The organism is Peribacillus glennii (assembly GCF_003429105.1).
Lineage (GTDB): Bacteria > Bacillota > Bacilli > Bacillales > DSM-1321 > Peribacillus > Peribacillus glennii.
Map to the genome: position 1 here is coordinate 1,440,564 of NZ_QVTD01000003.1, position 115,343 is coordinate 1,555,906.

Genomic DNA, 115,343 nt, shown 5'->3' on the forward strand with positions numbered 1-115,343 from the left:
ATTGCGTTTTTCGCTGTAATCCTTTTCCTTCGCACGTTCCTCTTCAATTACCTTTTCAGGTGCTTTCTTTACAAAGCCTTCATTGCTTAATTTCTTTTGAACACGCTCTACTTCCTTGTTCAATTTATCGAGCTCCTTCTCCAGGCGGCTGATTTCTTCGTCAATGTTGATCAAGCCCTGCAGAGGCAGAATCAATTCTACGCCGGTGACAACTGCGGTCATTGCCTGCCCTGGTTCCTCAACATCTGTGCCGATTGTGAATTCCTCAGGGTTACAGAAGCGTTCAATATAAGCACTGTTTTTCTGAAGCCTGCTTAATGTCTCTTCATCCTTCGCCTTCAGGATCAGCTTGATTTTTTTGCTCATCGGCGTATTTACTTCTGCACGGATGTTTCGTACAGAACGGATAATTTCAACAAGAAGCTTCATTTCTTCAGCTGCTTCAGCATCGGTCAATTCAGCTTTCACTTCCGGCCATGCCGCTGTTGTGATGGATTCGCCTTCATGCGGCAGATTCTGCCAAATTTCCTCGGTAATAAACGGCATGAAAGGGTGCAGCAATCTCATCGTATTATCCAGTACATATGCCAGGATAGAACGCGTGGTTTTCTTGGCAGCCTCATCTTCACCATACAGCGGAAGTTTAGCCATTTCAATGTACCAGTCGCAGAAATCATCCCAGATGAAATTGTATAGGATGCGGCCAACCTCGCCAAATTCATATTTATCAGCGAGTCTTGTAACGGTTTCGATCGTTTCGTTCAATCGGGTCAAAATCCACTTGTCCGCTACGGATTTTTCGCCGCTCAAATCGATTTCTTCATAAGTCAGCCCATCCATATTCATCAATGCAAAGCGTGAAGCATTCCAAATCTTATTGGCAAAGTTCCAGACTGCTTCTACCTTTTCAATGCTAAAGCGCAAATCCTGTCCCGGAGAACTGCCGGTTGACAGGAAGTAACGCAAGGAATCGGCACCGTATTGGTCGATGACATCCATTGGATCGACACCATTTCCAAGCGATTTACTCATCTTGCGTCCCTGTGCGTCACGGACAAGGCCATGAATTAGTACATCTTTAAATGGCCGTTCTCCTGTAAACTCAAGACCTTGGAATATCATACGCGATACCCAGAAGAAGATGATATCATATCCGGTCACAAGCGCTGCCGTTGGATAGTACCGTTTGTAATCTGCTGACTCTGTATCCGGCCATCCCATTGTGGAGAAAGGCCAAAGCGCCGAGCTGAACCAAGTATCAAGCACATCTTTATCCTGTTCCCAGTTTTTGATGTCTTCAGGGGCCTCCAGGCCGACATAAACTTCCCCTGTATGCTTATGGTACCATGCAGGGATCCTGTGCCCCCACCAAAGCTGGCGTGAAATACACCAATCACGGATATTTTCCATCCAGTGCAGGTATGTCTTCTCAAAACGGTCCGGCACGAAATGAACCTTTTCACTTTCGGATTTCTGCTGAAGCGCGATCGCTTCATCAGCCAATGGCTGCATTTTTACAAACCATTGAGTTGATAGATATGGTTCTACTACTGCTCCGCTTCGTTCTGAATGGCCAACCGAATGGAGGTGGTCTTCAATTTTGAAAAGGACGCCCTCTTCCTGTAAGTCCTTTACAATTTGCTTCCGGCATTCAAAACGGTCCATGCCTTCGTATTTTCCTGCCCTGCCGTTCATCGTACCGTCTTCATTCATGACGAGTATGCGTTCAAGGTTGTGGCGGTTGCCGATTTCAAAATCATTAGGATCATGGGCAGGCGTGATTTTCACGGCGCCTGAACCAAATTCCATATCAACGTAATCATCGCCAACGATGGGAATCTCCCGGCCGGTAATCGGCAGGATGACTGTTTTGCCTATTAAGTGTTTATAGCGGTCATCTTCAGGATGAACGGCTACCGCTGTATCCCCAAGCATGGTCTCCGGCCGTGTCGTAGCAATTTCGATATGTCCGGATCCGTCCGCCAATGGATACTTCATATGATAGAATGCACCCTGTACATCTTTGTAAATAACCTCTATATCAGACAGCGCCGTTTTCGTGGAAGGATCCCAGTTGATGATATATTCACCGCGGTAGATCAATCCTTTTTTGTATAAGGAAACGAAAACCTCGCGAACCGCTTTGGAAAGTCCTTCATCCAGCGTAAACCGCTCCCGTGAATAATCAAGGCCAAGCCCAAGCTTTGACCATTGCTGGCGGATATGGCTCGCATATTCTTCTTTCCACTTCCATGTTTCTTGGAGAAATTTCTCCCTCCCCAGGTCATAACGGCTTTGGCCCTGGTTCCGAAGCTTCTCTTCCACCTTGGCTTGCGTGGCGATTCCAGCATGGTCCATACCAGGAAGCCATAATACATCATAGCCCTGCATCCGTTTCATGCGGGTTAAAATGTCCTGAAGCGTCGTATCCCATGCATGGCCAAGGTGCAATTTCCCCGTTACATTCGGGGGCGGGATAACGATTGTATATGGCTCTTTTTCACCTTCGCTTTTCGCTTCAAAAAACTTCCCCTTTAACCACCATTCATACCGTCCTTTTTCAATCGTCTGCGGATCATATTTGGTCGGCATTGTTTGCTGCTGTTGTTCCATATAAACTTCCTCCTTTATCAGGCATTCAAAATCCCGGAAAATAAAAAACTTCCTTCATCACAAAAGGACGAAGGAAGTTGTTCGCGGTTCCACCTTTTTTCCGACAAAATTTAGTAATGCAATTTTGTTCGGCTCTCAAATAAGATAACGGCTCTTGCCGGTATTCCGCTAGCCAAAAGTGAACGCGGAAACGCGCCCTTAATCAGTTCACGGAAACGACTCACAGGCGACTTCGGATGGTACCGGCCTGGAAACCTTACAGCTAATGGCTTCCTCTCTGTAAAGCAGTATGGCATCTTACTATTCCTGTTCTCAGTCTTTATATTTATTCAGATTTCCCTTCGCTGGCTACATACAGCTGATGGAAGATTCATTTAATATAGTACATAAAAATATGTTATATAGTCAATATTCTTTTCCGTTTTTTACTCATTGTATACATATCCCGCGTGATAGGCCATAGGCAAAAAGCACATTTTCTGCCGAGAAAACATACGATGGCATAATAATACAAAAGGATGGTTTTCGCCCAATGAGAAAAAGATATAATCCTTATTCATTGCCTCCCTGGCTCAGAACGGTCCGCGCTGTTTGCGCTCAATTCATCATCCCTTTCAGCGTCTTTCAAGGGATCAGGACTTTTTTATTGCCAACCACATTCGATGTTTTGCTGCTTGCCATCTTTATTTTGATAGCCGTAGCCTTTCATCTGGAGTGGATATAATAACAGCCGCTTTATTCGCAGGAGGGTTTCTTAGTACAAAGACAGGAGGATAGTTGAGGCGCGTAGGATGTGGATCACACAGGTGTTGGCACAGGACGTGCGTACTCAGCCTATGTTCTATCTGATTTCCTGAACTTGGCCACTTCTTGGATTACACTGTTTAAATAGATGATTATTTTATGTGTTTATGGGCATATATCACAGATAATATCCCTATTTTAGACAGCAAGATCAAGAAGCTGTTCAATTGGTACAACCCGCCGTTCATCTATTGAAGTACTCATTGTTGTTAAGTTATCTCCTCTTTGAGAAAAAATAACCGGCCAGCAAAAATTTCTTTGCCTGGCCGGTCTTAGCTTTGTGATTGTTCCTGCCCAGCAGCCGCTTTTTTCTGCTGCTCAATTTCCTCGATCTTCATTACCATGTATTCCGTGTTTTTTAATAACCAATATTGCCTCTGAAGCTGGCTGACATAATATAGCTCGCTTTTTCCTCCCTTTTTCTCAAAGTAGTTCCTCACAGTTTGGATCGATGATCCGGGATACGCCAAATAGCTCTGGAATAAAAGCATTTCTTCATCTTTCAGCGGGAAATATTTAAGGTAATTGTAGAGCCAGCTGACACAATCATCACACCGGGTAGGATAGGTCCTTGCGGATCTTACCAAAAAAGGCAATAAGTCAAAATGAGGCGGAACCGTCTTTGAATCTTCGAAATTGATAAAATGGCCATATCCTCTATCATCGTAAATAAAATGCTGCATGGACAGCTTTCCATGCGTAATAACAGTCCTTACTTTTTCATCCTCTTTTGTTTTCTTGAACCATTCTTCAAGCTTTTTTTCAGCATAATTCAATGCCTGGGTAATATCGGTATAATACATGCATAACAAAAGCTGAAATGGGGACATATACCATTTTTTCTCGCTCTCTCCAGCAAATTCCTCGATAAATTCACGTTGTTCCTTCCACTGCTTTATAGTCTCTTCATAATGCTCTTCTCTTTCTTCTTTTTTTACAGGCCTTTCTTTCATCGAGAGGGTGTGCATTCTTGCAAGCTCGCGGAATAATTGCATGTGGCGTTCATCGCGCTCACCGGTGTCCTCATTCAGCAGCCAGGGCATTAAATAATATAAATGCCCTCCATGGAGCACAGCATACCTCCCGTCTGTCGCCGGATAAATCGGAACAATCCGGTTGTAGCCGCGCTGATATAAGAATTGGATATTCCGGAAGAAGTCCATCCCTTTTTGGGGGGATATCACTTTTAAAGCAAAAATGCCTTTATCGCTATAGACTTTCTTCACTTTCCCAAAATTTTCAACATATCTGGCATGCAACGAATACTGGTGCAAAATAACCTCTGTATCATTAAATTCCTGTTTGTCTTCCATATTCGGTTAATCCACTCACCTTCACTTGAATGGCATGTTTTGATGGGGTTTTTTAAATGATCCGAAAAAAAACAGCAGAGCAGGGCCCGCCGTCTCTGCTCTGGAATTACCATTACAATTTTAACGCTTTTCCCCTGGGGATATAGAGTACCTGGCCTTCGTACACATCCTGCCCCTGCTCCAGTGCATTGCTGCTTAAAATGGACTGTTCGCTGACTTCATACCGGTCGGCAAGCGATGATAGCGTATCTCCATGCTGTACAATGCATACCTTTACCTTTGTCAGCTCTTCCTCCTGCTTGCGGCCAAAAAAGTCCATTAATGAAATATGTTCTTTTTGTTCTTGATTTTCGGGTTCACTTTCACGATTGGAAGAAGCACGGCCATCCTTGTTTTTAGCATTTTTAACTTTGGGGGCATCCTCTCTTTTGGCAAGGTGCAGGATTGGTTCCAATTGGTTTTCCCCCGGCTCTGCCTCGGCTTTGGCAGGCTCTGTTTCTTTCCGGCCTGATTGCTGATTTGTTTCTGCAGGTACCGGTTCTTCTTCTATTCCCTTAGAATTCTGAACTGGCTCTTGCAGAATCGGTTCTTCTTGATTCGCTTGTTTATTATCAGGGAGCGGCTCTTGTTGTTCAGGTTTTTGTACCCCATCGTCTGCCGGGATTGGTTCTGGTTTGGTTTGTTCTAGTTGGGTTTGTTCTGCTTGGACCTTCTGCTTTTCCCCCCTGTCACCCTCTTGTTCAGCAGCGCGAGGTGCTTGTTGACCAGCTGGCTGGTTTCCGGCAGGCAACAACGGTTTTTGGCTTTCTGCTGGCTGCTGTGCAGGGATTGGCTGTTGTTGTTGGCCCGTTGCTGGCTGCTGTGCAGGGAGAGGCACTTGCTGGCCCGTTGCTGGCTGCTGTGCAGGGGCAGGCTCTTGTTGTACAGAGTTTGTTTCATCAGGATCGAAGCTTCCGTGCTTAATCAAATCAGTCCATGGATGAGTTGTTTCCGGTTGTTTTTCGGATACTTGCATTTTTGTTTTCAATTCATCATAGAGAGGTTCCATTGGAATATCGAACACGGGGATGTCAGGCTGTTTGCTTATAAGCTCAGGTTCTGATTTTTCAGCCCGCCCTTCTTCCGGAAGTTTCCTGGCTTGGGCGTAAAATGGTATATACAGTCCATCCTCAGTATTGCTTACAGGGCTTTCCCCCGCAATGATAGGACTTTCAAACATGGCCTCAAACTTTTGGTTGTCCTCTTCCCCTTTTAGGCTTTGGAAAGAAGATGTTTTCCGGATATACTCTTCAAATGTTTCAAACTGGCCTTGTTCGGTTTGTGAAAAAATTTCCGTTTCCCCGCCTGCAGGGTTTGTTTCTTTTTCACGGTGGGTTGTAGGTTCATCTAAATCTTGATGACTTGCGGAGTAGTCCGTAAAATTACTTTCATAGGAAACTTCTTCATGTTCGCCATATCCATACTGGGATTCTTCCCCATACGTTTCATCATCGACTTCTTGATCGGACAACTGATCCCTGTATATGCCTGTAATCAGCAGATCAGCCTGAAGCTTGAGACAGTTTTTATCTGGCATTAAATAATCAAATGTTTGGATTTCCACATCCACATCCTGCAGTGAATGAATCCTGTCATACGGAATTGTAATATCTACCGGAAACCGGTGCATGAATTCATTGATGCCTGAGTCCCTTCTTTCCACCTGCTGCACCGTTTTTGGATGGTAGTGTTGGGTATAATTCTTGATGACAGACTCGCCAGTGCCCCGATCTTCCTTGTATTCTCCGCTTAAATCAAGCGTTCCCTTAATGACTACATATTGATCTCTTTCTAAGATCGTAACATTCGGATCCAGGGAGATGGAGTAAAGTTCAGCTACTTCATGTTCCTTCTGAAACCAAATGGATTCTTCTAATGAAAATCGTAAATACGATTGATTTTCCTTCGACAAAACAACTCCTCCTTTCAAATCCTAAGAAAAACAATGACTATGCCATTAACAATCTATGAAGGAGTAAAATTATTTATGCTATTTATTCGGATAAGAAGGAGAAGGGGAGACCATTAAAAAAGGCCTCCCTTTATCAAAGTGATAAAGCAAGACCTTTGAAATATATTATCCTTTTAACTTCGAAAACGCCTTTTCTGCAGCTGCAATCGTTTTTTCAATATCATCATCCGTATGCGCGGTGGAAAGGAACAGACCTTCGAATTGGGATGGCGGTAGATAAACGCCATGTTCCGCCATTTCTCGGTAATACGTTCCGAAGAAATCCAAATCCGAACTTTTAGCCGTTTCATAATTGATGACATCTTCATTTGTAAAGAACATCCCGATCATGGAGCCTGCACGGTTAAAGGTATGCGGGACACCGTGCTTCTTCGCCGCCTGCCCGATGCCTTGTTCAAGCATATCTCCTTTTCGTTTGAATTCCTCATAGACTTCAGGAGTCAACTGGCTTAATGTTTCTAGGCCAGCCGTCATCGCAAGCGGGTTTCCCGATAAAGTGCCCGCCTGATAGATTGTCCCGCTTGGGGCGATTTGCTCCATGATTTCTCTTTTGCCACCAAAAGCTCCTACCGGCAGGCCGCCGCCGATTACTTTCCCAAGGCATGTAAGGTCCGGTGTAACGCCAAAGTGTCCCTGTGCACAGTTATAGCCCACACGGAACCCGGTCATAACCTCATCAAAAATCAACAGGGAGCCATTGTTGCTGGTCAGCTCGCGAAGCCCCTTAAGGAAGCCTGGCAGAGGAGGGACGACACCCATATTGCCTGCGACCGGCTCAACAATGATACAGGCGATGTCATCGCCGAATTGTTCAAACGCATATTTTACGCTTTCAATGTCATTATAGGGAACGGTGATCGTATTCTTGGCAACACTCTCTGGTACACCGGGGCTGTCGGGCAAACCCAGGGTGGCAACGCCTGAACCGGCCTTTATCAGCAATGAATCCCCATGGCCATGATAGCATCCTTCAAATTTCAAGATTTTATTGCGTCCGGTATAGCCGCGGGCCAAGCGAAGGGCGCTCATGGTTGCTTCGGTTCCGGAAGATACCATGCGAATCATTTCAATGGAAGGAACCCTTTCAATCACAAGCTGCGCCAGTTCATTTTCGACTAACGTGGAAGCCCCGAAGCTTGTTCCGGTTTCGGCTACTTTTTTCAAGGCTTCAACGACTCTGTCATTGGAATGGCCCAGGATTAACGGTCCCCACGACAGGACATAATCGATGTATTCATTGCCATCGATATCGTAAATTTTTGAACCCTTGCCCCGCTCCATGAAAATCGGATCCATATCCACCGACTTAAAGGCCCGTACCGGACTGTTGACACCTCCGGGCATAAGGTCTTGTGCTATGGTAAAGGCCTTCTTTGATTTTTCATATGACCGCATAATTCGCATCCCCTTTCATTTTAAGGCATATATGATTACTTTTGCTCATCCAGCCAGCGGGCAACATCCTTGGAATGATACGTAATGATTAAATCCGCACCGGCCCGTTTCATGCCTGTCAGCATTTCCATCACGATTGCCTTTTCATCAATCCAGCCATTTTGGGCTGCTGCTTTAATCATGGAATACTCGCCACTTACGTTATAGGCTACAACCGGCAGACTGAAATTATTTTTCACGTCACGGATAATATCCAAATAAGAAAGCGCTGGTTTCACAATCAGGAAGTCCGCTCCTTCCATTACGTCGGATTCCGCTTCACGGAATGCCTCGATACGGTTTGCCGGATCCATCTGGTAGGTTTTGCGGTCGCCAAATTGCGGAGCCCCATTGGCTGCTTCACGGAACGGTCCGTAAAATGCGGATGAATATTTTACGGCATATGACATAACCGGTATATCATGATAACCGGCTTCATCCAGCCCGGCACGGATCGCTGTAACGAACCCGTCCATCATATTCGACGGAGCGATGATATCCGCACCTGCTTCAGCTTGGCTCACAGCTGTTTTGGCAAGAAGATCCAGGGATCTGTCATTCAGGATCTTTCCATCCTCCACAATGCCGCAGTGGCCGTGGCTTGTATATTCACAAAGGCATGTATCTGCGATGACGATGACATCCGAAAACTCTTTCTTAATAAATCTGGTTGCTTTCTGGACCAGCCCGTTATGATGGAATGCTCCTGAACCTTGTTCATCTTTATCATGTTCATGCGGGACTCCGAAAAGAATGACTGACTTAATGCCAAGGCCTGTCACTTCCTCCATTTCCTCATTTAGGTTATCCATTGAAATCTGGAAAACACCTGGCATGGATGAAACCTCATTCTTCACTTGCTCTCCATCAATGATGAAAATCGGGTAAATCAAGTCTTCTTTATGAAGGTATGTCTCCCGCACTAAAGCCCTCATGTTTGCACTGGAGCGCAATCGGCGGTGGCGATTAAACTGAATGTCTTTCATACCCTTTCCTCCTCTTGGTTCTTAACTTCTAAGTATTGTATCAAGCTGTCTATCATTGCTTTAGCAGTATAATCTGTGTCAGGGCACACATGGACAACCAGGCCCAGCTTTTCAGCTGTTTTCTTTGCTATCGGCCCGATACACACGATAATGGGCTCCCCGGCTTCCATTTGCAAACCATGCTTGTTTACGACGTTCATAAAATGATTTGCCGTTGACGAGCTGGTAAATGTAACAATATCAATTGTCCGATTACGGAGCAGGCCGGCAAGCCGTTGTTCGCTTGCCTCAGGGAAAATTGTCTCATAAACGATGATTTCCTGGCACTCTGCTCCCAATCGGCTGATTTCCTCCCATATGACGGAACGGGCCAGATTTCCTTTAGCCACCAGCACCCTGTCATTCTGTTTAACCAGACGGACAAATTGCTGTGTAAAAGCTTCGGCTACGAATTCATCAGGCAAGAAATCCGCCCGGTATCCAAACTCCGCAAGCGCTTGCTTAGTTTTACTCCCGATTACTGCAATTTTGGGCATTTTACCAGGGTGTTCCGTTTTTCCCTCCAATTCGAAGAAATATTTTACTCCGTTTTGGCTTGTAAAAATAAGCCAGTCATATTGATTAAGCTGTCCGATATGTTTTTTCACACTTTGCTGGTCCTTTGGCAGGGCAAAATCAATCAGGGGAACCGCATAGGGATTCCCTCCAAGAGCAGCAATGGTTTGGCTAAGGCTTTCGGACTGCTCCTCCCCTCTTGTTACAAGGATGTTATATCCTTGAAGAGGTTTGACGACACGCATTACTGGCCGAGCTCCTCTTTTACACGGTCAATTAATTCCTTCGCGCCTTTATTGCTTAACACGGCGGCTGCTTCATTCCCGACACTGACCGGATCATTTCCTTCTATTATTTCTTTATATATCGTGTTTCCATCAGGAGAGGCGACAAGTGCCGAAAGGGAAACAGAACCGTTGTCTTTCACCGTTGCGTATCCGGCTATGGGCACTTGGCATCCGCCCTCCATTTTATCAAGAAAAGCCCTTTCCGCCTCAACAGCAAGCTTTGTTTTCTCACATGTCAGTTTCTTAAGCTCTGCCAAAAGCTCATGATCATCTTCTCGGCACTCTATAGAGAGTGCTCCTTGTCCCACCGCTGGCAGGCACAGGTCGGTGTCAAGGAATTGTGTCACTACTTCTTGTTTCCAGCCGAGGCGCGATAAACCTGCGGCCGCCAGAATGATCGCGTCATAATCTTCGTTGGCCAGCTTTTCCAACCGTGTGTCCACATTTCCGCGGATCCATTTGATTTCAAGGTCCGGCCTGTTCGCAAGAAGCTGTGCGCTACGGCGAAGGCTGCTGGTCCCAATAACGGAACCTCCCTTTAGCTCGTCCAATGGAATATGATTCTTTGAAATTAAGGCATCCCGGTGGTCTTCCCTCGGAGGCACACAGCCGATTGTCAACCCATCAGGAAGCAAGGCAGGCATATCCTTCATGCTGTGGACCGCCATATCTATTTCCTTGTCAAGCATCGCCTGTTCGATTTCTTTGACAAAAAGGCCTTTTCCGCCCACTTTTGCTAGTGTAACGTCTTGTATTTTATCACCCTTTGTGACGATTTCCTTCACTTCAAACTCGAAAGGTACGCCAAGCTTCTTAAGCTCGTTGATGACCCAATTCGTTTGGGTGATCGCTAGTTTGCTCCGTCTGGAACCGACAATAATTTTTCTCATGGTTTCCTCCTATGTATACCAGAAGTGGAATGTTGAAAGGCTCCCAAACAGGGAGAAATTAATGATGACAACTAAAAATGAACCAATATTCCAAAAAGCGAGCGTCTTTCCATACATTTGTTTCCGAACTTTTAAATATAAATACACGCTATATGCTGTTAAAACAATAAAGGAACCGATGATTTTCGGATCATACCAAAATAGGTCAGGAACTTTTAAATGGGCCCATTGCAAGCCAAGAATAAGGGCCAGTACTAGCATTGGAACCCCGATAACCGCCAGTACGTAAGACATGTGTTCCAATTTTGCGAGATCCCCCAGCCTCATCAGCCTCTTTCCCCACTTTTTCCTTTTCAAAAGGTCATATTGTATGAGATATAGCAATGAAAAAACAAATGAAAGCGAAAATGCCCCATAGGAAAGGATCGCCATTGTAATGTGAATAAGCAGCAGCTCTGACACAAGCTTTTCAGCCAGTACTTCTGATTCAATCTGTACCGGTGCAAAAGTATGCACCGCCATCACGATAAAACCGAGAACATTGGTAAAAAACACAATAAAATCGACGCGCAGCAGCCGGTTGATCACAAGTGACAGTGTAATCAATATCCAGGCATAAAAATAAAGCCCTTCGAATATGGTAAGTACGGGAAATCTCCCCGTTTCCAACATATACAGAAATAAAAAAATTGTTTGAAGAAGCCAAACAATTGCAAGCAGCCAGAAGGCAAAGCGATTTGCCTTCTGGTTATTATTCAGAAAATCAATAAAGTATAAGAGCACACTCAACGCATATAAAATCACGGTGGCTTCGTGCAATCTGGTCATCATGAGTTCCAGCATATCTACCTCTATACCCTTGCCGCAGCGTGATTCAATTGTACGGTAACCGGATTTTTGGCTGCAGAAGGCTGCGTCTGTTCTTCAACCAATTCCTCCAAGTTGAAAACCTTCACGAATCGGCTCAATGCCTCATTGACATCCGGATCGCCAGCCAATTCTTTGGCATATAGAATCGGGTCTTTAAGCATCTGGTTAATGATGCTTTTTGTATGCTTATTCAATACTTTTTTGTCGCGCTCACTTAGATGCGGGAGCTTTCTTTCAAGGCTGTTCATTGTTTCTGCCTGGATGGCCAGTGCTTTGTCACGGAGAGCGGATATCACCGGGACCACGCCTTGCATGTTAATCCATTGATTAAACTCGACGATTTCAGACTCAATCATGATCGAAATTTTTTCAGCAGCGGTTTCACGCTCCTGAATATTTGCCTGCACGATTCCTTCCAAATCATCTATATCATAAAGGAAAACATTTTCATATTTTGCCAGTTCGGGATCCAAATCCCGAGGTACTGCAATATCGACCATAAAAATCGGCCGGCCTTTTCTAAGCTTGTTTACATTCGCCATCATTTCTTCAGTAACTACAAAGTCCTTGGCACCTGTAGAAGTGATTAAGATATCTGTATCCACTAAAGCACATTGCAGTTCTTGAAGCTTCTTGGCATGGCCTGAAAAACGTTGAGCAAGCGCAATCGCTTTTTCATGGGTGCGATTGATGACAGTGATGTTGTCGGCACCATTGCTGTGAAGGTTCTGGATTGCAAGCTCACCCATTTTCCCTGCGCCGAGGATCAGCGTATTCTTGCCGTTCAGGCTGCCAAAGATTTTTTTGGCAAGTTCGACTGCCGCATAGCTTACAGACACGGCGTTTGCATTAATTTCCGTTTCGGCATGCGCCTTTTTTGCCAAAGTCAAGGCTTGCTTGAACAAGTGGTTAAACACAGTGCCGATCGTTCCTTCATCCTGTGCAGCCATAAAGCTCGAACGGACTTGTCCAAGAATTTGCGTTTCGCCGAGCACCATAGAATTCAATCCGCAGGCAACCTTAAACAAATGTTCAATCGCTCCGTCGCCTTCATAAACGAAGAGGTACGGAGAGAATTCTTCCTTTTCAATTTGGAACCATTCTGAAAGAAATTCTTTTATATAATACCTTGATGTATGGATTTGATCAGCTACTGCATAGATTTCTGTCCGGTTGCAGGTGGAAACGATGACATTTTCAAGAATGCTTTTTTTATTTTTAAGGGCCTTCATTGCATCCGCAAGTTCGGCCTCGGTAAATGACAATTTTTCACGTATTTCTACAGGGGCAGTTTTAAAGTTTAGTCCTACCGCTAGAATATGCATTTTTTGTTACACCCCCAAAATATAAATGTATACCTATGACATTATATCATTTTCTGTTTACTTTATATGAAAAAAATATGAACAGTTCTTGAATTGTGAACGTGAGGTCTCATCCGCCGGTTCCTGACAGGCTAATGCAGACTAAGAAAAAAATTTAGACTATTTCCACCTGAAAGTTTATGATATATAGTATGCAAAATAGATGATATTTCGACAATCCACTTCAAAAGTACCATATCAAATAACATGGATAACTTCAAGTATCTAAACTGGCGCACATCAGGAGGCATAAATGAAAGCACAACGGATTTTTCCCGGAACCATATTAATTGGCTTTGGGCTTTATTTTTTTCTGGAAGAGTCCAGGATCGAAATCTTTTCCGGATTTTATACGTGGCCAACCTTACTGTGCATTGTCGGCCTTGCTTTTTTAAGCCAGGCATACGGCGGAAATGACCATGAAGCCATCTTGCCGGGTGTGATCTTATTTGGGTTTGGCCTGCATTTCCACATAGTGAACAAATACCGGATATGGCCTGACAATGTCGGCATTTTCATTCTGATTATCTCACTTGGCTTTATTCTGCGGGCAAAAAAAACAAACAGTGGAATGATTCAGGGTATCCTATTATTAGTGATTGCCATTTCATCCTTATTTTATGACAAAGTCATTTCCTGGTTGGGTTTTCTTGAGACAGGCGTTACAACCGGCCTTAAATTGTGGCCGGCATTATTGGTTGCGGCTGGCCTTTATTTCTTATTTATCAAAAAGAAGTGAGGGCCCGAAAAACCGGGCCCCGTCATTCACCTCGATAAGGCTTCAAAGACAGTACCCAGCCTTTCTTCTATAATCAAATCAAAATAACGATCCATGATGGTCGGTTCATTGTTTAGCAACCCCCGTAGCGGGACGTCTGCCAAACTTGCGATTGAGGGAAACATATTGACGGGAGTGACAGAAAGGGATGTTCCCATAACCAGGAACAAATCCGCATCCATTACGCTTTTTTCAGCTTCCTCCCAACCATGTATCTCATCCCCGTATAGAACGATATCCGGGTTCAAAACCCGTTCACAATCCTTGCATACCGGCACTTCCATATTCATGATATACGTAAAATCATAAATCCCGCCACACTTTGGGCAAGTGGCGCTGGTAACGGCCCCATGTACCTCAATCACATTTCTGCTGCCTGCTTTCTGATGCAGGCCGTCCACATTCTGGGTGATAATCGTGACATTTTTCCCTTTTCTTTCAATTCCGGCAAGAAATGTGTGTGCAAGACTAGGCTGATAGGCATGTAATTGCCCCAAGTGAAAAATCCTCTTGTATTTCTTCCAAAATTCCGTGGGCTGTCTGTTAAAGTAGGGACGTGAAAGGTAATACTCGATCGGTTCCTCTCCTGCAAAAATCCCTTCATCAGAACGAAAATCCTTCAGGCCGCTTTCCGTGCTTACACCTGCCCCGGTCAATACAGCAATCCGTTCAGATTTGTCAATCCAGTCTTTTAGCATATTGATTTGTTCCTCGAATGAACTCACTATGCATCCCTCCTTAAAGAAAAAAGAAGACAGGGAAAGCCCCTGTCTCCTTACATAAATGATTGTAAAGCACTCCACGCCTGTTCTTTCCCAAGTCCGGTTTCGCCGGAAAATAAGATCAATTGGTCATCTGGATCCACATCCAACGTTTCTCGGACCACCTTTAAGTGCTTTTGCCACTTTCCTTTCGGGATCTTATCCGCTTTCGTGGCAATTATGATACAGGGAAGCTCATGATGCTTTAAAAAATCGTACATCATCACATCATCATTGGAAGGGGGATGGCGCAAATCAACGATCAGTAATGCCGCACGCAATTGTTTACGGGAAGTAAAATAGGTCTCTATCATTCTTCCCCATGCCGCCCGCTCTGTTTTTGACACTTTGGCATAGCCGTAGCCAGGAACATCCACGAAATGTAATACATCATTAATGATATAAAAATTAAGGGTCTGTGTCTTGCCTGGCTTGGACGAGGTCCTTGCCAGGCTTTTCCGGTTGATCATTTTGTTGATGAAACTGGATTTTCCGACATTTGAACGGCCGGCCAAAGCAAATTCAGGAAGCGGATCGGTTGGATATTGTTCAGGCTTTACAGCGCTGATCACAATATCGGCACTTGTAACCTTCAATCCTTGTCACCTGCCAATGCATGCTCGAGAACTTCGTCCAGATGGGACACAGGGACAAACTCCAATTCATTTCGGACGCTTTCCGGAATATCATCTATATCCTTTTCATTATCCTTGGGCATGATGACTTTCGTTAAACCGGCGCGATGGGCGCTCAATGATTTCTCCTTCAGGCCCCCGATAGGAAGTACTCGCCCGCGTAATGTAATCTCGCCAGTCATGCCAACTTCCTTGCGGATGGGGCGCCCCGTAAGTGCTGAAATCAGGGCAGTCGCAATCGTGATGCCGGCGGACGGGCCATCTTTCGGGACAGCTCCCTCAGGCACATGAATATGGATATCATGGTTTTCATGGAAATTCGGATCGATATTCAATTCCTCTGTCTTTGAACGTATATAACTAAAGGCTGCCTGCGCGGATTCCTTCATGACATCCCCAAGCTTCCCGGTTAAAATTAGTTTTCCTTTACCAGGGGACAGGGACACCTCTATTTGCAGGGTATCACCGCCTACTGTGGTATAGGCAAGCCCGGTTGCGACTCCAACCTGATCCTCAAGCTCTGCCTGCCCGTAACGGAAAATCCGTTTGCCAAGGAAATCCTCAATGTTTTTATCATTGATAACCACTCGCTTTTTTTCTCCAGAAACGATGATTTTTGCAGTTTTCCGGCAAATGCTCGCAAGCTGCCGTTCAAGGCTTCTCACGCCTGCTTCCCTTGTGTAATACCGGATGATCGCCATAAAAGCATCATCCCGGATTTGGAGCTGGGATTTTTGCAGCCCGTGCTTTTCCATTTGGCGTACCAGCAAATGATCCTTTGCAATGTGGAGCTTTTCGATCTCCGTATAACCGGCAATGGAGATAATTTCCATACGATCCCGCAATGGACCCGGTATCGTTGCCAGATTATTTGCAGTAGCGATGAACATAACATTCGATAAATCGTATGCTTCTTCAATATAGTGGTCACTGAAATTATGGTTTTGCTCCGGATCCAGCACTTCCAGCATTGCAGAAGAAGGATCGCCCCTGAAGTCATTCGACATCTTATCGATTTCATCCAGAAGGAAAACAGGATTCACCGTTCCGGCTTTTTTCATGCCCTGGATAATCCTTCCGGGCATCGCGCCGACATATGTCCGTCTATGGCCGCGGATTTCAGACTCGTCGCGGACCCCACCTAGGGAAATCCTGACAAAATTGCGGTTTAAGGAGGACGCGATTGATTTTGCAAGACTTGTTTTACCGACTCCCGGAGGTCCGGCAAGGCATAGGATTGGTCCCTTTAATGAATTGGTAAGTTGCTGAACGGCCAAATATTCCAGTACCCGTTCTTTTACTTTCTCCAATCCATAGTGTTCTCGGTTTAATATTTTTTCCGCTTTATGGATGTTCAAGTCATCCTTTGTTGCATTCGTCCATGGAATAGAGACAAGCCAGTCAATGTAATTACGGATGACTGCACTTTCCGCGGAGCTTGCAGGGATCTTTTCATAACGGTCGAGTTCTTTGAACGCCGTTTCTTTCACATGCTCAGGCATTCCTGCAGCCTCTATTTTTTCGGTAAGCTGTGCAATCTCGCCGGTTTTTCCTTCTTTATCGCCAAGTTCTTTCTGGATTGCTTTCATTTGTTCGCGCAGATAGTACTCCTTTTGGGTCCTTTCCATGGAGCGCTTGACCCGCTGCCCGATTTTCTTCTCCAGATTCAAGACTTCTTTTTCATTATTGATGATTTCAATGACGCGGCTAAGGCGCTTCTTCACATCGATTGTTTCCAGGATCTCTTGCTTTTCCTTAAGTTTTAACGGCAGATGCGACGCGATGATATCCGCAAGCCTTCCGGGCTCCTCAATATCGGCAGTCGATGAAAATGTTTCAGCGGAGATTTTCTTGGACATTTTTATATATTGTTCAAAATACTCCAAAAGCGTCCTCATTAGCGCCTGATGCTCAATCTCTTTTTCCGTGCTGTCTTCATATATTTCAAGCTTGGCGGAAAAATGCGTATCATTATCATAGAACGAAGTTATTTCCGCCCGGTTCAATCCTTCCACCAAGACACGGATCGTACCGTTTGGAAGCTTTAACATCTGCTTTACCTTCGTCAGTGTTCCCATTTTGTATATATCATCTTCACCTGGTTCATCCAGGGAAATATCTTTTTGTGTCGTTAAAAAGATAAGATGGTCTTCCACCATTGCTTTTTCAAGAGCCTGTACAGATTTCTCCCGTCCGACATCCAAGTGCAGCACCATTGTCGGATATACAAGCAATCCTCTAAGCGGCAGGAGGGGGACGATGATTTCGTTATCAGCCATTGCCTGACACCTCCACTCATTATCGCATCGTCTTAATTACTATTAAATTTTACCAGCCAAGCCAGTCTTTTAACAATTCTATCCTATTTGAAAACAAGTGTCTATTGTTTCATCCACACTTATTTTCCCTCTATTATGTACAAAAAAACCGTTAAAAGCACGTAATTAACCTTGAAGGCCATTTGTCATAGACAACCGGGCAAATCTCAGGAAGAAAACCCCGGCATCAACCGAGGCAATCGTTACACACTTTCTTTTTTCGAGCTTATTTGCGGCAATATCTCTTCAGGGATCAAATCTTTCTTCAAGGCTTTTTCGAATACCTCTTTTATGTTTGTCACCGGGATGATTTCTATGCCTTGCATTTCCTCAAGGATCGATTGCATATTATCAGAAGGTATAATGACGGTCTTCGCCCCTGCCAATTTTGCAGCCCTTACCTTGGGGACAACCCCGCCTACAGGTTTCACATTGCCATGTATGCTGATTTCACCTGTCATGGCAATTGTATGGTCAACAGGTATTTTATAAATGGCTGAATAAATGCCTGTTGCCATCGCTATTCCTGCTGATGGGCCGTCAATCGGTACCCCGCCGGGAAAGTTTACATGAATATCAAACTGGTCAGCAGGAACTCCCATGGCACGGAGGACCGTGATCACATTCTCAATTGATCCCTTCGCCATACTTTTTCTGCGTACCGACTTTCCTTGGCTGCCAATGCTTTCTTCTTCAACAATCCCGGTAATATTGATGCTCCCTTTTTCCTGTGCAGGCAAAACGGTAACCTCTAATTCAAGAACAGAACCGCTGTTTGGACCTTGTACTGCCAATCCATTTATTAACCCCACCCTGGGCTTTGGAGCAATTTTCCGTTCAAGCCGTGGAGATAGCTGGCTGCTGAGCGCAATCCATTCAATGTCTTCATCCTTTATAAAGGACCGATTTTCTGTAATGGCGATACCGGCCAGAATTTGCACCATATTCACGGCTTCCCTGCCGTTCCGGGCATATTCAGAAACTATTTCCAGCCCTTTATCACTAATTGATAATTTCACTTTGTCTGCCGCATTTTTAGCAACCTCGATGATTTCTTCCCTGTCCAATTCACGAAAAAAAACTTCCATACAGCGGGACCTAATTGCCGGAGGGATTTCATTCGGCGTCCTTGTCGTCGCACCAATAAGCCGAAAATCAGCCGGAAACCCATTTTTGAATATATCATGTATATGTGTCGGTATGTTTGTGTTTTCCTCCTGATAATAAGCGCTTTCGAGATAAACCTTGCGATCTTCCAGCACCTTCAGAAGCTTATTCATTTGGATTGTATGAAGTTCTCCGATTTCATCAATGAATAAAACGCCGCCATGTGCATTAGTGACCGCACCTTGTTTCGGCTGGGGTATTCCCGCTTGGCCCATGGCTCCTGCCCCTTGATAGATCGGGTCGTGGACAGAACCAATCAACGGGTCCGCTATCCCTCTTTCATCAAATCTGGCGGTGGTTGCATCAAGTTCAATAAAGATAGCTGATTGTTTAAAAGGGGATTTGGCGTTTCTCTTTGCTTCCTCGAGGACCAACCTCGCCGCAGCAGTTTTTCCTACGCCCGGGGGACCATATATCAGAACGTGCTGAGGATTCGGTCCGCATAAGGCGGCTTTCAAAGCTTTAATTCCATCTTCCTGGCCAATTATATCCGTGAAGGAGGTAGGCCTGACCTTTTCCGAAAGCGGTTCCGTTAATGAAATCGACCGCATTTTCCGCAGCTGTTCCATTTCTTTTTTCGATTCGCGGTCAATGGTTACTTTTTGCGTTCTTTGTCCTTTTAACAGATTCAAAAAATATAATCCGATGATAATCCCGAAAAACAATTGGATAAACAATGCTATGCCTGTCCAGCTCATCACAATCCCTCCTGCATTCCCTTGTATGTGGTAATTGGTAGTATCTCCTTGTATGAATGGAATTAATCCAACTTTTTGGGACGGAGAATAGGGACCGGTGCTCATTTGGCGGGCATGAGCAAAAAAGCTGCCTTGGTTACTGGCAGCTTTTTTTGATACTATTCAGGCAGCATGAAAATTTTTCATCAAAAGTTATGCAGAAGTTTTCTTACCCTCGCCTTTGATTGTCGTGCCGTCGGTCAAAATCAATTTTGGCGGCTTATTGTCCTTAACGGTTTCAGCGGTGATGATGCATTTATCGATGTCATCACGAGAAGGAAGATCAAACATCACTTCAAGCATGATTCCTTCAATGATGGAACGCAATCCCCTGGCTCCCGTTTTCCGTTCAATTGCCTTCTTTGAAATTTCAACCAATGCTTCTTTTTCAAACTCAAGCTCGACATCATCCAGCTCAAGCATTTTTTGGTACTGTTTTACGAGAGCATTTTTTGGTTTTGTAAGGATTTCAATCAATGCTGCCTCGTCTAATTGCTCAAGCGTAGCAATAACCGGAATACGACCGATGAATTCAGGAATCAGGCCAAATCGCAATAAATCTTCAGGAAGCACTTTAGACAGCAATTCCTTTTCCTTTACATCATCTTTCTTGATATCGGTACCGAATCCAATGACTTTCTGCCCTAAACGGCGCTTGATGATAGGTTCAATGCCATCAAAGGCCCCGCCACAAATGAACAGGATATTCGTTGTGTCGATTTGGATGAATTCTTGATGGGGATGCTTACGGCCTCCCTGCGGTGGTACGCTTGCAACCGTTCCTTCAAGAATTTTCAATAAAGCCTGCTGTACACCTTCCCCAGATACATCACGCGTTATAGACGGATTTTCCGATTTACGGGCTACCTTGTCGATTTCATCAATATAAATGATTCCTTTTTCTGCTTTCTCAACGTCATAATCAGCAGCTTGAATCAACTTCAGAAGAATGTTTTCAACATCTTCCCCTACATAACCGGCCTCAGTGAGAGAAGTTGCATCTGCAATCGCAAACGGAACGTTCAATAAACGAGCCAGTGTCTGAGCAAGAAGGGTTTTACCACTTCCCGTAGGTCCGATCAAAGCAATATTACTCTTGGAAAGCTCAACATCATCGACCTTGCTGTTGGAATTGATCCTTTTATAGTGATTGTAAACCGCAACCGCGAGGGATTTTTTGGCCTGCTCCTGTCCAATCACATATTCATCAAGGATTTCCCTGATTTCTTTCGGTTTCGGAACATCCTTGAATTCAACTTCTTCTTCAGTCCCAAGCTCTTCTTCAACGATTTCCGTGCAAAGCTCAATGCACTCATCGCAAATATATACACCCGGACCTGCTACCAATTTACGGACTTGTTCCTGGGTTTTGCCGCAAAAAGAACACTTCAGCTGCCCTTTTTCATCATTAAATTTAAACATGAACTTTCACCCCTTTTAAACTCTTCCACTCTATACATAGAGAAGGGAATAATTCGATAAATCTAAAAATTCTCCTTCTAAGTAAGCATTTTTTATTTGAAGGTATGAATTGCATTGTAGCACGTTCTGAGTAAATTTGTAACAAAAATGCTTTACCCCATGTAAGTTGTCCAATATACCCAAGAAAAAAATCACTAATATGTATTTTGCCCTCTACCAGCATTCCCAAACCTTTGGAAATGAAAAAATAGAGATAATGTATAAATATGTATATGCCGTATTAGAATAAATCTACACTGAAAACCAGAAAAAATCAAACAGGTAATTCGAATTGGTCTGGAGTGGCATATAAAGAATTCTGTCGTTATTTGTTACCTATTTTTTGGAAGTTCTTATGTATAAAACAAGGCACGATAATTCGCGCCTTGTCCGTTATCACTCATTGGTTATGCTAAGAATTATTTTGCTTCTACAGTTTTGCTGTTTTCAACAAGGAATTCAATCGCCTTGCGGATACGCAGGTCAGATTTTATGCCATCTGTGCTTCCCAACGCTTTTTTAATTGTTTCAACATCCATGTTGTACATTTCAGCCATTTTCGCAACTTCGGCATCCACATCTTCTTCAGATGCTTCAATGTTTTCAGCATCGGCAATTGCTTCCAAAGTCAGGCTTGTACGCACGCGGCCTTCAGCTTCTTCTTTCATTTGCGCTCTCAATGCTTCTTCATCCTGTCCGGAGAACTGGAAGTATAATTCCAGGTTCATACCCTGGGATTGAAGGCGCTGCCCGAACTCATCCATCATGCGGTCCACTTCGTTTGAAACCATTACCTCAGGAAGGTCGATTTCAGCGTTCGCAGCAGCTTTTTCTACAACTGTATCCTGGATGTGGTGCTCTTGTTCATGCTTCTTGTCATGCTCAAGGTTTTTCTTTAATTTTTCCCTTAATTCAGCCAATGTTTCAACTTCTTCATCGACATCTTTCGCGAACTCATCGTCCAATTCAGGAAGCTGTTTTGTTTTGATCTCGTGAACCTTCACTTTAAATACGGCAGGCTTGCCAGCAAGCTCTGCTGCGTGGTATTCCTCAGGGAATGTCACTTCGACCTCTTTTTCAGCTCCTGTTTCAAGGCCCACTAATTGCTCTTCAAAGCCCGGAATAAAGGAGTTGGAACCAATTTCAAGGGAATAATTCTCTGAAGCTCCGCCCTCAAATGCTTCTCCGTCAACGAATCCTTCGAAATCGATCACTACTGTGTCGCCGTTCTCAGCTGCGCCTTCTTCCCGGATTACAAGCTCAGCATGGCGCTCAAGTTGGGATTTCAACTCATTTTCAACATCTTCATCAGTAACCTCATTGTCGAACTCCTCAACCTCAAGCCCTTTGTATTCGCCTAATTTAACTACTGGCTTAACGGTAACAGTCGCCTTGAAGATTAAATTCTGTCCTTTTTCCATTTGGTCGATATCAATCTCAGGGCGGTCAACCGGGCTGATTCCAGCTTCCTCGACAGCATCCGCATACGCGTCTGGAAGAATGATATCAAGTGCATCCTGGTATAAAGATTCTACCCCGAACCTCTTTTCGAACATTTGGCGAGGCATTTTGCCTTTACGGAAACCAGGTACATTCACCTGTTTTACAACTTTTTTAAATGCAGCGTCCAAGCCTTCGTTAACTTTTGCTGCGTCTACTTCAACTGTAAGAACGCCTTGGTTCCCTTCTTGCTTTTCCCATTTAACAGACATGTGTTTCCCTCCAAAAATCTATATACTTCATAAATTAGCAGTTGGATGAATCTGCTATGTAATCACTTAACAAGTCATCCTTCATATAAACCCAACAGTTTGGGATCCGTTGTGTTTTGTACTGGGTATATTACAACCCCTACATTATATCATAGGATCCCAAGGTTTCAACAGCAATCCGTCAAATTATCGGGTAAGAAATTTCTTCAATTTCCCTCATATATGAAACAATATTCCTTACAGATTCAACCTCAATTCGATAAATACCTGCAAATTGTTCTATTTCCGGATCCATCCCCTGATACTCTTCCGCCAGTATTTGGTAAGAGACTGCCCATTCCAAATAATGTCCCTTGGACGGATCATTAGGGTAGAAAATGAAATTATGCCTTTCAATTAAACTTGTAACCATCTCAAGAAGTGTTGGATTCTCCTGCCCAAGGTGTGCTTCAGCAAGCCCTGAAACCTCCACAAAAAATGGACTTTCCAGCACGTCCCCCAGGCTTGAAGGGATGAATCTTGCCCTTTCATTAAACTTCAATACCTCTACTTCTTTGTCATATTCCTGTTCCCTCAAAATATTAATCAGCAATGTCTTATAAAATGGATTGGCGTTTTCCTCTAGCAAAAAACGTTTGATTTCCGGTACATAAGGCCTGACGTTCACTTCTGTAAGCCTGGAAATCGTGCGCAGGATCCCGCTTTCCGTTTTTTCTTCAAACAAACCCTCTTTATTGATTTCGTGATGGATTTTTTCTTCCTTTATGATTTCCTGGCTTTGTTTTTCTTCCAATACACGTTCGCTGAATTGGAGCATTTTCTCAAAGTGCTCGATTTTATCAGGAGGAATATGGTCATCTTCGAGCAAGGCCCTGATGGTGGAGGCCATTTCCTCATGCTCGTTCAATTGAAGGAGCACCATTAAATAGATATTGACGACCTGGAAATAGTCTCCTATCCCCTTGTTCAAGAGTTCCTTGCATAGACCCTTTGCCTCCGGGTAATAGCCAAGTTCGACAAGGGATACGACCAATCCTACGTTTAAATCTGGGTTTTCAGGTTCAAGGTCCCTAGCCTGTGAAAAAAGCGAGGCAGCCTGCCTGAAATCCTTTTTTGCTAGATGGTCCAAACCTTTATCAACCAGCCGTCCGGCAAGATTGGGAAACAGAATGATATTATCTTTCTTCGACTGTTTTTCATTTCCGCTCATCGGCAACTCCGCCTCATTTTTTCTCTTGTAATGAAAATCAGTTTAGCATGGTTTGGAGGGAAATACAAAATTATACCGATGCCTTTCATTTAGCTTTGCACGGCCATGAAATGAAAAAGGCTGCACAGCTTATGTGCAGCACTGTCATCCCTGTTTCTCGATTTCTCAGACATATATTTTAAATAGTAGAAACCGGGCTTTCCCTATTTTCATATTCATCAATCTGCTTGCCATATTTCAATGTAATAGAAATTTCATCCCAGCCGTTAAGAAGCATCTCTTTCCAGTAAGGGTGAATGTCAAACTTGGCAGTGAATCCTTTATTATCCGAGACAGTCTGCGATTTAAGGTCTATGGTAATCTCATGGCCCTCCTGCTCTGCCGCATCCATTAAATTTCGTACTTCTTCCTTTTTCAATGCAATGGGAAGCATTCCATTCTTAAAGCAATTGTTTTGAAAAATATCCGCGAACGAAGGAGCAATGACAATATCAAACCCATAGTCCTGAAGCGACCATGGGGCGTGCTCCCGTGAAGAACCGCAGCCAAAGTTTTCCCCGGCAATCAATATGCCCGCCCCCTTATTTTGAGGCTGATTCAATTCAAAATCCTTTCTTTCATTTCCTTCACTGTCGAAACGCCAATCAAAAAATAAGAACTCGCCAAATCCGGTCCGTTCAATCCTTTTTAAAAACTGCTTCGGAATGATCTGGTCAGTATCGATGTTGGCCCTGTCGATTACAGCCGCTTTGCCTGTATACACTGATATAGGTTTCAAGTGTATTACACCTCCTGTTTCCCTCTTTGGATTCCCTTCTTAATAAGCCAGCTCAGCCTGCCCACGGCTCCCTCTTAGTTCACGAATATCTACAAACTTGCCATGAAGTGCTGCGGCTGCCGCCATTGCCGGACTCACAAGGTGGGTGCGTGCACCACTTCCCTGCCTCCCCTCGAAATTACGGTTGGAGGTTGATGCGCAATGCTCTCCCGCAGGCACGATATCCGGGTTCATGCCGAGGCAGGCGCTGCACCCAGATTCTCTCCATTCAAATCCTGCCTCAATAAATATCTTGTCAAGCCCTTCTTCCTCTGCCGTTCTCTTAACGCTTTGGGAACCGGGGACAATCATCGCCTTTACTCCCTCATAAACCTTCTTGCCTTTTACAACTTCTGCAGCTTGTCTCAAATCTTCAATTCGTGAATTCGTACATGACCCTATGAACACATGCTGTACAGGGATTTCGGTAATGGGCATGCCTTCAGATAATCCCATATATTCTAGAGCGCGCTGAAGAGATTTATCAGCTTCTTTGTCTTCCTTATGATTTGGGACATGCCCATCAACCGGGCTTGCCATTCCCGGATTTGTGCCCCAGCTGACCATTGGGGAAATTTCACTGCCATCAATGACAATCTCAGTATCGAACATGGCTCCTTCATCGCTGGCCAGGCTTTTCCAGTCCTGTACATATTTCTCGAATTCTTCACCTTTGGGTGAATGCTTTCTTCCTTTTAAATAGGAGAAAGTCGTTTCGTCAGGGCTGACCAGTCCGGCACGGGCTCCCCCTTCAATCGACATATTGCAGACTGTCATTCTTTCTTCCATCGACATATTTCTTATAACGTCTCCGCAATATTCGATAATATGGCCGGTTCCAAAGTTGACCCCATATTTTGAGATCACATATAAAATCACGTCCTTCGCAGTGACTCCATTTCCTAGCTTGCCGGTGATTTCAAGTTTAAGCGTTTTAGGCTTTGTCTGCCACAGGGTCTGAGTAGCGAAAACATGCTCGACTTCACTCGTTCCGATACCGAAAGCAATGGTCCCGAAAGCCCCGTGCGTTGATGTATGGCTATCCCCGCATACAATAGTCATCCCCGGTTTAGTTAGGCCCAGTTCAGGGCCAATGACATGGACGATTCCCTGGTCAGGGCTGTCAAGGTCAGCAAGCGTAATGCCAAATTCCTTGCAATTCTGTTCAAGGGCGGACAATTGTTTTCTGGCAATTTCATCTTTTATGAAATATCGTTCAATTGTAGGCACATTATGGTCCATCGTGGCAAAGGTTTTATCGGGCCTCCTTAACTTTCGCCCTTTCAAACGCAAGCCTTCAAATGCTTGCGGCGATGTCACTTCATGGATATAATGCAAATCGATATACAATAGATCCGGTTTATTTTCTTCCTGGTAAACGATATGCCTGTCCCAAATTTTTTCGATGATTGATTTCTTCATGGCTCCACCAATCCCCCTCATTTATTTCGAAAAAAAGGGTGACCCATCATTTCTGCTGAGTCAGCCCCTATATCGTTAAGCAAGTAAATCAAGCATATGCACCCATAATATGGGAAATGGCTGCCTGGTCCAGGATTGCTCCTTTTATTTCCGCAATCATTTCCTTCGTTGTCAGTGTGCTTGTTTGCCCTCCAGCGATATCGCCTGTACGTGCCCCGGAATCAAGTGTGTCCTTTACCGCCTTTTCAACCGCTTCCGCTTCTTCCTCCAGGCCGAAAGATAAACGAAGCATGGACGCAGCTGATAGGATCATCGCGATAGGATTCGCAATATTTTTCCCTGCAATATCCGGTGCCGACCCATGTATCGGTTCAAACAGATTCGGCCCCTCGGTCGAAAGGGAGGCTGATGGAAGCATGCCAAGCGACCCAGTCAACACTGATGCTTCATCACTTAAAATATCTCCAAACATATTCTCTGTCACCATTACATCAAACTGTCTCGGGTTGCGGATCAATTGCATTGCCGCATTGTCGACAAGCATATGCTCAAGCTCCACTTCCGGATAATGGGCAGCGACCTCTTCAGCCGTCTCACGCCATAATCTGCTGGATTCAAGTACATTTGCTTTATCAACGGAGGTCACTCTTTTTTTTCGCTTGGAGGCCAATTCAAAGGCAAGTTCGATAATCCTTTTGATCTCATCTTTTTGATAGAACAATGTATCTACTACCGCTTCTTTTCCCTCATGTGTAGTCCGTTCGCTTGGCTTGCCGAAATATAATCCTCCGGTAAGCTCACGGACGATGACAAAATCCACTTCTTCAATGATTTCTTTCCTGAGCGGAGAAGATTCTGCAAGGCTGGAAAAATAACTGATTGGCCGTAAATTCGCATAAAGGTTCAACTGTTTACGGATTGCAAGCAGCCCTCTTTCCGGCCTTAAATGAGAAGGCTGGTTATCCCATTTGGGGCCTCCCACTGCGCCGAGAAGGACCGCGTCGCTGCTCTTGCAAAGTTCGATTGTTTCGTCCGGAAGGGGCGTACCCGAATTGTCGATCGCTGTACCGCCGATTTCCCCATATTGAAATTCGAATTCGTGTCCGTATCTTTCCGCTACGGCTTCCAAAATCTCAATAGCACCCCTTGTAACTTCTTTGCCGATGCCGTCACCGGGCAGGACAGTAATTTTCCTTCTCATATGAATCTTCTCCTTTCATCCTTAGTTATGTTATTGTAAAACCGTTGCTTTATCTTTTAAATAAATAACCCGGTTAACTGCATTCAAGTATGCTTTTGCACTTGCTTCCAGAACGTCCTGTGCCAACCCGCGGCCGCTCGTTTCCGTATCGAGGTATTTCATTTTCACAAAAACCTGTGCCAATGCATCTCTTCCAGCCCCTACGGATTGAATCCGGTAATCCAGCAAATTCACCTTGCCGCCTACAGACCTTTCAAGAGTGTTATATAGAGCTTCGATGCTTCCAGCTCCTGTAGCCGCTTCCTGAATCGTATCATTATTGCCATTTGTCAATGTGACTGTAGCTGTCGGAACCTGGTTGGTACCATAGGAGATTTGCATGGAAACCAAGTCGAAGAAGTTGTTGTCCCCTGACAGTTTTTCTTCTAAAACCAGGGCAATCAAATCTTCATCCGTCATTTCCTTTTTCTTGTCGGCCAATTCTTTGAATAAACCAAACAAACGGTTCATTTCTTCATCCGTTACATCCAATTTAAGCTCTTCAAGCCTGCTTTTGAACGCATGGCGGCCTGAGTGTTTACCAAGAACCAACGCATTGGATGAAATCCCGACAAGGTCAGGTGAAATAATTTCATACGTTGTCTTTTCCTTTAAGACCCCGTCCTGGTGAATGCCGGACTCGTGGGCAAAGGCGTTTCGGCCGACAACAGCTTTATTGGCCGGAACTGCCATTCCCGTCAGCTTGCTCACCAGATCACTCGTCCTCTTAATCTCATGTAATTGCAACCCTGTGTAGGTATTGTAATAATCTGCACGTGTATGAAGGGCTACTACGATTTCTTCAAGCGCCACATTTCCCGCTCTCTCGCCAATGCCATTGATTGTCCCTTCGACCTGTGTTGCCCCTGCTTCCACTGCTGCCAGGGAATTTGCAGTTGCCATTCCAAGATCATCATGGCAATGGGTGGAAAGGTCAACCTTATCAATAGAAGGAACGTGCTCCCTTAAGTACTTAAATATATTGCCATATTCAATCGGCGTTCCATAACCAACCGTGTCTGGAATATTAATTACTTTAGCCCCTGCGTTAATTACTGCTTCCACAATCTCTGCAAGATAGTCAAGTTCGGTGCGGCTTGCATCCTCTGCTGACCACTGAACAATTGGAAAGCGCACTGCCGCATATTTCACGGAATTGACTGCTTGCTCAATCACTTGTTCTTTTGACAGCTTCAGTTTATATTTCCGATGTATTGGGGATGTTGCTATGAATGTATGAATTCTTGGTTCGGCACCGTCCTTCAATGCTTCCCACGCAGCATCCAAGTCCCCTTGGACACTGCGGGCAAGACCGGTGACAGAACTGTTCCGGATTCTGTTCGCGATTTCTTTAACAGAATTGAAATCACCAGGGGAGGCAGCCGGAAAGCCTGCCTCAATGATATCCATTCCCAGCCTCTCCAACTGAAAAGCGATTTCTAATTTTTCAGTAAAATTAAGATTGACTCCGGCTGATTGCTCACCATCTCTTAGCGTCGTATCGAAAATATTAATCTTTCGCAACGGCTACCACTTCTTTCTTCTTTTGTTGTTGGACGAATGGCATCATTTTTCTCAGCTCACGGCCAACCTTCTCGATAGGATGTTCATTTTCCCTTGCATTAATCGCATTGAATACCGGGCGGTTAGCCTGGTTTTCAAGGATCCAGCCTTTAGCAAATTCGCCGTCCTGGATATCTTTCAGTACCTTTTTCATTTCTTGCTTTGCATTTTCATTCACCACACGCGGTCCAGAAACGAAATCTCCCCACTGGGCTGTGTCAGAAATGGAGTAACGCATATTCTCAAGGCCGCCTTCATACATCAGGTCAACGATTAATTTCAGCTCATGCAAACATTCAAAATAAGCGACTTCAGGCTGGTAACCGGCTTCTGTCAATGTTTCAAACCCTGCTTTGACCAGGGAAGTCAATCCGCCGCAAAGAACTGCCTGTTCCCCAAATAAATCGGTTTCCGTTTCTTCCTTGAAAGTCGTCTCTAAAGCACCTGCACGCAATGCCCCGATCCCTTTTGCATAAGCAAGGGCCAATTCTTTCGCTTCACCGCTTACATCCTGATGGATGGCGAAAAGTGCCGGAACGCCCGCTTCCTGTTCAAATGTCCTGCGTACAAGATGGCCTGGGCCTTTTGGCGCTACCAGAAGCACGTCCACATCTGCCGGAGGAACGACCTGGTGGAAATGGACATTAAATCCGTGGGCAAACATCAATGCTTGGCCTTTCCTTAGTACAGGTGCAATTTCCTCATTATATACTTTAGGCTGCTGCTCATCCGGCAATAAGATCATGATTACATCCGCCAGGTCTGCTGCATCGCCTACTGAATATACTTTAAACCCATCCTGCTCCGCTTTGTTCCAGGAGTTCCCTTTCCTTAAACCGATCACTACTTCAACGCCGCTGTCACGCAGGTTTTGGGCGTGTGCATGCCCTTGGGAGCCGTAACCGATTACCGCTACCCTTTTATTTTGAAAATAAGCTTCGTTTCCTTCTGCATTGTAGTAAACCTTTGCCATAATTGTCGCATCTCCCTTTAAAATGGTTATTTTAGATCCTAATATTATAAATTCGGCTCGAAAACAAGGAAACTTAGTCTCCCGCGCTTTTCAGCTTAGCTGAAAGGGTGCTCCATACCGATGAAACGAGCGGACAACATTTCTCCACTCGCTTCATCGAAATAGAGCAAAAATGAGCCAAAATGAAAATAAGTCATTTGTAAAAAATCTTAAACAATCGAAAGGCTTTTGTTGTTGGTGCTGCGCTGTGTACCACGCGGGAATGCCGTGGTTCCGGTCCTTGCCAGTTCCTTGATTCCATACGGCTTCAATAATTCAATAAACGCCTCGATTTTGTCGGTTTCACCGGTGATTTGGATGGTCAGGCTCTCTTTGCTGACATCAATGACCGATCCGCGGAAAGGCTCTATCAAAGCGTAGATTTCCGAGCGCGTCTGTGATGTTGCCACAACTTTAAGCAGGGCAAGCTCCCTTGCCACTATCGACTGGCTGGTGATATCCGTGACCTTTAATACATCAATTTGCTTATTCAGTTGTTTTGTCATCTGTTCAATGACATTTTCGTCATCCACCTGTACGACTACAGTGATCCTCGAAATGCCTTCCTGTTCCGAATGCCCGACTGTAATGCTCTCGATATTATAATTCCTTTTCGAAAACAGGTTGGTGATCCTGTTAAGAACTCCCGGCCTGTTGTTCACCAAAAGCGAGAGGATTCCTTTCATTTCTTTACACCTACCATTTCATTGATCCCTTTTCCTGGAGCTACCATTGGATACACATTCTCATCCGGCGTAACATTCATATCCAGAAGAATAGGCCCATCCGTTTTGAAGGCTTCAGCCATCTTTTCTTCCGCTTCATCGATTGTTGTAACTTTATATGCTTTGATGCCATAAGCCTCCGCCAATTTCACAAATGAAGGCTGATGAGGGAGCAGGCTGTGTGAATATCTGCCCTTATAGAAAATCTCCTGCCATTGCCTCACCATTCCGAGAGAATGGTTATTCACGATGATGATTTTTATTGGCAAATTCATTTCTGCGATAACACCCAGTTCCTGGCTGGTCATTTGGAAACCGGCATCGCCGACTACCGCCGCCACTGTAGCATCAGGCTGAGCCAGCTGTGCCCCGATTGCCGCCGGTACACAGAAGCCCATTGTTCCAAGCCCCCCTGAAGTTACCCAGGCATTGGGTTTGTTAAAGGTGTAATATTGTGCCGCCCACATCTGGTGCTGTCCGACATCCGTCACCACAATCGCATCACCGTTTGTTTTTTCATGCAGCATTTCCATCAATTTTTGAGGCTTAAGCTCATTGCCGTTTTCTTCATACCAATACGGAAACTCTTCCTTCCAATCCTTGATTTGCTGGATCCATTCCGAAGCATCCGGGTTTTTGCCATTTTGGGCGATCAATTGCACAAGCGCCTCCCTGGCATCCCCGACCACCGGGATTTTCGTCGGAACATTTTTTCCGATTTCAGCCGGATCGATGTCGATGTGGGCTACCTCGGCCTCTGGCGCAAAGGATGCCAGGTTTCCTGTAAGCCTGTCATCGAATCTGGCACCGATATTTATAAGAAGATCGCATTTGGACAATGCCATATTTGCCGCATAGATGCCATGCATGCCTCCCATGCCTACAAACAAAGGATGGTCAGCCGGGAACCCGCCAAGCCCGAGCAGGGTGTGTACAACCGGAATTCCCTGTTGTTCGGCATATTGCTTTAATTCAGCCGAAGCTTTTGCGTGAAGGACGCCGGCCCCGGCTAAAATCACCGGTCTTTTTGCCCCGCTTACCGCTTCCACCAGCTTTCTGATCTGGAGGTAATTTGGCTGCAATGTCGGCTGATAGCCAGGCAAATCCATTTCGGGATCTGCCTCAGCTTCGCCCTCCAGGACAGCTACGTCTTTGGGTATATCAATCAATACCGGGCCAGGACGCCCGCTAGAAGCGATATAGAACGCTTCTTTGATAATCCTTGGGAGGTCCTCCGGCTTTCTCACCTGGTAATTGTGCTTTGTAATCGGTGTTGTGATGCCAAGTATATCTGCTTCCTGGAAAGCATCCGAGCCTATGACGCTTGTTGCGACCTGTCCTGTAAACACTACGAGCGGTAGTGAATCTATCATTGCATCCGCGAGCCCGGTTACGATATTCGTGGCCCCCGGTCCGGAAGTGGCAATTACTACGCCTGGTTTGCCGGTGATTCTCGCGTACCCTTCAGCGGCGTGTATCGATCCTTGCTCGTGCCTGGCCAGTACATGAAACACTCCTGATTCATACAACGCATCGTATATCGGCAGGACAGCACCTCCCGGATATCCAAAGATGACTTCGACTTTTTGCTTTTTTAAGCCGTCGATTAAAAAATCAGCACCGCTTTTCTTGGTTTTTCCAACCTTTTTCTCAGCTACTACTGCCTTTTGCGTCATAGTGTTGACATCCTCCCAATTTTACTTTTTATTCCTTAAACGTTTATGTGACAACCTGGATAAGTTACAGTGCTTATTTTTAAAGCTTCGCCATCTTAGGTAAAGCAATGCTTATTTCCGCCTTTTTCCATACAAAAAAACCTCTCCACCCAAATAAGCCCGCTTACAGCAAGCTAAAGGGGTGAAAAGGTTTTATCGGCCTATCCACGGTACCACCCTTTTTCGTACAGTTCATTCTGCACGCACTTATGAATGGCGTCGCCACTCGGTTTTGATAACGGGTACTGGTAGGCACCCGTTCAGCTTTACTGGTTAAACGTTCAAGCTGAAGCTCAGAGGGGAGTTCATTTTTTGGGGCAATGCCGGTTCTCAGCAACCCCGGCTCTCTGTGAATGCCTTGACAAAAAATTACTTATCCTCATCAATGCTTTTTGCATATTATCATTCAATTCAGAATTTATTGTCCAGTTATTTGTGGATTATATTACGCCCATTTTAAAGGTACGTCAATAACTTTTTTAGAATTATTTGACTATTCTAATTAATAGCGATTATTGTATCCGCTTACAAAGGCATAGCTATAATGTTTCTCGGCCATTAAAGTTTTTTTGACTTTTTTTGAACAAGTTTTTCAAATTTAGGTGCGTTTGATTGGAGGAAAAATACTGGAAGTAGTGAAACCCATGACAATTAAGCAATCAGTTGAATACAAGTTAATGTAAATTATCGCAGTTTTAGTGGGGTAATTTTATATTCCTCCCATTTTTTCATCATTTTGCATAATTTCCGCCTCCACGATATATTAGGTCAGCAGACTCAATCTTTTTCTTTATGTCAGGTTCACCCGGATGATTATGTATGCAACGAAGTATATAAACTTGGGATTGTAACCGTTTTCCAAATTTCTCAGTGGACTCTGCTATATAAACCTCATCGTCATTACTTTCGGTAGGTACAAACAAAACATTCGAATTGGGTTTTCCGATCAGTTCAACAATTCGTTTACTGATATGTTAATGATCTGCATGTTTTATAAATCCTCCGCCTATTAACACTAATCTCATTAAAAAAAAACCGCCCCACAGTATCTAGTGTTAACATTGAGTAATACAAACTATAAATCCTTCTTAATTCCTTCCTGCTGTTAAAACGGCAATTAAAATCTCACATAAAACAGATGAAAAAAATATTCAATTATCTAATACTGCACTTTAATTACTGTGTTTTTCGCGAAATATAATTATCACTTAGTGTCTCCACTTTTTGCATAAAAAAAGAAAACCTCTTTGTAATAGGAGGTTTTCTGCTGTTTCGTATAGCGTCCCAGGAGAGATTCGAACTCCCGACCGACGGCTTAGAAGGCCGTTGCTCTATCCAGCTGAGCTACTGGGACAAGTTAAAAATTATGAAATTAATACAGCTTACATACTTAGAAGCGTCGTCCTGATCTCAGCAAGATCATTCAAGATGCAGCTCGATCAGTACGCTGTAGGATTTCATGGAAGCCTACTCGATCGTGCTTTATCCAGCTGAGCTACTGGGACATTTTTAGCAGATATTGCACTTTTTTCTTTTTTAAGGACAATTCTTATTATAGTGCGATAGCTTTCGAAAGTCAACATACTTTTGAAAAAAAGACAGGAAATATTTCCACTCCCTGTCTATTATACTAAAAATCATTCCAAAAGATAAGTCCGGCTTAGCTGTTTCAGTTCATTTCCTTCGATATCAAAGAACGACACTTTGATTTCCTGATTCATTTGTTCCACAATGGCATATGTTTTTACTGAGATTCCCTTAGGCAGCCGGATGCTCCCCGGGTTAATGAAAATACGGCCGTTTACCAGTTCGGATCCTGCACTGTGCGAATGCCCGAAACACACAATCCGGGCATTTGTTTCTTCGCTTTTATATGCCAGGTTGATCAATGTCATTTTTACATTATACAGATGTCCATGTGTAACAAAAAAGTAAATCCCGCCGATCTCCTCGAGGCGCTCATCCGGATAATCTGTATCAAAATCACAATTGCCTCTTACAGACAAAAAATCCGTCATTTCTGGGGAGGCCATAGGAAGTTCTGAATCTCCGCAGTGAATCATTGTATCCACTTCATTCCGATGGCGCCCTTTGATCATGTCAATTTCATGAGTGAGTCCGTGGCTGTCACTCATTATGAGCACTTTCATTGTTTTCACTCTTCTCCCTCTATAAATTGGTCAAGCTTCTCCTCCAGGGCTTTTAATGCCTTGGCCCGATGGCTGATCGCATTTTTTTCACCACTGTCCATCTCTGCCATCATTTTCCCTTTTTCCTGTACATAAAAGACGGGGTCGTAACCGAATCCGTTTTCTCCGGATGGCACTTTCGCAATAATACCGTCAACAGAACCGGATACGGTAATGGTTTGTTGATTCGGGGATGCCAGCGCGAGGGCACAATAAAACCTGGCTGTCCTTTGGGCATCCGGAATTCCTTCGAGCTCTTCCAAAACTTTAGCCGTGTTGGCCGCGTCATTTTTTTCCTCTCCTGCATACCTGGCCGAGTAGATTCCCGGCCTTCCATCCAACGCATCTACGATCAAACCTGAATCATCGGCGACAACGAACCGGCCAAATTCATTGGCGATAGCCTCGGCTTTCAATATGGCGTTTTCTTCAAAAGTAGTGCCGGTCTCTTCCACATCTATGGAAGGATCCAAATCTAAAAGTGTAAGCACCTGATAACCTTTCGGGTGAAACAGACTTTCAAATTCCTTGGCTTTGCCCTTGTTTTTGGTAGCAATGATGACAGTCTTCAATTCACTTCCCGCCTTCCATGTTTGGGATTTTGTCTGCTATTTTCCCAAGAGCCGCCTTCTGGGCTTCAAATAATTCGTTCAACCCTTCCTGCGCACTGGCTAACAATTCCTGCAATTCAACCATAGAAAACGTTGCTTCTTCCCCCGTTCCCTGTAATTCCACAAATTCTCCGCTTCTTGTCATGATGACGTTCATATCCACAAGAGCTGCAGAATCCTCCACATAGTTCAGGTCAAGAACGATGCCATGTTGTTCCAATTTGCCGACACTGGTAGCTGCAAGAAAATTTTTTATTGGAAATGCAGCGATTTTCTTATCTTCGTGGAGCTTGTTTACAGCGATTGCCATTGCAACGAAAGCGCCTGTGATGGATGCTGTTCTGGTTCCCCCATCCGCCTGGATGACATCGCAATCAATCCAGATGGTTTTTTCTCCCAATGCGTCCAGGTCGACGATCGCCCGCAGCGCCCTCCCGATCAAACGCTGAATTTCCATGGTCCGCCCCGTGATTTTCCCTTTGGAAGATTCCCTTATCGTGCGTTGATTTGTCGCACGCGGCAGCATCGAATATTCGGCTGTAATCCACCCTTTGCCCTGTCCCCTCATAAAAGGCGGGACTCGGTCTTCAATGCTTGCAGCGCATATTACCTTCGTGTCCCCTACGGTGATTAAAACAGAGCCTTCCGGATGCTTTAAATAATTTGTTTCGATATGTATCGGCCTTAATTCGTTTTTCGTTCTACCATCGAAGCGCATTTGTTTTCCTCCTGCTCGTAACAGTCTTTTGTTAAATGAAATAAATAGAAAAGAAGGCAGCTTTATGCATGCCTTCGTACTTAACAATATTTAGTATAACAAAAATATCTTTTTAAAAACTACCAGTGTTCACTTTTTCAGGACGGATTACAGGTTCGGTTATAGGTTTTCCTTCCGCGTTCATTAGCTTGGCACTTCCATTGACCTGCAATTCCACACTTTTTATTCCATCCTGTTCAGTCAATGACAGTACCAGGGCGTCCAGCATCGTTTTGGATACTTTCTTCTCCTTGAAGCTTCCAAGGATCGACTTATTAAAATTCAAGGTCACTTTTCCTTCAGAAAGCTTTGGTGAATCGAGCAGTTTAACATCAGGCATGAAATCAGACAAAAGGTTATAAGAATAGGAAGGGCCTTTGATCAGTTCATCAATAACCGCTGCGACATTATCCTGTTTTGTTTCGCTAACCCGCTTTGTGACCGGAACATAATAGTGGCTGCCTTCATCTCCACCGACATAGTAAACGGTCAGCGGTCTTGTATTTGTTATATCAGCAACTTCAGTAGTGTCGAGGTTAATTCCGTGCGCACGGGTTAGCCCTTCCTGAAGGGGCGTTCCGTTCACAGGCATTTCTTTCAACTCTCGGCCGTTCATTTGCAGTTTTACTTTTTTTACGGAATCGAATTGGGTAAGCGTCCAAGTAATAGCCTGCACGATTTTCAATTCATCTTCCTTCTTGTAATTTTTAAATTCCGGTGAGAAATCCACCACCGCGACACCATCTTTATCAATATTCAGGTCGATTTGAGTATCAGCAGGCAAGACTGCCCGGAATCCGTTTGGCAGGACATTGCTCACCGGCCCGTTCACTACCAGATATTCCAATGCCTGCTTGGCGACGCCCTGTGAATTGGGAAGCTCAATTGTCTGCGGCACGACATATCCTTCCTTATCTATGAGGTAAAGCTCTGTTTTGACATTTTGGGCGGCTTCATCTTTTTTGGCTTCGGTTTTCGCACTGTTTTCTGAACCCTCCAGTTCTTGGGCATCACTTTCATAAGAGACCTCTTTCGGCGGATCGATTTTAGCTGTTTTATCGCCCGATTCAAAGATCCCGCAGCCCGACAATAATACAGTAGTGGCAAGTACCGTCGAGGCAATCGTTCTTTTAGCAGCTTTAGACATCATATTCCCTCCCAGGACAGTTTGTACTACTATTTATACGAGCCCTGGTTAAAAATAGACCGCTATATTACATAAAGTCCACAAAAAAATAAGGCTTCCTTCGAAGCCTTATTGATCTATCTTTATCGTTTGGACATACGAAATATTTCCGCCGAGCCAAAGGGAAGCGATTTGCTGGAAAATATCCCTCGACCCTGTTGTAAAAAATCGATGGTCTGCTGTTGCATGGCTGGTGTTCAACAGGCCGCTGTGATGCAGGATAACACTTGCTTCACGCGCTGTTTCATCCCCTGAAGATATCACCTGAATCCCGTCCCCCATATATTTGCTTATAGCCAATCCCAGCAGCGGGTAATGGGTACAACCCAGGATCAATGTATCAATCTGTTTTTCTTTTAACGGCTTCAAGGTTTCCGCGATAACCTTCTCTACGATTGGCCCTTCAAATTCTCCGCTTTCTACAATTGGGACAAACTTTGGGCAGGCCAAACTGTCAACATGGACCCACTTATTGATAGATTTAAGGGCTTGGTCATAAGCCTTGCTTTTAACCGTCCCGATTGTCCCGATTACGCCAATCTGTAAATTTTGGGACACTTTAAGGGCAGCCCTTGCACCCGGATGGATAACTCCCAAAACCGGGATGTCCAATTCGTCCCTTATTTCCTCCAAAACAGCGGCAGTGGCTGTATTACAGGCAATAATCAGCATTTTGATATTATGCTTTAATAAGTACTTTGTAATCTGCCAAGTAAACTTCTTTACTTCTTCGACCGGACGCGGCCCATATGGGCATCGGGCAGTATCGCCAACATAGACGATATTTTCATTGGGCAGCTGGCGGATAACCTCCTTCGCCACTGTCAGGCCGCCAACTCCGGAATCGATAATGCCAATTGGTTGCTTCAAAAATCTCGCCTCATTCTTCTCTCATTTCATGATGCAATTTAATTAAGTTTTCTTTGAGGGAAGCTGTTTCCTTACTTGTAAAATTGCTCAGGATATCCGCTAAATAATGCTGCCGCTTTTTAAGCACTTCATCAATGATGCGTTCTCCTTCTTCCAAAAGATGGATACGGACCACCCTGCGGTCTTTTTCATCCTTCACCCGCATCACCAAGAGATTCTTTTCCATGCGGTCAATTAAGTCCGTCGTCGTGCTGAAAGCAAGGAACATTTTTGTGGAAAGCTCGCCAATCGTCATGTCCCCGTCCTCAAACAGCCATTGAAGAGCAACGAATTGGGGAGGTGTAATTTTATAATTGCTTAAAATCTCCCTCCCCTTTTGTTTGATTAGGGAAGAAATATATCGAAGTTCTTTTTCTATTTCTGCAACATGCTCCATATTTTTGACTTGATCCATTGTAATACAGCTCCCCGAAATAAACATCGTGATCAACTAGATTTATTGTTAGTATCTATTAAAGTCTTATAAATTTCAAGGAACAATCATTGGAACTCGGGCAAATGCACATAATACAGGCACGTTTTCGGAAAAAAATTAAGCAATAACCCGTATGATGGATATAGCAAACATGCCATGTTCCCATCAATGTTGAGTTATTGCTTTCCATACCGTGATGTATTTCGTTGGATCCTTCGCCTTAATCTATTATAAAAAGAATTATTGAAAGCGATCAATACATCAAAGCTCTAGTTCTCCCATTCGAAGGAGTTCTACTACTGCTTGTGAACGCCCTTTAACTCCAAGCTTTTGCATCGCATTCGAGATATGGTTGCGAACCGTTTTCTCGCTGATGAACAATTCACCTGCGATTTCTTTCGTTGTTTTGTCCTGTACTAATAACTCAAATACTTCTCTTTCTCTTTTGGTGAGTAATGGCTTATGAGTGAATTCGTTCTCCTTCAAGTATTGTAACCCTCCTTGCCTTCACCAGCATAAACCCGGAATGGGTGTCTATTTAGTCATCATATATTATGTCAGGAAGGCCAAGGGAGTGACTGTTTTCCATGAAGGAGATACCTATTTTTTAACCCGAAATACTTACGATTTACTTGGGAGAAAAAAAGTATCAACTGCTCAATCTGTATAAGGAAACTACACAACCATCTTACTTTTGCAAGGCTGCCGTTCGGTGGGTTTTTATATATTTGAACTAAAGAATTGCGTTTTAATAATTAATGTTGTGTCAAAAGTATGTAAAACCCTGGTTTTCGATGAATGACCCAGAAATATACTGGGGTAAACTTCACATTCAATAATTCAACTTATAATGTGCTTTCTTCATGATGTTCCATCAGCTTCCTTGCCGATTCCGTCCATGGGATTGGCTTTCCGGTGGCCTTGGAAATCTGTACAACTGTTCCCCTCCCCGTTAGGCAGATGTCCCCGTTGCCCTTTTTCCCCATATAATGGATGTCCACTGAAGAATTCCCGATCCTTTCAGCTTTTACATGGATAAAAAGCTTGTCATTGAAGAATATTTGCTTTAGAAAATCGCATTGAAGGTCAGCTACCACAGGAATTGCTTCACTTTCCGGATTTACCCATTGCTGCATGAATCCGAGAGTTTTAAAATACTCAATCCGTGCTTCTTCAAAATATGTAAAAGGAACTGTATTATTCAAATGCCCAAACATATCCGTTTCCGAAAAACGTACGTTTACTTCATGCTTAAAGGGAAATGATGTTTCCCAGTCTTCCATATTGTTTACATAAGTTATTCTGCCCATGTTGTAATCTCCTTTTTTTAAAATGAATGGCTGTTCATTCATTTTATAAAATTTTCGTAAAACAGGAAAGTGATTTCCATGAAAAGAATGGTATAAAATGCAAAAACATTATAAAAACTAAAGCAAATAAATTGAATGGAGTGATTGGAAATGGATGCACGGCGCGTTAAACAAATCTTATCATCTTCCGCGGACATCGATGTCAATTATAATGGGGTTTCCGTTTGGATCGATACGTTAAATGAAGATGGCAGAACAGCAACTGTCCATTTGAGGGGCGATTCAGATTCAAAACATTCAAATGTAGATATATCAGAATTGAACGAGGTATAGTACGCAGACAGAAGCATGGTAATGTACTATTTGTATCATTTCTGGGATATTTGCATTTAAATTAAAATACCTGCCGAGGATTTCCTCAGGCAGGCATTTTTTGATGTAAAACGTTACACCTGGTCGCTTCCGAAAAAATTGCGGAAGGATTGCAGTGTTGTGTCACGGTTAAGTGCTGCAATCGATGTAGTCAACGGAATGCCTTTCGGGCACGACTGCACACAGTTTTGTGAGTTTCCGCAGTTTGCAAGTCCTCCGTCACCCATTATTGCATTCAGTCGTTCAGCCTTATTCATTGCACCTGTTGGGTGCGCATTGAACAGGCGCACCTGTGAAAGTGGTGCGGGTCCAATGAAATCGGAATTGCTGTTTACGTTCGGGCATGCTTCAAGGCAAACACCGCAAGTCATGCACTTGGACAATTCGTAGGCCCATTGGCGCTTTCTTTCCGGCATCCGCGGACCCGGTCCAAGATTGTATGTTCCATCGATCGGAATCCAGGCTTTCACCTTTTTCAATGAATCGAACATGCGGCTGCGATCCACCTGCAGGTCGCGGACAACAGGGAAAGTACGCATCGGTTCAAGGCGGATTGGCTGTTCCAGCTGGTCCACAAGAGCGGTACAAGACTGCCTCGGTTTGCCGTTAATGACCATCGAGCAGGCTCCGCACACTTCCTCAAGACAGTTCATATCCCAAGCTATTGGTGTTGTCTTTTCCCCTTTTACGGTTACAGGGTTACGGCGAATTTCCATTAATGCGGAAATTACGTTCATGTTCGGGCGATATGGTAAATCGAATTCCTCTGTATAAGGGGCTGAATCAGGTTGATCTTGTCGCGTAATTACAAAACGCACTGTTTTTGCCTCAGCCATTCCTTATTCCCCCTTTTTCTTCGAATAATCACGTTTACGTGGCTTTATCAGTGATACATCTATTTCTTCATAGTGGAATGCCGGTGCAGTATTGGAACCGGTAAACTTGGCCATAGTGGTCTTCATGAATTCTTCATCGTTCCGATCCGGGAATTCAGGCTTGTAATGCGCTCCGCGGCTTTCGTTGCGGTTATATGCACCAATCGTGATGACACGCGCCAATTGAAGCATGTTTTGCAGCTGTCTTGTGAAAGCGGCTCCTTGGTTGCTCCATTTAGCAGTATCGTTGATATTGATATTTTGGTAGCGTTCCAACAGCTCCTGGATCTTTTCATCCGTTTTCAGCAGCTTGTCATTATAGCGGACAACGGTAACGTTATCTGTCATCCATTCGCCTAATTCCTTATGGAGGACATACGCGTTTTCCGTACCATTCAAGTTCATAATGCCATTCCATTTATCTTCTTGTTCTTTAACGTGTCGGTCAAATACAGAGGAAGAAATGGCATCTGCGCTCTTGGCCAGCCCGTTTACGTATTTAACCGCGTTTGGTCCGGCAACCATGCCGCCGTAAATAGCAGAAAGCAGCGAGTTAGCTCCAAGGCGGTTTGCTCCGTGCTGGGAATAATCACATTCGCCGGCAGCAAAAAGGCCTTTAATGTTTGTCATTTGGTCATAATCAACCCATAATCCGCCCATTGAATAGTGAACGGCAGGGAAAATCTTCATAGGGACCTTGCGCGGATCTTCACCCATGAACTTTTCATAGATTTCAATAATTCCGCCCAGCTTGATATCAAGTTCTTTTGGATCCTTATGGGAAAGATCGAGATAAACCATGTTCTCCCCGTTGATGCCAAGCTTTTGGCTGACGCAAACATCGAAAATTTCTCGCGTAGCGATATCACGAGGCACAAGGTTTCCGTATGCCGGATATTTTTCCTCTAGGAAATACCACGGCTTTCCGTCTTTATAAGTCCAGACTCGGCCGCCTTCACCGCGTGCTGATTCACTCATCAAGCGCAATTTATCGTCGCCGGGCAATGCTGTAGGGTGGATTTGGATAAACTCCCCGTTTGCATAATATACGCCCTGCTGGTAAACGATAGATGCAGCTGAACCTGTATTAATAATGGAATTGGTGGATTTCCCAAAGATGATCCCTGGTCCGCCGCTGGCCATGATGACAGCATCGGCAGGGAAAGACTTGATCTCCATTGACGTCAGGTTCTGCGCTGTGATGCCTCGGCAAATCTCTTCATCATCAATGATGGCGCCAAGGAATTCCCAGCCTTCATACTTCGTCACAAGTCCCGCTACCTCATAGCGGCGGACTTGCTCGTCCAACGCATACAGCAGCTGCTGTCCCGTTGTGGCACCGGCAAAAGCGGTACGGTGGTGCTGGGTTCCACCAAAACGGCGGAAGTCGAGAAGCCCCTCCGGAGTACGGTTAAACATAACTCCCATACGGTCGAACATGTGAATGATTGAAGGCGCAGCGTCACACATCGCCTGCACAGGAGGCTGGTTAGCCAGGAAGTCCCCTCCGTAAATTGTATCGTCAAAATGGATATAAGGAGAATCCCCTTCCCCTTTTGTATTGACAGCTCCGTTGATTCCGCCCTGGGCACAAACAGAGTGAGAACGTTTTACTGGAACTAATGAGAACAATTCTACTTGTTGTCCTGCCTCGGCCGCTTTGATGGTAGCCATTAACCCGGCCAAACCGCCGCCGACGACAATAATTTTACCTTTACTCAACCTCGCTCACTCCCTTTTTTTTCCAATACCAAGGCTTCTTGCGCTGCCCTGACTTCTATCTATTAACCTTTTATTTATGCAAATGCCAAAATGGTGCTAACACCCAATGCAGAAAGCGCAACAAAGATTACCAATGTTACATATGTAGAAATTCTTTGCGACTTAGGGGAAACAGTAATTCCCCAGCTCACTGCGAATGACCATAATCCATTCGCAAAATGGAATGTAGTAGAAACGATACCAATGATGTAGAACCATAACATAAGCGGGTTAGAAAGAATATTTTCCATCATTTGAAAGTCCACATGTGTACCAAATGCAGCCTGGATTCTTGTTTCCCATAGATGCCATACTACAAATATTAACGTTATAATCCCGGTCACCCGCTGAAGCATGAACATCCAATTCCGGAAATATCCATATCTTCCAACATTATTTTTCGCTGTAAACGCAATATAGATCCCATATACAGCATGATAGAGCAACGGTAAATAAATGATAGCGGTCTCGAGCAAAAGCCGGAATGGCAAGTTACCCATAAAGTGTGCCGCCTTGTTAAACGCATCTTCCCCTCTTAAACCATAGCTGTTGACCACTAAATGCTGGATCAAAAACACGCCGACTGGAATCACACCAAGTAATGAATGCAGCCTGCGATTGGCGAACTCACGATTTCCTGCCACAAAGTGCCCCCCCTTAAATTAATAATTTTCTGTTGTAAAATCATATATCCCTATCATTTAAAGATGAATTGCTATGATTCTACATTTTCTAACAATTATGTGACATATACATTTTACTCCTGACTTTTTGAGGCGTCAAGAAACCGGATACATAAATCTTTTTGCAAAATATAAATATTTAAATAATTTCTCAGCCTTGGCAAACGCTGTAATATCCGGGAATCAAACCAAGCCCGCCGCAACGGGGACCAAGCATGGTCCTGCCTTGGACCAAAGCCGCGCAAAGCTTTAGAACACATATAAAAAAGAATCTTGGATTTACTTTCTGCACATTCCGGCAACTACATTTTACAATAATGAATACATCTATTAGTAAGATTTTTCCATTTCAAATATATTGATATTTTACTATAATTATCAAGTATGCCTGAAAATCATTTTGCTTAATAAACTATACTGATAACCTTAAAAAGCGTATATAATATAATCACAGAAAGAGGGGATAACATTGAAAGTAAGCAATACTGAATTAGTAGAAAACAAGGATGATCAAGAATTGCAAATCCCCGCATTCGCCTATGAGCTCGTGAGGGAAGTTTTACTGGATGACATTCTCGGAAAGGATTCACCGCAAATCCTCTATTGGGCTGGGAAAAGAATGGCACGGCGTTTTCCCCTTTCCGGACGAGATGAAATCATTTCCTTCTTTCGTAATGCCGGCTGGGGCAATCTGCAGGTGGTGAAGGAATCCAAGGATGAGACCCAATTTCTACTAAGCGGCGATGTAGTTTCCCGTCGGCTTGATGTAAACAATCAATGCCATTTCCAGCTTGAGGCGGGATTTCTCGCAGAGCAATTCAGCCTGCAGACCAAACTTCTGACGGAAGCCACAGAAGAGACAAAACGCCGTGCAAAGAAAGTAACATTCACCGTAAAATGGGATAAAAAAGATTCCCTCTTATAATACGTTCTGAGGGGGTGACCCACCGGTACTCCCCCAGTCCATGTATTTCACTTATTTTAGCAGGAAAGCCTGTTCCAGCCCCCATATATTACACTTTTTCGGCCATAATATCTGCCGCATACCTGAATTTCAGTTTCCCGTTTATCCCTGTGCGCCCAGCCTCATTAAATTACCACTATGCTTTAACCGCACTTCTTTCGTCCAACTTGAATGCAACATGGAGTGCTTCGACCGCTCCTACCATATACTGTGCTTCGATTACTGTTGAAACCTTGATTTCAGAAGTGCTCACCATCTTAATTTGTACTCCGGAATCTGCCAGCACCTCAAACATTTCGGCTGCCACCCCTGGATTGGAAACCATGCCTGAGCCTACAATAGAAACTTTTGCCAGATTGCTTTCCGTTTCCACCCGGTCAAAAGCAGCCATGCACTTGCTTTTTTCCAGAACGCGAAGAGTTTCCTCAAGGGCCTCGGACTTGATCGAGAATGAAAGGTTTGCCGTTTGTTCATCCGTAATACTTTGAATGATGATATCCACGTTAATGTGATTTTTGGCCAATTCAGTAAAAATTCCTGACAAAGTGCCGCGTGTGCTTGGAAGACCGAATATCGTAACCCTCGTAATTCCGTCCTCGAATGCGATTCCCCTGACAATTAAATTTTGTTCCATTGATGCTTCCTCCTCTATTAACGTTCCTGATTCTTTTTCAAGGCTTGATCGAACTTCAAGCGGGATTTGATAATTTTTGGCAAACTCAACTGCCCTTGGATGCAGGACACCTGCCCCCAAGTTAGCCAACTCAAGCATTTCATCATACGATACGGATTGAAGTTTCCTGGCCCCTTTTATGTAACGGGGGTCTGTTGTAAAAACGCCTGTCACATCTGTATAGATGTCACAGCGGTCTGCCTTAAGAGCAGCGGCAAGAGCTACCGCAGTCGTATCTGAACCGCCCCTGCCCAATGTCGTGATTTCCTGATCCTCTGTCATTCCTTGAAAACCGGCAACCACAACGATTTTTCCGTTATCCAGCAGTTCTTTTATTCGCGAGGTCTTAATATCCATGATTCTCGCATTTCCATGGAGAGCTTCTGTTTTGATGCCGGCCTGCCAGCCCGTTAAAGAAACTGCTTCATGCCCTTTTTGAATCAAGGCCATTGTCAATAACCCGATTGTGACCTGCTCGCCGGTCGTAAGCAGCATATCCATTTCTCTCTTGCTTGGATTTGAGGAGGAAATCTCCCTTGCCATTTCAACCAATTTGTCAGTTGTTTTCCCCATGGCGGACACAACTACAACCACTTGATTCCCATTGCCAGCTTCCTCAATCACCCTGCCGGCAACATTATTGATTCTCTCTATGTCACCTACTGATGTTCCGCCAAACTTTTGAACGATCAAACCCACTCTGATGCACCTCTTTAGTTTCATTTTTGGACAATAAAAAAAGCAATGAGAAATATCTCATTGCTGTGGTAAACGTAAAAAATCCTTACGCTTCTACACAGTGAGATAGCTCTCCAAGAAAACTTTCTTGACAATCTGCCATTTATTCAATGGCAGACCAGCCCCAAAACAGGTTATGAGTCCTGTTTGGCTTCGGCGATTTCCCCTTTCAGGACTCTTCGTGGAAGCTCATACTTCTCCAAGCCCTTACTGATGAATCTCGCACCTCTATCAGCACTTTAAAACGGTAACGTTTTAAATTTATAAAATTAATTTTGATTATAGCACAGGGATAAAAACGCGGCAATATCATTCTTGTAATTTTCTTGCGATTTCCTCAGCGACACCTTTAGGCATTCCCGCCGCGATAATCTCTTCAACGCTTGCATCTTTCATTTTTTTGAGAGAACCAAAATGCTTCAATAATTGCTTTCTCCGCTTTTCCCCGACGCCGTCAATGTCATCCAGAATCGATTGGAAAGCCGTTTTCCCGCGGACCTGGCGATGAAAGGTAATCGCGAAACGGTGGACTTCATCCTGTATCCTTTGGAGAAGATAAAATTCCTGGCTTGTTCTGTCAAGCGGCACGAGTTCGAGCGGGCTGCCGATCATCAACTGTGATGTACGGTGCTTTTCGTCCTTTACCAGCCCTGAAAGAGGAATATCAAGGCCAAGCTCATTTTCAAGGACATCCCTTACTCCCTCCACATGCCCTTTGCCGCCATCGATGATAATGAGGTCCGGCAGCTGCAGACCTTCTCTCAATGCACGGGAATACCTTCTTCTGACAACCTCACGCATTGATTCATAATCATCGGGACCCTCTACCGTCTTTATTTTATATTTCCGATATTCTTTCTTTTCCGGCTTCCCGTCAATGAAAACGACCATCGCTGATACGGGGTTCGTACCCTGAATGTTGGAGTTGTCAAAGGCTTCTATTCGATGAGGCGTATAAATGCCTAATTGTTCTCCCAAGCTTTCAACCGCCTTGATGGTTCTTTCTTCATCACGGTCAATCAAGGAAAACTTTTCCTGAAGGGCAATTTTTGCATTTTTATTGGCAAGCTTTAAAAGGTCCTTCTTTGGCCCCCGTTTAGGCTGGAGGATTTTTACCTCAAGCAGGCCACCGGCTAGCTCCGCATCGATGGATTCCGGGAGGAGGATCTCCTTCGGCTTGAAATGGCTGGGCATTAAGTAGAATTGTCCTAGATATGTTAAGAACTCTTCGTCAGGTTCACCGTAAATAGGAAACATCGAGACATCGCGTTCGATAAGCTTTCCCTGCCTGATAAAAAACACCTGTACGCACATCCAGCCTTTATCGAATCCATAACCGAACACATCCCGGTCAGTAAAATCTGTCGTGGACATTTTTTGTTTTTCCATCGTTGTTTCAATAGAGGCAATTTTGTCCCGAAATTCCTTGGCCCTTTCAAAATCAAGCTCTTCGGCCGCTGCCTGCATTTTTTCCGTTAGGTCTTTTTTTACATCATTATAGCCGCCATTTAGAAAACGGGTGATATCATCGGTGATTTTCTTATATTCCTGTTCATGTACATCATACACACAGGGAGCAAGGCATTGGCCTAGATGATAATAGAGACATACCCGGTCGGGAAGTGTATTGCATTTCCTGAGCGGGTAGATCCGGTCCAAAAGTTTTTTTGTTTCATTCGCGGCCATCACATTCGGGTAAGGTCCGAAATACTTGCCCCGGTCTTTTTTTACTTTCCTTGTCGTAATCAGGCGAGGGTGGCGTTCGGCGGTAAGTTTTATAAACGGATACGTTTTATCGTCCTTGAGCATGACATTATATTTCGGGTCATGCTTCTTGATCAGGTTAAGTTCAAGGATTAACGCCTCCATGTCCGATGAGGTTACGATATATTCAAAATCCTCTATTTCATTCACAAGCCGGAGCGTCTTTCCGTCATGTGACCCGGTAAAATAGGACCTAACCCGGTTTTTTAAAATTTTTGCCTTTCCAACATAAATGATCGTTCCCTGGCGGTCCTTCATAAGATAGCAGCCGGGCTGGTCCGGCAGCAATGCCAGTTTATCTTTGATGTGCTGGTTCACTCTATTATCCCCCCTGACCTAATGATTTGAATAATCTATTTTAAAGGTATCAATTTTTTGGTTTGATGTTAAAATCTTCTCATTCCAATATACAATAAAAACGCACAGATGTACGCAATTTACACTTGTTTATTGCTGTATTATAGCTGGTAGTGTTGCTTTTTTGAAACACAGTCACCGGATGAAAACAAAAAAAACTTCAAGCCGGGGCTTGAAGTTTTTCATTGGTTATTAAGCATGTTTTGAAACCAGTTCAGCAAGGGCTTCTTTCGGCTGGAAACCGACAACTTTATCGACTACTTCGCCATTTTTGAAAAGAAGTAACGTCGGGATGCTCATCACACCAAACTTTCCGGCTGTTTCCTGGTTTTCATCAACGTCGATTTTTACAATTTTTAATTTATCGCTCATTTCTGAATCAAGCTCTTCAAGAACCGGGGCAATCATCTTACAAGGCCCGCACCATGGAGCCCAGAAATCCGCAAGAACAAGGCCGTCGCCTGTTTCAGTATTGAAGGTTTGATCAGTTGCATGGACAATAGCCATAATATTTAGCCTCCTAAAAAGTACTATTGTGAAACTATCCAAAGTATATCATTGAAATTTAAAATCATGCCATTATTTTGCCTGCACTCCCTAGCATCCCCAAAAGAGGCGATATTAATCGAATTCAGTCCGGATTTTATCGACTTAAAAGCGCAAGGCATTTGCCTTAACAAGCAAATGCCTCACTGAACGCTCGGGATTAAACTTAAGCGTTTACCTTTAATTTCTTGAATTCTTCTGTAAGCATCGGAACTACTTCAAACAGGTCACCGACAATTCCGTAATCAGCAACTTTGAAGATGTTTGCTTCTGGATCTTTGTTGATGGCAACAATTATTTTTGAATTTGACATACCGGCTAAATGCTGGATAGCTCCGGAGATGCCGCAGGCGATGTAAAGGTCAGGAGTAACGACCTTTCCAGTCTGTCCAATTTGCAAAGAATAGTCGCAATAATCGGCATCACAAGCACCACGGGAAGCTCCGACTGCTCCGCCAAGTACTTTTGCAAGCTCTTGAAGCGGTTCAAAGCCTTCTTCGCTCTTGACCCCACGTCCGCCTGCAACAATCACTTTAGCTTCTGAAAGGTCTACACCTTCACTCGCTTTGCGTACTACATCTTTGATGATTGCCCGAAGATCCTTTATCTCGATTGTCAGTGAGGAAACCTCGCCAGAACGTGATTCATCTTTTGCGAGCGGCTCAATGTTATTTGGTCGGATTGTCGCAAAAACAAGGCCGTCTGTCACGATTTTCTTTTCAAATGCTTTTCCAGAATAGATCGGGCGGGTAAATACAAGATTGCCGCCAGCTTCTTCAATCGATGTAACATCGGATACAAGCCCTGAGTTTAACTTGCTTGCAATCCTTGGGGCCAGGTCTTTTCCAAGTGCAGTATGGCCCATGAATATGCCTTCCGGATTTTCTGATTCAACTACAGCAAGCAGTGCTTGAGAAAATCCATCAGAAGTGTATTGTTTTAATTTTTCATCTTCCACTGTAACCACACGGTCTGCACCGTACTCGATCAATTCCGCCCCTAAAGCATTGACGCCTTCTCCAACCAGGACACCGACAATTTCTCCGCCTTCAGCGGCAAGCTTTGCTGCCCCAATCGCTTCAAATGAAACGTTTCTTAACGATCCGTCGCGTACCTCTCCTAATACGAGAACTTTTCTAGCCATGATAAAACCTCCTGCGCTTTATTTTTGATAGCATAGCGTTTTCTTTTGTGATGGTGCGCTTTTTACGATCGGCGCCCTTATATACCTGCAGATTAAATAACTTTGGCTTCTGAACGGAGCAATTGCACCAGCTCGGATACCTGCGCAGGAATTTCGCCGCTTAGGACCTTACCTGCTTCTTTCTTAGGAGGAAGGAAGATTTCCACAGTTTTTGTTTTCGCTTCCACATCATCTTCATCAAGATCCAAATCATCAAGTTCCAATTCTTCAAGCGGCTTCTTCTTCGCCTTCATGATTCCCGGCAAGGACGGATAACGCGGCTCGTTCAAGCCTTGTTGTGCAGTCACCAGTAATGGAAGGGAAGTTTCAATCACTTCAGAGTCGCCTTCAACATCGCGTGTAACGCTTACATTTTGGCCGTTGATTTCAAGCTTCGTAATCGTTGTGATATATGGGATATCCAAAATCTCAGCAACACGTGGGCCAACTTGTCCAGACCCGCCGTCAATCGCAACGTTACCGGCCAAAATCAAGTCGGCGTCTTTATCTTTCAGATACTCAGCAAGAATTTTGGATGTGGTAAACTGGTCCCCATTTTCGATATCATCTTCTGTATTGATTAACACGGCCTTGTCCGCTCCCATGGCAAGAGCTGTACGGAGCTGCTTTTCTGCTTCTTCATTTCCAACAGATACAACGGTTACTTCCCCGCCTTGAGCGTCGCGCACCTGGATGGCTTCTTCCACAGCATACTCATCATAAGGATTGATGATGAATTCTGCTCCATCTTCATTGATCTTGCCGCCAGCAAGCGTAATTTTTTCTTCTGTATCAAAGGTTCTTTTTAGCAAAACATAAATATTCAAGATAATCCCTCCCGATATTAGTAGGTTTTAAAAATTATGATAATTATTAATAAAAGAATACATTTGGCAATTCTGAAAATTCAGGAGCCAAAAAGCAATCTATTATACATATAAACAAAGATAATTATTTCCCTTTAAAGGCAGGCTCCCTTTTTTCTATAAAAGCACTTATTCCTTCTTTCGCGTCTTCTGATACAAAGACTGTGCCAAAGGTTTCGGCTTCCTTTTGAACACCTTTGTAATAATTCTCATGCTTTGAATAGTTTAATAGCTCAATAGCCGCCTTAAGGGCGATTGGACTCTTTTTGGCAATTTTGAATGCGAGTTCCTTCGCTTTCGGCATTAACTCTTCTTCAGCATACGCATGATTGGCCAGCCCATATTCTGCTGCCTGTTTACCCGTAATCGGTTCACTCGTAAACATCATCTCTGCTGCTTTTGCCGGACCTACATAACGGGGCAGCCGTTGGGTTCCCGCAAAACCTGGAACAAGCCCAAGTTGCAATTCCGGAAGTCCCAGCTTGGCTTTTTCCGTCACAAGACGGATATGGCAGGACATTGCAAGTTCCAAGCCGCCGCCTAAAGCAGCGCCATGAATCGCCGCAATTACCGGTTTTGGATACGTTTCGATTCTCTCAAAAAGCTCCTGCCCGTTCAGTGCGAGATTTGAAAAGCCTTCACCGGTGCTGACAGTGGTAAATTCCTTTATGTCGGCTCCTGCTGAAAAAAACTTGCCTTCCCCGTGCAGCAAAACCACCCTGATTTCGCCATTGGTTTCCATTTCGGCAAACAGGGATGAAAGCTCTTCTAAAATAGATGAAGACAGGGCATTAGCAGGCGGTCTTTGCATTGTTACGAACGCAACTCCATTCTCGATCGAATAGCTTAAGTATTCCATAGTCACCCTCCTTTTGATAAAACTGGTAATATAGCTCATTATGTAGACAACTATTTATTTGGATGGATGCCCGGCGTGGGCATCCCTTGCCACCATTACATTTTGCGGCCGCAGCCGCCGATCAGCAAACCATGCACAGCCTCAGCCAGATTGGTCAATGAATACTTTTGGTCATTCATTACCCAGGTTGTTGCAGTCTCATCTATTGTGCCAAAAATCATTTGCCGGGCCAGCCTGTTATTGAGTTCAGGAATAAACTCACCGCTCTCCTTGCCCTCGTCAATGATTTGATCAACCAGCTGTAGATACCTCCGCAACACCCCATTGATCCGCAGCCGAAGTTCTTTATTGGACTGACGCAGCTCAAGCTGGGTAACGATCGCAAGGTGCCGGTCATCTGAAAGTATTTGAAAATGCTTTTTGATCAACACTAATAATTTCTCCGCAGCATTCGGTTTTCCTTTAATTTCTTCCTCAATTTGTTCCACAAGAGAACCCATTTTCTCGTGGAACAATGATATTAGAATATCTTCTTTGTTTTTGAAATAAAGGTAAATGGTCCCGTCTGCCACACCGGCTTGCTTTGCAATTTTGGAAACCTGTGCTTGGTGGTATCCATTTTCAGCAATGGCGATGACCGCTGCATCAATGATTTGCTTATATTTAGGTCTGTTTCTTTTCACCGGACTTCCCCTTTCAGAGAAAATGAATGAATCATCATTCATATTCTCATCATAGACTGACAGCCCTGGTAGTGTCAAGTAAAACTATACTAAATCCGGTTATTATTCTTCTCAATTTACCTTTATTTTATTGTCCTCATGTAAGGGTTGTCCAGTTTCCGCTGAAAAAAAATATGGAGGGCTTCTTTTATTCTGTAAAAATCAGTTATGCTTCCTTGACATCGTCTGATAATTTCTTCGCATCTTCCTCCACAAGCACCCTTCTCAAGATCTTCCCTACTGTTGTTTTTGGGAGTTCTTGCCTGAATTCGTATATTCTTGGAACCTTGTAGGAAGCAAGATGCTTTCTGGCGAATTTGTCGAGCTCTTCTTCAGTTACCTTTGCGCCTTCTTTCAGAACGATATATGCTTTGACAGTCTCTCCCCGGTATGGATCGGGCACCCCTGCAACGACCAGTTCCTGAACAGCTTCATGTTCATAAAGTACTTCTTCTACTTCCCTAGGATAAATATTGAATCCTCCAGCAATAATCGTATCCTTCTTGCGGTCCACTACATAGAAGAAACCTTTTTCGTCCATATATCCGAGGTCCCCGGTTAACAGCCAGCCATTTTTGAACGTTTGCTCTGTTTCATCAGGACGGTTCCAATAACCTTTCATTACTTGAGGGCCTTTGATTGCGATTTCTCCGATTTCCTTAGGTTCAACCGGTTCCCCGGTCTCGAGGGACAGAATTGCCGCCTCTGTTTCAGGCCATGGGACTCCTATGCTTCCTTTTACACGCGGCTGGTCCCAAACAAAGTTTGAGTGCGTGACAGGAGATGTTTCGGATAGCCCGTAGCCTTCCACCAATTTTCCTCCGGTAACCTGCTCGAATCTTTCCTGTATTTCAACCGGCAATGGAGCAGAGCCGCTGACACAGGCTTCAATCGAAGAGAGGTCGTATTTTGCAAGGTCTGGATGGTTTAACAAACCAATATAAATGGTTGGCGCTCCCGGGAACATGGTCGGGCGCATTTTTTGAATGGTTTTCAGGGTGGTAGCCGGGTCAAATTTTGGCAATAAGATCATTTTATGTCCCTGAAGTATGGAAGAAATCATGACCGTGGTCATTCCATATACATGAAAGAACGGAAGTACGCCAAGGACGCTTTCTTGTCCTCTTTTGCTCTTATAGAGCCAAGCTTCACTCATTTTGGCATTGGCCAGTAAATTCCTGTGGGTTAGCATGACACCCTTTGGAAATCCGGTAGTTCCGCCAGTATATTGAAGAAGTGCCAGGTCATTTTCGATATCTACAGGGATGTTCAGTTCTTCGGGTACGCTGCCTTTTAAGATTTCTTTCAATAAATGATAATTCCCTGAATGCTCTACATTAACGACAATCCCAGACTCCTTTTTCTGGATGAACGGATAGATGAGGTTTTTTGGAAATGGAAGATAGTCTTTGATAGCGGTTACAATGATGTGTTGGATTTCTGTAGCCGGGGCAACATTCGATACCCTCGGAAATAGTAAATCCATCGTTACAATTGCTTTCGCGCCTGAATCCTTCATCTGGTATTCAAGCTCACGTTCCGTGTATGTCGGGTTCGTTTGTACTACGGTACCGCCAGCCATTAGAATTCCGAAATAACTGATTACAGCCGGAGGAATGTTCGGGAGCATAATCGCGACCCGGTCGCCTTTTTGTATCCCCAGACTTTTTAAATAGGCTGCTAATTTAAGTGACGATTCATATACTTCCTTAAATGTCAGATCCTTGCCCATAAAATGAATGGAGATATTACTAGGAAACTCTCGGGCTGAATCTTTTAAATATGATTGCAATGGCTTTTCTTCGTAAGATAACGAAGTTGGAATTTGTGGCGGATACACGTCCAGCCAAGGTTTATTGCTCATCAAAACCCTCCTTTGAAAAGTTTATTAAAAATTCAAACTTCTTTATCATTATAATATATGGGACTCTATGTGACAAATTTCCTGAAAAAATTTAAATAAAAACAGCCGGCATTAAACCGGCTGTGTAAAAAGTTCTATAGAAAAAACAAGTAAATGACTCCGACAAGCATAAAAACGCCGCACAAAACCAGTAAGACCTTTGCTAGTTTTTCCAAAAAAGTTCTCCCCTTTATGAAACAGGCTTACGAAATCCCTGCACCAATTACATAGGATAATCCGATGGAAATCATCATGGATATCAATCCCACTGCCCGGTTATCATTCTCTATCTCTTCATCAATTTTAAACCCGGGTGTCAGGAATTCAAATAAAAAGTAGCCGATCAGGAGCAGGAAAAATCCGAATACCCCCCAGCCAATCATATTCAGCAGGGAATCGTGCTGGAAAATGGAATGGCGGAACACGTTCGATATGCCAAAAATCTTGCCCCCCGTCGCCATCGCGACCGAAAGGTTCCCGTTTTTGATTTCTTCCCAGTTTTTGTATTTCGTGACGAGCTCGAATATCGCTAAAAAAACGAAAATGCATAAAATGACGACACTATAATAAGCAGCAATATACACATACTCATTTTCCCAAAAATTTTCCATACGATTACTCCCGGATAGATGCGGCTTTACTTGAATTCCACAACCGTTACACCTGTCCCGCCTTCACTGGCTTCCCCGAACCTTATGCGTTTCACTGAACGGTGGTTTTTCAAATACTCTTGTACTCCCTGCCTCAGGGCCCCGGTTCCTTTGCCATGAATGATCGAAACGCGAGGATAGGCAGCAAGCAGTGCATCATCAATATATTTTTCAACGCGTGACAGTGCGTTTTCAAAGCGTTCTCCCCGCAGGTCCAGTTCCAGGCTCACGTGGTAATCCTTGCCCCTGACAGTTGCAAGGTGCTTTACTTCTTTTTCCTTTGAACCTGCGACAAATTCCAGATTGGATTCCTTCACTTTCATTTTCATGATTCCCATTTGGACCTGCCATTCCTTATCTGATACCTTCTCGATCAGATGTCCCTTTTGGTTGAAGGAAAGAACCTTTACTTCGTCACCCGGCTTAAATATCCGGTCGGTTTTCTGTGAACTTGGTTTTTTCGTTTTTCGTTGGGAAGGAGCTGCTTCTTCCAACCGTTTTCTTGCCTCGATCAATTCATGTTCTTTTATTTCCGCATTCTTCTCCAGTCGCATTTTCCGCAAATCAGAAATGACCGTTTCTGCCTCTTCTTTCGCTTTCTCCACTAATTCGGCCGCTTTACCCGCTGCCTTTTCAATCATCGCATCTTTCTCTTCGTAATATTCCCTGAGCTGCTTCTGGAGGTCTTTATGGAGCTTTTCGGCTTGTTTCAGATAGTCAGCCGCATCCAGCCGGTCGCGCTCTGCTTGGCGCCTGCTTTCTTCCAATGAGGCAATCATGTTTTCCACCTTATTTGTATCAGCCCCGATGTGGCTGCGTGCGTGTTGGATTACCGAATCGTTCAGTCCTAAGCGTTTCGATATCTCAAATGCATTGCTTCGGCCCGGAACACCTATCAACAGTTTGTAGGTGGGACGGAGTGACTCGACATCAAATTCGACACTGGCATTAATGACTCCGCTCCGGTCATAGCCGTAAGCCTTCAATTCAGGGTAGTGAGTTGTGGCAATAACCCTTGCTCCCCTGCCGTATACTTCATCAAGTATGGAAATGGCTAGTGCCGCCCCTTCCTGTGGATCCGTTCCGGCACCCAACTCATCAAACAGAACGAGGCTGCCGTGGTCAACATGTTTAAGGATATCGACAATATTTACCATATGGGAAGAGAAAGTACTTAAGCTTTGCTCAATAGATTGTTCATCGCCGATATCGGCATAAATGGATTTGAACACAGCGGTTTCCGACCCGTCCAATGCCGGGATTTGCAATCCGGCCTGCGCCATCAGCGTACAGAGCCCGATCGTTTTTAACGTAACGGTTTTTCCGCCTGTATTGGGTCCTGTGATTACGATTGTAGTGAAATCCTCCCCGAGGTAGATATCGTTAGGTACGACAACATCCCGGGGAATCAACGGATGTTGTGCCTTAAACAGCTTCACTCTTCCGTTGTTATTCAACAAGGGTTTTGAAGCTCTGATTTGTTTTGCGTAGCCGGCCTTTGCAAAAATGAAATCCAGCTGGGCAAGCACCTTTACATTCTCAAGAAGCTCGTTGGTATGTTCACCGACTGCCGCCGACAACTCAATTAAAATTCTCTCAATTTCCTGTTGTTCTTTCACTCTTATTTCCTGCAAATCATTATTCAACTGGACAACTGCCTGCGGTTCTATGAACAGCGTTTGTCCGGAAGATGATTGGTCGTGTATGATTCCGCCGTAAACACTTCGGTACTCCTGTTTTACCGGGATAACAAATCGGTCGTTGCGAATCGTTATGATAGCATCTGACAGCATTTTTGGGGCATTGGAAGAACGAATCATGCTTTCCAATTTCTCCCGGACCCTGCTTTCATTCGTTCTCAACTGGTTCCGCAAAGCCCTCAGCTTCTCGCTTGCGGAATCAAGCACTTCCCCGTGGTCCCCAATCGCATAGGTGATCGTTTGCTGCAATTCCTGCAGAGGGAAAAGGCCTTCCATATATTCATTAATGATCTTCAAATGATGTTCTTCTTCATTTAAATCCTCAAAGAAGCGGGTTAAAATACGCCCCGCGCGAATCGTGCTTGCAACCTCCATCAATTCCTGGGGGCTTAGCATCCCGCCAATTTGGGCCCTTTTTGCATGCGGGCGTATATCAAAAATGCCGCCAAGCGGAACATTTCCTTTTAACCGGAGAACGGTACTGGCTTCGTCCGTTTCCTCCTGCCATCGGACAACTTCTTCAAAATCCTGGGAAGGCATCAACTGTGCCGCTTTCTCCTTACCGATTGCCGATGAGGCGAAAGATAGAAGTTGTTCCTTTATTTTATCAAACTCTAAAGTCCGTAACACTTTATCATTCATGGAGTGTTTAATCCTCCTAACTAAGCTATTGTCTATTGTTGTAATTCATTTCTTTTCAGGAAGGCGAGCAGGCCTTCCGTATCTCTGGCATTCAGTACGGAGTCATGCCTGATCCAGCCTTTTTTAGCTGATGATACGCCGATTGCCATGTCATTAAGCATATCAATGCTGTGCGCATCCGTATTGATAACTATTTTAACGCCTGCTTCCTGTGCCTGCCGCAAATAAGGGGCAGCCAAATCCAGGCGGTTCGGGTTGGCATTGAGTTCTAGCGCCGTGTCCGTTTCTTTGGCAAGTTGAATTAAGCCTTCCATATCCACCTCATATCCCGGTCGCCTCCCTATTACTCTTCCCGTAGGATGGGCAATAATGTCAACATTCGGATTTTGCAAGGCGTTCTTCAGCCGTTCCATGATCGTTTCTTTTGGCTGGGTGAAGCTTGAATGGATCGATGCTATGACAATGTCCAATTCAGACAGAAGCTCATCGTCGTAATCAAGAGACCCATCAGGCAGGATATCCATCTCAATTCCCGATAGAATGGTAATGTCGTCATACCGCTCATTTAACTTTTGTATGATTTCTTTTTGCTCACGTAATCTCTCATGGGTAAGTCCGTTAGCCACTTTCAAGTATTGGGAATGGTCCGTAATTGCCATGTATTTATATCCTTTTGCCCTGCAGGCGTCAATCATTTCTTCAATTGTATGGGCGCCATCGCTCCAGGTAGTATGCATATGCAAATCACCATGGATCCCGTCTAAAGAAATCAGTTCCTCGGAATGTTTAAAATCATCCACTTCCGTTCCATCCTCGCGCACCTCAGGGGGAATGAACGGAAGCCCAAAATGGGCAAAAAAGTCTTCTTCACTGTCAAAGCTGAGAACCTCGCCAGTTTCTGTGACCTCGACACCATATTCGCTGATTTTCTCCCCTTTATCCTTGGCAAGCTGCCGCATCCGGACGTTATGGTCCTTAGAGCCTGTAAAGTGGTGTAACGTAGTGATGAATTCGTTGTCCTGAACAATACGGAAGTCCACGGAGACATCATAATCATAACCCAGGGCCAAAGAAACTTTTGTGTCCCCAGCCGCAATCACCTGTTTGATTTCCGGCAAAGAAAGCAACTGTTCCTTTACTGCTTCCGGGTTGCCTGTAGAAATGATGAAATCAAGGTCCTTGATGGTTTCTTTCATCCGGCGGATGCTTCCTGCGCGTGAATAACGGATAATATGTTCCATGTTTCCAAGCCGCGCTTCTATATCGTCCGCAATTGGCAGCATGAATGCAAGAGGAAGCCTGTCCGGCCTTGAACCAGCTTCGTTTATCGCCGCAAGGATCTTTTCTTCCGTTTTTTTGCCGAAGCCTGCAAGATGCCTTACCCTTCCTTCTTCACAAGCAAGCTTAAGTTCATTTATATCATTGATGTGGAGTTCTTTATGAAGCTTGGCAATTTTTTTCCCGCCTAGGCCTTGCAGCTGCAGCAGGGGGATCAAGCCTTTCGGGACCTCATCCTGTAGTTCTTCGAGGACAGTGGATTTTCCCTCATTGATATACTCCTCAATGACCGCCGCTGTTCCTTTGCCGATTCCATTCAAAGCAGTAAAATCATCAATTTCAGCCAAGCTTCTGTCATCAGTCTCCAGCGCACCGGCAGCTTTGCGGAATGCGGATACCTTAAATGGGTTTTCGCCCTTTAATTCCATATAAGTTGCTATTATTTCGAGCAATTTAATGATATCTTTTTTATTTACAGCCATTATGTTCACCTGCCATGTACAATTCGTATTTTGAATAAAGTTAATTATCGTGCGTTCCTTATAGGCTATTACGATTTAGTTCTAAAAAAGTTTCCATCAGGCCTTGCTTGGAATGGCCATCATTATCTTCCATTTCTTTCACTAAAACAGGGCCGCTCCCTGATCCAGGACCGGCACCTGAGCTTAATCAATGTGCGAATCCTTGGATAAATAGAGAGTGACCCTATGTCCAGGTGCTTAAGACGCTGTATATTGGAACCACAGCTCTTTTACCTTCCCTGATAAAAACGGTGTGTTTTTTACCATTCCTTCTGCGAGGAATGAATCATTCATCGGCTCTTGAACCGATTCAACTGGCAGGAGGGCAGCGATATATAATACAATAAAAATAATTAGATAAACTTCCAGAAAACCCAATATGCCGCCGCCCCACCGATTTAAACTTTTCAAGATCGGCAAATGCGCAATGAAGTCAAGCATCGAACCAATCATTTGCCAGACAATTTTCGCGGCAAAAAATATGATAGCGAAAGCAATGGCATTGTAATAAGCCATATCTAAACCAGTTCCATCGAAGAAGGATTTGACGGCACCCGAATCTCCAAGCGAAGGGAAGGGAATCCACAGCTTAAGCTTTGGGGCCAGATCATTATAATATACGTAAGCAGCAATGAATGCTACGACGAAGCCGGTAAGGTGTATGAGCTGAAGAATGAAGCCCCGCCTTAATCCGATCAGAAAACCGATCAAAAGGATGGCTAGAATCGCCAAATCAAGCATGCACTCAGTCCTTTACATTCTTTAATTCAAGTTGAAGCTGGTCCATTTCATCTTTTAGTTTCAGATAATCATGGACGGCATTGACAGCTGTAAGCACAGCCAGCTTGCTGGTATCCAATTGCGGATTCTTGGAGCTGATCTCTCGCATTTTATCGTCGACCATGGATGCGACCAGGCGGATATGGCTGGAGCTTTCAGCACCCATAATGGTATATTGTTGTCCATATATATCTACGGTAATTTTCGTTTTGTTCTCGACTGACAAGATGATATGCCCCCAATCTAAAGAATCCTAATCTATATCATATCATGAACTTTTTGCGCATGAAAGCAAGAGGATGCGAATTAAGCGGCACAAATCCACTTTTTTGTCATTTTTCACCAAATCTGATTAGAGAATAAGGAGTTTTTGTATGTCCAATGTAGTACTGCTTGTTAGCACAGGTAAAATAGAAGATATGAAAAAGCATTATTCCGCCCATTTGTCCGATAAAATCCCTCCAGGGGGTATCTTTGCTGCAAAGCCTTCAAATTGCACGATTACAGCGTATAAATCCGGAAAGGTCCTGTTTCAGGGACCAGCATCAGAAGCAGAGGCTGGAAAATGGGCAAGCGGGGCCCAAGCTAAGGATACCGACAAGAAAACAACAAAAAAATCTTCGGTCAAAACACATAATTATTCCCCGCCTGCCAATATCGGGACGCTTTCCATAGTAGGGTCTGATGAGGTAGGTACCGGGGACTATTTTGGGCCGATAACAGTCGTGGCAGTGTATACCCAGAAGGAACACATCCCTTTGTTGAAAGAACTTGGCGTTAAGGATTCAAAAAACCTGAATGATGTCCAGATTGCCCAAATTGCAAGCCAGATTAAGCATATCGTCCCTTTCAGCCTGCTTACTTGCGATAACCCTAAATATAATAGGCTGCAAGCGAAAGGAATGTCACAAGGCAAGATGAAGGCTTTGCTCCATAATCAGGCGATCAAGCATGTGCTTGGAAAAATAGCGCATGAAAATCCTGAAGGTGTACTGATTGACCAATTTGCCCAGCCTGAAGTTTTCTTTAATTATTTAAAGGACCAGGAACTGTTTCAAGCAAAGCCAGTATATTTAAGTACAAAAGCCGAGGGACTGCATGTGGCGGTTGCGGCTGCGTCCATCCTAGCACGGTATGCATTTGTTAAGCACTTTGAAAAATTAAGCGAGAATGCCGGTTTTACGATTCCGAAGGGGGCCGGTCCCGCAGTGGACCAGGCAGCAGCCCGCCTGATTCACGAACAAGGATTCCATGCCTTAAATGAATATACAAAACTGCACTTTGCCAATACGGAAAAGGCAAAAGCCATTTATAAAAAAAAGTCTGCAAGGTTTTAACGAAGAATGCCCGGATGCTATCAACATCCGGGCATTCTTCTTCTTTAATCATTAATCATTATTTATCCGCGCAGCTTGGCGCCCGTTTTTTCTTTGACAGCCGACAATACTTTGTCATGTGTCTTTGTTACTTCTTCATCAGTAAGTGTCCGTTGCGGATCAAAGTATTTCAATGAAAAGGCAATTGATTTTTTGCCTTGTTCCATATTTTCGCCTTCATAAAGATCAAAAACTCCCACTTCTTTTAGCAGCTTGCCTCCAGCCTCTGCAATCACTCTCTGTATATCACCGGCAACAGTTTCCTTGTCTACTACAAGCGCGATGTCGCGGGTGATAGACGGGAAACGAGGAATCGCTTCATAGCGGATAGCTTCTGGCTCGGCGTCAGCCAGCGCTTTAAATGACAGCTCGAATACATAGGTTTCTTTTAGATCCAGCTCATTTTGGATGATGGGATGCACCTGGCCGATAAACCCGATCACTTTTCCATCCAACAGGATTTCCGCTGTGCGGCCAGGGTGCATTTCTGCAATTTCAGCTTGCCGGTACTCGATGTTTTCCATCAAGCCCAGTGTATCAAAAACTGATTCGAGAACGCCCTTTGCCACGAAAAAGTCTACTGGCTTCTTTTCACCCTGCCATGGGTGTGCCTCCCATAATCCCGTGAGGGCACCTGCCAAATGCTCCCTTTCTTCCGGAAGATCGGCAGCTTCACTCTTCAGGAAGACAGAACCGATTTCATAGAGCGCAATGAAGTCATTCTGGCGGGCCGTATTATATTTGAGCACTTCCAAAAGCTGCGGCACAATGCTTAAACGAAGCTGGCTGCGCTCTTCGCTCATCGGCATCGCGAGCCTTATTGATTCACGTTTTTCGAGCGCAAATTGTGCAGCTTTTTCTTCGCTTGTCAACGAGTACGTAACAGCCTGGTATAGGCCTGCCCCTTCCAGCACCCTGCGAACCTGGCGGCGTTTTTGTTGGTAAGCAGTGAGCTTGCCTGGTATGGCAGCACCGACCGGCAATGTTGTCGGTAAATTGTCATAGCCGTACAGGCGTGCCACTTCCTCAACAAGATCCGCTTCTATCGAAATATCACCGCGGCGGGTTGGAATAGTCACGGTAAACTCGTTGTCTTCAGTATTCACTTCGAATTGCAATTTTGTAAAGATATCTTCAACCTCAGAAACAGTCAAATCCGTTCCCAGAAGTACATTGATTTTATCCAATGTGACGGATACAACAGCAGGTTCAATACTCAATGTATCCACTTCAACTGATCCGGCTAGAACAGTTCCGCCCGCATATTTTGCCATTAAATCGGCAGCCCGTTCTGCTGCCTGGCGCACCCGATTCGGATCGACTCCCTTTTCAAAGCGAGCACTCGCTTCGCTGCGGAGACCATGGTCTTTTGATGCTTTCCTCACAACCGCCCCTGTAAAATAAGCCGCTTCGAGGACAACGGTTGTAGTATCGCTGCCTACTTCGGAATTTGCCCCGCCCATGACCCCGGCTAACGCAATTGGTTGGTTTCCGTTCGTTATAACCAAATGGTCCGGTGCCAAGGTCCGTTCAGCATCATCAAGAGTGGTTATCTTTTCCCCTTGATTGGCTCTTCGTACAACGATTTCCTTCGTTCCAATACGTTCATAATCAAACGCATGGAGCGGCTGCCCGTATTCAAGCAAAATATAGTTTGTAATATCGACAACGTTATTGTGCGGGCGGATTCCGCTTGCCATCAGGCGTGCCTGCATCCACAACGGTGACGGCCCGATTTTTACGTCTTTAATTACTTTGGCTACATAAAGCGGGTTATCTTCTGCTGCATCTACTTTTACTTCTATATATTCAGACGCATTTTCATTTGCATTGGCAGAATCAATTTCAGGCCACTTGACATCGCGTCCCAGGATGGCAGCAACTTCATAAGCGACACCAAGCATGCTAAGGCAGTCGGCCCTGTTTGGTGTAAGGCCCAGTTCAAGTACCTCATCATCCAACCCGAGATATTCAAGTGCATCTTCCCCGACTTTTGCGTCATTTGGAAAAACAAAAATACCTGTTGAAAACTCTTTCGCGACAAGCTTAGCTTCAATACCCAGCTCCTGCAGGGAACAAATCATTCCATTGGACTCTTCGCCGCGGAGCTTTGCTTTTTTGATTTTAAAATTGCCCGGAAGCACGGCTCCAACAGTAGCAACAGCTACCTTCTGGCCTTTATCTACATTTGGAGCTCCGCAAATGATTTGTACCGGATTATCCTGGCCAATGTCGACCAGGCATTTATTTAGTTTATCAGCATTTGGATGTTGTTCACGTTCTAAAACATGGCCGATGACCACGCCCTTAATGCCCTCGCTTTTCTTTTCTACCCCTTCAACCTCTATGCCGCTTTTTGTGATTCTTTCAGCCAGTTCATCGGCTGTGACACCTGAAAGGTCTACATAATCCTGAAGCCATTTATAGGAAACAAACATGTCTGGTCCTCCTTGAAAATACTATTATTCATGACGGTGAAATTGTGTTAGGAAACGGATGTCGTTTGTGTAAAAGTGCCGTATGTCATCAATGCCGTATTTCAACATGGCTATACGCTCGGGCCCCATTCCGAAAGCAAATCCGGAATATTTCTTGGAGTCGAAACCGGCCATCTCCAGCACGTTTGGATGGACCATCCCTGCACCTAAAATTTCAATCCAGCCGGTGCCTTTACAAACGCTGCAGCCAGCTCCCCCGCATATTTTACATGAGATATCCATTTCAACGGACGGTTCTGTAAACGGGAAAAAGCTTGGGCGCAGCCGGATTTTCCTGTCAGCACCGAACATTTTTTTAGCGAAAACTTCAAGCGTGCCCTTCAGGTCGCTCATGCGAATATTTTGGTCAATGACCAACCCCTCGATTTGCATGAATTGGTGTGAATGGGTGGCGTCATCATTGTCACGGCGATATACTTTGCCCGGGCAAATGATTTTCACCGGTCCTTTTCCTTCATGCTTTTCCATAGTTCTGGCCTGTACAGGGGATGTATGGGTGCGCATTAAAATTTCTTCCGTAATATAGAAGGAATCCTGCATATCCCTCGCCGGGTGGCCCTTAGGGAGATTCAGCGCCTCAAAATTATAATAATCCGTTTCCACTTCGGGCCCTTCAGCGATTGAATAGCCCATCCCAATAAAAAGGTCTTCGATCTCTTCAATGATTCTTGTCAGCGGATGATGGTTTCCTTTTTTGACCGGGCGGCCCGGTAATGTGACATCTATTTTTTCTGTTGCGAGCTTTTCATTCACTGCCGCTGCCTCTAGGTTTTTTTGCTTTTCTTCGATTTTGGCAGCTATCGATTCGCGCACCTCGTTTGCCAAAGCCCCGATTTTCGGCCGTTCCTCTGCGGATAGCTTGCCCATGCCGCGAAGTACCTCTGTAATTGGCCCCTTTTTGCCTAAATAAGCTACACGGATATCATTCAGGGCTTTTAAATCAGAAGCTTCCGTAACCTGGTTCAGCGCTTCTTCCTGCAGTTCTTGTAGACGTTCCTGCATGTTTGATTCCTCCTTAAAACATAAATTAACAACATAGAAAAACACGGCGTATCACACAAATGGTGAAAGTCGGTGTCTTTTCTTATACTTTAATCCTTTAAAGAAGTTAAAGAATTTTAAAGTACAAAAAAACCCCATCCCCACAAAAGGGACGAGGTTATGTATCGCGGTACCACCCTTATTGGCAATAAAATGAAAGCGGAAGCTCATCGCTCCAAGTTTCAAAATTGTGCCCACTTCATACGGATAACGGCAGCCTATGCCGATGCATCTTTTGATTTGCTAAATAAATCTCCCGATGCCGACTCTAGAGGTGAATTCACTTATGGAGCGCCGTAAAAATGCTTTCAGTCTGGGGCATTTTTTCCCTGGGACGGATACCTATAAGCTACTCTTCTCTGTCAACGTCTTTCAATTATAAAATTTGTGTTTAATTATAGTACACTTTCCAGCCATTTTCAAACGGATTATTGCTCATTATACGATCTAGAGTGCCAGAATGGTTCCTATTTCCTCATATGATACATTAATATCCCGGCTGCAACCCCCACGTTTAACGATTCACTTTTCCCGTAAATCGGAATATAGAGGTTTTGGGTTGCCATGTCCAGAAGGTCTTTGCTCACACCTTGTCCTTCATTCCCCACCAGCAAAGCAAATGCTTCGGATTTTTCGGTTTCTTCATATGAAACGGCACCTTCGAGCGCAGTGCCGTATACAGGAATATTTCTGTTTTTTATCCATTCAACCGTTTCAGCCAGATTCCCTTTCAACACCGGCAAGTGGAACAGGCTTCCCTGGGTCGATCGAATGGTTTTTGGGTTATATAGGTCAGCGCAGCCTTCACCCAATATCACAGCATCCATACCCGCCGCATCCGCTGTCCGGATCATGGTTCCTATATTGCCGGGATCCTGAACGGCATCAATTAACAAAAGTTTTTGAGGGTTTAGATCATCAAGTTGCGTCTGCTTCCGCTTACAGACCGCTGCTATGCCCTGGGGTGTTTCGGTATCGGAAATTGCCTTTAGGACTTCATTCGTTGCGTATATAACTTCTATGCCGTCCAGTTTCAAATGGACGGGAACATCTATATTCTGGCTCAGGATAACCTGTCCGACAAGGTTGTCCTCCTTTAATGCTTCTTCTACAAGATGAAACCCTTCAATTAGATATTCTCCTGTTTTATCCCGCTCTTTCTTCGTTAACAGCTTCTTCCATTGTTTGACCTTTGGATTTTTCACACTTTCAATGTAATTCACATACGACTCTCCTTCATTGATTCCCTGATTTTCCTATTATAGCGTAATTCACTTACATAATACATCGCAGCAAGTGAAATCATAAGGATGTGAGCAATCATGATTTTACGGGAGGAATAGAAAATGGATTTGAATCTTCGGCATGCGATCATGCAAAATATTTCCGGTAATAACCAGGAACAGCTGGAGGATACGATCGTGGACGCCATCCAAAGCGGTGAAGAAAAGATGCTGCCCGGTCTTGGCGTTTTATTCGAAGTCATTTGGCAAAACTCTTCCGCCCAGGAAAAAAATGAAATGCTCCAAGCTTTGGAAAACGGTGTAAAAAAGCAATAGCCATTTTTGGCTATTGCTTTTTCAGGATTACGTTTATAATTTGTCAGTATCGATTCTGTTTTTTAGTTGCCGATCATTATCCAGCATATTTTCATTATTATCGGAGAGTACATCTTCTCGATTTTCACGCACAAGCGGATTTCCATCCTTATCCAGCTTGATTTCTTCTTTTTTCACGGTATCCTGTACATGTTGTGTTTCCTGTACTGTTCTTTTACCAATGACCACTTCATCTGTCACCACTGGCCTTTTCGTGACTTCCACCTGTTCTTCCACTACAGGAATCCGGATGGTTTCCCCATCGGTGATAGGCCCGGCATCTTTTGCATTCATAGTGCCATCCTTCACAGGTCTGCGCTCTACATATACTTCTTCATGTTCAACCGGCACATTTACCGTTCTCTGTTCTTCATTTACTTCTTTATTGATGACAACCTCACCGGATTGGACTTCCTGTTTATCGATTTCAAGCTGTTCTTCTCGCAGGCGTAATGTTTTTTCTTCGTCAGTTAACATGCCGTCTGCTGTTCCGGTTCCGGAAACGGAATAGCCTTCATTCTCCAGCCTTCCAGTGGTTAAGTGTCGGCCGCGAGTTCCACCAGTCGCCAGATCACCCGTTGTTTCCTGTATTCCTGCAGTACCTTCAGGAAAGATGTTAGGATCTGGATTATTCGTTACACCTGTTGTATTTATTCCTGTAACATCCATTCTCTCCGTACGCAGCCGGTCACGTTCCATATCGCCTTCAAACATTTCCTCACGGACAGTTGTTTCTTTTTCTGCATCAAGCAGAACTAAAATCTTCCCGTCTTCCACATCATTTACATAAGCAGCCGTCTCACTGTCAGACAAGCCGGCAGCCGATAATCTGTCCTCCAGTCCATACGTACCTTCATTCATAAAAAACCTCATGACCTTATCCATGAACGATTCGTCTTCCTGGGTATTGGTAACTGTATTCACATCTCTTGTATCAGTGTACTCCGCAAACTCAAGCTTATCCTCATTGTCTGCTATAACGGTAATGTCATCTCCTTCATAACCTTTTGCTTTTAGGGCATTAATCGCCTGGATAACCTCTGGGGTAGAATCGAATACTCCATATACTGTTTTTTCCATTTTATAACTCCTCCTCATTTTTTGATTGGCGTTATGTACAAAATATACCCGCTCGAAATCTACGTAAACGGAATTGAAGCGATTAACCGCATTTAAATCAATAGCAATTTTTACCGCATTTGATTTATAGAAGTAGATCTTTGAATGCCGGACTGCCCGCATAAATGTTGGCTCAATCAGTGAAAGCCTGTGTTCACTTGCCTTTTGAGAAAAATTTGATGGTTTATTGCGGCTCAAGTAGAAGATGGCAGTTGGACAAGGGGCAATCTGGCTGGATTATCATATGTTTGGCTGAATCAATAAGTAATCCGGCTGAATAAACAGGGAATTTGACTTAAATCGCATAAAATCGGTTTTAGCGGAGGCAATCTGGTTCAAATTCCATGGTCGAAAAAAGCCCGATTCCCCTTTGCCTATGAAGTTGGTGCTTAAATGAAACAACAAGATAATGTATAATGCGTAGTTTGTTTAGTCCATCTTATATAGGCAAACCCACACTTAATAAAAGTGACGCCATAAAATACATTCACAAGCCAAAAAAAGGACTTCCCTTTTATATGGAAGTCCTCGAACTATCTTATTCAAAAATAATTTTATCGACAGCCTGCCGGTCCAGCTTTTTAATCACCTCGACGATTAGCTTTACTGCGTTTTCATAATCATCCCGATGGAGCATGGCGGCATGAGAGTGGATATAGCGAGTGGCAATGGTAATCGCCAAAGCAGGCACTCCGCCATCCGTTAAGTGTATGGAACCCGCATCCGTACCGCCGCCCGGGATGGATTCATACTGGTAAGGGATATTATGTTCATCCGCGACATCTGTCACAAAGTCCCTCAATCCCTTGTGGGCTACCATAGAAGCATCATAAATAACGATTTGCGGGCCTTTCCCCATTTTTCCAAGTGCCTCACGCTCGGTAACTCCCGGTGTATCGCCTGCAATGCCGACATCTACAGCAAATCCGATGTCCGGCTTGATTTTATAGGTCGACGTGCGTGCCCCCCGAAGGCCGACTTCTTCCTGCACCGCACCCACACCATAAACCACATTTGGATGATCCGTACCTTTCAGTTGCTTTAACACATCGATCGCAATCGCACAGCCAATCCGGTTATCCCAGGCTTTAGCCAACAGCATTTTTTCGTTATTCATGACTGTGAACTCGAAATAAGGGACAACCATATCGCCGGGCCGGACTCCCCATTCTTGTGCTTCTTCCCTTGATGCGGCTCCGATATCTATGAACATGTCCTTGATTTCAACCGGCTTTTTCCTTGCTTCAGGAGACAGGATGTGCGGCGGCTTGGAGCCAATGACACCTGTTACATCGCCTTTTCTTGTCACCACAGTTACCCGCTGTGCGAGCATGACCTGGGACCACCAGCCCCCTACAGGCTGAAAGCGTAAAAACCCTTTATCATCAATTTGGGTGACCATAAACCCTACTTCATCGAGATGCCCGGTGACGATGATTTTCGGGCCATTCTCTTGGCCGCTTTTTCTGGCAATCAAGCTCCCTAAACCATCTGTCGTGATTTCATCAGCATACGGCGTAATATACTCCTGCATTACTTTTCTTACTTCGCCTTCATTGCCGGGAATCCCCTTTGCATCTGTAAGATCCTTCAGCATCGTTAGTGTCTTATCCAAATTAGCCATCAAACTGCCTCCTCTAAATTTTAATACCCCTGTTCCTGTCTCTCAAAATTCACTTGATTCTTCTCAAAATAAGCTGTTTCCACCTTGTCTGCGCCAAATCCAAGCATGCCGCCAAGATTTATATATTCCATAAACAACCTGCGATAGGCCTCTCGTGTTTGTTTCATGCGGTATGTGTTGATGGCGTCATATAAAACCAGAAATTGTCCAGTCAACTCTTTTTGGGTGCTTTCTTCTGAATCCCAGTCCGTAACCGCTTCCTGAAAAGAGCGGACGATGCCAAGGGAGAGAATAAAATGGATGCCGTCTACATATTCCTCAAGAATAGTTTCTTCAGCTGAAGGCCCTTTTACACTCCAAAATTTAAAACATCTTGTTTCATTCGCCAATTCACCCAATTCGACCAAAAGAGCGAGAACTTTTCTTTCTACAAGATCCTCCTTCTCCAAACCATGGCTGGTTTCAATGTGCCGGTCTAAAGCCGCCTGCATTTCAAATAGCTTTGCTAAATTCATTTCTTCACTACCTTTTTGTTTTCTCTCCAGAAAATTATAACAAAAATTGATACTTATAGAAAACGATAGTAAAAATAGCATTGCTTTAGATGCAATCAAAAACGCTTGGAGTTTTAATGATCCAAGCGTCCATTTTTTATTCCCCGGGCTGAAAGAATTCCTTCCATGTAATTACTGTATATTTTTCCCTCAACAGATAAATCAGCACGGTTAACGAAAGCAGGAGAATCAATGCCATCGACGGGCTGAATTCAGAAATATAGCTGCCAAATACCGTATAGAAAAAAGCAAGCGGAATGTTCGATAAAAAAGAATAGTATGCGAAACCTTTAAATCCCTGCTTGTTTTCCATTAAACAAAGGGACAACAAATGATAATGGATAAATGGGATCAGCCGTAATATGGTGATCTGCGGAACATTCAGATTACGCTTACCGAACAGCTTGTTTTTCATTTTCAAAAGCCGTTCCCTCGTTTTTAGAAACCTATTGATGACACCATAAAATAGGAAACTTGATAAAGACAACCCGACAATGGAGTACACTGTACCTGCCAATGGCCCAAAAAGGATCCCGCCCGATATGCAAATCACTGCTACCGGAATGAAAAAGAACTGTCTCAACAAATGAAAGATGATGAAGATGAATGGTGCAAATACACTCCCCGCCCCAATGGTTGCCATTATTAGTGAAAGCTCCTCATTCATGGTTTTCCTCCTCTATGATGCGGCAGCTAGAAGCTACTACAAGCATATACAACAAGATTCGGATATATGACTGTTAAGAAAGTAAGATAGCGGCCAAAGCCAGCTCGATCAGCATCATTAAAGGGAAACCGATTCTAAAACTGATGTGCTTGGTCTTATGACGGAAGCGAAACATTGCGGCTGTAGCCCCGATGGCCCCGCCAAGGACCGCCAGCAGCCAGAGTGTTTGTTCGCTGATTCGATATTGCTGCTTGATCGCTTTTTCTTTATCTTTTTTCATCGTAAAGAAAGCAATGAGGTTGATGATCAGAAAATATAGCAATAGTAAAGATTCCACGTTTCTCTTCCCCCTCCTTATTTATGTAAAAAAAGCCATCCTCAAACGACTCGAGAATGGCTTTTTAACAAGTTAAGTTCCGGCGCCTTACGCCTTCACTTATCTTAATTATCTAATTGTTGTTTAGCTGCAGTAGCCAATTGCGCAAATGCTTGCTCATCAGCAATTGCAAGTTCAGCTAGCATTTTACGGTTTACATCGATGCCTGCAAGCTTCAAACCATGCATTAAACGGCTGTAAGAAAGACCGTTGATACGTGCAGCTGCGTTGATACGAGTGATCCATAGCTTGCGGAAGTCGCGCTTTTTCTGGCGACGATCGCGGAATGCATATTGCAAGGATTTCATTACCTGCTGGTTGGCAACTTTATATAATGTATGTTTGGAACCATAATAACCTTTAGCTAATTTAAGAACTTTTTTACGACGTTTGCGAGTAACAGTACCGCCTTTTACACGTGGCATGTTATTTCCCTCCTATATAAATCGATGAAGTCGATATTACTTAATATTGTCTAACAAGTGGCGAATGCGTTTGAAGTCGCCTTTGCTTACAAGGCTTGCTTTGCGAAGCTTGCGCTTAGCTTTAGTGGATTTGTTTGCAAATAAGTGGCTAGTGTATGCGTGTGAACGCTTAAGCTTGCCAGATCCAGTTTTCTTGAAGCGCTTTGCAGCTCCGCGGTGAGTTTTCATTTTAGGCATAAGGTATTCCTCCTCATTACGATTACTTGTCGTTTTTCGGTGCTAGAATTAAGAACATGCTGCGTCCGTCCATTTTCGGATGGGTTTCAATTGTCGCTACTTCTTTACATGCTGCGGAAAAACGGTCCAATACGCGCTGGCCGATTTCTTTATGCGTGATCGCGCGCCCTTTAAAGCGGATGGAAGCTTTCACTTTATCCCCTTTTTCAAGGAACTTGATCGCATTGCGAAGCTTTGTATTGAAATCATGTTCATCAATAGTCGGGCTCAAACGAACCTCTTTCAAACTAATGATCTTTTGGTTCTTGCGTGATTCTTTGTCTTTCTTTTGCTGCTCAAAACGGAATTTTCCGTAGTCCATGATACGGGCTACCGGAGGCTTTGCGTTTGCAGCAACTACAACTAAATCAAGATTTGCACGAGCGGCAATATCGAGTGCTTCGAATTTCGTTTTAATTCCCAGCTGTTCGCCGTTTTGGTCAATCAGACGAAGTTCACGGGCACGGATACCCTCGTTTACCATCATGTCTTTACTAATAGTTAGCCACCTCCAAGGTTATTTAAAGAATACAACGTCGGGAAAAATATTTGCAGTACCATCATCCAAACTTACTCACCATGATATCAGCTGCACAAATGATTATAAGCAATAAAAAAGTGTGGATGTCTTTAACAACACCCACACATAATAGACTAAATAGAATAATTCCAAATAATCAAATCATGGACCTGCTAACTGCAATTTCTGTGCGTCAACCAGGTGAGAAGCGGGTGCTTCTTCTTTTCCTTAAACACGTATTCAATTCACCTAAGAAAATATATCATAATCACGGATGATATGTCAACCATTACTTGTTTTTCACAACTGAAATTATATTATCAAAATTAAGAGGGATTTGCAATATGTTTTTTTGTTTTTTATCATCCATGAAATTGCTAGTTAAATTATGAGAATTTTTTGCCCGATGATACATGTTCACGGGCGACTTTTCCAATTTATGAGTCAGGTGCCCTTTGTCTCTAAAATATTGATCAGCTCGTTGAATTTATTGATAAATCCCCTAAATATCGGTAAAAAAATTTGATTTATTGATATATTTTCTAAAATATTGTTAAATGCTGTGATTTAATTGATATATCCTTTGAAATGTTGCTAATTTGAACCTTGGTATATCCCTAAAATTATTGATAAATGCTTGGGAATTATGAATATATCCTCTGATTTATTAATAAAAGCTTTGAATGCTTATTCATTCTCTATATGAGCTTTGACATATAGTATTCATCCACGTACTGTCCGTCGATAGTAAGGGAATCATTTTTCGTGCCTTCCACTTGAAATCCCATTTTTTTATAAAGGGAAAATGCCGTCTCATTATGGGCAATTACCGTGAGTTCAATCCTGTGAATGTGATGCTGCCTTGCCCAGTGCTCCATTGCTTCTAAAAGCATGGTACCGGCTCCTTTCCCCCGAAATCGTGACCCTACTCCGACAACCAGATAAATGGAATGCTTAATCCTCGCTTGCTGATTGCCGATCATCATAAGATAACCTGCTAATTTTCCGCCGGATTCAGCTACTAAAATTTCAGACAGCTCAACCTTATTCATTGCTTCAATCCTTAATTGCATCTGCTCGGTTGACGTTTTTCTCTCTCCGGGACCATATAGCATTAAATTGGAATCATCCACTTCATTCATAAGCTGCAATAGTCTTTCAGCATCGTCCGGTACTGCTTTTCTGATGTTCATCATATTCCCCCTTATTTTATACAAAAGGAGACACCCTTTTTTTGGATGCCTCCTCTTGATGGTTATTAATTGAATTGGACTTCTTCTTTAAGAGATTTCAAAAACTCTTCAAATGAAATCGTTTCGGATTTTTGTTCCCCGTATTTACGTACGTTTACGCTGCCCTCTTGGATTTCATTATCTCCGACTACGAGCATATAAGGAATTTTCTGCATTTGGGATTCCCGGATTTTATAGCCGATTTTTTCATCGCGCTGGTCAAGCTCCACACGGAATCCTTCAGCTTGAAGTTTTTCCTGTACTTCCTTCGCATAATTAAGATGAACCTCAGGGGACACAGGGATAACCTGGACCTGTACCGGCGCAAGCCATGTCGGGAAAGCGCCTTTATATTCTTCAATCAAGAAAGCAACAAAGCGTTCCATTGTTGATACTACCCCACGGTGAATAACAACCGGGCGGTGCTGTTTTCCATCTTCCCCTACATAGCTCAGGTCAAAGCGCTCAGGCAATAAGAAATCCAGCTGGACCGTTGAAAGGGTTTCGTCTTTCCCTAATGCCGTACGCACCTGAACATCAAGCTTAGGACCATAGAACGCCGCTTCGCCTTCTGCCTCGAAGTATTCCAGCCCAAGCTCATCCATTGCCTCTTTCAACATGCCCTGCGCTTTTTCCCACATTGTGTCGTCATCAAAATACTTTTCTGTATCCTCTGGGTCACGGTAAGAAAGGCGGAAGGAATAATCATTGATATCAAAGTCTTTATATACAGCAAGAACCAGGTTTACAACCCGTTTGAATTCTTCTTTGATCTGATCAGGGCGGACGAAGATGTGCGCATCATTCAAAGTCATGCCGCGAACGCGCTGAAGGCCGGAAAGAGCCCCCGACATTTCATAACGGTGCATTGTGCCAAGCTCGGCGATGCGGATTGGCAGCTCGCGGTAGCTGTGGATGCTGTTTTTATAAATCATCATGTGATGCGGGCAGTTCATCGGGCGCAGGACAAGCTGTTCATTGTCCATATCCATTACAGGGAACATGTCTTCATGATAATGATCCCAGTGGCCGGATGTTTTATATAAATCAACGCTCCCCATGATCGGTGTATAGACATGGTTGTAACCTAAACGCTCTTCTTTATCGACAATATAGCGCTCGATCACACGGCGGATTGTTGCGCCTTTTGGCAGCCATAGCGGCATTCCCTGCCCAACTAACTGCGAGCTTGTGAAAAGATTCAATTCTTTTCCCAGCTTGCGGTGGTCGCGTTCTTTCGCTTCCTCAAGCAGGCGCAGATGTTCAGCCAGGTCCTCTTTCTTAAAGAAGGCAGTCCCGTAAATCCGTTGCAGCATTTTGTTATTGCTGTCTCCTCTCCAATAGGCACCTGCAATGCTCATCAGTTTGAATTCCTTTATTTTCCCTGTGGAAGGTACATGGATTCCGCGGCAAAGGTCAAAGAATTCTCCTTGTTCATATATGGTTACTTGCTCATCAGCCGGAATAGCCTCTATTAATTCCAGCTTATATTCATCGCCAATTTCCTTGAACCGCTTGACGGCTTCATCCCGGCTTACCTCGACGCGGACCACTTCAAGGTTTTCGTTGATTATTTTTTTCATTTCCTTTTCAATTTTCGGCAGGTCTTCAGGTGTAAGCGACTCTTCAAGGTCCAAGTCATAGTAGAATCCGCCTTCAATAACCGGGCCCACACCGAATTTCGCATTTTTATATAGACGCTTGATCGCCTGGGCCATTAAATGCGCTGAGCTGTGGCGCAGGATCTCCAACGCTTCATCGCTGTCCTGTGTGATGATTTCAATCGGTCCGCTACCCTCGATTGGACGCTTTAAATCATATAACCGGCCATCAAATTTGCCTGCAATTGATTTTTTCTTTAACCCGGGGCTGATGGATGCTGCAATATCTTCCGTAGTTGTACCCTTGGGGAACTCCTTCACCGCTCCGTCGGGAAAAGTCACTTTGATCATTTCAGACATACAGGTTCACTCCTTTGTTTTCTCCAAAATTTGTAGTGTATCTCTTGCCAGGGGCAAAGAACCGCCTGAAAAACAGAAAAAGCCCGCCCCTGTAAAAAACAGGGACGAGCTTTGTGATAAACTTAACCCGCGGTTCCACCCTCGTTTCATTCCGCCGCCTGAGGCAGAATGACACTCGTAACTAATAACGGCAGTTTCCCGTCAGCCAATACTCGATGAAATGCTTTCACAGCTGAAGTTTAGAGGCGGTAAGTGTTCTAACCGTGTTAGGAAGCTTTCAGCCATGACTTCCCTCTCTGGAAACCGCTTTTAGAATACCCATGTCCTCATCATTACTTTTGGAATAATATTTTGTATAGTATGTAGGGTATTATAAAATGATATGTACTTAAAATCAAGTTCTATTTCAGAAAATAATACTGCGCTTTCAAGGCAATCAAAGACACAGAACGAATCAATCTTGCCGGGCCTTTTCCATAGAGGGAGGAGTTTGGCCAAAGGCAGTCAATGGCCGGATGATTGTCCTTTCTTCAAAAATCCTTGTAATGGTTTGCACCAGTCCGTCCTCTAAAACATCCGTGTACAGAAAAAGATGGGCAGGCGCAATCGATATTAGCGGCGCAAGAACTGCTCGGTCTACATAAACCGGATTCTGTGAAAGAAGCTTGCGGTCGATCAGCTTAAAAATCTCACGTTTATCGAGTCTTCTATAGTTGTCATCAAAAAAGGAAAATCCGTTATGATGAAGCAGATGGAGACTTTCCATTTTCGATTCCTGTTTAAAAAGAAAATCGCGCAGCGCAGCTATAAAGCTTTGATAATCCTGTTCAAACTTATATTCATCAATCGCAGATTCCACGTGGGCAATCAAGGAATCGTAGAAGGACTTTAGGCGGAACGTCGCAAATGAATCAAAGGAAAAAGAAATTCTGTCGGCAAAAAAAGTACGAAGCCCTTCATATATAATCGTCTTTTCCTGTTCAAACACCCGCAGTCTGTCCCCGTCCTGGCCGTCGTCAAGTATAGAGCAGGCAATCTCAATGATGGCGTCAATTTCTTCATGCTCCCGGTAAAAAAATTTATTTCTTAAAATAGATTCCAGCCAGGCCGGCAGCTTTGCCTCCAATAAAAAAGCATAAAAAACATCGCTTAATAAAGACAATAGATTTGGCAGATTATTGTCCTTTACGGTGATAATTAAACCGTGTTCCGGCTTAAAATGTATATATTCATCGAGTTCTGTCCCTAATGGGTGGACAGAAACGTATTCAAGCAGCTTCAGTGCTTCTGTTTCCGACTGAAAATGGATGTATACCAACAATACCCCCCCTAAAACCTGTCCTGTTTATATGTATATGGGGTTATCTTGCTGTTTAGAAGCGCTGGCGGACTGGTTTTTTAAAAGGAAAAGCGCCATCCTGATGATGTGCGCTTTTTGTTTATTAGAACCTATAAAATATGTCAACTTAATTTGATGTCTAGCTTCAATATATATGGATGTGCTAGTGCCGATGTTGCCACGGGACGTGGAGCTTTAAATAGGCGAACCCCAGCCCCGACGCGCAGGACATGTTAGTGCTGACGTTTGCCGCAGGACGTGGCATATGTTAGTCGACGTTCCTTTATAACGGGGTCCTTCCGCATTTCTTACCGGCGGCGGTTTTCACCTGTAAGCTGCAACGGCTCAGCCAGATAATTGATCCGTTCCATAATCCGTGCCGCTTTCACTTCCTCTTTTTCACCGCGCTGGGAGAAGGTCAAATGATTTTGGAGCCCGTCAAAATCGAAATTGGAGGTAAAGAATGTTGGAAGGTTTTCAAGCATGCGGAATTGGAGAATCGGTCCCAGTACTTCATCCCGTGCCCAGCTGCTCATGGCTTCTGCACCAATATCATCCAACATAAGTACAGGGGCTTTTTTCGTCATTTCAATTTTGTCATTCAGCGTGTTATCGCTGATAGAAGATTTGATTTCCCTTATAAAATCAGGAACGTATACAATCAATGAGGATATTTGATTTTTCGCCAGCTCATTGGCAATGGCACCAAGCAAGTATGTTTTACCAACACCAAAGCTACCATGCAAATACATCCCTTTTTGCTGTTTGCCTGGTATATACTCCTCAACAAAGCTGGTAGCTTTTTCAATTGCTTCTATGCGGTTTCCTGAAATGTCAGTATGATAAAAATCATCCAAGGAAGCAGACAGGATATCCTTTGGTACATAAAGACTCTGGATCAGCTTTTCATGTTTCCTCTTTTCATCGTCAACAGCTTTCCGCGGGCAGATTTCATAACTAAGGTCTATTCCATTTCCATTGATTACGAGTTTTGGATGATATCCCTGCATCATATTGACACAGCCGCCAAGGCTTGGACACTTGTCGCAATTCTTGCTTTGCGAGGAAAACTCATACAGCTTCATCAGGCTTTTTTCCACTTTTTCCTTTGATACTCGTGAGCTGTTTTCATTTAAGAACAACCGGATTTGTTCGTCATTAAGAACTTCATTTTTTATATACTCGTATTTTTGGTTGAATTCTACATTATTTGCGAGTTTGTTCAAAGCATCGCCAATTCTTCGCACAAGGTTCACCCCCTGCTTTTCAGATTTTTAAGTCTTTCTTCTATTTGCCGCTTCCGCTCTACAAGTTCCTTGTTCACGCCAGGCTCCTCTTTTTCATTTGGCGGCACAGCAGGATCGCCCTTCATCCAGTCTGGCACGATTTCCGTACGGATCGCTTTTCTGGCGCCGGCTTTATTTTGCTTTTTACCGGTGGCCCATGACTGGTATTGTCGATGCTCGCTCTTGGCGAGTTCCATCGCATCTTTCACGGTCACAACCTGCTTGCGTGCCCAATGGCTGGCGATTTTTTCACAGTAGCCTTTCGTCAGCTTCATATCTGTCTTGATCATAACATAGTCAATCAGAACGTTAATGACCCCTGGATTCAGATTTTGACCAAGCATGATCCCTTCGATGATCTGCAGGTCCGATTTTGAAGGCTCGCCTCCCCCTGACAGCTGGATCAGCCGTTCACGGGGTGAAACTTTTTCAAGCTGGCGGATATATTGTTCTTCCTTCGTTTTCGGCTCCCCATCCATTTGTGTCTGATACAGTGCGGGCTGGATGCGGTCCGAGAGGGAGGGCATGTCATTATGGTATTCAATTTGATACCAATCCCGGGCAGTCTTGCGCAGTTCTTCCTCATCTATTTGATCATCTGCATCCACAGAGCCCAAGACGATTTTTTGCATCTGAACTGCGTCAATGCCATATAAAAAAGAGAGCTTGGCAATCGTATCCCTCACTTTTGGCGTAAATGCCTTCTTAGGGACGAGTGCATCTTGAAGCCCGGCAAAGAACAAGTCAAAATCGAACGTACTTTGAAAACCCTCCAGCTCCTTTGCGGAAGTTGTGCCAATAAACCTGTAATTTTCCTCAGGCTTTAATTCTTCCATGGATTCATCCGTGACATATAATGAGTCCAGATGGCCAGAAGAAAAGACCTCTGTAAAGGATTTTGTAACAGGCTGATAATCGTCAACCACAATTGCAGCATCACAAAAAAACTTTTTCAGCCGTCCGAATTGCACCTTTCCTACCTTCTTGTACAGATAGATATTCAACATCCCATCTGTAAAAAACTGTTCAGGCGATAGCGGCGGGAGCAATTCATAGAGAAATTGGTTTTCTTCATCCGTTTTCTTTTTATAGACATTCAAAAGCCCGATCCCTTCAAGCTTTGACCTCGCTTGAAAAATATCGCCGAGTTTCAATCCCATCGTATTCATCAGATTATAATGGAGGGAAGATTGTGACCACAGCCTATTTTCTTCCAATTCGCTCCAAAGGGTCATGTAAAGGCCGATGGATACAGGACCAATCAAAGGCTGATATAACAATGTAATAACTTTTCTGTCATATTCGTGGATCAATCCTGCAGACGATACAGAATATCTATCTATAGGAAGCAATTCGTGCCAATGCTTTGACATACTCTTCAAACCTTTCTTTAAAAAACTGCCCATGCAAAGCTATGAAAAGCACGTTATTATTTCATATTACTTGCGGCTCAGGCAGGACAGTCTAAAAATATATCCTTGGCCGCCTGTCCATTATCCCCAGAGAGCTAAAAAAGAGCCAAAGCAAAAAGTTCTTCAGCCCTACTTTCTTTCTTTATTAATCAAGTCCTTCAATTCATCAATAAATACATTAATGTCTTTAAACTGGCGATATACAGATGCAAACCGTACATACGCTACTTCATCCACTTCAGCAAGCCGGTCCATCACCATTTCACCGATATGATCGCTCTTAACTTCAGAAATCCCTTGATTTCTGAGTTCCTTTTCCACATAATTTGTAATGCTTTCTAATTCCTTTAATGCAACCGGCCGTTTTTCGCACGCTCTGATCAATCCGCGCAAAATCTTGTCCCTGCTGAATTCTTCACGGGTTCCTTCTTTTTTCACAACGATGAGGGGAATTTCTTCTACCTTTTCAAATGTCGTAAAACGGTATCCGCATACTTCACACTCTCTCCTGCGGCGGATGGACCGGCTTTCATCGACCGGACGGGAATCCAATACCCGCGTTCCGTTGTATTGGCAGGACGGGCATTTCATAGTTTATCAGCTCCGTGTTCAGGGTCAGGTATTCCTCAGTCAAAAGCTTCTGAGTGAATTGTTTTTATATAATAATCTTATTAAAAACAACCCGGCAGTACAAGAAGAAAAAAAAGGGCAATTCCTCCTTCCGTTCACTCTCCGATCGGTACGCTGAACGAATGGATGTCATGCGTTCTTCCCGGATCCCGTATACGTTAAAGACTGGGCTAGCGAATCATAAGCACGTACTACCTGCTCCCTTAATTTAGGATATATCCCGGTCAGGGACTGGCTCTCGGTGGAAACGGTAAAGTCAACCGCTGTTTCAAGCGGTTTTACCGAAATACAGGTCGCCACAATCGATAGCTTAGGGGAAGATTTGGTCTCGGCGAAGATTTCACCATGGTCCTTTGATACCGATTTAATCGTAAAGCGTTGTTCATCGTTGTACAATTCTTCTACCGCTCTCAAAGCCTGTTCGGTCTTTGCTTTGTAGTAATGGGTCCTTAATTGCTCATCCGAGTGGTTTTCCTTAGTTTCACACTGGCGGCTGTATTTGGAAGTAATAGATGTAAACAATCCCACAAATTATCATTCCCTGGATTCATATTGACTCGAGTCAATCACACGTGTTTTTCGCTTTTTCATAGGACATTATATATATATTTCTTTTTATGTGCAAAAAGATTTGGCTGCTGTTATTGAATATATTTAGAAAAATAGCCTATTGGCAGCTTATTAAAGACGCTCACACCGGATGTGGGTTACAGGGGAAGGCATGTGTACGTGGCACACTAAGTCTCTGATCTGCGTGTTGCAGAAAGGAAAGTTTTATACCTTTCTTCCTGCCAAAAAAGGGATGCAGTAATTTCTGCATCCCTTGTGTTTTCATTCTTATAGTGCATTCACTTTGTTTTTGTTCACTTGGACTGGACCCATGCCGCGTGGAAGTTCGATATTTTCACGGGTTTGGGCATTTAGGGCTTCGGCAATATAATCTGCAGCAATGTTAGGATTTAAATCTCCGCAGGTATACACATCGATGCTTGCGTATCCATGCTCCGGAAAGCTGTGTATGGTTAAATGTGACTCAGATATGATTACCACTCCGCTTACTCCCTGTGGAGCAAACTTATGGAAGGCAACCTCGCGAATCTCTGCACCGGATTTTAATGCAGCATTTACAAACGTTTTTTCAATAAAATCCATGTCGTTCAATTTTTCGAAGTCACAACCCCAAAGTTCAGAAATTACATGTCTACCCATTGTTTCCATGTTCAAGTTCCCCCTTTAACATGATTAGAATTCTGAATTCAATAACTACCACGGGGGAAAGTTAGTCCAAAGAGGTCCTAACCCTTTAAGTAGCTAGTATGAAATTACCTGACTTAAGTGTATTCAAGTTCACGAATCATAGTATACTTTGTTTATTTTTCTTTTGCAACCTATCCCATTAAAATTTTTTTGGGCTATTTTTTCATAAAGCTTGGAAGATTTTAGCTAATGAACAGGGAAAGTTACGGCAGTTTTATGAGGAAAACAGCAACAAAGGGGAACACAAAAAGAGGTAGCCAGATAGCCTGAAAACTTCTTTTTTTTTGCCAAAAAAACAGCCCACTGCGCCTAACAATGAGCTGATACGGATATTTCATTTTTACCCGACTTTCATTTCTTTTACAGCCAGCATTTCCTTGGCCACATATTTGACAAGATCCACCACTCTGCAGGAGTAACCCCACTCATTATCATACCATGCCAAAACTTTTACTTTTCTTTCATCAATCACCATAGTTGATAATCCATCTATGATGGCGGAATGTGGGTTCGTATTGAAATCGATGGATACCAGCGGTTCTTCGGTATAGTCAAGGACGCCCTTCAACGTTCCCTCCGCTGCTGTTTGAAAGGCCTCATTGATTTGATCGACCGTGACCTCCTGCTTTAAATCGACAACTAGATCAACGAGTGAAACATTGGGAGTTGGTACCCTCAGTGCCATCCCATGCAGTTTGCCCTTAAGCTGAGGCAATACAAGCGATAATGCTTTAGCCGCACCCGTTGTTGTCGGTATGATGCTTTGGGCACAGGCGCGTGCACGGCGCAAATCTTTATGCGGATTATCTATGTTTTTTTGGTCATTTGTATAAGAATGAACAGTTGTCATTAGACCATTTTCAATCCCGAATTGCTCATCAAGAACTTTGGCAACCGGAGCAAGGCAGTTTGTTGTACAAGAAGCATTGGAAATGACAAAGTGGTTATGGACATCGAGTGCTTCCTCATTCACGCCCATCACGATGGTAACGTCTTCATTTTTGCCCGGCGCCGTTAAAATGACCTTGCTTGCCCCAGCTCCTAGATGCAGGGCTGCTTTTTCCCGGTCATTGAATTTACCCGTAGCTTCTATCACGATATCTATATTCATCTCTTTCCACGGCAATCTTCTTGGATCCCGTTCACTTAGAAGTTCAATACGGCGCCCCTCAACAATGAGAGCTCCCTCTTCAGCTGCAACCTCTCCATCAAATTTACCGTGGTTGGTATCATACTTAATTAAGTGAGCCAAAGTTTCAGCAGGATAGCTTGCATTGATCGCTACGATATCCAGACTTCCATCCATCATTGCTTTTCGGAAAACCATTCTGCCAATTCTTCCAAAACCATTGATCGCTATTCGTGCCTTCATATTTCGGCACCTCCTGAATTAGTGTTATACTTTATATGGATTAATTGTAAATAGTATAACATAATAAACAGGCGTTGTGATGATAAAAGAGCTTATTTTTTAAAATTTTCCACAAATAAAAGCCTGAGTTTTAACACCCACCCTTCAAATGGAAATCGATGAGCTAGATTAACTTGGGTTATCACGCTGCAAGCTTTATTTACGATTCATTTTACAAAAAAAAGAAGGGACATTTAGCCAGTCCCTTCCATCACGCTTTGTTATGATTTGATTTTTACATCCCAGCCCAGCAGCGTTTCTTTAACCTGGCGTTTTGTGTGTTCCAAATCCCCGTTATTATCAATAACTGCATCAGCCAGGGCCTTTTTTTCAGATAGCGGCATCTGGGAAGTAATTCTCGCCAGGGCTTCTGCCTCGGTATAGCCGTTCCTTCTCATCAACCGCTCAATCTGTACCCGTTCGTCGACATAGATTAATAATGTTTTATCTACCATCGAAGTCAGCTTGCTTTCAAAAAGCAAAGGAATATCCATGAATACAGCATCCTCTTCCCTGTCAAATGCAGCATCCTTCCGGGCAATCATTCTTTTTCTCACTGCCGGATGGACAATGCTGTTTAACAGGAGCCGTTTTTCTTTATCAGTAAAAATGATGTTTCCCAATTTTGCGCGGTCTATCGTTTTATCCTCCTGCAGGATCTCTTCGCCAAAGGTTTCAATGATTCTGGCGTAGGCTTCTTGACCAGGCTCGACTACTTCCCGCGCGGCTATATCCGCATCTATGACTGTGCACCCTGATTCCTTTAAAAATGCGCTTATACTGCTTTTTCCGCTTGCGATACCTCCGGTTATACCAATGACCTGTCTCATATATGGCTCCTTTTCCGGATCAAAATTTCATAATTCCTATAATCATAAGTAAAACGCCGGGAAGAAATGATAGCCTTTGTACGAATTTGCTGGAGGCGAAAACTTTCCCGCTTTGAAGGCCTGCAAAAATGAATAATGAGCTCATCACGGCAATGCTGGCGGATAAGATGACCGGCGAAATCCCGAGCATGGCTGCGCCAATTCCGGCGCCAAAAGCATCAAGGGATAACGCAAAACCGAGTACAAGCGCTTCTATTCCGTTTATAGAGCCTGATTGATCGAAATCTGCAGTCATCGGTTTCTGCAAGATGTTAATCACTACACCGAGAGACTTGATTTCGTAATTGAAAATCATTTTTTCTGCATATTGGCTCTCCATTTGTTTTTCCGGTTTGAAATACTGGAATAACAACCAGATTCCAAGGAGAAGCACTATCATCCCCCCGGTTTTTTCTGCAGCGGCGCTCGAGAAAAACTGTGCGATGAATTCGCCTATCATCATCGCGATTCCCAGGCTAAAAGCCGAACAGCATGAAATTACGGCAATCGATTTAAAAGGGATCCCCATTTTTCTCATGCCATATGTCAAACCAACACTGAACCCGTCTAGACTAACGGCAAAAGCCAGAAATAAAAGCTGTATCCACATCGTAAAAACGGCTCCTTCCTCGCTAATCACAAAAACAGTATATGGAAGGAGCAAATCCGATGTGTAAAAAGATTCGCAGGCGCCTGGAGCATGCTGTTCAAAATCTCAACGTCTTATATAACTGAAATAAAACCTTACGCATTAATCATGAATATTGGTGATTTTATGGCTCATTTAGCTCCCTCTTCAGAGGCCTGATGAAAGATTCTTATTCTTGTCGTATGCACTTTGGAGAAACCTTTCACCTTAGCTGAAAGGCAAATGCCCCTGCTTCACATCAATGAGCCAAAAATTTATGGGCGGGCGGTTTTATTCATAAATACAACTTATTAATCATTGATTTTCTGGCAGTTCGGGCATATCGTCGTTCCCCGTCCTCCGACAACATGCTTTACAAGCGGCGTCCCGCAGCGCTTGCAATCCTCTCCCTTCCGACCGTATACAAGCAGCTCTAGCTGAAACATGCCAATCTGTCCCTGTGAATTGATATAAGAACGGATGGTGCTGCCTCCTTTTTCAACAGCCTCGGATAAGGTATCTTTTATTTCTTTGTGGAGCGCCCTGATTTCCCCTGGGGTTAAAGAAGATGCAATCCTTTCAGGGTGTATGCCGGACCGGAATAGGGCCTCGTCCACATATATATTCCCGATTCCCACCACCACAGTTTGGTCAAGCAGGACAGGCTTGATTTTCCTTCCTGTTTTTGACAGTTTGCAAGACAAATGCTTTACAGTAAATTCTTCTGATAATGGCTCGGGTCCAAGATGTAGCAATGGAAGGTTCTTGACTTCGTCGCCTTTTGAAAATAAATGCATCGTACCGAACTTTCGGACATCCCGATAGCGGAGCACCGTGCCATCGGTAAAATGGAATAAAACATGTGTATGGTTATCATACGGCTCACCAGAAGGGTAAACGCCGTATTTCCCTTCCATCCGTAAATGTGAAACCAGCGAATAAGAATCAAGGTAAAAAATTAAAAACTTCCCGCGCCGGCCTATCGCCTGTATGGTCTGGCCCTTAAGCGCATCCTGAAACTGTTCAACCTGTTCAGGCGCTTTGATGATTTTCGGCCAAAATACAGAAACCTGTTTTATCGTTTTTCCAATCACAAGCTGTTCAAGCGTCCTTCTAATCGTTTCCACCTCTGGAAGCTCAGGCATAAAACCACCTTCGTTCATCAATAGTCTGATAATTGTCTCATGCATTTTCCTATATCATAGTTCTATTTCGCATCAAACCATGTCGGTCCATAAGCATAATCCACTTTTAATGGCACCTTAAGTTCAATCGCCCGTTCCATTTCTTCCGGAACAATTTTCATTAACATTTCCAATTCCCCGCGCGGAGCCTCAAAAATCAGTTCATCATGCACCTGAAGCAAGAGACGGGCCTGCAAGTTTTCCTCTTCTAGGCGCTCGCTCATATTGATCATTGCAAGCTTGATGATATCTGCAGCACTTCCCTGGATTGGGGTATTCATGGCTGTTCTTTCTGCAAAGCTTCGCAAATTGAAATTGCGGCTTGTGATTTCCGGGATATATCTCCGCCTTTGAAGAAGCGTTGTTGAATATCCTTTTTTCTTGGCCTCATGGATGCTTTCCTTCATGTATTCCTGGACACCTGGAAAGCTTTCAAGATACTGGTCGATGAACTTCCCTGCTTCTTTTCTGGTTATGCCGAGGCTCTGCGATAAACCGTAGTCACTAATGCCATACACAATTCCAAAGTTTACCGCCTTAGCATGACGGCGCATGTTTGGGGTTACTTCATCTTGGGAGACATGGAACACATCCATTGCTGTTTTTGTATGGATGTCCATGTCGGCCCTGAACGCCTCAATCAGTCCTTCATCATTTGCAATATGGGCGAGCACACGCAGTTCGATTTGTGAATAGTCAGCCGCAAATATAATCCAGTCCTTTTCAGAAGGAATGAAAGCCTGCCTGATTTTCCTGCCTTCCTCAAGCCGTATCGGTATGTTTTGAAGGTTGGGATCCGTCGAGCTCAGGCGGCCGGTTGCCGTTAGTGCCTGGTTGAAACGGGTATGCACTTTGTGCGTCTTTTCATCAGCTACCTTTAAAAGTCCCTCGATATACGTAGACTTCAGCTTTCCTAGCTGACGGTAATGAAGAATTTCCCTTACCATTTCATGTTCATTTTCTAATTTTTCCAGTACATCAGCAGAGGTGGAATACCCGGTTTTTGTTTTCTTTACAACCGGCAGCCCCAGCTTTTCAAATAAAATAACCCCTAACTGTTTTGGAGAGTTTATATTAAATGACTCCCCTGCGTGTTGATGAATCTTTTCTTCCGCCGCTTTCAGCCTTTGGGATAACTCCACACCCATTTCCTTCAGCCTGTCCACGTCGACTGTGACACCCTGCACTTCCATTTGAGCCAGTATAATGGCCAAAGGCATCTCCAGTTCCGTGAACAATTGATACTGCTCATGTTCCTCAAGCTTTTTAACCATAGGTTCCATCATGTTGAATATTGCTTGGGATTTACGGGCCAGATGCTCACCGAGCCTGTCCTCTTCAGGCACTGAACGTTTCGCTCCTTTTCCGTAAAAAGCTTCATCGGATTGGATTTGAATGCCTCGTTGCGATTTGGCGATGGCTGCCACATCATCCACTGATTCCGAAGGGTCCAAAATATAAGAGGCAAGGAAAATATCAAAATCTACTCCTTTAAGCTCAATTCCCCTTCTTTTTAGGGCAACGATCGATCGTTTCGCATCAAAGACCGCTTTTCTCTTCGATTCGTCGCCAGCCCACGTTTTAAACACATCCGAACGAAGGGCTGCTTCCACGGGGATATAAAAATCCCCATTTTTATTGGACATCGATATGCCGATGATGTCTGCACGGTGGTAATTATCTTCCAATATTTCAATATACAAGGAGCTTTCTGCTGCGATCAGGCTGGAAGTGATTTCTTCCACCTTTTCAAACTTGATATCCTCTTGGACAATATCACCTTCAGCTTCTGATGTGTCCTCCATTTTGTCAAGCAATGACTGAAAGCCTAATTCCTTATACAAAGAAATCACTTTTGACTTGTCCATTCCGTTATAAACCGTGTCCCCAAGCTTTATTTCAATTGGAGCCTGCCTTGTAATCGTCGCAAGCTGTTTGCTTAACACGGCCGATTCTTTATGCTCTTCGATTTTTTCTTTTAACTTTTGCCCGCTTACCTCATCAATTGATTCCAGCAAATTTTCAACCGTCCCGAATTGATGCAACAGTTTAAGGGCTGTCTTTTCCCCGACACCCGGTATTCCCGGGATGTTATCGGATGCATCTCCCATGAGGCCCTTCATATCGATAATCTGCCCAGGACCAATCCCATACTTTTCTTGAATATGTGCAGGAGTATAGACTTCGATATCGGTAATCCCTTTCCGCGTTATCCCCACTGTAGTACTCGGTGAGGAAAGCTGTGTTAAATCCTTGTCTCCGGAAATGATTTTTACTTCAAAGCCCTCTTTCTCCGCCTGAAGTGACAGAGTCCCGATAATATCGTCCGCCTCATAGTTCTCAAGCTCATATTGTGAAATCCCAAAGCGATCCAACAAATCCCGTATGAAAGGAAATTGTTCGGACAGCTCAGGAGGCGTCTTTTGGCGCCCGCCTTTATACTGCTTGAAAGAAGCATGGCGGAAAGTCGTTTTTCCTGCATCAAAGGCCACCAGCATATGGGTCGGTTTTTCCTCTTCAAGGATTTTGTTAAGCATCATGGTAAAGCCGTAAATGGAATTCGTATGGATTCCTTTATCATTATTAAGAAGCGGCAGCGCAAAAAAGGCCCGGTATGCGATGCTGTTTCCATCAATCAGCACAATCTTTTTTTCCAATCTTAATCCCCCTAACTTTAAAAAAAAGCTTGTCCAAAACCCGGACAAAACCAAAAAGCCGTTATGATCCTTTTTATATTCTAACATGAGAATATAACGAAAGAAAAATAACGGCCATCTTCAACTTTATTATGAAAAAGGTGAGGACGGGGTCGTGTCCTCACCTTTTTCGGCTCCTTGGATGAAGGGGTTTTCATAAGTTATTGTAAGCTCCTGATATTAAGGACGCTTGAATTATTTGTTAAAATAATGTAAATTACTTCAATTTACACGATTTCCCCTTCATTCCTTTACATTCTTATTAAAAATCACCGTAAAAGTCGTGCCCTTGCCTGGCTGGCTTTCAACGGATATCCTTCCTTTATGCGCTTCCACTATATGCTTCACGATTGCAAGCCCAAGGCCTGTGCCACCTGAATTTCGGCTTCTTGCCTTATCTACCCGGTAAAAACGCTCGAATATACGGGGCAATTCCTCTTTCTCAATCCCAATGCCGGTATCACGCACGACTGCTTTTACCGAATGGCGATCCTCAGCTACGCTTATATCCACCGATCCGCCTTGTCCTGTATAGTTCAATGCGTTCGTAATCAGGTTGATGAATATCTGCTTTACCCTGTACGAATCTCCATTGATCGTGATGGGATTTTTCGGGGCATGTAACGTCAATGAAATATTTTTCTCATCCGCTTTTCCCTGAAGGATCGTACATGTCTCTTGAAGCAACTGGGGCAGATTCAAGCTCTCGATATTCAAGACGAATTCCTGCTGCTCGATCTTTGACAAATCCAATAACTCCTGGATTAACGCCTGCATCCTGTCGCTTTCTTTTAAAATGATCGATAGGAAATGCTGCAATGCTTCTTCATCCTGCATGGCCCCGTCCAATAAGGTTTCGGAAAAACCTTTAATGGAAGTGATCGGTGTTTTCAGCTCGTGGGAAACATTTGCCACAAAGTCTTTTCTCACTTGCTCAAGCTTTTTTAATTCGGTGATATCATGTAAGACAACCAGGATACCTTTCCATTCATCATGGTTGCCAATGATTGGCGCCCCGTATACTTCAAAGTGTTTTCGTTCAATTGCAAGGGGAATCAGGAGCTGGCGCTTAATGCTTTGTTCAATCATGAAAATTTCTTCAATAATATGAATGATTTCCTTATGGCCGATCACTTCATAATATAACCTGTACAGAATATCTGACGCCCCAACATGAAAAAGTTCCTTATATTCACGGTTGATCAATGTAACATAGCCTTTGTTATCGATCAGCATGACACCGCTGCCGATATTTTCAATTAGCGTTTCAAGCCGGTCCTGCTGCATTTCCCTTGCAATCTCCATCTCCTGGAGGTTTCTTGCCAAAATATTGAGCGAGGTACTCAAGCCCCCTGCAACATCGGAACGGTCTTCGTATGTTCGGGCCCTGTAGTTCCCTTTGGCCAATTCGATAGCGGTCGTAGCGGCGGATTCAATCGGACGGATATATCTTATGGCGATCCTGCTTCCGATAATGATAATCGCAATAAGTGAAGCCCCGATGCTTCCGATCAGGATCCACCACATTTGACGCTGCGCCTTTTGCATGACATCCATCTCATTGCTCAGAACTATATACCCTTCGACTCGATTATCCCTTTCGATCGCTTTCCAATAATAATGAAGGTCGGCAGAATCCTGGACCACTTCATACCCTTGCTTACCGGAGCCTTTGTTTTCCATGATCTGTCGCAATATGGCAGCATGGTTCCCCGGTTTGTTCTTTCTATTGGCATGGGAGTCATACAGCACTGTGCCATTTTCAGACAGGATGGTGAAATGGGATCCGAGCAAAGCCGTCAGTTCGGTTTTGCTGCCTCCTCTTAAAAAATTGTCGACGCCGCCATTCTCTTTTATATAATTAGATATAAAAAGCGTTTCTCTATGGGCTCTTTCATTAAAAAAATCCACGTAATGACTTTTAAATAATTGGCCCAGCAGCAGGCCGGCCGCTATTAAAACGACGGTGATCATGCTGATTAAAGTCAGAAGAAGCTTGGTCCTGAACTTGGTCATTCCGCTCTGGGCTCCTCAAGCTTGTAGCCTAAACCCCTTATCGTCTTGATATAAAGTGGTTTCTTTGTGTTTTGTTCAATTTTTTCACGGAGGTGGGAAATATGGACATCAACGATCCTTGTATCGCCTGCAAAATCATAATTCCAGACAGCACTCAGCAACTGATCCCTTGTTAATACCCTGCCCTTATGCTTAGCGAGGTACAGTAGCAGTTCAAACTCCTTTGGTGTCAATTCCAGCAGATTCTCCTCAAAAAAAGGCTTCATACCGATCAGGATAGATCTGTAAATCGCCGAACTTCAGCCGCTCATCATCTTCTTCGGGCACGGCTTCCTTTAAATCTGATTGAATCTGGGAACGGCGTAGTATCGCCTTGACGCGCGCAACTACCTCACGGGGACTGAAGGGCTTGGTCATATAATCATCGGCACCTAGTTCCAGACCGAGCACTTTATCAAATTCATCGTCTTTTGCCGTAAGCATCAGAATCGGCACCATCACTTTTTGCTGCCGAAGCTGTTTGCATACTTCTATTCCGTCAAGCTTTGGAAGCATCAAATCCAAGACGATCAAATCAGGATTTATTTCTAATGCAAGGTTTTTGCCTTCCTCCCCATCCATTGCTGTGGCAACGGAATAACCGGCCTGTTCTAAATTGTATTGAAGCAGGGTCAGTATTGATTTTTCATCATCCACAACGAGAACTTTTTTTGCCATGGCTTCCTCCTGAAAATATAGTACCCCAATATATAATGTTAGCCTTCATCCACTATCATTATAATGAAAAAAAGTAGACAGGAAAACTTTTTTCACAAAGGTCCTACTTTGTGCCTGCATTTTGGGCCACAGGCGTTCAATCGCATAAAACAAAGCGGCAGCTTTCTGAGGATGTGGGTCACACAGCGCTACAGTACGTAGCGCACTTAACCTGTGTTCTGCCTAATTCAGGTATGAAAGTTTTTTTCATACCTATTAAAAAAAGATGTGTCATAAGGGCTGACCCCCTATGACACATCCCTTAAAAGCCTCCAGGCATAGGAGGCAGAGTGATCACTCTTTTGCAATTTTCTTTTTAAAAATTATCAAGAATGCTTCCGTCGGTAGAAGCGATTTGCTTGGGAGGGCACGCCTTCATGCTTCCTTTTAAAACGATTTCCTCTTCTTCATTAACACCGATAATGTCAATCTCAATAAAATGGTTTTCTCTATTTACTCCTATTACTTCAAAAAAGAATGTTACAGTACCATAATGGTAGACAGGCTTTGGAAATTCCAGTTCCTGAGAAAGAATGTGGCTGCCGGGCCCCGGCAGATATTTAGAAATCGCTGAGGTGATAATTCCGACAAGCATAATGTTCGGAACAATCGGTTTAGTGTAGGACGTAAGTGAAGCGTAATCATGCTGGATATAAAGAGGGTTAGCGTCATTGGTCAAACCGAGATACAATAGAAGGTCTTTATCTTCCATTTTTTCAGTGAGGGTCAATTTTTCCCCGATATTGATTTCTTCAATTTTCCTGCCGAGCTTCCTTTTCCTTAACAGCATTAACCTACCGTCTCCTTTACTAATCGCTTTTTACGGTTTAAAAAAAGAGGGTGCCCTGCAATAATGGGGGCATCGAACCTCAACCCGATGACCATTTGGACATCCTCTTTTAGCTACTGAAAAAGAATAATTACTGAAGTACCTTCATGACGCTTTTTACAGATGCTGCGGATTTAGCAAGTGCCGCCTTTTCCTCTTCTGTAAGTTCAAGTTCGATGATTTGTTCGATACCGCCAGCTCCAAGGATCGTAGGGACTCCTAGATAAATTCCTTCAAAACCGTATTCCCCTTCAAGATAAGCTATGGAAGGAATCACACGGCGCTGGTCTTTAACGATCGCCTCTGCCATTTCAACAAGTGAAGCCGCAGGTGCGTAATAAGCGCTGCCGTTTCCAAGAAGGTTAACGATTTCGCCTCCTCCTTTGCGGGTGCGTTCCACAATCGCTTCCAAACGCTCGCGTGGAATAAGGGTTTCAAGAGGGATACCGCCTGCATAAGAATAGCGGACCAGCGGTACCATATCATCTCCATGGCCGCCCAGTACGAAGCCGGTAACATCTTTGACTGAAAGGTTTAGTTCCTGTGCAACGAAAGTACGGAAACGCGCTGTATCAAGAACCCCGGATTGCCCGATTACACGGTTTTTAGGGAAGCCGGATTCCTTGAATACAGTGTAAGTCATTGCGTCAACCGGGTTAGTAAGTACAATAATCGTAGTATTCGGCGAATGTTTTACGATTTCATGGGTAACTGATTTCATGACCTTCTGGTTTGTCTGCACCAAGTCGTCACGGCTCATGCCTGGTTTGCGGGCAATGCCTGCAGTGATGATCACGATATCTGAATCAGCTGTTTCTGCGTAATTTGATGTTCCGATGATATTTGCGTCAAATCCCATGATAGGACTTGCTTCGAGCATATCAAGGGCTTTCCCTTTAGTTGGGTTTTCCGCTTGTGGGATATCCACCAGCACAACATCGCCAAGCTCTTTTTGAGCTAATAAAAAGGCAGTTGTGGCACCTGTAAATCCGCCACCGATAACAGAGATTTTTTTACGTTTCATGGACATGTCAGTTCCCTCCTTACGATTATGTAGAAATCTTACATTTTAAGCTATCCCCTTGCTGTGGTATATAGTAAAACCATCCGAATGCAAGCTTTTCAGCTGCATCCGGATGATTTTTTCAAATCCTATCGAATCCCAGTAAAAATTAAAGGTTTTTGATCAATTCATCAGCAAATTCGGAGCATTTCACTTCAGTGGCACCTTCCATCAGGCGTGCAAAGTCATATGTTACAACTTTGGAAGAGATGGTCTTCTCAACTGAGCTTATGATGGATTTAGCAGCTTCCGTCCAGCCAAGGTGTTCAAGCATCAACACGCCTGAAAGAAGGACAGAAGATGGATTTACCTTATCAAGGCCTGCGTATTTAGGAGCAGTACCATGTGTAGCTTCAAAGATCGCATGTCCAGTTTCATAGTTTATGTTAGCCCCTGGAGCAATACCGATACCGCCAACTTGTGCAGCAAGCGCGTCAGAAATGTAGTCACCATTCAGGTTCATTGTTGCCACTACATCAAATTCCTTTGGACGTGTAAGGATTTGCTGCAGGAAGATATCGGCAATGGAATCCTTGATGATGATTTTGCCCTCTGCTTCGGCTTCAGCCTGGGCTTTGTTTGCAGCCTCAGTACCTTGTTCTTCTTTAATGCGGTCATATTGGGCCCATGTGAACACTTTATCGCCGAATTCCTGTTCAGCCAGTTCATAGCCCCAATTTTTGAATGCCCCTTCTGTGAACTTCATAATATTTCCTTTATGTACCAAAGTCACGGACTTGCGCCCTTCTTTGATCGCATAATTGATGGCAGCCCGCACAAGGCGTTGAGTCCCTTCTTCGGAAACCGGCTTGATTCCGATACCGGAAGTTTCAGGGAAACGAATTTTTGAAACACCCATTTCATTTTGCAGGAAGGCAATTAATTTCTTTACTTCATCACTTCCGTTTGCATACTCGATACCTGCATAGATGTCTTCCGTGTTTTCACGGAAAATAACCATGTCCGTATCCTCAGGGCGTTTGACCGGGGAAGGAACCCCATCGAAATAGCGCACTGGGCGCAAGCATGTAAACAGGTCAAGCTCCTGGCGAAGTGCAACGTTCAATGAACGGATCCCGCCGCCAATCGGTGTGGTAAGCGGGCCTTTGATTGCAATTAGATACTCACTGATGACATCCAGTGTTTCCTTCGGAAGCCATTCGCCTGTCTGGTTAAAAGCTTTCTCTCCAGCCAGCACTTCTTTCCAAACGATGCTCTTTTCACCGTTATATGCTTTCTCAACCGCTGCTTCAAGAACACGTGAAGCTGCCGCCCAAATATCAGGGCCAATGCCGTCTCCTTCGATAAAAGGGATAACCGGGTTATTAGGTACCTGCAATGTACCATTCTCTACTGTAATTTTTTCACCTTGTGTCATGTCTGTACCTCCATTTCAAATTCAAAGGTTAGTGGTTTTCTATAAACCATCTAACCTCTTTATCTCACAATTATTAATTTACTATATAATCGCTAAATTAAAAAATAAAATTATTATCTTTTTTCCACTGGTACATATTTTTGCATGCCAGGGCCAATATATTCAGCGCGAGGGCGGATCAAGCGATTGTTTTCGTATTGTTCAAGAATATGCGCCAGCCACCCTGATGTACGGCTAACAGCGAAAATTGGCGTAAACAGGTCATGGTCAATGCCAAGGCTGTGATATACGGAAGCTGAATAGAAATCCACGTTCGGCGGAAGATTCTTTTGGGAAGTGACCAAATCCTCAATTTTCACCGACATATCGTAGTATTTTGACTGGCCGGTAAGTTCAGTCAGTTTTTTGGACATTTCTTTTAAATGCTTCGCGCGCGGATCCCCGTTGCGGTATACACGGTGTCCAAAGCCCATGATTTTTTCCTTGTTCTCCAATTTCCCGTTAATGTAGGAGTCTGCATTTTCTACTGTTCCGATTTCTGTAAGCATCTTCATTACCGCTTCATTAGCTCCGCCATGCAATGGGCCTTTTAGCGCGCTGATTGCAGCGGTAAGCCCTGAATAGATGTCGGATAATGTAGCAACGGCAACTCGTGCTGTAAAAGTAGAAGCGTTTAATTCATGATCTGCATGCAGCACCAAAGCTTTGTTAAAGGCTTCTTCTTCAATGGCCGTCGGTTCTTTGCCGCTCAGCATATATAAGAAGTTAGCCGCAAAGCTCAGGTCCGTACGGGGAGCAACAGGCTCAAGCCCCTTTCTGACACGGGCAAATGCTGTAACGATTGTGGGAATCTGCGCCTGCAGCCGGATTGCTTTCCGGTAGTTCGCATCTTCCGACATATCATCAGCTTGTTCATCATACAGGCCCAATAATGATATTGCTGTACGGAGAGCTGCCATCGGGTGTACCTTTTCAATCGGATACATTTTGAAATGGTCAAGCACTTCCTTTGGCAGGCTGGCATTTTCAGCAAGCTGCTTAGTCAGCAGCTCCAATTCGCCGCTATTTGGAAGGCTTCTGTGCCATAATAAATAGATTACTTCCTCAAATGTAGCATTTTCAGCAAGATCATCGATATCATAGCCAACATAAGTCAACGTATCATCTATGATCGAACTGATGGATGAAGTTGTTGCCACTATTCCTTCCAGACCCTTTGTTACTGACATACAAAACATCTCCTTTTCTTGAATATTCCCCTTTTCCCTTGTCCCCCTGCCTGTAAAATTAGAGCGCTTCCAACATGGCGTTGAATTCAGCAACGCCATTATGTAATACAGGAGGTAATGCTTTAAAATGAAAGCGTTATCACTAAAGGTACAAAAATGTTTGATTCTTTCTACCTATTGCCGTCTCTCATTTTTACCCTAATGATATTCTATCAAAACATCTCTATCGAGCGCTTGCTCAGGAATTGGCCTCTATGTATGAAGAAGTGGTGGGGTTAAGATTGAAACATGCGCACTGCAGCAATCCACCGCCCTCCGCCATTCCGTTGCAAGGGGTTCTACAAATCCATTATATACAATTATCAGATTTTTGTGAATGGAAAGAACCTAAAATGTGAAAAATTTATTATTTTTTTAGAAAAACATAAATATTTATTATTATTTGCCGTCCCGGACAGGTGTGTAAAGGGCCATCACTGCAGCCGAATGCAAGCCGCATAGGGTTCAGCGCCGTCATAATGGCCGCCGCAAGGATAAAAATTCCATTGAAGTACACACCTTTTCTGTTATTTTATAAAATTGTACACTTGCATACATAGGTAGGCAATTCCAGCACCAACCAATGGTCCTACAGCGACTCCCTTAAATAGTGCTACGGCCAGGATCGTTCCAAAAACGAGCGCTGTTGTGATATGCGGGTCCGTTGCAAGCAATGAAAGGCCGCCTTTTGCCATCAGCGCCACAGCAATTCCTGAAGCAAGTGCAATCCAGGCATAAGGGGATTTAATTGCCTCTCCCAGCTCTTTGAAGCCGATTGCCCCATTTGCAATCGGGACCAATACGGCAATCGTAATCACCGTCACTCCGAGATTGATTCCTTTAGATGATAAATAGGGGAATACCTTTGCATCCAGGCCGGTAAACTTCAGCAGCAGAAGAAAGCCTGCCGCAACCATAAGCGAATTATTTTTTGCTAAATAACCGATCGCCCCCAGCATAAATAAAAAAAGAACCGATCCGTTCATAAACATTTCTCCTGACCTATTTCTTATTATCGCAACATAATAAAAGACTTATTTTAATTGCAGAAATATTGTTCATTCATTCAATGAATCTTTTATTAGCGGTGAAACTTTCTTTTCATATTCTGCGTATTAAGCATTATAATTAAACGAGCAGATTGGTACCCGGGCTGTACACCCATAGCCCGGAATTTTATAGATTCGATTCTTTCGTATACTGAAACAAGGGGAGGGAAAATATGAATCCTTTCATTGTAAACCGTTTTCTCCGATTTCTTCTAGTAATATGCATTATCATTGCCGGCATATTATCGCTTTTTTACTTATCCAAGTATACCTATCCTTTCATCATCGCTGTGTTTATCGCCTTTTTCATGAATCCCCTCGTCGATTTTCTGGAAACAAAAACAAAATTGCCGAGAGGGTTTGCAGTTTTTATTGCACTCCTGTTGATCCTTTCTGTTTTTGCCGGGTTGATCACACTGTTAGTAGCCGAAATTGTTTCGGGTGCCGATTATCTAGGAGAGATGGTACCTAAACATGTGGAGACGATCATAGACTTTATCGAAGCATTTGTAGCAGGCCAGATTTTGCCGTTCTACAACAAAATCGCAACCCTTTTTAATAACCTTGATGTGGAACAGCAGGATACGATCATGGCAAATATCCAGAACGTGGGCGAGAAAATCGGTTCGACAGCCGGGAATTTTATACAGGGATTTTTCCAGAACATACCGGCAATCATAGGCTGGTTCCCTAACGCAGCCACAGTCCTGATTTTTTCCTTATTGGCGACATTTTTTATCAGCAAGGATTGGTACCGGCTTTCCAGGTTCAGCGGCAATATAATGCCTGAGAAAGTGTTTTTCAGCTTCAAGCGGGTTATCCAGGATTTAAAAAAAGCATTATTCGGGTTCGTCCGTGCACAATTCACCTTAATTTCCCTAACTACCATCATTGTTCTCGTCGGGTTATTGATCCTGCAGGTCAAATATGCAATAACAATCGCCTTGATATGCGGTTTAGTGGATATCCTGCCATATTTGGGTACCGGAACGGTGTTTGTTCCATGGATTATTTATGCTGCCATTACTGGGGATACAGGTCTGGCGATTGGCCTTGGGGTATTGTATGCTGTGGTCATTGTCCAACGACAATTAATGGAGCCTAAAGTTTTATCCTCGAGTATTGGACTGGATCCGCTAGCGACTCTTATCGCTCTTTTTGTCGGTTTCAAATTGATTGGTTTTCTTGGGCTGATTGCAGGGCCGGTTGTGCTCGTGATTTTTAACACATTGCACCGCGCCAATGTATTCAGGGATATTTGGAGCTACATAATGGGTAAAGATCCTATCTAAAAAGCATAATGAAAACCCTGCAATTGGCGAGCCTGAAAAGAGATGTCAATCGAACAACCCACAGTTAAACCCTAGAAATAATCCGTGGGGCTGCGAAATAATATTTCTTCAATTCCACAAAAAGGTGCCAGGCATCATCCTGAAAAAGAATGCTGCCTGGCACTATTTCTTTATGCCTTAATTTCTTCCTTTTTTCCGGAATTGAATTGTTCCGCTTCGGTAGAGCCTTTAAGGGCTGTTGTGGATGATGTACCTCCGGATACAACCTGAGCAACTTCATCAAAATAGCCGGTACCGACTTCACGTTGGTGCCTTGTTGCTGTGTAACCAAATTCTTCACTTGCAAATTCCGCTTGTTGCACTTTGGAGTAGGCAGCCATGCCATGGTCTTTATATTCACGTGCCAATTCGAACATACTATGATTGAGAGTGTGGAATCCTGCGAGTGTAACAAACTGGAATTTGTATCCCATTTTTGCGATTTCCCGCTGGAAATTAGCGATCGTTTCATCATCCAGTTTTGCCTTCCAGTTGAATGAAGGCGAACAGTTATATGCCAGAAGCTTGCCAGGGAATTTCTCATGGATTGCCTCAGCAAAACGGCGTGCTTGTTCAAGATTTGGTTCAGATGTTTCACACCAGATCAAGTCTGCATATGGTGCGTATGCGAGCCCTCTTGCAATAGCTTGGTCCAAACCGGCTTTCGTTCTGAAAAATCCTTCAGGTGTGCGCTCGCCAGTAATAAACGGCGCATCTGCCGGGTCGATATCGCTTGTAATTAAATCTGCCGCATCTGCATCTGTGCGTGCAATCAACACGGTAGGGACTCCCATGACATCAGCCGCGAAACGGGCAGAAATTAAGTTCTTTACAGCCGTTTGTGTCGGAAGAAGTACTTTCCCGCCTAAATGGCCGCATTTTTTCTCTGATGCTAGCTGATCTTCAAAGTGAACGCCTGCAGCACCTGCTTCTATCATGCCTTTCATTAGTTCGAAAACATTCAGCTGTCCTCCAAAACCTGCTTCAGCATCCGCTACGATTGGTGCAAACCAATCGATTTCTTCATTACCTTCCATGAAGTGAATTTGATCCGCACGCTGAAGTGCCTGGTTAATTCGTTTTACGACCTGCGGCACACTGTTTGCCGGGTACAAGCTTTGATCCGGGTACATATGTCCGGAAAGGTTGGCGTCGGCGGCCACTTGCCACCCGCTTAAGTAGATCGCCTTAAGCCCTGCTTTAACCTGCTGCATTGCCTGGTTTCCTGTTAAAGCACCAAGTGCGTTAATGAAATCCTCTGTATTCACTAGGTTCCAAAGCTTCTCAGAACCCCGGCGCGCCAATGTATGTTCAATATCGATAGAACCTCTTAAACGGATTACATCCTCTGCGCTATAAGGCCTGGTAATTCCGTTCCACCTTTCGTCATTTTTCCAGCTTTCTTCAAGATTCCTGGCTCTTTCTTGTCTCATAGTATTATTCCTCCTGGTTTAGGTATTTTTTGTTATAATACAGAAACTATTATTTGTTTTTGTATTATAACAATTTCTTATTTGTATTATATAACAATGTTTTTAAGTTTGTCACCATTTTTCTAACAATTTTGATAAATTAATTTATAATAAGTTTACGGATCCTTTAGTATCAACATTCCATTGATTAATAGACGACGAAAAACCAAATAATTCTGTATTACAACAGGAACTGCAGCAAGTAAAAAAAACGACCCGGCCTCTTCAGCCGGGTCGTGTTACCTAATGATTGTGATATTTCCTTTATCGATCATGTTTCTTAGTAATTTAAGCAGCAGCGGTTTGATGATTTTCCTGGTGGGCGGAAGCAATAAGAACAATCCAAAGAGATCCGAAACGAAACCGGGTGTCAATAGCAATGTACCTCCAACGAGAACACAGATTCCATCCAGAAGGGCGCTTCCCGGTACTTGCCCATATCTCATTTGCTCCTGGGCCTTTCTTAGAGTTTCAAGCCCCTGCTGCTTTGCCAGGTATGCGCCAATTACTCCGGTTGAAATCATAAGCGCAAGCGTCGGCCAGAACCCTATTGTCCTTCCGGTGAACAACAAAACTGCAATCTCAACCGTAGGCAGTGCAATCAATATCAGCAAAAAGTATTTCATCTTATTCCTCCAGGGCGATTACAAAGTGGATGTTGCCTGCTACTATCATTATACAGCAATCGGCAGAGACGATTCTAACATTACCCACTATGAAAACTGGAAGGTTCCATGCAAAAAAAAGATGGCTTATCACCTGGTTCAATAACATGTAACTGTTTGGAACCACATAAGCCATCCATTGTTGATTATTTTCGAAGTTCACTTTCAGGATACGGGCTGAAAGAATCCAAAATGATCTTACAGAACATTCGCATGTCCATTGTAGATAACGCCCCTGCTTGCATCAACAGTAATGCTTTGCCCATCTTTTAAAATGGAAGTTGCTTTTTCCGCGCCCACGATGACCGGGATGCCGAGATTGATCCCGACAACCGCAGCATGGCTTGTAAGGCCGCCCTCTTCTGTTATCAACGCTGAACACTTTTCAAGTGCAGGCATCATTTCTTTATCTGTTCCTATTGTAACAAGGACGGAACCTTCGGAAACCTTTTCATTAGCTTCTGCAGCGGACTTTGCGATCACCACATTTCCTTTGGCTGATTTTCTGCCGATCCCTTGTGCTTTTAACAGGGTATCTCCAAGCACATGGATTTTCATCAGGTTTGTGGTTCCCGTTTCCCCTACCGGAACGCCGGCGGTAATTACCACAAGATCCCCATGTTTAACAAGCTCACAGCTTAAGCTGGAGTCGATTGCAGATTCGAGCATTTCGTCAGTTGTTTTAGCTTCGGTGCCTAATTGAGGATATACACCCCAAACGAGGGCAAGCCGCCTTGACACATGTTCTTTCGATGTCACGGCGATAATTGGCGCATGAGGGCGGTATTTAGAAATCATCCTCGGTGTATGTCCGCTTTCCGTCGGCGCAATTATTGCGGCAACACCCAGATTTAAAGCGGTATGTGCTACCGATTGGCTAATCGCATCCGTAACATTATGTCCATTATCCTTGCTTCTTCTTGAAAGAAGGTCTTTATGATTCAAGGCAGATTCGGCGCGGGAAGCAATATTATGCATCGTTTGGACAGCCTCTATCGGATAGGAACCGGCAGCTGTTTCACCGGAGAGCATAATCGCATCTGTTCCGTCAAAAATCGCATTTGCTACGTCGCTTGCTTCCGCACGGGTAGGACGGGGGTTCCTTTGCATGGAATCCAGCATTTGCGTAGCGGTAATGACAGGCTTTCCTAGCGTATTGCATTTCTTGATCAATTGCTTCTGAACCAGAGGCACTTCCTCTGCCGGAATTTCGACGCCTAAATCTCCGCGCGCAACCATCAAGCCATCGGAAACCTCAAGGATTTCATCAATGTTATCCACACCCTCCTGGTTCTCGATCTTCGGGATGATTTGGATATGTGGCGCACCATGCTGTTCTAAAAGTTCGCGAATTTCGAGTACGTCCGAAGCACGGCGTACGAATGATGCAGCGATGAAATCAATCCCCTGCTCGATTCCAAAGATAATGTCCTGTGCATCCTTTTCTGTAATCCCCGGGAGCTTTACCGATACACCAGGAACATTGACTCCTTTTTTATTTTTAAGTGTTCCGCTGTTAAGGATTTTGGTCTTAATCTCTTTCCGGTCCCGGTCGATGCCGGTAACGTCCAAGCCTATCAATCCGTCATCCAATAAGATTCTTGAGCCGACATTGACATCATCAATAAGCCCTTCATATGTTATGGAGAATTTATCGGGAGTTCCAAGCACTTCTTCCATCGATACAATGACTTCGTTTCCTGCCGCTAAGTCAATCGCATCATTCTCCATGTTATGGGTCCTGATTTCCGGGCCTTTTGTATCTAAAAGAATCGCAACCTGCTTACCGGTTTTGCGTACGGCTTCACGGATGGTGATAATTCTGTTTCCGTGCTCTTCATGGCTGCCATGGGAGAAATTTAATCTCGATACATTCATGCCTGCTTCGATAAGTTGAGTCAAATTTTCCATGCTTTCACTTGCAGGGCCGATCGTACAAACGATTTTTGTCTTGCGCATGCTTCATTACCTCCAGTGATTTCTTTTAACACTTGTTTGGCTGATAGGAAAGTATAAAACTTTATTATTGCATGAAGCAGAACACAGGCTACAGGACGCCACGTCCTTATGTTTTCCGCCTGTGTGCTGTGACCCGCTTCCTCACAAAGCTGCCGCTTATTTCACGATATAATTCTGCCGAAGCCTTCCTTATCTTGGCTAAATTGACAATTCCGAAGAGAGATCATACATTTTTTTATCTATATTGTGAGGCATGGCAAGAGCTTCAATGATATCGTAATCGACCAAACGGTTCTTCTCGATCCCGACCGCCCGGCCTCCTTTGCCTTCCATAAGGAGTTCCACCGCAAGTGCGCCCAGCCTGCTGGCAAGGACCCGGTCCGAAGCTGTCGGGGAACCGCCTCGCTGCACATGTCCCAAAACCGTAACACGGGTTTCAAAGCCGGTTGATTCTTCGATTTTCTTTGAGAAATCAACAGCGCTGCCCACACCTTCTGCAACGATAATAATACTGTGTTTCTTCCCGCGTCCGTGCCCACGCTGTAACTTCGAGGTAATATCGTCCATATTGTATTCATATTCGGGTACGATAATGGTCTCGGCACCACCTGCCAGCCCCGCCCATAAAGCAATATCCCCGGCATTGCGGCCCATTACTTCAACCAGGTATGTTCTTTCATGGGAGGTCGCCGTGTCCCTGATTTTATCGATGGCATCGATTACGGTATTCAAAGCTGTGTCAAAGCCGATGGTGAATTCAGTACCAGGAATGTCATTGTCAATGGTACCGGGGACGCCGACGCAAGGGTAGCCTCTTTCTGTTAAGGCCTTTGCACCCATGTAAGACCCATCTCCGCCGATAATGACAAGGCCTTCTATGCCATGTTTCTTTAATTGTTCGATTCCTTTTAGTTGCCCTTCAGCTGTTTTAAATTCAAGACAGCGTGCAGAGTGCAGCATCGTTCCGCCCCTGTGTATGATATCACCGACCGAACCAATTTCCAGCTTCTTTATTTCCCCCTCAATTAGTCCTTGGTATCCACGGTAAACTCCATAAACTTCAATATCATTGTAGATCGCCTTACGGACAACCGCACGGATGGCCGCATTCATTCCCGGGGAATCTCCCCCGCTGGTCAGTACACCTATTTTCTTCATCAACAATCACCTCGATATAACTTCTGAAAAACTGCTGGTTCGGACTGCTCGCTAATATGCGAAAGGTTTGCCCGAATTATGTAAATTTAAATTGGTTAACCCATAGACGTCTGCCGATATCATTTTAAGCAAAAAAAGACCGACAATAATCCAGGATTATTACTTCTTTAATATAGCCATAATTTGCCTACATTATTTGATTGGATCCTATATATCATTTTACTTTTATCTTCCGCGCTTTCATTCTAGAATAGTTGTTTCATTTCGTAAACCTATTTGGTCCCTGAATATTAGTTATTTTTCTAATAAAACGTTTTCATTTTTAATTTGTAAAGAAACTATGTTTTCGGAAAAGTCAAAAAACAGGAACGCGAGAAAAAACGTGCGCCATACTGGCAACACGTTCACTTTACCCTGGTTAATTCCTTTTCTAACGAGTATTCCCCAATTTGTTTGAATTTCAAATATCTTTGGTTGATCAGCTCTTCCCCGTTTAGAGAAAGAAGCTCATCCAAAGAATTCTTCAGGACAGAGCGTATGGTATCTGCCTGATTTTGGATATTATGGTGTGCACCGCCTTTTTCCTCCGGTATGACCTCGTCAATAATTCCAAGCCCCTGCAGATCGGGTGCGGTTATTTTCATCGTTTCGGCAGCCCGTTTCGCCTGGGTGGAGTCCTTCCATAAGAGAGCAGCAGCTCCTTCCGGGGAAATCACGGAATAGGTGGAATTCTCGAGCATGTGAATCCTGTCTCCGACTCCGAGAGCAAGGGCGCCACCGCTGCCGCCTTCTCCAATGACAATGCAAATGATGGGAACTCTCAGCCCTGCCATTTCAAAAAGGTTTTTCGCAATGGCTTCACTTTGTCCCCGCTCTTCGGCTGCTTTGCCAGGATAGGCTCCTTTAGTATCAATGAAACAAATGACCGGCCGATGGAATTTCTCAGCCTGCTTCATTAACCTCAATGCCTTTCTATATCCTTCAGGATGCGGCATACCAAAATTCCGGAGTAAATTTTCTTTTGTGTCCTTGCCCCTTTGATGTCCAATAACCGTTACCGGATAGCCTTCAAACTTCGCTATGCCGCCGACGATTGCCTTATCATCTCCGTAATGCCTGTCACCGTGCAGTTCCAGGAAATCAGTAAACAGATGGGGGATATAGTCGAGGGTGGTCGGCCGGGCCGGATGCCTGGCCACCTGTACCCGGTCCCAAGGCTTCATGTTTTCATATATATCCGTCTCTAGCTTTTCAAGCCTTTTTTCCAGCTTTTCTATTTCAGCAGACAGATCAACTTCCGCATCTTTTGTTATTTCCCTTAATTCATGAATTTTTTTCCGAAGCTCTGTAATCGGACGTTCGAATTCCAACTCGCCTATCATACCCATTCACCACCCGGAACATGGATTTCCAGAATATTGTTCAGTTTATCCTTCATTTCCAACCTGGAAATCACGGCATCGAGCTGGCCATGTTTCAACAAGAACTCCGCTGTCTGGAAATCTTCCGGAAGCTCTTCCCTGATTGTTTGTTCTATGATCCTTCTGCCGGCGAAACCGATTAAAGCCCCCGGTTCGGCTAAATTTATATCTCCTAATGAGGCAAAGCTGGCTGAAACACCGCCTGTAGTCGGATGTGTCATGATAGAGATGATCAGTCCGCCTTCATCACTGAACATTTTCAGTGCGGCGCTTGTCTTAGCCATTTGCATGAGGCTGAGTACGCCCTCCTGCATCCTTGCCCCTCCGGAAGCAGTAAATATCAGGAAGGGAATCCGTAATTCCCTTGCCTTTTCGATAGCCCGGGTTATTTTCTCACCCACGACCGATCCCATGCTTCCCATCCGGAAGCGGGAATCCATGACTGCCACCGCTACCTGACTATCACCGATTTTACCGACTCCCGTCACGACGGCTTCATTAAGTCCTGAATGCTCACGGTCTTTTTCAATTTTCTCCATATAATCAGGAAAATCAAGGGGATTGGCTGATAGGAGCCCTGCATCCATTTCCGTAAAGCTCTCCGGTTCGAACAGGCTTTCTATTCTTTCATAAGCAGTCATCGTAAAGTGATGGCCGCAATGAAGGCATACTTTGAAATTTTTGACCAATTCTTTTGTATACATGATTTTCTTGCAGTTTGGGCATTTAGACATGATTCCTTCGGGAACATCCTGCTTATCCCGTTCGGAAGGAATCGTAGCGTATTTCTTCTTTTTCGATTTTGTAAATAGCTCTTTAAGCAAGATGAAACCTCCCTTTGCCATTAATTCTCACTGGCATTAAACGCTTGTCCTTAACTTTATCAGCTAGCTTGTAAAAATTCTGTAAAAACATGTCAGGTGTCCGTCGACAGTTTTCTGATGCTATGGTAGTAAATGGAACGGGCTTTATTTTCATTCCGCTCCTTCAAAGCCTGAATCAAATTTATGTAACCTTCGAGTGGAATTGCTTGCGCAGGAGCATATGAGGCTTTTGCATAGCTGTTGATGATACGCCATATTCTTTCCAATAGCTTGTTTCGGTTCAATTCCGCAATTTTTTGAAAGAATGATTCATCATCGAATCCGCTTTGCGCCGCCCACTTCAACAGGATATCCAGATCGGCCTCGGAACAATATGCGATAATTGTTCTTATGCAATCCATTTCAATCAAGTATTTTGTTTCCAATAAGTTGCTTTGGATTTGCGGGTTTTGCAGGAAAAAGGCTCCCAACAACTCCACCAGCCTATGCTCCTGAAAATCCTTTATGAAGGTCCCTTCTCCTCTGCGCGTTTCAATAAGCCCAAGAAGCTCTAGCGCCCGCAAAGCCTCACGGACTGAGGAACGCCCCACATTCAGACGTTCCGCCAGCTCCCTTTCCGAGGGAATTCTATCGCCGGGCAAAAGCCCGTCCGCTTCTATCATATTCCTTAGCTTTTCTACAATATCCAAATATATTTTCGAAGATGGATTGGAATGGATCATTTCCGCATCACTCGCTTTTTCCAATAATCGCAAGCTTTCTGGTTTTCTCCTTTACGTCTTCAGGGTCGGCTTTGAGCCTTGCAACCCCCGTTTCCATGGCTGCTTTGGCAACTGCCGCCGCAACTGCAGGAGCAACTCTCTCATCGAATGGAGCAGGAATCACATAGTCGGCATGAAGTTCTTCTACCGTTATCAATCCCGCAATCGCATCCACTGCCGCCACTTTCATTTTTTCATTGATATGGGTCGCCCGTACATCTAGGGCACCCCGGAAGATTCCCGGGAATGCAAGTACATTGTTTACCTGGTTAGGGAAGTCCGACCTTCCTGTTCCGACAACTATCGCCCCGGCAGCTTTTGCATCATCCGGCATGATTTCCGGATCGGGATTCGCCATTGCAAATATAATCGGATCTGCATTCATCGATGCCACCATTTCCTTCGTTAATGCTCCGGCAACGGAAACACCTATAAACACATCCGCTCCCTTTATGACTTCTTGAAGGCTTCCTTCGAGCCTGTGGCGGTTTGTAATCTTGGCTATTTGGTCTTTGACTTCATTCATGCCAAAGGTACGCCCTTCATAGACCGCCCCCTTGGAATCGCACATGATGATATCCCGTACCCCATAGCTGTATAGTAATTTTATGATTGCGATTCCGGCTGCTCCTGCGCCGCTTGCAACCACTTTTATTTCCGGCATTGATTTGCCCGTTATCCTAAGCGCGTTAACAAGGCCGGCAACCGTCACGATCGCTGTGCCATGCTGATCATCATGGAAAACGGGAATGTCCATTTCCTTTTTAAGCCTGTCTTCGATGATGAAGCAGTTCGGGGCGGCAATATCCTCAAGGTTCACTCCGCCGAATGTCGGTTCCAGCATCTTAACGGTATCTACAATTTTATCCACATCAGTCGTTTTTAGACATATCGGAAAAGCATCGACACCAGCAAAGCTTTTGAACAGTACCGCTTTCCCCTCCATCACCGGCATGGCAGCTTCAGGCCCGATATTGCCAAGGCCAAGCACAGCCGTCCCGTCAGAAACAACCGCTACGGTATTGCCTTTCATAGTATAGTCATATACCGATTCTGGTTTGTCATAGATTTCTTTGCATGGCTCTGCCACCCCAGGTGAGTAGGCCAGGCTTAAATCTTCGGCATTCCTTACAGGAACCTTTGATACAGTTTCAAGCTTCCCTTTATTTGTTTTGTGCATGTGCAAGGCTTCTTCTCGTAATGACAATGTGTTCACTCCTCGGGTTATTCAAAAGGAAGATGGGTTGTAAAATCCAGTCGCAAAAAGTGGTCTGACCACGATGCCTTTCTTTAAATATAACATAACTGAACAATTTGTGAATCATTAATCTTGTTTTAATACGACGTTCCCATCTCCTGCGATTGCCTTTAATTTCGTTAAAAGTTCCGCGGTCGGCGTTACCCAGTCCCCTAAAGACAATTGTACATACCTGTCTTCCCTTTCGTAATAAAGCATGACTTTCGTTGTTCCTTTATATTTGAATAATGCTTGTTTGAGTCGTTTTAAATTGGAGGCAGTCTGTTTATCCTTTTCGATTTTTATAAACAGTCGTGAACTTTTTTCTTCCATCATATCTTTTAACTCTTCGAGGGAGTAAATTTCCTGGATAATGAATTGCTTTTTGCTGTCCCGTTCCTCTATCGTCCCGCTTAACATGGCAATATTACCGTTAACCAGCATCGGCATGTGGTTTTTATATACAGTCGGAAAAGCTACTGCATCAAGGTCGCCGGTTTCATCACTTACCGTCAGGAAGGCCATTGCTTCTCCCTTTTTTGTACGTATGCTTTTGACAGAGGAAATATACACCCCCAATAATGCCTTATTTTCTGTTTTTAATATCGCATTGTCTATCGAAACTGCTCCGAAATGACGGAAGATCTTCCTGTATGACGCAACCGGATGATTCGATAAATAAAGGCCCAGTACACTTTTTTCAAAATACAGTTTATCCTCCATCCGGATTGGTTCGACATCCACATATTTGGGCTTTAACGACAACTCATCGGATCCAAACAAGTCGAACCCTCCGTCTTCGGGTTTAACAAGTTCTGCATGGCTTAACGCGACATCAAGGCTTGCGAGCAGGGTTGCCCGGTCTTCCCCGAATTCATCAAAGGCACCTGAATGGATGAGTGCCTCAAGGATGTTTCTTCCTGCGGCTTTGCTTGCAACCCGGAGGCAAAAATCGAATAAATCCTTGAATTTCTTTTGCCTTCTTGCCTGGAATATTTCTTTAAGCGCCGCACCGCCGATCCCTTTAAGCGCCGCCAGGCTAAACCGTATCCCTTCCTTTTCTGCCTGGAACGGGTATCCGCTTTTATTGATCGAAGGAGGCAGGACAGGAATCCCCTTGTTCTTTGCTTCGCCCACATACTGGGCAATTTTATCTTCGTTGCCGATCACCGATGTCAGCAAAGAAGCCATGAAAAATCCTGGGAAATGCGCCTTCAAGAAAGCCAGCTGGTAGGCTATAAAGCTATACGCTACTGCGTGGCTGCGGTTAAAACCATAATTGGCGAACCGGACGATGCTGTCATAAACTTCATTGGCAATATCCGGTGAATACCCCTGTTTTTTCGCCCCGTTTACAAAATGCGCTCTCTCCCTGTCTAGGACGTCTTTCTTTTTCTTGGAAACTGCACGCCTGAGCAAATCCGCTTCGCCCAGCGTAAAACCGGCCATTTTGGAGGCTATTTGCATGATTTGCTCCTGGTAGACGATTACCCCGTAAGTATCCTCCAAAATAGGCTGTAAGTCCGGATGCAAATAATCGATTGATTTCAGTCCATGCTTCCGTTCAATAAACAAGGGGATATTCTCCATCGGTCCCGGGCGATACAGGGCGTTCACCGCAACGATATCTTCAAAGCGTGTAGGGGCAAGCTTCATGATTACCTTCCTGATTCCCTCCGACTCAAGCTGGAATACGCCTGTCGTATCCCCTTTACTTAGAAGCCGGAACGTTTTCGCGTCATCCATTGGGATGTCTTCTATATGCACTTTTTGTCCTGTTCCTTTTTGGATGTTTGATACTATATTATCTATCAGTGTCAAATTCCGGAGACCCAGAAAATCCATTTTCAAAAGCCCCAGCTCTTCAAGAAGATCCATTGGAAATTGAGTAAGATGAATGCCTTCATGTCCCTGTTGGATTGCGATAATTTCCGTAAGCGGCAAGTCGCTGATCACCACCCCTGCTGCATGTGTGGAAGTATGGCGGGGAAGCCCTTCAAGTTTTAATGCCGTTTCAAAGAGTGACTGGTTAAAATTACTCTCATTCACGAAATCCCTTAACGCGTTCGATTCTTTAAAAGCCCCCTTAAGGGTAGTTCCCAATCGCGATGGGATCATTCTGGACAGTCTTTCCTGTTCCTTTGCATTCAAACCGTATGCGCGGCCGGTATCGCGTATCGCCGCTTTAGCAGCAAAAGTACCGAACGTAATGATCTGGGCTACGTGCAGCTCACCGTACTTCGAGGCAACGTACGAAATGACTTCCTCCCTCCGATTGTCGGGGAAATCAATATCGATATCCGGCATGCTAATGCGATCAGGATTGAGAAACCTTTCAAACAAGAGCTTATGTTTAATTGGGTCGACATCGGTGATCTCCAAAACATAGGCCACCATGGAACCTGCGGCCGACCCTCGTCCCGGTCCGGTCAGGATGTGATTTTTCCGCGCATACTTCATAAAATCCCAGACGATGAGGAAATAGTCGCTGAAATTCATTTTTTTAATTACTGACAATTCATATTGCAACCGTTCATAATGTCCAGTCTGCGGATTCCTGTATCTCTTTTGAAGCCCGTCGAGGCAAACTTCCTTCAGAAGCTCATCGGCTGCCATGCCCCCTTCTACAGGGTACTTGGGCAGCAATGAGCGGTTAAACGTAATGTTCACATCACACTCGCCGGAAATTTTCAGCGTGTTTTCCAATAAATCAGGCAAATCGAGGAATTGTTCGGCGATTTCTTTTCCTGTTTTCAGGTAATTTTCTCCCCCGAGAGGCTCGATTCGGTTTTGATCTGATAATTTCTCGCCGTTTTTCACAGCTTCAAGCACTTCCTTAGCCAGTGCATCCTCCTTATTTAAGTAAAAAACGGGATTGGTAGCGGCCATCGGTATGCCTGTTTCTTGTGAAAGACGTTTCAAGAGGGCTTCCATGTCTTCTTCGGGAGCCGGCATGCGCTGCATTGATAGATAGAAAGATTCCCTTCCAAAAATGCTTTGGTATAATTTCGCCGTCTCTTTTGCCTGCTCGAATTCCCCTAATCTTAGAAAGGTCTCAATCCTGCCAGGAGCCCCTGGTGAAATGGATATCAGACCTTTTGAATAGGCACCAAGCCATTTAAGCGGGATTCCGGCAGCCGATTTCGTTTTTATGGCACTGGTGATTTTCAACAGATTTTGATAGCCCTCATTATTCCTGGCCAATAAAATGAGCGGATATGGCTCTTCTTGCCCGTCCAGGACATCAGCCAGCAATCCGATAATTGGTTTTATGCCCTGCTTTTGGCATTCTTTATAAAAATAAATGGAACCATACATGACATTCCTGTCGGTTAAAGCAAGTGCCGGAAACCCCTTGGCCTTGGCCTGTGACACTAACTCGTCTATTTTGACGGTGCTTGACAGCAAGCTGTACGCACTTTGTATATGGAGATGGATAAACACATTTTTCGCCCACCTTTACCAGGCTTTCTTTCTTTACATTATAGAACCTAATCGCAAAAAAAGAAAATATGTTCTCATTTTGGCATTTTTCCGTTAAAGGAAATTCATATATGCCAAAGTTTGTCCATATATATAAACATAAGTCTAATATTTTTAAAACAAGAGGATGGTCAGGATGAACGAAGCTTTTTTTCCTGCTTTTATTAACAGCTATTTCACATCGCTGGGTTTGTTGCTCGGCGGTTCTTTAATGGGAGGGCTTGCGGCGTTTTTTACCGGGCAGGCGCCGCTTACAGCGATTTTCAGGCTATCGGATTCATTGAGGATCTGGGCGATCATTGCGGCAATCGGCGGTACATTCGATACCGTCTATTCTTTCGAACGCGGGCTTTTTAATGGGGAAACAAAGGATATCATAAAGCAATTTCTGCTGATCCTCTCCGCGATGGGCGGTGCCCAAACAGGAGCACAGCTGATAAACTGGCTGACACAGGATTATATTTCGCCATGAGGGTTCCGCAATATCATCATGTCCGTGCCTGGCTGCGTTTTTTTTCCGGTGTGATTATCGGAGCGGTTATAAGCTGGATGGTTTTCTTATTCATGTATGGTGTGCTGCAGGAAAAACAGATTCAAAAGATCAACTACCAGCAGAAGATCATTAAAAATCTAAGTGATAAAAATGATATTTGGGAAGAGGACTATGAAAAGCTGAATGAAGAAACGGAAAAGAAACTGAAGATCCAAGACCTTCAAATCACTATTTTAAATGGGGACACCTATCATTTGGACCATTTAAGCATAGCGGAAGCAGAGGATGCCATCCGGGCTGACTTAGCTTCTCTGATTGCCAAAGACGTAGAAACCATCTATAACGGAAGGTCTCTGTTAAAAAAATCCATTGAAAATAAAATCCTCGACATTAATAAAAGGCGTTACAGATTGGATGTGGCCGAAATATTTTTCTATACAAACATGAAAATAGAAGTCCGCCTTGTACGCCTGTAAAGAAATAAAATTACAAGCATTGTTTAATCTGACTTAAGGGGCCAGACTCCACAACTCGGGTATCTAGATATTAATGCAAAGTCCAAATCCAGAAGGTTCTATGGTGTCAAACCCCTTATAGGTCAGCCTCATTATGCCCTTATTTGCCGCACAGTTCCTGTAAGTCTTTCATTATTTCATCTGCTTTGTCCCACGAATAAATGGATGCACCGGCAGCCATTGGATGGCCCCCTCCATTATACTTTTTCGCGATTCCATTAATGACCGGGCCCTTCGAACGGAGGCGTACCCGTATTTCGTTGTCCTCTTCAATAAAAAACACCCACGCCTTGACCCCTTTTACGGATCCCAGCGTACTGACCAGCAGTGACGCTTCTGAAACCGTAGTGTTAAATTCCTGTAACAGTGCCTTTGTGATAACCATTTTGGCCGTGCCATTTTTCAGGATTTCAAACTTTTGCAGCACATATCCGTTCAAGCGGACGAGATTTTCACTGACGTCATACATATCATTGAACAGTTCCGGCCGGGAGAAATCATAGTGGATCAATTCACCGGCATAGCTGAACGTTTTTTCCGTCGTGCTGGCATACAAAAACCGCCCAGTATCCCCGACAATCCCGGCAAATAATAGCCTGGCCGCTTCATCGCTTAATTTCAAGCCCTTATCTTTTCCAAAGAGGTAAAATTCATATATCATTTCGCTCACAGAACTTGCATCCTCTTCGACCCAAATCATGTCACCGTATCGATCTTCATTTGGGTGGTGGTCAATCTTGATGAGCTTATCGCCAAGGTTGTAGCGCTGATCGCATATGCGGGCTTGGTTGGCGGTATCACATACAATTACAAGGGCACCTTTATAGGTTTCATCTGAAACCGTGTCAAGCCTTTTCAAATAGTTCAGGGATTCTTCCTCTTTTCCGACGAGGTAAATATTTTTTTCGGGAAAAGATGTTCTCAGGATTTCGCCGAGGCCGCACTGGGATCCGTATGCATCGGGATCGGGGCGGACGTGGCGGTGGATAATGATTGTTTCGTATCGCTTTATTTCTTGTAAAATTTCTGCTTTCATCAATTTATCTCCTTCACATGCCAATCTTATAAATCTATTTAAGCAAAAAAAGAAAAGAATGGGAAGGATTGTCTTCTTAATGGTAGCATTCTTCCCGGATTCCCGTTAAAATGGTATGGAATGATTGCAAACTGGAGGCTGGACATCATGCTCATATTTGCTGCATTAATCGTCATTTCCTTTACCTTTTATATTTTTTATAAAGTCAGGTTTTATCGGACTCACCTTCCGATGGAGAAAAAATGGCTATCCGCTAAATCACAGGTTGCCCTCGGTTTATTTGTAGCCCTTTTTGGGGTGAACCAGCTTTTTCTTTACCAAACGACAATGACATATGTAGTTACCGCAATTTTCACCCTGGTCGGAGGTCTAAGCATTTTCGGCGGCTTTAAAGCTTATAAGTTTTATCTTCCCCTCGCCATAGAAGAAGCGGAACATACTGCGAAAAGTTCTTAATAAAAACTCTGTTAAGCATCGTTGACGATAATTCACCAAAAAAGAAAAAAGGACCTTTTTGATCAGCAACCCAATTGTAAGATTCAACTAACAATTGAATGTGCTGCATTGGCTGGTCCTTTTTTCTGTTTTCTCATTCCATTATATATAGTTAATTAAGAACAAAAAATTGAATTTATTGTCAGAAGTAGTTAATCAATCGTTTTATCGCATCTATCACCAGAACAGGTTGATCATTCTGTATATAATGAGCACTGTTTTCGGCAATCATAGCTCACTTTTTGAAGATATACCAAGAATCTCCTTTTGCATATCATTCCATAATTCTTGTGAGTCTTTAGAATAATGGGTCTTTTGTCCGGCAGATAACACAATCAAAGGGACATCGGTTTTCCTTGTGGTTTTTTTTAATTGTTGTAAACTTTCCATAAATTCATTATATGTGCCTTCAAAAATGAATTGATGATTATATGCTTCTTGAAATTCTTTCGACATTGTTGGAAGGAATCTTTCTCTATAGTCTTCCGGAGTAGAATCAACCAAAACCAATCCACAAACCTCGTTAGGATACTCAGTAGTATATATACGTGTGTTGACTCCACCAAAGGAATGTCCAACCAATATATATGGGGGCTGTATGTTTATTTCTTTCAATAGTTCGCGCAGCTCTTTAACCATTTCAATGCTTGTTCTGGGATTAGGGCTTCTCTCGCTCTTTCCTAAACCGGCTCTGTCATAAACTAACACTTCTGTTAACAAAGAAATTTCAGGGATAATATTTTTTCACGCCTTTGATTAGTCTCCATACCCAGCATCCTTTATGACCGTTGGTTTGTCTTTTTTCTCCCCATACAATTTGGCGAACAATTTCAACCGACTAATTGGAACAAGCAGCTCTTTCTCCTTTATGGGTATCCAACTATTTCTCATATAACCACATCTTTCAGTCGGAATTTACATTTTTTCTTCACCTTATTAAATTAAAGCCTAAAAAAGGATAATCAACCAGGAAAAAAGTTTCCTGCTGATTATCCTTTTTTATTACAACACATGTTGTTCAGCTAAGACCGGTCAAGCAGCTGGCAGGTCATCATCGCCTTGCCAACCATCTTCCCTTCATTGAAAACTTCTACATCCACTTTCCCAAACTTCCTCCCGACTTCCAGCACTTTTGGTATGATTTCAAGCATACTGTCTATCTGCACCGGCTTGATAAAATAAATTGTGGTATTTTCAACGACAAGGTCGCCGCGCTTATAGCTTCTCAGCACCCTGTTGGCTGCTTCCGTCACAATCGTCGTAAATACCCCATAAGAAATCGTCCCGAGATAATTTGTCATTTGAGGCGTCACTTCGTACCGGTAAATTTCCTCTCCCTTAGACCGGCTGCCGGTCATGGAGAGATGCCCTGTAATGATATCATCAATGGTCTCGCCGACCTGTGGCTGCCTCTGGCTCATTTGCATCGCTTTCAAAACGTCCTGCCTGCTGATGATCCCCTGCAGAACATGGCTTTCATTTACGACAGGAAGCATTTCAATGCCTTCCCAAACCATCATATGGGCCGAAGAGGCTACACTTGTCTTTCCGCCTACGGTCATCGGCGATTTTGTCATCACTTTTTCAATGAGGACATTTTCATCCTGGCCCATAACATCCTTTGATGTGATCATCCCCTGTACCCTCATGTTTTCATCTACAACTGGAAACCGGCTGTGCTTAGTTTCCTTATTGTAATCGAGGTAGACATATATCGGATCTGTGGTTTGCAAGAAGGTCGTTTCATGGATTGGCGTCAGGATGTCCTCGACCAATAAAATTTCCTTCTTGATCAATTGGTCATAAATGGCACGGTTGATCATTGTGGCAACAGTGAATGTATCATAGCTGCTGGAAATGACCGGCATTTGCAGCTCGTCCGCAAGCTTTTTTACCTGTTCTTCCGTATCAAAGCCGCCTGTTATCAGAACGGCGGCTCCCGCTGTCAATGCCTGTTCATGAGCCTGGACCCGATTTCCGACGATCAATAAATTTCCCGGCCCGGTATAACGCATCATCGCTTCCAGCTTCATTGCGCCGATAACAAATTTATTCAGCGTTTTGTGAAGGCCCGCCCGCCCGCCGAGGACTTGGCCATCGACAATATTGACAACTTCAGCAAAAGTAAGCTTCTCGATATTTTCTTTCTTTTTCCGTTCAATTCTGATTGTGCCGACTCTTTCAATGGTTGACACATAGCCTTTATTTTCTGCATCCTTGATTGCCCGGTAGGCTGTACCTTCACTTACGGTCAGTGCTTTCGCAATCTGGCGCACGGATATTTTCTCGCCAACTGGCAGGCCATCTATATATTTCAAAATTTGTTCATGCTTAGTCGCCAAGCTCTTCACCCTTTTCACGGATTCTCTACTTTCTTCATTATAAGGTGAAAGAGAGCGCTATTCAATGTACCTACTGATAATAATGTATGCTTTTGCGCACCTGCTCCCCTTTCCTGATTCCCGCTTTCTTTCGCTTTTTGGGGGCATAAAGCATTCCAGTCAGATTGCCCGCTGCAGC

The 115,343-nt window shown here is 44.0% G+C and carries 100 protein-coding genes, 1 tRNA gene, 2 pseudogenes, 1 riboswitch and 4 other annotated features (2 of these 108 cut by a window edge); of the genes and pseudogenes, 10 read left to right on the forward strand and 93 right to left on the reverse strand.

The window, feature by feature from the left end; translation table 11 throughout:
• Positions 1-2,613 carry the 5' portion of a valine--tRNA ligase gene (locus D0466_RS08505; RefSeq protein ID WP_117322061.1) on the reverse strand. The gene continues 39 nt to the left of window position 1, outside the view, so the window shows 2,613 of its 2,652 coding nt (coding positions 1-2,613); it begins with the start codon at positions 2,611-2,613; its stop codon lies beyond the left edge, outside the window.
• A 60-nt stretch (positions 2,614-2,673) separates the two neighbouring features.
• Positions 2,674-2,936, reverse strand: a binding site (T-box leader).
• 209 nt (positions 2,937-3,145) lie between these two features.
• Here D0466_RS08505 and D0466_RS08510 point away from each other — a divergent pair.
• On the forward strand, positions 3,146-3,337 hold the full coding sequence (locus tag D0466_RS08510) for a hypothetical protein (protein ID WP_117322062.1): 192 nt from the start codon (positions 3,146-3,148) through the stop codon (positions 3,335-3,337).
• Positions 3,338-3,689: 352 nt separating this feature from the next.
• Here D0466_RS08510 and ysxE read toward each other — a convergent pair whose 3' ends face one another.
• The 8 genes from ysxE to hemA all read right to left on the reverse strand — a co-directional run bounded on the left by ysxE (position 3,690) and on the right by hemA (position 13,088).
• The gene (ysxE, locus tag D0466_RS08515) at positions 3,690-4,730 is read right to left on the reverse strand and encodes a spore coat protein YsxE (RefSeq protein ID WP_117322063.1); all 1,041 of its coding nucleotides are present in this window, start codon (positions 4,728-4,730) and stop codon (positions 3,690-3,692) included.
• A 112-nt stretch (positions 4,731-4,842) separates the two neighbouring features.
• On the reverse strand, positions 4,843-6,681 hold the full coding sequence (locus D0466_RS08520; protein WP_117322064.1) for a LysM peptidoglycan-binding domain-containing protein: 1,839 nt from the start codon (positions 6,679-6,681) through the stop codon (positions 4,843-4,845).
• Between the two features lie 165 nt (positions 6,682-6,846).
• Complete coding sequence (gene hemL / locus D0466_RS08525) at positions 6,847-8,136, reverse strand: glutamate-1-semialdehyde 2,1-aminomutase (RefSeq protein WP_117322065.1); 1,290 nt, start codon at positions 8,134-8,136, stop codon at positions 6,847-6,849.
• Between the two features lie 35 nt (positions 8,137-8,171).
• Positions 8,172-9,161 carry a porphobilinogen synthase gene (hemB, locus tag D0466_RS08530; RefSeq protein ID WP_117322066.1) on the reverse strand — a complete coding sequence of 330 codons (990 nt, stop codon included), beginning with the start codon at positions 9,159-9,161 and terminating at the stop codon, positions 8,172-8,174.
• The gene (locus D0466_RS08535) at positions 9,158-9,961 is read right to left on the reverse strand and encodes a uroporphyrinogen-III synthase (protein WP_117322067.1); all 804 of its coding nucleotides are present in this window, start codon (positions 9,959-9,961) and stop codon (positions 9,158-9,160) included. Before D0466_RS08535 ends, hemB begins: the two co-directional genes overlap by 4 nt.
• Complete coding sequence (gene hemC / locus D0466_RS08540; RefSeq protein ID WP_117322068.1) at positions 9,961-10,893, reverse strand: hydroxymethylbilane synthase; 933 nt, start codon at positions 10,891-10,893, stop codon at positions 9,961-9,963. Before hemC ends, D0466_RS08535 begins: the two co-directional genes overlap by 1 nt.
• A gap of 9 nt (positions 10,894-10,902) precedes the next feature.
• Positions 10,903-11,736, reverse strand: a complete 834-nt coding sequence (locus D0466_RS08545; RefSeq protein ID WP_117322069.1) for a cytochrome C assembly family protein — start codon at positions 11,734-11,736, stop codon at positions 10,903-10,905.
• A gap of 8 nt (positions 11,737-11,744) precedes the next feature.
• The gene (gene hemA, locus D0466_RS08550) at positions 11,745-13,088 is read right to left on the reverse strand and encodes a glutamyl-tRNA reductase (RefSeq protein ID WP_117322070.1); all 1,344 of its coding nucleotides are present in this window, start codon (positions 13,086-13,088) and stop codon (positions 11,745-11,747) included.
• Positions 13,089-13,380: 292 nt separating this feature from the next.
• On the opposite strand from hemA, the gene D0466_RS08555 reads away from it, so the two are divergent.
• Complete coding sequence (locus D0466_RS08555; RefSeq protein WP_117322071.1) at positions 13,381-13,866, forward strand: LiaI-LiaF-like domain-containing protein; 486 nt, start codon at positions 13,381-13,383, stop codon at positions 13,864-13,866.
• A 26-nt stretch (positions 13,867-13,892) separates the two neighbouring features.
• On the opposite strand, the gene D0466_RS08560 is transcribed toward D0466_RS08555, so the two are convergent.
• The 24 genes from D0466_RS08560 to D0466_RS08680 all read right to left on the reverse strand — a co-directional run bounded on the left by D0466_RS08560 (position 13,893) and on the right by D0466_RS08680 (position 39,798).
• Entirely contained in the window at positions 13,893-14,630 is a 738-nt protein-coding gene (locus tag D0466_RS08560; protein WP_117322072.1) for an NAD-dependent protein deacylase, read from the reverse strand.
• A 50-nt stretch (positions 14,631-14,680) separates the two neighbouring features.
• Positions 14,681-15,262, reverse strand: coding sequence for a ribosome biogenesis GTP-binding protein YihA/YsxC (yihA, locus tag D0466_RS08565; protein WP_117322073.1), 582 nt, complete (start codon positions 15,260-15,262; stop codon positions 14,681-14,683).
• On the reverse strand, positions 15,259-17,580 hold the full coding sequence (gene lon, locus D0466_RS08570) for an endopeptidase La (RefSeq protein ID WP_117322074.1): 2,322 nt from the start codon (positions 17,578-17,580) through the stop codon (positions 15,259-15,261). Before lon ends, yihA begins: the two co-directional genes overlap by 4 nt.
• A 242-nt stretch (positions 17,581-17,822) precedes the next feature.
• Complete coding sequence (lonB, locus tag D0466_RS08575) at positions 17,823-19,484, reverse strand: ATP-dependent protease LonB (protein ID WP_117322075.1); 1,662 nt, start codon at positions 19,482-19,484, stop codon at positions 17,823-17,825.
• A 192-nt stretch (positions 19,485-19,676) separates the two neighbouring features.
• The gene (gene clpX / locus D0466_RS08580; protein WP_117322076.1) at positions 19,677-20,945 is read right to left on the reverse strand and encodes an ATP-dependent protease ATP-binding subunit ClpX; all 1,269 of its coding nucleotides are present in this window, start codon (positions 20,943-20,945) and stop codon (positions 19,677-19,679) included.
• A 458-nt stretch (positions 20,946-21,403) separates the two neighbouring features.
• Positions 21,404-22,696 carry a trigger factor gene (tig, locus tag D0466_RS08590; protein ID WP_117322078.1) on the reverse strand — a complete coding sequence of 431 codons (1,293 nt, stop codon included), beginning with the start codon at positions 22,694-22,696 and terminating at the stop codon, positions 21,404-21,406.
• A gap of 181 nt (positions 22,697-22,877) precedes the next feature.
• Positions 22,878-23,906: a tetratricopeptide repeat protein gene (locus D0466_RS08595; protein ID WP_117322079.1), complete on the reverse strand. Its 1,029-nt coding sequence runs from the start codon at positions 23,904-23,906 to the stop codon at positions 22,878-22,880.
• Positions 23,907-24,084: 178 nt separating this feature from the next.
• Positions 24,085-24,684, reverse strand: coding sequence for a 3-isopropylmalate dehydratase small subunit (gene leuD, locus D0466_RS08600; RefSeq protein WP_117322080.1), 600 nt, complete (start codon positions 24,682-24,684; stop codon positions 24,085-24,087).
• Between the two features lie 39 nt (positions 24,685-24,723).
• Positions 24,724-26,145 carry a 3-isopropylmalate dehydratase large subunit gene (leuC, locus tag D0466_RS08605; RefSeq protein ID WP_117322081.1) on the reverse strand — a complete coding sequence of 474 codons (1,422 nt, stop codon included), beginning with the start codon at positions 26,143-26,145 and terminating at the stop codon, positions 24,724-24,726.
• A gap of 88 nt (positions 26,146-26,233) precedes the next feature.
• Positions 26,234-27,346 carry a 3-isopropylmalate dehydrogenase gene (gene leuB / locus D0466_RS08610; RefSeq protein WP_117322082.1) on the reverse strand — a complete coding sequence of 371 codons (1,113 nt, stop codon included), beginning with the start codon at positions 27,344-27,346 and terminating at the stop codon, positions 26,234-26,236.
• A 30-nt stretch (positions 27,347-27,376) separates the two neighbouring features.
• On the reverse strand, positions 27,377-28,909 hold the full coding sequence (locus tag D0466_RS08615) for a 2-isopropylmalate synthase (RefSeq protein ID WP_117322083.1): 1,533 nt from the start codon (positions 28,907-28,909) through the stop codon (positions 27,377-27,379).
• Positions 28,896-29,921, reverse strand: a complete 1,026-nt coding sequence (ilvC, locus tag D0466_RS08620; protein WP_117322084.1) for a ketol-acid reductoisomerase — start codon at positions 29,919-29,921, stop codon at positions 28,896-28,898. The genes D0466_RS08615 and ilvC overlap by 14 nt, the downstream gene beginning before the upstream one ends.
• 209 nt (positions 29,922-30,130) lie before the next feature.
• On the reverse strand, positions 30,131-30,646 hold the full coding sequence (gene ilvN / locus D0466_RS08625) for an acetolactate synthase small subunit (protein ID WP_117322085.1): 516 nt from the start codon (positions 30,644-30,646) through the stop codon (positions 30,131-30,133).
• Entirely contained in the window at positions 30,643-32,361 is a 1,719-nt protein-coding gene (gene ilvB / locus D0466_RS08630; protein WP_117322086.1) for an acetolactate synthase large subunit, read from the reverse strand. Before ilvB ends, ilvN begins: the two co-directional genes overlap by 4 nt.
• A gap of 174 nt (positions 32,362-32,535) precedes the next feature.
• Positions 32,536-32,795 (reverse strand) — a binding site (T-box leader).
• Between the two features lie 336 nt (positions 32,796-33,131).
• Complete coding sequence (locus D0466_RS23615; RefSeq protein ID WP_117322087.1) at positions 33,132-33,371, reverse strand: Type 1 glutamine amidotransferase-like domain-containing protein; 240 nt, start codon at positions 33,369-33,371, stop codon at positions 33,132-33,134.
• Between the two features lie 309 nt (positions 33,372-33,680).
• A tRNA-Arg gene (locus tag D0466_RS08640) sits at positions 33,681-33,754 on the reverse strand.
• Between the two features lie 283 nt (positions 33,755-34,037).
• A complete protein-coding gene (locus D0466_RS08645) occupies positions 34,038-34,550 on the reverse strand; it encodes a metallophosphoesterase (protein WP_117322271.1) in 513 nt (170 codons plus the stop codon).
• Positions 34,551-34,555: 5 nt separating this feature from the next.
• Entirely contained in the window at positions 34,556-35,161 is a 606-nt protein-coding gene (locus D0466_RS08650; RefSeq protein ID WP_117322088.1) for an XTP/dITP diphosphatase, read from the reverse strand.
• Position 35,162: 1 nt separating this feature from the next.
• Positions 35,163-35,918, reverse strand: coding sequence for a ribonuclease PH (gene rph / locus D0466_RS08655; RefSeq protein ID WP_117322089.1), 756 nt, complete (start codon positions 35,916-35,918; stop codon positions 35,163-35,165).
• 112 nt (positions 35,919-36,030) lie between these two features.
• A complete protein-coding gene (locus tag D0466_RS08660; RefSeq protein ID WP_117322090.1) occupies positions 36,031-37,104 on the reverse strand; it encodes a GerMN domain-containing protein in 1,074 nt (357 codons plus the stop codon).
• A gap of 108 nt (positions 37,105-37,212) precedes the next feature.
• Positions 37,213-38,013 carry a glutamate racemase gene (gene racE / locus D0466_RS08665; RefSeq protein ID WP_117322091.1) on the reverse strand — a complete coding sequence of 267 codons (801 nt, stop codon included), beginning with the start codon at positions 38,011-38,013 and terminating at the stop codon, positions 37,213-37,215.
• A gap of 10 nt (positions 38,014-38,023) precedes the next feature.
• A complete protein-coding gene (locus D0466_RS08670; protein WP_117322092.1) occupies positions 38,024-38,467 on the reverse strand; it encodes a MarR family winged helix-turn-helix transcriptional regulator in 444 nt (147 codons plus the stop codon).
• 282 nt (positions 38,468-38,749) lie between these two features.
• Positions 38,750-38,974: a spore germination transcription factor GerE gene (gene gerE, locus D0466_RS08675; RefSeq protein ID WP_101593148.1), complete on the reverse strand. Its 225-nt coding sequence runs from the start codon at positions 38,972-38,974 to the stop codon at positions 38,750-38,752.
• 359 nt (positions 38,975-39,333) lie between these two features.
• Complete coding sequence (locus D0466_RS08680; protein ID WP_117322093.1) at positions 39,334-39,798, reverse strand: acyl-CoA thioesterase; 465 nt, start codon at positions 39,796-39,798, stop codon at positions 39,334-39,336.
• A 150-nt stretch (positions 39,799-39,948) separates the two neighbouring features.
• Here D0466_RS08680 and D0466_RS08685 point away from each other — a divergent pair, with 150 nt between their 5' ends.
• Positions 39,949-40,131 carry an H-type small acid-soluble spore protein gene (locus tag D0466_RS08685; protein WP_117322094.1) on the forward strand — a complete coding sequence of 61 codons (183 nt, stop codon included), beginning with the start codon at positions 39,949-39,951 and terminating at the stop codon, positions 40,129-40,131.
• Positions 40,132-40,244: 113 nt separating this feature from the next.
• Here the strand turns inward: D0466_RS08685 and sdhB are convergent, their stop codons facing one another.
• From sdhB to D0466_RS08700, 3 genes are all read right to left on the reverse strand, one after another.
• Complete coding sequence (gene sdhB, locus D0466_RS08690) at positions 40,245-41,006, reverse strand: succinate dehydrogenase iron-sulfur subunit (protein WP_117322095.1); 762 nt, start codon at positions 41,004-41,006, stop codon at positions 40,245-40,247.
• A gap of 3 nt (positions 41,007-41,009) precedes the next feature.
• Positions 41,010-42,767, reverse strand: a complete 1,758-nt coding sequence (gene sdhA / locus D0466_RS08695) for a succinate dehydrogenase flavoprotein subunit (RefSeq protein WP_117322096.1) — start codon at positions 42,765-42,767, stop codon at positions 41,010-41,012.
• 74 nt (positions 42,768-42,841) lie between these two features.
• Entirely contained in the window at positions 42,842-43,450 is a 609-nt protein-coding gene (locus D0466_RS08700; RefSeq protein ID WP_117322097.1) for a succinate dehydrogenase cytochrome b558 subunit, read from the reverse strand.
• Between the two features lie 508 nt (positions 43,451-43,958).
• Here D0466_RS08700 and D0466_RS08705 point away from each other — a divergent pair.
• Entirely contained in the window at positions 43,959-44,414 is a 456-nt protein-coding gene (locus tag D0466_RS08705) for a YslB family protein (protein ID WP_117322098.1), read from the forward strand.
• Positions 44,415-44,589: 175 nt separating this feature from the next.
• Here the strand turns inward: D0466_RS08705 and D0466_RS08710 are convergent, their stop codons facing one another.
• The 13 genes from D0466_RS08710 to zapA form a co-directional block, all read right to left on the reverse strand.
• Positions 44,590-45,825, reverse strand: coding sequence for an aspartate kinase (locus tag D0466_RS08710; protein WP_117322099.1), 1,236 nt, complete (start codon positions 45,823-45,825; stop codon positions 44,590-44,592).
• Between the two features lie 98 nt (positions 45,826-45,923).
• Positions 45,924-46,103, reverse strand: a riboswitch (Lysine riboswitch).
• Between the two features lie 70 nt (positions 46,104-46,173).
• Positions 46,174-47,946: an excinuclease ABC subunit UvrC gene (gene uvrC, locus D0466_RS08715; protein ID WP_117322100.1), complete on the reverse strand. Its 1,773-nt coding sequence runs from the start codon at positions 47,944-47,946 to the stop codon at positions 46,174-46,176.
• 231 nt (positions 47,947-48,177) lie between these two features.
• Entirely contained in the window at positions 48,178-48,492 is a 315-nt protein-coding gene (trxA, locus tag D0466_RS08720; protein ID WP_117322101.1) for a thioredoxin, read from the reverse strand.
• A 205-nt stretch (positions 48,493-48,697) separates the two neighbouring features.
• Complete coding sequence (locus D0466_RS08725) at positions 48,698-49,675, reverse strand: electron transfer flavoprotein subunit alpha/FixB family protein (RefSeq protein ID WP_117322102.1); 978 nt, start codon at positions 49,673-49,675, stop codon at positions 48,698-48,700.
• Positions 49,676-49,767: 92 nt separating this feature from the next.
• Complete coding sequence (locus D0466_RS08730; RefSeq protein WP_117322103.1) at positions 49,768-50,541, reverse strand: electron transfer flavoprotein subunit beta/FixA family protein; 774 nt, start codon at positions 50,539-50,541, stop codon at positions 49,768-49,770.
• A gap of 124 nt (positions 50,542-50,665) precedes the next feature.
• Positions 50,666-51,439 (reverse strand): enoyl-CoA hydratase, encoded by a 774-nt coding sequence (locus D0466_RS08735; protein WP_117322104.1) that lies wholly within the window; start codon positions 51,437-51,439, stop codon positions 50,666-50,668.
• A gap of 95 nt (positions 51,440-51,534) precedes the next feature.
• Entirely contained in the window at positions 51,535-52,122 is a 588-nt protein-coding gene (locus D0466_RS08740; RefSeq protein ID WP_117322105.1) for a TetR/AcrR family transcriptional regulator, read from the reverse strand.
• A 205-nt stretch (positions 52,123-52,327) separates the two neighbouring features.
• Positions 52,328-54,025, reverse strand: a complete 1,698-nt coding sequence (locus tag D0466_RS08745; RefSeq protein ID WP_407675614.1) for an AMP-binding protein — start codon at positions 54,023-54,025, stop codon at positions 52,328-52,330.
• 242 nt (positions 54,026-54,267) lie between these two features.
• Positions 54,268-54,675 (reverse strand): DUF350 domain-containing protein, encoded by a 408-nt coding sequence (locus tag D0466_RS08750; protein WP_117322107.1) that lies wholly within the window; start codon positions 54,673-54,675, stop codon positions 54,268-54,270.
• 26 nt (positions 54,676-54,701) lie between these two features.
• Positions 54,702-57,056, reverse strand: a complete 2,355-nt coding sequence (locus D0466_RS08755) for an endonuclease MutS2 (protein ID WP_117322108.1) — start codon at positions 57,054-57,056, stop codon at positions 54,702-54,704.
• Between the two features lie 32 nt (positions 57,057-57,088).
• Positions 57,089-58,816 (reverse strand): DNA polymerase/3'-5' exonuclease PolX, encoded by a 1,728-nt coding sequence (gene polX, locus D0466_RS08760; protein WP_117322109.1) that lies wholly within the window; start codon positions 58,814-58,816, stop codon positions 57,089-57,091.
• 237 nt (positions 58,817-59,053) lie between these two features.
• Positions 59,054-59,596 (reverse strand): CvpA family protein, encoded by a 543-nt coding sequence (locus tag D0466_RS08765; RefSeq protein WP_117322110.1) that lies wholly within the window; start codon positions 59,594-59,596, stop codon positions 59,054-59,056.
• Positions 59,597-59,600: 4 nt separating this feature from the next.
• Positions 59,601-59,861, reverse strand: coding sequence for a cell division protein ZapA (gene zapA, locus D0466_RS08770; RefSeq protein WP_117322111.1), 261 nt, complete (start codon positions 59,859-59,861; stop codon positions 59,601-59,603).
• 148 nt (positions 59,862-60,009) lie between these two features.
• Between zapA and rnhC the strand changes: the two genes are divergently transcribed.
• Complete coding sequence (gene rnhC / locus D0466_RS08775) at positions 60,010-60,972, forward strand: ribonuclease HIII (protein WP_117322112.1); 963 nt, start codon at positions 60,010-60,012, stop codon at positions 60,970-60,972.
• A gap of 62 nt (positions 60,973-61,034) precedes the next feature.
• Here the strand turns inward: rnhC and pheT are convergent, their stop codons facing one another.
• From pheT to D0466_RS08795, 3 genes are all read right to left on the reverse strand, one after another.
• The gene (gene pheT, locus D0466_RS08780; protein WP_117322113.1) at positions 61,035-63,449 is read right to left on the reverse strand and encodes a phenylalanine--tRNA ligase subunit beta; all 2,415 of its coding nucleotides are present in this window, start codon (positions 63,447-63,449) and stop codon (positions 61,035-61,037) included.
• Positions 63,450-63,473: 24 nt separating this feature from the next.
• Positions 63,474-64,511, reverse strand: a complete 1,038-nt coding sequence (gene pheS / locus D0466_RS08785) for a phenylalanine--tRNA ligase subunit alpha (protein WP_117322114.1) — start codon at positions 64,509-64,511, stop codon at positions 63,474-63,476.
• Positions 64,512-64,655: 144 nt separating this feature from the next.
• Positions 64,656-64,925: a binding site (T-box leader), on the reverse strand.
• Positions 64,926-65,017: 92 nt separating this feature from the next.
• Positions 65,018-65,773, reverse strand: coding sequence for a TrmH family RNA methyltransferase (locus D0466_RS08795; RefSeq protein WP_117322116.1), 756 nt, complete (start codon positions 65,771-65,773; stop codon positions 65,018-65,020).
• Between the two features lie 123 nt (positions 65,774-65,896).
• Between D0466_RS08795 and sspI the strand changes: the two genes are divergently transcribed.
• Positions 65,897-66,109, forward strand: coding sequence for a small acid-soluble spore protein SspI (gene sspI / locus D0466_RS08800; RefSeq protein WP_117322117.1), 213 nt, complete (start codon positions 65,897-65,899; stop codon positions 66,107-66,109).
• Between the two features lie 33 nt (positions 66,110-66,142).
• On the opposite strand, the gene D0466_RS08805 is transcribed toward sspI, so the two are convergent.
• From D0466_RS08805 to D0466_RS08950, 28 genes and pseudogenes are all read right to left on the reverse strand, one after another.
• The gene (locus D0466_RS08805) at positions 66,143-67,228 is read right to left on the reverse strand and encodes a YsnF/AvaK domain-containing protein (protein WP_158555870.1); all 1,086 of its coding nucleotides are present in this window, start codon (positions 67,226-67,228) and stop codon (positions 66,143-66,145) included.
• 577 nt (positions 67,229-67,805) lie between these two features.
• Positions 67,806-68,891, reverse strand: a complete 1,086-nt coding sequence (locus D0466_RS08810) for a M42 family metallopeptidase (protein WP_117322119.1) — start codon at positions 68,889-68,891, stop codon at positions 67,806-67,808.
• A gap of 20 nt (positions 68,892-68,911) precedes the next feature.
• Complete coding sequence (locus D0466_RS08815; protein ID WP_117322120.1) at positions 68,912-69,406, reverse strand: dUTP diphosphatase; 495 nt, start codon at positions 69,404-69,406, stop codon at positions 68,912-68,914.
• 136 nt (positions 69,407-69,542) lie between these two features.
• Positions 69,543-70,112: a TVP38/TMEM64 family protein gene (locus D0466_RS08820; RefSeq protein WP_117322121.1), complete on the reverse strand. Its 570-nt coding sequence runs from the start codon at positions 70,110-70,112 to the stop codon at positions 69,543-69,545.
• A 73-nt stretch (positions 70,113-70,185) separates the two neighbouring features.
• A complete protein-coding gene (locus tag D0466_RS08825; RefSeq protein ID WP_117322122.1) occupies positions 70,186-70,449 on the reverse strand; it encodes a DUF1294 domain-containing protein in 264 nt (87 codons plus the stop codon).
• A gap of 104 nt (positions 70,450-70,553) precedes the next feature.
• A complete protein-coding gene (gene rplT, locus D0466_RS08830) occupies positions 70,554-70,913 on the reverse strand; it encodes a 50S ribosomal protein L20 (RefSeq protein WP_117322123.1) in 360 nt (119 codons plus the stop codon).
• Between the two features lie 36 nt (positions 70,914-70,949).
• Positions 70,950-71,150 (reverse strand): 50S ribosomal protein L35, encoded by a 201-nt coding sequence (gene rpmI / locus D0466_RS08835; RefSeq protein ID WP_101635360.1) that lies wholly within the window; start codon positions 71,148-71,150, stop codon positions 70,950-70,952.
• A 22-nt stretch (positions 71,151-71,172) separates the two neighbouring features.
• A complete protein-coding gene (gene infC / locus D0466_RS08840; RefSeq protein ID WP_117322124.1) occupies positions 71,173-71,676 on the reverse strand; it encodes a translation initiation factor IF-3 in 504 nt (167 codons plus the stop codon).
• Between the two features lie 119 nt (positions 71,677-71,795).
• Positions 71,796-71,939 (reverse strand) — a sequence feature (ribosomal protein L20 leader region).
• A gap of 468 nt (positions 71,940-72,407) precedes the next feature.
• Positions 72,408-72,905, reverse strand: a complete 498-nt coding sequence (locus tag D0466_RS08845; RefSeq protein ID WP_325048691.1) for a GNAT family N-acetyltransferase — start codon at positions 72,903-72,905, stop codon at positions 72,408-72,410.
• Positions 72,906-72,967: 62 nt separating this feature from the next.
• Entirely contained in the window at positions 72,968-74,902 is a 1,935-nt protein-coding gene (gene thrS / locus D0466_RS08850) for a threonine--tRNA ligase (RefSeq protein ID WP_117322126.1), read from the reverse strand.
• Between the two features lie 454 nt (positions 74,903-75,356).
• The gene (gene ytxC / locus D0466_RS08860) at positions 75,357-76,220 is read right to left on the reverse strand and encodes a sporulation protein YtxC (protein ID WP_158555871.1); all 864 of its coding nucleotides are present in this window, start codon (positions 76,218-76,220) and stop codon (positions 75,357-75,359) included.
• A gap of 329 nt (positions 76,221-76,549) precedes the next feature.
• Positions 76,550-77,488 (reverse strand): primosomal protein DnaI, encoded by a 939-nt coding sequence (gene dnaI / locus D0466_RS08865; RefSeq protein WP_117322129.1) that lies wholly within the window; start codon positions 77,486-77,488, stop codon positions 76,550-76,552.
• A gap of 5 nt (positions 77,489-77,493) precedes the next feature.
• A complete protein-coding gene (locus D0466_RS08870) occupies positions 77,494-78,900 on the reverse strand; it encodes a replication initiation and membrane attachment family protein (RefSeq protein WP_117322130.1) in 1,407 nt (468 codons plus the stop codon).
• A gap of 168 nt (positions 78,901-79,068) precedes the next feature.
• Positions 79,069-79,530 (reverse strand): transcriptional regulator NrdR, encoded by a 462-nt coding sequence (nrdR, locus tag D0466_RS08875; protein WP_117322131.1) that lies wholly within the window; start codon positions 79,528-79,530, stop codon positions 79,069-79,071.
• A gap of 168 nt (positions 79,531-79,698) precedes the next feature.
• Positions 79,699-80,097, reverse strand: a complete 399-nt coding sequence (locus D0466_RS08880) for a cytosolic protein (protein ID WP_117322132.1) — start codon at positions 80,095-80,097, stop codon at positions 79,699-79,701.
• Positions 80,098-80,406: 309 nt separating this feature from the next.
• On the reverse strand, positions 80,407-80,787 hold the full coding sequence (speD, locus tag D0466_RS08885) for an adenosylmethionine decarboxylase (protein ID WP_117322133.1): 381 nt from the start codon (positions 80,785-80,787) through the stop codon (positions 80,407-80,409).
• A gap of 379 nt (positions 80,788-81,166) precedes the next feature.
• Complete coding sequence (locus D0466_RS08890) at positions 81,167-82,198, reverse strand: glyceraldehyde-3-phosphate dehydrogenase (protein ID WP_117322134.1); 1,032 nt, start codon at positions 82,196-82,198, stop codon at positions 81,167-81,169.
• A gap of 260 nt (positions 82,199-82,458) precedes the next feature.
• Entirely contained in the window at positions 82,459-83,067 is a 609-nt protein-coding gene (coaE, locus tag D0466_RS08895) for a dephospho-CoA kinase (protein WP_117322135.1), read from the reverse strand.
• A 19-nt stretch (positions 83,068-83,086) separates the two neighbouring features.
• Complete coding sequence (ytaF, locus tag D0466_RS08900) at positions 83,087-83,716, reverse strand: sporulation membrane protein YtaF (protein ID WP_117322136.1); 630 nt, start codon at positions 83,714-83,716, stop codon at positions 83,087-83,089.
• 329 nt (positions 83,717-84,045) lie between these two features.
• On the reverse strand, positions 84,046-84,879 hold the full coding sequence (gene mutM, locus D0466_RS08905; protein ID WP_117322137.1) for a DNA-formamidopyrimidine glycosylase: 834 nt from the start codon (positions 84,877-84,879) through the stop codon (positions 84,046-84,048).
• Positions 84,880-84,941: 62 nt separating this feature from the next.
• Positions 84,942-87,575, reverse strand: a complete 2,634-nt coding sequence (gene polA, locus D0466_RS08910; protein WP_117322138.1) for a DNA polymerase I — start codon at positions 87,573-87,575, stop codon at positions 84,942-84,944.
• A gap of 282 nt (positions 87,576-87,857) precedes the next feature.
• Positions 87,858-89,630 carry a two-component system histidine kinase PnpS gene (pnpS, locus tag D0466_RS08915; protein ID WP_117322139.1) on the reverse strand — a complete coding sequence of 591 codons (1,773 nt, stop codon included), beginning with the start codon at positions 89,628-89,630 and terminating at the stop codon, positions 87,858-87,860.
• Positions 89,627-90,347 (reverse strand): annotated as a pseudogene (locus tag D0466_RS08920) (winged helix-turn-helix domain-containing protein). Before D0466_RS08920 ends, pnpS begins: the two are co-directional and overlap by 4 nt.
• Before the next feature lie 355 nt (positions 90,348-90,702).
• On the reverse strand, positions 90,703-91,176 hold the full coding sequence (locus D0466_RS08925) for a MaoC/PaaZ C-terminal domain-containing protein (RefSeq protein WP_117322140.1): 474 nt from the start codon (positions 91,174-91,176) through the stop codon (positions 90,703-90,705).
• A gap of 130 nt (positions 91,177-91,306) precedes the next feature.
• On the reverse strand, positions 91,307-92,245 hold the full coding sequence (gene mdh / locus D0466_RS08930) for a malate dehydrogenase (protein ID WP_117322141.1): 939 nt from the start codon (positions 92,243-92,245) through the stop codon (positions 91,307-91,309).
• Positions 92,246-92,387: 142 nt separating this feature from the next.
• A complete protein-coding gene (gene icd, locus D0466_RS08935; protein WP_117322142.1) occupies positions 92,388-93,656 on the reverse strand; it encodes an NADP-dependent isocitrate dehydrogenase in 1,269 nt (422 codons plus the stop codon).
• Positions 93,657-93,769: 113 nt separating this feature from the next.
• Entirely contained in the window at positions 93,770-94,885 is a 1,116-nt protein-coding gene (gene citZ, locus D0466_RS08940) for a citrate synthase (protein WP_117322143.1), read from the reverse strand.
• 566 nt (positions 94,886-95,451) lie between these two features.
• Positions 95,452-95,910, reverse strand: coding sequence for a DUF441 domain-containing protein (locus D0466_RS08950; protein WP_325048692.1), 459 nt, complete (start codon positions 95,908-95,910; stop codon positions 95,452-95,454).
• A gap of 236 nt (positions 95,911-96,146) precedes the next feature.
• Between D0466_RS08950 and ytvI the strand changes: the two genes are divergently transcribed.
• The gene (ytvI, locus tag D0466_RS08955; RefSeq protein ID WP_117322146.1) at positions 96,147-97,265 is read left to right on the forward strand and encodes a sporulation integral membrane protein YtvI; all 1,119 of its coding nucleotides are present in this window, start codon (positions 96,147-96,149) and stop codon (positions 97,263-97,265) included.
• Positions 97,266-97,435: 170 nt separating this feature from the next.
• Here the strand turns inward: ytvI and aceA are convergent, their stop codons facing one another.
• From aceA to dnaE, 9 genes are all read right to left on the reverse strand, one after another.
• Positions 97,436-98,737: an isocitrate lyase gene (gene aceA, locus D0466_RS08960; protein ID WP_117322147.1), complete on the reverse strand. Its 1,302-nt coding sequence runs from the start codon at positions 98,735-98,737 to the stop codon at positions 97,436-97,438.
• A gap of 278 nt (positions 98,738-99,015) precedes the next feature.
• Positions 99,016-99,402, reverse strand: a complete 387-nt coding sequence (locus D0466_RS08965; RefSeq protein WP_117322148.1) for an FxsA family protein — start codon at positions 99,400-99,402, stop codon at positions 99,016-99,018.
• Positions 99,403-99,639: 237 nt separating this feature from the next.
• Positions 99,640-101,400 carry a pyruvate kinase gene (gene pyk, locus D0466_RS08970; protein ID WP_117322149.1) on the reverse strand — a complete coding sequence of 587 codons (1,761 nt, stop codon included), beginning with the start codon at positions 101,398-101,400 and terminating at the stop codon, positions 99,640-99,642.
• 198 nt (positions 101,401-101,598) lie between these two features.
• Positions 101,599-102,558 carry a 6-phosphofructokinase gene (gene pfkA, locus D0466_RS08975; RefSeq protein WP_117322150.1) on the reverse strand — a complete coding sequence of 320 codons (960 nt, stop codon included), beginning with the start codon at positions 102,556-102,558 and terminating at the stop codon, positions 101,599-101,601.
• 404 nt (positions 102,559-102,962) lie between these two features.
• Positions 102,963-103,940 (reverse strand): acetyl-CoA carboxylase carboxyl transferase subunit alpha, encoded by a 978-nt coding sequence (accA, locus tag D0466_RS08980; protein ID WP_117322151.1) that lies wholly within the window; start codon positions 103,938-103,940, stop codon positions 102,963-102,965.
• A complete protein-coding gene (accD, locus tag D0466_RS08985; RefSeq protein WP_117322152.1) occupies positions 103,937-104,803 on the reverse strand; it encodes an acetyl-CoA carboxylase, carboxyltransferase subunit beta in 867 nt (288 codons plus the stop codon). Before accD ends, accA begins: the two co-directional genes overlap by 4 nt.
• Before the next feature lie 92 nt (positions 104,804-104,895).
• The gene (locus D0466_RS08990; protein WP_233522567.1) at positions 104,896-105,558 is read right to left on the reverse strand and encodes a FadR/GntR family transcriptional regulator; all 663 of its coding nucleotides are present in this window, start codon (positions 105,556-105,558) and stop codon (positions 104,896-104,898) included.
• Positions 105,533-106,771: an NAD(P)-dependent malic enzyme gene (locus D0466_RS08995; RefSeq protein ID WP_117322153.1), complete on the reverse strand. Its 1,239-nt coding sequence runs from the start codon at positions 106,769-106,771 to the stop codon at positions 105,533-105,535. Before D0466_RS08995 ends, D0466_RS08990 begins: the two co-directional genes overlap by 26 nt.
• A gap of 117 nt (positions 106,772-106,888) precedes the next feature.
• Positions 106,889-110,245: a DNA polymerase III subunit alpha gene (dnaE, locus tag D0466_RS09000; protein ID WP_117322154.1), complete on the reverse strand. Its 3,357-nt coding sequence runs from the start codon at positions 110,243-110,245 to the stop codon at positions 106,889-106,891.
• 175 nt (positions 110,246-110,420) lie between these two features.
• On the opposite strand from dnaE, the gene D0466_RS09005 reads away from it, so the two are divergent.
• Positions 110,421-110,756, forward strand: coding sequence for a YtrH family sporulation protein (locus tag D0466_RS09005; RefSeq protein ID WP_117322155.1), 336 nt, complete (start codon positions 110,421-110,423; stop codon positions 110,754-110,756).
• Positions 110,753-111,253, forward strand: coding sequence for a sporulation membrane protein YtrI (gene ytrI, locus D0466_RS09010; protein WP_117322156.1), 501 nt, complete (start codon positions 110,753-110,755; stop codon positions 111,251-111,253). Before D0466_RS09005 ends, ytrI begins: the two co-directional genes overlap by 4 nt.
• Before the next feature lie 139 nt (positions 111,254-111,392).
• On the opposite strand, the gene D0466_RS09015 is transcribed toward ytrI, so the two are convergent.
• On the reverse strand, positions 111,393-112,328 hold the full coding sequence (locus tag D0466_RS09015; protein ID WP_117322157.1) for a DHH family phosphoesterase: 936 nt from the start codon (positions 112,326-112,328) through the stop codon (positions 111,393-111,395).
• A 147-nt stretch (positions 112,329-112,475) separates the two neighbouring features.
• Here D0466_RS09015 and D0466_RS09020 point away from each other — a divergent pair, with 147 nt between their 5' ends.
• Positions 112,476-112,784 carry a YtpI family protein gene (locus D0466_RS09020; RefSeq protein ID WP_117322158.1) on the forward strand — a complete coding sequence of 103 codons (309 nt, stop codon included), beginning with the start codon at positions 112,476-112,478 and terminating at the stop codon, positions 112,782-112,784.
• A gap of 181 nt (positions 112,785-112,965) precedes the next feature.
• Here the strand turns inward: D0466_RS09020 and D0466_RS09025 are convergent.
• The 3 genes and pseudogenes from D0466_RS09025 to D0466_RS09035 form a co-directional block, all read right to left on the reverse strand.
• Positions 112,966-113,714 (reverse strand): annotated as a pseudogene (locus tag D0466_RS09025) (alpha/beta fold hydrolase).
• Between the two features lie 131 nt (positions 113,715-113,845).
• On the reverse strand, positions 113,846-115,165 hold the full coding sequence (locus tag D0466_RS09030; RefSeq protein ID WP_117322159.1) for a CBS domain-containing protein: 1,320 nt from the start codon (positions 115,163-115,165) through the stop codon (positions 113,846-113,848).
• A 70-nt stretch (positions 115,166-115,235) separates the two neighbouring features.
• Positions 115,236-115,343, reverse strand: the 3' end of a protein-coding gene (locus tag D0466_RS09035; protein ID WP_117322160.1) for a hypothetical protein. It continues 132 nt past the right edge of the window; the window shows 108 of its 240 coding nt (coding positions 133-240); its start codon lies off the right edge, out of view; the stop codon is at positions 115,236-115,238.

Excerpts from the sequence above, each read along its gene's own strand:
- D0466_RS08965 (WP_117322148.1), bottom strand. The coding sequence starts at position 99,402 with ATGAAATACTTTTTGCTGATATTGATTGCACTGCCTACGGTTGAGATT.
- rph (WP_117322089.1), bottom strand. The coding sequence starts at position 35,918 with ATGCGCTTCGATGGTAGAACGAAAAACGAATTAAGGCCGATACATATC.
- D0466_RS08645 (WP_117322271.1), bottom strand. The coding sequence starts at position 34,550 with ATGAAAGTGCTCATAATGAGTGACAGCCACGGACTCACTCATGAAATT.
- rplT (WP_117322123.1), bottom strand. The coding sequence starts at position 70,913 with ATGCCACGTGTAAAAGGCGGTACTGTTACTCGCAAACGTCGTAAAAAA.
- aceA (WP_117322147.1), bottom strand. The coding sequence starts at position 98,737 with ATGAGACAAGAAAGAGCCAGGAATCTTGAAGAAAGCTGGAAAAATGAC.
- citZ (WP_117322143.1), bottom strand. The coding sequence starts at position 94,885 with ATGTCAGTAACAAAGGGTCTGGAAGGAATAGTGGCAACAACTTCATCC.
- D0466_RS08870 (WP_117322130.1), bottom strand. The coding sequence starts at position 78,900 with ATGTCAAAGCATTGGCACGAATTGCTTCCTATAGATAGATATTCTGTA.
- pnpS (WP_117322139.1), bottom strand. The coding sequence starts at position 89,630 with ATGACCAAGTTCAGGACCAAGCTTCTTCTGACTTTAATCAGCATGATC.
- sdhB (WP_117322095.1), bottom strand. The coding sequence starts at position 41,006 with ATGGCTGAGGCAAAAACAGTGCGTTTTGTAATTACGCGACAAGATCAA.
- rpmI (WP_101635360.1), bottom strand. The coding sequence starts at position 71,150 with ATGCCTAAAATGAAAACTCACCGCGGAGCTGCAAAGCGCTTCAAGAAA.
- ytaF (WP_117322136.1), bottom strand. The coding sequence starts at position 83,716 with ATGTGGATACAGCTTTTATTTCTGGCTTTTGCCGTTAGTCTAGACGGG.
- D0466_RS08765 (WP_117322110.1), bottom strand. The coding sequence starts at position 59,596 with ATGCTTGATTTGGCGATTCTAGCCATCCTTTTGATCGGTTTTCTGATC.
- coaE (WP_117322135.1), bottom strand. The coding sequence starts at position 83,067 with ATGAGACAGGTCATTGGTATAACCGGAGGTATCGCAAGCGGAAAAAGC.
- D0466_RS08725 (WP_117322102.1), bottom strand. The coding sequence starts at position 49,675 with ATGGCTAGAAAAGTTCTCGTATTAGGAGAGGTACGCGACGGATCGTTA.
- ysxE (WP_117322063.1), bottom strand. The coding sequence starts at position 4,730 with ATGGAAGACAAACAGGAATTTAATGATACAGAGGTTATTTTGCACCAG.
- D0466_RS08820 (WP_117322121.1), bottom strand. The coding sequence starts at position 70,112 with ATGAATGAGGAGCTTTCACTAATAATGGCAACCATTGGGGCGGGGAGT.
- hemA (WP_117322070.1), bottom strand. The coding sequence starts at position 13,088 with ATGCATATTCTAGCGGTAGGACTAAACTTTAAAACTGCCCCTGTAGAA.
- D0466_RS08685 (WP_117322094.1), top strand. The coding sequence starts at position 39,949 with ATGGATGCACGGCGCGTTAAACAAATCTTATCATCTTCCGCGGACATC.
- D0466_RS08510 (WP_117322062.1), top strand. The coding sequence starts at position 3,146 with ATGAGAAAAAGATATAATCCTTATTCATTGCCTCCCTGGCTCAGAACG.
- sspI (WP_117322117.1), top strand. The coding sequence starts at position 65,897 with ATGGATTTGAATCTTCGGCATGCGATCATGCAAAATATTTCCGGTAAT.
- clpX (WP_117322076.1), bottom strand. The coding sequence starts at position 20,945 with ATGTTTAAATTTAATGATGAAAAAGGGCAGCTGAAGTGTTCTTTTTGC.
- polX (WP_117322109.1), bottom strand. The coding sequence starts at position 58,816 with ATGGCTGTAAATAAAAAAGATATCATTAAATTGCTCGAAATAATAGCA.
- D0466_RS08890 (WP_117322134.1), bottom strand. The coding sequence starts at position 82,198 with ATGAAGGCACGAATAGCGATCAATGGTTTTGGAAGAATTGGCAGAATG.
- ytrI (WP_117322156.1), top strand. The coding sequence starts at position 110,753 with ATGAGGGTTCCGCAATATCATCATGTCCGTGCCTGGCTGCGTTTTTTT.
- ilvB (WP_117322086.1), bottom strand. The coding sequence starts at position 32,361 with ATGACGCAAAAGGCAGTAGTAGCTGAGAAAAAGGTTGGAAAAACCAAG.
- accA (WP_117322151.1), bottom strand. The coding sequence starts at position 103,940 with ATGATAGGCGAGTTGGAATTCGAACGTCCGATTACAGAGCTTCGGAAA.
- mutM (WP_117322137.1), bottom strand. The coding sequence starts at position 84,879 with ATGCCTGAGCTTCCAGAGGTGGAAACGATTAGAAGGACGCTTGAACAG.
- D0466_RS08595 (WP_117322079.1), bottom strand. The coding sequence starts at position 23,906 with ATGAGCGGAAATGAAAAACAGTCGAAGAAAGATAATATCATTCTGTTT.
- D0466_RS08925 (WP_117322140.1), bottom strand. The coding sequence starts at position 91,176 with ATGCTGTTAAGGAAAAGGAAGCTCGGCAGGAAAATTGAAGAAATCAAT.
- D0466_RS08805 (WP_158555870.1), bottom strand. The coding sequence starts at position 67,228 with ATGGAAAAAACAGTATATGGAGTATTCGATTCTACCCCAGAGGTTATC.
- tig (WP_117322078.1), bottom strand. The coding sequence starts at position 22,696 with ATGTCTGTTAAATGGGAAAAGCAAGAAGGGAACCAAGGCGTTCTTACA.
- lon (WP_117322074.1), bottom strand. The coding sequence starts at position 17,580 with ATGGCTGATAACGAAATCATCGTCCCCCTCCTGCCGCTTAGAGGATTG.
- D0466_RS08670 (WP_117322092.1), bottom strand. The coding sequence starts at position 38,467 with ATGGATCAAGTCAAAAATATGGAGCATGTTGCAGAAATAGAAAAAGAA.
- D0466_RS08555 (WP_117322071.1), top strand. The coding sequence starts at position 13,381 with ATGAAAGCACAACGGATTTTTCCCGGAACCATATTAATTGGCTTTGGG.
- pheT (WP_117322113.1), bottom strand. The coding sequence starts at position 63,449 with ATGTTTGTTTCCTATAAATGGCTTCAGGATTATGTAGACCTTTCAGGT.
- nrdR (WP_117322131.1), bottom strand. The coding sequence starts at position 79,530 with ATGAAATGCCCGTCCTGCCAATACAACGGAACGCGGGTATTGGATTCC.
- pfkA (WP_117322150.1), bottom strand. The coding sequence starts at position 102,558 with ATGAAGAAAATAGGTGTACTGACCAGCGGGGGAGATTCCCCGGGAATG.
- D0466_RS09005 (WP_117322155.1), top strand. The coding sequence starts at position 110,421 with ATGAACGAAGCTTTTTTTCCTGCTTTTATTAACAGCTATTTCACATCG.
- hemL (WP_117322065.1), bottom strand. The coding sequence starts at position 8,136 with ATGCGGTCATATGAAAAATCAAAGAAGGCCTTTACCATAGCACAAGAC.
- ilvC (WP_117322084.1), bottom strand. The coding sequence starts at position 29,921 with ATGGCAAAGGTTTACTACAATGCAGAAGGAAACGAAGCTTATTTTCAA.
- icd (WP_117322142.1), bottom strand. The coding sequence starts at position 93,656 with ATGACACAAGGTGAAAAAATTACAGTAGAGAATGGTACATTGCAGGTA.
- D0466_RS08950 (WP_325048692.1), bottom strand. The coding sequence starts at position 95,910 with ATGAACGGATCGGTTCTTTTTTTATTTATGCTGGGGGCGATCGGTTAT.
- lonB (WP_117322075.1), bottom strand. The coding sequence starts at position 19,484 with ATGAGCTGGACAGGCATAGCATTGTTTATCCAATTGTTTTTCGGGATT.
- D0466_RS08810 (WP_117322119.1), bottom strand. The coding sequence starts at position 68,891 with ATGGCTAATTTGGATAAGACACTAACGATGCTGAAGGATCTTACAGAT.
- D0466_RS08750 (WP_117322107.1), bottom strand. The coding sequence starts at position 54,675 with ATGGAAAATTTTTGGGAAAATGAGTATGTGTATATTGCTGCTTATTAT.
- D0466_RS08660 (WP_117322090.1), bottom strand. The coding sequence starts at position 37,104 with ATGTCTAAAGCTGCTAAAAGAACGATTGCCTCGACGGTACTTGCCACT.
- leuB (WP_117322082.1), bottom strand. The coding sequence starts at position 27,346 with ATGAGAAGGAAAATTACTGTCCTGCCCGGTGACGGCATCGGCAAAGAA.
- trxA (WP_117322101.1), bottom strand. The coding sequence starts at position 48,492 with ATGGCTATTGTCCATGCAACTGATCAAACCTTCAATACTGAAACAGGC.
- D0466_RS08545 (WP_117322069.1), bottom strand. The coding sequence starts at position 11,736 with ATGCTGGAACTCATGATGACCAGATTGCACGAAGCCACCGTGATTTTA.
- thrS (WP_117322126.1), bottom strand. The coding sequence starts at position 74,902 with ATGTCTGAAATGATCAAAGTGACTTTTCCCGACGGAGCGGTGAAGGAG.
- pheS (WP_117322114.1), bottom strand. The coding sequence starts at position 64,511 with ATGCAGGAACGTCTACAAGAACTGCAGGAAGAAGCGCTGAACCAGGTT.
- D0466_RS09015 (WP_117322157.1), bottom strand. The coding sequence starts at position 112,328 with ATGAAAGCAGAAATTTTACAAGAAATAAAGCGATACGAAACAATCATT.
- mdh (WP_117322141.1), bottom strand. The coding sequence starts at position 92,245 with ATGTCCATGAAACGTAAAAAAATCTCTGTTATCGGTGGCGGATTTACA.
- ytvI (WP_117322146.1), top strand. The coding sequence starts at position 96,147 with ATGAATCCTTTCATTGTAAACCGTTTTCTCCGATTTCTTCTAGTAATA.
- D0466_RS08735 (WP_117322104.1), bottom strand. The coding sequence starts at position 51,439 with ATGGAATACTTAAGCTATTCGATCGAGAATGGAGTTGCGTTCGTAACA.
- D0466_RS08845 (WP_325048691.1), bottom strand. The coding sequence starts at position 72,905 with ATGATGAACATCAGAAAAGCAGTACCGGACGATGCTGAAAGACTATTG.
- rnhC (WP_117322112.1), top strand. The coding sequence starts at position 60,010 with ATGTCCAATGTAGTACTGCTTGTTAGCACAGGTAAAATAGAAGATATG.
- speD (WP_117322133.1), bottom strand. The coding sequence starts at position 80,787 with ATGGAAACAATGGGTAGACATGTAATTTCTGAACTTTGGGGTTGTGAC.
- D0466_RS08755 (WP_117322108.1), bottom strand. The coding sequence starts at position 57,056 with ATGAATGATAAAGTGTTACGGACTTTAGAGTTTGATAAAATAAAGGAA.
- D0466_RS08745 (WP_407675614.1), bottom strand. The coding sequence starts at position 54,025 with ATGAGCAATAAACCTTGGCTGGACGTGTATCCGCCACAAATTCCAACT.
- infC (WP_117322124.1), bottom strand. The coding sequence starts at position 71,676 with ATGATGGTAAACGAGGGTATCCGTGCCCGTGAACTTCGTCTGATTGAC.
- hemB (WP_117322066.1), bottom strand. The coding sequence starts at position 9,161 with ATGAAAGACATTCAGTTTAATCGCCACCGCCGATTGCGCTCCAGTGCA.
- pyk (WP_117322149.1), bottom strand. The coding sequence starts at position 101,400 with ATGCGCAAGACAAAAATCGTTTGTACGATCGGCCCTGCAAGTGAAAGC.
- hemC (WP_117322068.1), bottom strand. The coding sequence starts at position 10,893 with ATGAGAAAAATTATTGTCGGTTCCAGACGGAGCAAACTAGCGATCACC.
- D0466_RS08680 (WP_117322093.1), bottom strand. The coding sequence starts at position 39,798 with ATGGGCAGAATAACTTATGTAAACAATATGGAAGACTGGGAAACATCA.
- D0466_RS08815 (WP_117322120.1), bottom strand. The coding sequence starts at position 69,406 with ATGAATTTAGCAAAGCTATTTGAAATGCAGGCGGCTTTAGACCGGCAC.
- D0466_RS09020 (WP_117322158.1), top strand. The coding sequence starts at position 112,476 with ATGCTCATATTTGCTGCATTAATCGTCATTTCCTTTACCTTTTATATT.
- leuC (WP_117322081.1), bottom strand. The coding sequence starts at position 26,145 with ATGAAGAAATCAATCATCGAAAAAATTTGGGACAGGCATATCGTTTAC.
- ilvN (WP_117322085.1), bottom strand. The coding sequence starts at position 30,646 with ATGAAAGGAATCCTCTCGCTTTTGGTGAACAACAGGCCGGGAGTTCTT.
- D0466_RS08535 (WP_117322067.1), bottom strand. The coding sequence starts at position 9,961 with ATGCGTGTCGTCAAACCTCTTCAAGGATATAACATCCTTGTAACAAGA.